We start from the raw sequence: 115343 nt of genomic DNA on the forward strand, positions 1-115343 counted from the left end.
TAGAAAAAGATAGGATAGACTTGCCCAGAGTTTGTGTTCTGTTCATTTTTTGCATCGCCCAAAAAACGACCAGGGCTGAATAACCAAGGTACGGTGTACCTTGGTTAGGAGGAGCCAGCTGTTGCAGAGGCTAGGCTGATTTTAAATTTCTTTAAATCTACGCACTTTCCACGGCCGCACCGTCCAGACCGCTTTCACTTGGGTGAAATGCTCTTTGGACGGCTACCAACACCCAACGCGGAAACCGCTTGATTTAAAACGAAATTGGAAATAGGCCGTTCCTATGTTCCGTAAACCTACATAATGTAGAAAAATCATTATCATTAATCTAATGCTATTGAACATTGTCTTCAAAGCCTATGGTCTGGTTGGTCCCCACCGCTGGCGCGAGCGTCGCGCTCGTGCCTTTTATAGTATTCACGACAATTTCCAAAGAGTGGCGAAAACAATTGGCATTAAAACTATTACCTGATTCTAGGGGTATCCATAAATCGGAAGCCTTTACACAGCTGCGATTTTACACAGCGGGCCTAACTATCAAAAAGAAGGGAGACAATGGTAAAGACACTGATTACAGTACGAGCCTACCTCGCAGTCAGGCAGGCGTGACGCTCGCACTAGCGGGGCAGTGGAGATGTCATGGCCGCAACCTGAGCGGAGTCGAAGGGTCGGACAAGCAAAGAAACCGAAGGTTCATGAATACCTTGAAATAACAAGCAGAAATCAATGAACTAAATCCAATACTCACGAAAACCGATCTAAAAATAGTAAAGCTAAACGGCAAACCTTAAATGAAATCTGCTTTGGGGCTTGGATGACCCCTACATTGGACAATGGGAAAGTATTTTCATAAAAAAAAGCAGCTCGGTGAAAGAACTGCTTTTGAATAAGTTTAAAAGGATTTGTGGTTTATCCTTTTACCGTAACCTTTTCTACAACGATAGATTTTATACCATCTTTTTCCACCACTTTTCCGGTTACTTCTACCGTTTCAGCAGCGTTTGCAATTACTTGTTTATAGGCATCAGCTGCATTGTGGTCTTCTACCAAAAGATAAACCATTCCGTTCTCACTGAGAATTCCGGCAGGTAATCCTTTATCCAAACAGGCTTGGGCGCATTTTTTGTGGCCTTGTCCCGTAGCTTCTTGCGTAACATAACAAGACATGTCCAAAACTTCTCCTTTGATAGTTTCACTGCTTTGGGCAAAAGCGTTGGACGAGAACATAAAAAGAAAAGCCATCAATAATAATCCGAAATAAGGAGTTTTTGTGTGTTTCATAGTATATGATTTTGTTAAACGGTCTATCTCTAAAATTACAATTAAAATGGCATTAATTGGAATAATTGTAAAGAAATTATGGGGCGATGGTTAGAATTGTTTCCCGGAAAGTTTAAAAAAATTATTAGCTTAGTTCAACGGTAAAGGCATTTGCGGTCTATTTTTCTTAAAAACAGCACCTTTTTTGAACATGCAATTATGAAAACCTGGTTAAAGATTGTCCTTGCGTTATTTGTTGTCCTCCTGATTCTACAACTTCCTATATTTAATCCTGAAAAAAATTATGTCGACGCTGATACCGATGTGGACATAACAGATAAGTACGAGGTGCCAATGAATATCCAAATGGATCTATATGTGGCCTGTTATAATTGCCATTCCAATTATACCGAAAATTATCCGTGGTATTACAACATACAACCTGTAAGTTGGTGGATGAACGGCCATATTAAGAATGCCAAACAGGCTTTGAATTTCTCCGAATTTGCTACTTATCCACCGGAAACTGCTGCCAAGAAATTCGAAGCCCTTCACAAGGTCATGGAAGAGCAGAGCATGCCGCTTAAATCTTACCTTTTACTTCATGATGAAGCAAATCTGACCGACGAACAATACCAACAGATTGCCGACTGGGCAAAGGAGACACAGAAGACAGTAGAGAAAGAAATAGATTCAACCAAAAAATCTACCATTGGATTATAAATCCCTCTGAAAAACTTATTTCTTAATCCAACTACTTGAAATCAGCTATACAGTATTTTAATTAAAATACTGTAAACTAGCCCATAAAATTGGGTTACCATGTTCTTGCAATTTCATGAAACTCCATGGATACTAATTTTAATTCTCCGTCAGTAAATAGATCAACGGTATCTTGGTCGGGAGAGAAAGCAAATTGTTGCGAATATGAAAAAATGCCATTGTTCCCAAATACTTCAAGTTGCCCCCAATCGACCAATAATCTTATTTTGACATGATTTGAATCGTCCGGTAATAATTCGTTGGCTAATAAAGTCTTATTATGAATGTCATAGATTATATATCTATTGGCTACTTTAATGCCAAAAGTCTGGGCAGTGGTTTCGGTCAGATCAATTTCTAGGGAGAGCTCAAATTTCTTAGAGTGAATACCTTCCAGCAAATTTGTTTTTGGTTTTACCAACTGAACTCCCCAAGTCTTGGTGCTTTCATAAATGCTGGAAATTTCATGAATCGGATATCTGGTAATTCGTTTTTGTCCATTCACAGTTGTCAGTCCAAGAGATACTGGAAAAGTAGCGTTTCGTTCCCATCCCTTTTCTCCAATTCCACCATTCCAGTGATCCATCCAGGCCAGCTGAATAATTCGCGGATCATTATTGGGAAGGTTTCCCATTGGAAAAGTCTGGGCAGCATAAAAGTCGGGCCCAACATCCATTACCAAAGTTTCCTGATCTTTATCTTGTAGGAAAGTTGTACCATCAAACTCTCCTACAAGATAAGAACCGTTGGCATCTTGTAATACCCATTTTTTATTATTTTCATCACCATCCAATGGTAATTGAAATAAATCCGGGCATTCATAGCCAAAATCAAGATTGCTTAAAAACTCCCAATTTATAAGGTCTGGAGAGCCATAAAAAGTAGTCCCGTTTTCGTAAAGTGCCAATACCCATTGTGAACTAGGTTTGTGCCAAATAACACATGGATCTCGAGGATTGGCATTCTTTGTAAAATGTGCCACCGGATTATTGGCGTAATCATGCCATGTTTTTCCATCGTCATTGCTCCATGCCAAACAGGTACCTACGGCAGTGCCCGTATATATGGCGACAATCGCTTCTTTTTTTGAACCTGTAATTCTTTTGGCCGATTCACCGCTGACCACTACAGCACTTCCAGAATACACTTGATCGCCCGAAACGTTGCGAACGGCCTCTGCTGGCAAAAATGACTTTTGGGGAATCAATGCCACACCTTCATCTTTCCAATGTAATAAATCCTGACTTGTAGCATAACCGCCATGCCTTATTTCTTTACCCCATTGGTATATCATATGATACTTTCCTCCTTGATATACCAGTCCATTTATATCGTTCATCCATTCTGATTTTGGGCTGAAATGATATTGTCCCCGATACGTTTCCAAATAATCGATCTCATCACTATGTGGATTATATTGGGCATTTACTGTTCCCAATGTGCTTGCTATAAAAAGAACTAGAAAGGACTTTAATAGTTTTATTGTTACCATTATTCTCATGTTTATTGTAAAATTTTAGTTGTCAACGCTTGGTATAACCGTCAGTTACTTGTTACTATGTTTTAATTTTTGGTTAGGCAGTGGGAAATGAGTTAATTGGGGTTCCATTCAAGGGTATTCAATAAAACCTTTAGGAAATTCGGATTTTTGTAATCTGATACCTCATGCCCAGCCTGATAATAAAATACCATCCCTTTGCCTTTTTGACTATACCAACCAGAAGTTGGTTGAATTCTTGATCCATCTTCAGTTCTAAAACCAAATAAAATTGTTCTTTGATCATCTTTAAAACGTTGATTCAGAAACAACTCCGTATTTATTAGTTGAAAAGAACTAAATGTCCCGTCGTATTTTGAATCATATTCAGAATTAAATGTGGTGACTTTTTCATATTTAATCCCATTAGTAGTAATAAAATGTCCTGGATACAAATTCACCATGGAATAGGTCAAATTGGCCAAAACCTTCCATGGATATTCCTCATGGTCTCTTGGAAATAATTCGATACCTAAAAAGTCGAGCCATTGGGGATTTTTCATTTTTGAAGACGAAATACCATGATGCAGGACAATTAATGACCCACCATTCATCGTGTAATCAATTAATGCGCGTTCAGTTCTGGGAGAGTGTGTTTTATGAATATACATGAAAACAAAGTCAAAACCTGATATACCGGATTCAATTTCTTCTTCCTCTACTTTATTGATGATATAACCATTTTCCGTCAAGCCTTCTGCCAAGACGTCCATTTGAGGCCATGTGTCAGAAATAATTAAAACCTTATTCTTTTGTGCAAAAACTGAAAAAGGGATTAATACAATTAGTACCAACAAATATTTAAATGAAAGTGCATGTGTTTTTTGATTCATAAATATTAAAGTTTTTTTGCCCTCACTAGCTACTCAAGGTCCTATTTTCTCATCCCCTTAGTTAATATCAATTTCGGGTTTTACTTTTTTTCTATCATTAGACATTAAATATTTTGTCCCTTATGTCTCTCCATATGTAAACCTTGTGCATTATCCCATCTGCTTGCCTTTCTTAGCATTGCTGATAACAATTGGATATAGATATTGACTTTATATATTTTACAAACGACGTGTCAACTAGCCTTTACCTGAATACATTTTAGTGTCTTATAATTTCTATTAACACAATACTATTTTCGCTGTTGTAAATAGGGGGGAGTACTACAGCCAACAATTTATTATAAGCCTTCTAAGGTAGTAAATATAGGTAATGGAATTCGCTTAATCGATTAAATTTTTAAATCTCTATTGTGCAACATTATCGAAAACCTTCACTTGGTAATGAAAGAACAGAGCATGCCGCTTAAATCTAACCTTTTACTTCATGAGGAAGCTAAACTGACCGACGAACAATACCAACACATTGCCGACTGGGCAAAGGAAACACAGCAAAAATGGAGAACGAAATTGATACCACCAAAACCTTTTAAAAAAGCCCTGTTTTTATAGGGATCCACCGCTAGCAGGAGCGGCAGGCTCGCACTACCAGGACACGAGCAAGATGCTCGCGCCAGCAAGGGGGAAATAAGCAGCTACTATAATTTAGTTCCCTGGATTAAAATGGAAGATTGGATCGACTTTTCTTTTAGATGCAAGAACTTTTTTCGTTCCTCGTCATTTTTAAAATTATCAAAGTCTTCTTGCGTATTAAATTCCACCAAATGAATTTCATAAGGGGTCTCTATATTTTTTTCGATTACGGATTCCTCTGTGGGTCTAATTCTTAGAGTAAGTCTACCATTATATTTTAAAATGATGGGAATGGCAAGTTCCTCAAACTGATTAAATATTTCTTCCTGTCCGGCTATAACGTAAATAAGTTGTGTTATGTAGATCATAGTATGAGTGAATTTATGCAGAGTTGATTTTGGAGTAGGGGAGAATAACCAATGAATAGGAAACGTTGTTATTTGTTGTTTTCTGTGATTTCCGTTAACTCAATATTTAGTTTTTGGCCTCCATAATTCACATAGTTCAATTGGACAAACCCATATTTTTTATGAAACCAATAGGTCACTTCAGATCGGCCCAGGTCAAAGTTTGATACGCCTCTAACTTTTCAACAGGTTTCTAATTCGCCGTAGTTTGTCTGTACAGTCTCTTTGGATAGGATCTCAAAGGTACTTCTTACTTTCATGTGGGACCAATCCCCCCAACCTTCTTTCAATACTATATCATTGTCTGTCCATTTTTTTCCTACACTCAAAGGAAATTTAATTTGCGGAAATGGAGCTACCTCTGTGAAGTTATATTGGTTGGACCTGAAGGGATGCATCCATATTTGTTCCACATTCTCTCTTATTCCTGTACTTACAGTTTGCCACCATTCATTAGAAATGGCGCTCTTGTTGAGTTGATATAAATTAATGCTATCAACTGACTCCTTGTCAAATTCATATTTTACCAGAATCTCGTCCTGAATTTCAGGATGATGTTCCCATCGCTTTCCTATTGCCATTAATAAAATACGCTCTTGGGATATTAATTCATTTGATGCGCTATAGAATGCTGCATCAAAAGCGTAAACTCTACAGGGTTTAAAGATTTCTCTTCTTTTCTCTATTCTTAGAACAGAATCCAATTCTGGAGTCATTTCTCCAATTATGCTTGCTCTATAATCATACTTTGGCATGGGTTCTGGAGCACACCTAAAGTCAACACTTTTTTTGTTTGTGCAACTCCCAATGAGAAAGACAAGGCCAAAGAATAGGTACAGTTTATATTTCATAATAGGTTATGGTTTGAATGACAGACAGTACGAGCCTGCTTAGCTGTTAGGCGCACGTGACGCTTACACTAGCGGGGCACGAGCAAGATGCTCGCGCCAGCAAGGGGAAATAGCATCGTCAAACACCTTTCCAGAGGTATAATCATCCTTGTTCATTTTATATAAACCGTCTATTCGATAGGTTTCTCGAACGGCAGTTTCCGTTTTTAAATCCACCAGTTTCAAATTCTCACACCCCGGAAAAGTTTTTAGCGTCCTTACCAATTTTAGCAGGGTATTTCTTCCTTCCTTATTAGCCTTGGTATGTACTTCGGAAGTGGTAGAATCTGCACCCGGCACATATACATAACTATAGGGGACATAGGTGTGCTCACGACTTTCCCTTTTTGAATTTTCGAGCATGTTTTGTCTCAATACGCGGTGGTATTCTTCTGGAATCTTGGTTAAATCAAGTGAATCATAGTTATAGCCTCCCAATCTAAAGATCAGGGAGCCAGGTTGTGTATCTTTTTCTCTTAGCACATCATAACCGGCCATCGATGCAATCAATGCATTTCCAGTACAATCAATTATCTGATTGCAGACGATGGTTGTTTTTGTACCTTTTCCAACGGATTCTACGATCCATTTTCCCTTTTTAAATTCAATCTGTGTTGGAGATTCATAATAACGAATATCCACACCTGCCTCCAAGCATTTCTCTTCGGTCAATAAAGTATATAATGGAACATTTATCGTTACTTGATGTTTCCAATGGCTATCTGGAACCTTAGAGAAATTGGGCAATTTATCTCCATTCAACTCCACACAATCCATCACTAATTCCCAACCTATACCGCCAATAATTTGTTTGCCCCAAGCATGGAATATCCCCGGAAAGGCGACGCCGCCTGTAGTGGTAGTTCCTCCCAACTGACTCCCACTTTCAATCAAGATCGTTTGTGCTCCGGCTCTGCCAGCCTGAATAGCGGCAATAGTACCAGCCGTACCACCGCCTACTACCAATATCTCTGTAGTTATACTTTCTTCTTTTACAATATATGGCGCTACGAGCGATTCTTCCTTTGCAAAGGATGGTGTTACCATTCCAAGAGAGACAGCTCCCATGGATTTTAACATTGATCTTCTTTTCATGTAATTAATTGTTGGGTGATAACACAAATGTAAATAATGACAATCTAATAACTAATCCGCAATATCATGCACTAGATATTTTTTTCTTTTGAGTATTTGTATGTGCAGATGATTCAGGACGGGTTATAATTAACCGCAACAATTGTATATATGTAATTTATATCTTTCCAATTAACAAACTATAAGCCGATAAAATTCATAACATATTATGGCCCTGTCTACCGGCAGGCAGGTAAGCCAAACGCATGTATTGTTTGGCAAAACCAATACAAACGAAATTACAGGTATATCCAAATAATCTATCTTTAGTAAAAGTAAACCAATAAATATTAAATTGATCAAAGAGAAAACAAACTCCATTCGAGCCGTCTAAATATTTTATTTCGATAACTTATTGGTCATCAACTTGTTCACTATAAATTATTATATTTGGTTAGTAGCAGACTTACAAAGAAATGGCATATACCAAAAAGTTGAACCAAAGTTATATCTATTCTGGCCTTAAACTATCCAGAAAGATTGGGTCTGGAAGAACAATGACACACTTAACGAAACAAAACCTGAACGATTGAGGAATTTGGCTTTTGAGAGTTTGCGCGTATTTGATATTAATCGTTGGAAAATGGGTTATTTAAAGATCAGGTTGGACCAAGAAAATTTACTATAAAGATGCTGTTTCCGGTGAATGGAAGCTGTTGGACTATGGAGTGGTTGCTAATTTCAATTAAAATAGGGATTAATGCCGGTCTGTTCCCAAGGACAAAATGAATATTAATGATGTAATTACCCAGAATCCGGACTATGTAAATTAAAAATTATGACTAAAAAAGATATTGTTTCATTAGAAGGCTCTGACCGAAGATCCTTCATAAAAAAGGCGGGGGCAGCTACACTTTTTAGTGCTGCGACCCTAAACGCTGGTTTTGCAAATCCATTCCTTACTCAGAATAAAGTATTGAAGGTTGGCTTGATAGGTTGTGGGGGTAGAGGTACGGGTGCGGCCGTACAGGCACTAAGTGCAGACCCTGATACCGTTTTGCATGCTATGGCCGATATTTTTGAGGATAGACTGACCAGTTCTTTGGAATTGTTGAAGAAAGAACATGGACAACGAGCAGATGTGAAAAAAGAAATGCAATTTGTTGGTTTTGACGCTTATCAGAAATTAATTGATTCCGGTGTAGATGTAGTGCTTTTGGCCGAGCCCCCGGGATTTAGGCCAAAACACTTTAGCGCGGCCATTGACGCTGGTAAACATGTCTTCTATGAAAAACCCGTTGCCGTGGACGCGCCTGGGGTACGTAAAGTCTTGGAGGCTGCAAAAAGAGGCAAAGAAAAGAACCTTTCCATAGTTTCTGGCCTCTGTTTTAGATATGATTTACCGAAACAGGCCCTCTTTGGAAAAGTATTGGGTGGAGATATAGGGGAAATAAAATCCATTTCCTCAGTTAGAAACGGGGGTGAACTTTGGTATAAAGAACGTCAATCGGATTGGAACGATATGCAATATAAAATGCGCAACTGGTATTATTACAATTGGTTGAGCGGGGATTTTATTGTAGAAATGTTCGTCCATAGTACGGACATGATTTCCTGGGCAATGGGAGAACGAATGCCATTGAGTGCAACCGGGGTAGGTGGAAGGCAGTGGCGTACGGATAAAAAGTACGGCAATATTTATGACCACTTTGCAGTAGAATTTGATTACGGGGGTGGTTTAAAAGGAAATGTTTCCACAAGGCAACTTAATGGAGGGTCGTCCAGAAACTCTGTAGAAGTCGCCGGTACATTGGGAAATGCATTTTATCAGGGAAATAGACATGAGATTTGGGGCAAAAATGAATGGAAGTATGAAGGGGAAACAAACGATATGTACCAAAGTGAGCACGACGGATTGTTTAAATCCATACGTATGGGAAGCGCTATAAACGATGGGGAAATGGCCGCCAATAGTACCTTGATGGCTATAATAGCTAGGGATGCGGCTTATTCCGGACAAACGATCAGTTGGGAAGAGGCCATGAACTCCAACGTATCCCTTGGTCCCGAGAACGATGAGTACAGTTGGGATTTAAAATATGACGGTCCAGGAATAGCGGTTCCGGGAATCACCACAATGATTTAATTATAGATTTAGCAATTTAGAGGTGAAGAGTGCTCAAAATTGCTATTTTTATGGGAATACTTTATTCTGCTGTAACTAAAACTACGTCGGGGAATTTGAAGAACAGCTATTTTATTTTGATAAATAATTTAACCATATAAACATGAAGAAAACTTCGATTAAGAGAAAATCTGCCCTTTTATCGGTCTTGTTAATTGTAATGATTGCTTACCAGGCCGAGGCCCAGAACGAAGCATTTGAATTTGAATTTGGCGAGGAGGATACCTTTGAGAATTTGATTTCAGGGAAGTCGGGAGAAGCATCTACCATTAAATGGATCAATGTGAATACCGTTAAAGAGGGGTGGACAGTAGGTGAAGATGGGGTATTGGTAAACTTGGGCCATCCAATTGGGGTAGTAAGATCGGAGAAACAATATGAAAACTTTATTCTTCATGTAGAATGGCGACATATGGAAGCAGGGGGCAATTCTGGAATATTTGCATGGAGCGGTGCCGATCCAAAGGGAAATTCCCCACTGCCGGACGGTGTTGAAATCCAGATGTTGGAATTGGACTGGGTAAACATAAATGCAAAAGATGGTGTTCAACAGCCCATAGCCTATGTTCATGGGGAAGTTTGGGGTGTAGGGGGAGTGGTGACCCTACCAGATAATCCACGGGGGGAAAGAAGTAAGTCCGTAGAGAATAGATGTAAGGGAAAGGGTGAATGGAATACCTATGACGTAGTATGTGTAGATGGGGTCATTAAACTTTCTGTTAACGGAAAATTTGTAAATGGTATTTCTAAATCCACTCAAAAGAAAGGTTATTTCTGTCTCGAATCTGAAGGTGCGGAGATTCATTTCAGGAATTTAAAAGTAATAGAATTGCCGCCAGGGGTAACTACTGCTGAGCAGATAGCTCCTTTGCTTAATAAATAGTTGGGAATCCTATGGATGAGTAACAACAAGTCCGATTATAAAAGGTGAGTTTTTCCGTTGTTTCCAAAGCATATTCAGTTTAACCCCTTAAAATTCATTGCATACAAAAATTTAACCAACCAACTCACCACCTCCATGAAAAACTCAGTAAGATTGCGTTTATCCGTTCTAATGCTATTGGAGTATTTTATATGGGGAGCGTGGTATGTTACCATGGGCACCTATCTTATGTCCTCGTTGGAGGCAAATGCAACACAAGTGGGGGCAGCATATGCAAACCTTTCTATCGCAGCCATTATTTCTCCTTTTTTTGTTGGTCTGGTAGCTGACCGCTTTTTCTCCGCACAAAAGGTATTGGGGACATTACATTTAATGGGTGCTGCCACCTTATATTATATAAGTACCGTGGAGCATTTTCAAAAATTTTGGTGGTTGATTTTGCTATACACATTATTGTATATGCCAACGATGTCCTTGGTTAACTCTATTTCCTTTTCGCAAATGGAGGATCCCGATAAGGAATTTCCACGGATTAGGGTTTTAGGAACCATAGGCTGGATAGCAGCGGGACTTTTAATAGGGTTTATGGAGTTGGAGACTTCTTTTATGACCTTCCGCATTGCGGCATATTGTTCTTTGGTGCTTGGTATTTTAAGCTTCTTCTTGCCAAGTACCCCGCCTACAGGTAAAAGCGCAAGCATTTCTGCCATATTGGGACTGGATGCCTTGGTTTTATTTAAGAAAAGGTCATTTATTGTTTTTTTTGTCAGCTCTATTCTAGTTTGTATCCCATTGGCTTTTTATTACAACTTTGCCAATCCTTTTCTGAATGACATAGGGATGGAAAATGCTGCAGCTAAAATGACTTTGGGGCAGGTTTCCGAACTTTTATTCATGTTATTGATGCCCCTTGCTTTTAGGAGGCTCGGAATTAAAAAAATGATGCTGATAGGTATTTTTGCTTGGGCAGTACGTTATCTTTTATTTTCTTATGGGGATATAGGTCCAGGAATTTGGATGTTATATTTTGGAATTATATTACATGGTATATGTTATGATTTCTTTTTTGTTTCCGGTCAGATCTATATTGATAAAAAGTCCAAACCCTCCTTTCGAAATTCCGCCCAGGGGCTTATCACTTTTGCAACTTATGGGGTGGGAATGTTTATTGGCTCATTTGTTTCAGGAGCAGTAACCGATGATTTTCTTGTCAACATTAATGACATCTTGAGCTACCAATGGGAATCCATTTGGCTGGTTCCAGCTATAATTGCTTTATTGGTGGGTTTGTTATTTATGTTTTTCTTCAGGGAAAAACTTGTAGGCACTTTAGAAGTGGACAACAAGGTGCCGCACATTTTACCTGTTATGGACAATAGGGGTCAAAAGGATTTGGTGGGCGGTTTAGCCGATAGTGCTGATCTAAAAACGGAAAGATAATTCCCTAAAATATGTACTAATAAAATTTAATAATAATATGGTTAATAAAAGCAGTCCGGTACGTGTTCTGGTAGTGGGGTGTGGAAATATGGGTGCATCCCATGTAACGGCTTATCACAATTTAAAGGAATTTAAAATCTTGGGTTTGGTTTCAACGGGCAAGAGTAAAGAGGTTCTAAACAATAAGTTGGGAGGTTCTTATCCGTTGTTCAACAATTTTAAAGCAGCTTTGAAAACCACTGATCCGGATGCCAATTAATACCAATATCATATAAAAACTATAAAAATTAAACAGATGAAAAAACCATGGATTGCCTTATTAATACTATTAACGATTTCTTGTGGGGAAAAGAATGAATATTATACTTTGGACGATTTTGACAAGGTAGATAAAATTGATACCCACATTCATGTTTTTGCAGATCGGAACAGTTTTGTAAATCAAGCAAGGAAAGACAATTTTCGTTTGCTGAATATTATGGTCGACCTTTCAAAAGGCGAGGAACTTATTAAAGAACAATATGATTATTGTTTGACTCAAAAGAAAGGGCATCCTGAGGATTATGAGTTCGCTACCTCCTTTTCCATAGAGGATTGGGATAACCCAGACTTCACAAAGAATACCATTTCCTGGTTGGACAAGAGTTTTAAAGAAGGGGCCATAGCTGTAAAGGTTTGGAAGAATATCGGTATGGTTTTTCGTGATAAGGATAACGAGCTAATAATGGTGGACAATCCCAAGCTGGATACGATATTCGATTATTTAGCCAGTAAAAAGATACCATTGATAGGTCATTTGGGAGAACCAAAAAACTGTTGGCTTCCGCTAGATGAAATGACAACCAACAACGATCGGAAATATTTTTCTGAACATCCTCAGTACCACATGTACCAACATCCGGAACTACCTTCTTATGAAGAACAGGTGGCTGCTCGGGATCGTATGCTGGAAAAACACCCCGATCTTGTGTTTATTGGAGTACACATGGGGAGTCTAGAGTGGAGTGTTGATGAATTGGCGAAACGGTTGGACAAGTTTCCCAATATGTCCATAGACCTCGCTGCCAGAATGGGGCAAGTTTTTTATCAAACTGTAGAAAATAGGGAAAAGGTTCGTGCCTTTTTTATTAAGTACCAAGATCGGATCCTCTATGCAACCGATTTGGCCGATGATGGCAAGGAAAATGTCAAAGAAATGCAGAAGGAGATGCATAAAATGTGGCTTACGGATTGGCGGTTTTTCGTTACCGATGAGGTTATGACCAGTGATCTGGTAAATGAAGAGTTTAAGGGATTAAAACTTCCCAAGGAAGTTGTGGATAAAATATTTTTTCAAAACGCAAAAAAATGGCTTAAGATGTTTCCAACAAATGGAATTTGATCTTATGAACAGTTCGGTGATTAACTTAAAAGAAGAAAATTTCCAATATCATCTATTCAATAAAATTTTCGCTGTTGGGCAGCGGGTGGAGTACTACAACCAAGTGTTTGTTACTATTGGCATTTACTAAATCTATAAAATATGGCTTTGTTGGTTGTATGGTATTTCTTGGTGGTGCTAGAGAAGGGATTGGTACTGCCAACAAAAATCCAATCTTTGGGGTATACTGTTTACCATATTTTATAAAATCTAATGGATTGTGCGGTCTTTATAAAGATGCACAAACCCCGAGAACAAGCCCGTATTGTTTATAGGTGTTGTTGTACTTTCGCCTACCAAGCTTTTTAGCGTGGTTATTCTTTTATTTCTTCATTTATTGCGGTAATTAGACGTTTAGCTGACTGAATATTAGTTTTCATTATCCCTACGTATCGATTTATGGTAAATATTTGAAAATTTACAAGGCTTGGAAGCTTTACATCTTACATTTTTTCAATAACTACTGCCGGTATAACATTTGCATTAACACCTACCGGAAAATTGTCGAATATATAACTCTCAACATTCTCAGCTACAAACTTTTCGTGCCAATCACTCAAATCGTTAAAATACACAGAGGTAACTTCGTAATAATTAACTACTTCTTCTTTCAGCTTTTTATTCTTAATAAGATTTAACTTGTTATTGTCTTTCAAAGAATAGTAAGCAGAACCAAAATTTCTCGGGTCAAAATTTTTTGTTAAGAAAAAACCCATTGATTCTAATTTTAGAGTGGCATAATTACGTTGAGATAATAATTTTAAAAACTCTAATGTAGGAACAACATCATCTATATGATTGTTGTAAAATACTATATCTTGTTTCAAGTCGTCTATCATCAACTCCAGGGAATGTTTTAATTCTAGATTTTCCTTTCTACTTTCATTCCAATTATTGATTTGTAGCGCAATCAAAATTCCAATCACTACAAGAATAATTTCACCAATCGCATAAAGCAAATACTTACTGAGTTTGCCTGCACGTGACGGACTGGCACCTTCGGGCGGGTTTTCCATTAGCAATTGTTGTCTAATACGTCTGAAGAACTTGATCATATGTTTTGTTTTTTTGCCTACGCACTACGGTGGGGGAGTCCATCTTTGATTGTAAAATTTTTAAATGATTTGCCATTGTACCTGCTTGCTCCGCCTTCGGTACAGAACCAAATATTGCCGGTTTTATCTTCATAAATATCAGTAACCCGATCATTGGCAAGTCCGTCCATTGTTGTAAAATTCCGAAAGGATTTCCCATCGTAATAATAAACCCCAGAACCAACAGAACTGAACCAAAAATTTCCCTTTCTATCTTCTAAAACGGAAAAGAAGAGGGCCGAACTTACTTTACTTGTGATATTGGTAAAAGATTTACCATCGAACCGAAAAATACCGTCAAATGCTGCAATCCAAATGTTACCATTTCTTTCTTGCTTGATGGTACGAGTAATGCTGTTAGGTATGGTGGAATCTATTACATCCTTGGGTTTAGGTCCGTTGGGAGCGATTACGTCTTTTGTATCGGACTGGATAGAATCTTTTGGTAGATGGGTATTTTTTTGTCTTTTACATAAAGTGCAAAAAATAATCACCAAGGACAAAGCCAATAATTTCATGAGTTTTTTCATTTTTATTATTTAATTGTAACCAACATTTATGTATATGGAAAGTTGCGTATTTGTGTGCTGTTATTTCCTCAATCTTTTATGTGTTTCCTCGTTACTGTAAATCAGACGTAACAAAACAGCACTAAACTTTGATCAAGCACATACTACCGCATTATTTTTATACACTGTTGGTAGTAGTGTTTTTTATTCAGGCTTTTTACTCTATAGTCACAAGTTTTGCTGGCATCTTATTAATCTTTTTAAGCCTGATGTCCTTATAGTATACTTCGGCCCCTTCCGATTGAAGTCCTATCTTTCCGTATCCAACAGGGCTTTTATCGCTCGTTTTTTTTGAGTTAAATAATCTCATTACAACAGTGCCATTGACCATGTGTATACTTGAATCTCCAAAGCAGATTAAGTCAATGTCATTCCACTCTCCATACTTATTTTCTTTGTCTGAGTCCTTTGCCACATACATTTTTGCATAACTATCATTAAAATCGTCTACTGGTTCTACTAGTCGATCATCCTTAAATAATTTAGTTCCATAGTAGGTTCGAAGCGCTGAATTTTTATCATATTGATAGAAAATACCATCCATAGGTTTGCTCGGAACATCCATTACTATGTCACCTATTGCAATATAATCTCCCATGTTTTCTTCCTGAATTTGCATTTCATGCGAATTCATCCAGGCATAAGAAGACCCAGGTTCCCCAAATCCATGATATAGCAAACCACTATCCCTGATTTCTTTTTCTTTCGGTACGTGTTTGTCCTTGCCCCATTTAACTTTCAGTTTCAGATGATAGTTGCCAAAATCCTGCTCGGTAGACATCATTCCAAAAGCGGTCCCTGAGATGCGTATTACATTACCATCCTCCAGTTGGACTACTTTAATTACGTCCTGCTTAGGATTATTCAAGCCCAAATAACCCTCTTGGGTTTTGTCAAAACCAGAAAAAGGACTATTGAAATAGGTATTCCAGCCAGTTAAGTCTTTACCGTTCCAGATTGAAACCCATTCATCTTCGGCATCTGTCAATTCTGTTTTTTCGGATGCAGTTACTTTTGATTTGTTTGAATTTTTGCATCCGATAAATAGTATCGAAGCGAAAAATATTGAGACTACTAAAAATTTAATCTGTTTCATTCATTTTTAATTTATTTCCCTTACTCTATTCAGTTTTAACCTTCCCTATTATTAATCATTAAGTTTGTTTCTTCGGTTGTGTTGGATTACTGCTAACGGTTCGCGTATGATTAGTTGCGGCTAAATCCGACGGGATTTTCACTCTGGTATTAAAGATAATTGATTGTGAGGATTTCCATTTCGGAAATCGGATAACACTTAATTATACACTTCTTTGTTGTAGCATGTTTTGCTTCATTTAAATTTTAGGTAGGTGTTAAAGAATGGAAGCATATCATTCATAAACCTTCCATCCTCAGTATAGATTTTATCCAAATGAGAACCATTATATTCTTCTGCAAAATGATTGATGCCAAATTCATCCAATTTTTCGCTAAAAGTTCTACTTGTCGGTGGGATATGAGTGAAAAAATCATCCCTTCCCCAATCCAATTTTATAGCTTTTAGACTTTTCAATTGAGCTACATAATCTTTAATCATCTCATTGGGTAAGTTTTTATTCCATAAGTTCATAACCTCTAAATTGACAACCAAACTATCTCCGTTATATGTAAAAGGTAAGTCAGCATAGAAAGGAGGGTTGTTCGCGTTTGGAGAAAAGGCACGCCCAATAGCTACCACGGCATTGGCATTTAAATAATTAAAGCCGGTAATTAGTGTGTCACGTGTTTTAATCATTTGGGCTTGCCTATAAGCCATTCATTCTGCTCCATAATCTTTTTCCAAGGCTAGAACATAAGGCGATAAGGCATATACACTGGCAAAGACATCTGGAAAGAGCATTCCAAGTTTAATAGCCCCGTGTCCCCCCATTGAGTGACCTGCTATTCCACGACTTTCTCTATTCGGAAGGGTCCTATACTTTTGATCTATATAGTTCACCAATTCTTTCGAGGTAAAATCGGACCAATTTCCAGTCAAAGAAGAATTGGTATAAAAGCTTCCCCTGTACAATGTGAATTGGTCACACATAACAAATAGTAAGGGCCTGATTTTCCCTTCGGCAATCGCTTTCGTCAGCATTTTATCAATTTTGTTTTCAGCGATAAGAGAACTATCTGATTGCGTGATTCCATGCAGATAATAAATGACGGGGTATTTATCAGTTGATGAATCATAACCTGGAGGGATATAAACGCTAACCCTCCTTGTTGCTGCCTCGCCACCGATGTTTTCTAAAACAGCTGAATATAATTGATCGGAGACAAATTTTCCTTCCATACTTTGTCCCCTAGCCAATAAGGTCATATGGATAACAAAAAATACTATTAAATATTTTTTCATAATATTCTGGTTTAGTAAATCAAGTTACAATGTGCTACAACGGTTAGATAAGATGCGTTTCAATGCAATTTTTCTTTTGTTAGCCTTATAATCTTTATGGTCATGGTACTCCAAACAGCTTTGTAGCCAACTCTATCCACCAGTTCGCTCCCCAGATAAAATGGGCAGAAACAATCCATACCACTAGCAGCCCTAACCCAATCAAATAGGCACGGTGAGGCAATCCTCGTGTATAGACATCATAGACAATAGCTGGTGTGATAAGCACAAGCATGTATAAATGCCGGGCATCTATAGGAATTAGACCAAAGTCTGGAAGAACTTTCGAAACCATAATTAAACGGCCTATTCCTGGGACCATTAAAACAGCAGTCGCAAGCATCATCATTCTCTTGTGAGTTTCACTGTCCTTGTGTCTTGATACAATTGCACAAACATAAAAAAATGGAAAGAACAGGTAGCTTACTCCATGAATGAGCAGCAACCCGGAATAATCAATAAGAAATTCTTTAGTGTTACTATTTGATAATTCCAAGCCTCCATTAATGTTGGTAATATCAATTCCAAACATTGATATTAGTATAGATGCGGCCAAAACCATAGAGGCAATACCTAGTTTCTTATGAAGAGCATAGTTTTTGGATTTAATCAGTATGGACTGTATGCAAAGCAACAGTAGCCATAAAATCATTGAAGCAGCATGAATATGAAGAATCAACGGAGGTATCGGGACTTGACCTGTTTTTATATTGGTTATCAGATTTATTGAGGTCGGAGTAAATGCGGCTATGCTTGTTATCAAGAAAATGAAGGCTGTAAGAATATAAATACTACCAAAGGGGCTTAAAGGAATTTTCATTATTGATATTTAGAATATTTAGATTCATGTTATTGTCATCAAACAATTCACCGGTGGTCCTTTTTATAATTACCTTAGCCTTCTTTCAAATAAAGCTTGTCTGAGGTGGAATTTATCCATATGTGACAACTTTATTCATATGTTCTTATATTAATTACGGCTAACAATTCGATATAGGTATTAACTATATATACCCATTTTAAAACTACAATCCCACTAGACCGTTCCTAAGTACCCATTGCTGTCCTGTTAATCCAATAAAATTTTGCTGCAAAGAGGGGGGAGTACTACAACCAAGTGATTGTTACTATACTTCTAAGATAACAAATATTGGTATTGGTATTTGCTTAATCGATAAAATAATGCTTTGTTTGCTGTATGGTAACTTTTCATTGACTATCAATTGGTTGTTAATTACCGTTGTTTTGGAATCTGACAATTCAATGCGATTATTAAAAAAGTATAGCCAAGTCATTTTCATTATACATCATAAATTTGGATACTTTCACCCTAATAGCGAACCAAAAACCCATGAAAACAAACAATTGTATTACTTCAGCATTCATTGGTATTTTTTTATTTTTAGGAATACTATCTGGAAATGCTCTGCTGGCCCAAGACAACGACACTACAAAATTGCCAGAGTTTACTGTAGATGTATCCAAAACCATGGGCGGTTTCAAGCCATTGAACGGGGTTAACGGCGGTCCGAGAGTTAGATTGGGAAATGCATTTGACAATAGTGAATATTTCAAAACCTTCGGCCCTCCACAGGTACGCCTTCACGATACAAGATATTCCGATGAAGAAACGGTTGATATCCACACCATCTTTCCAAACTTTGACGCCGATGAAAATGACCCGGCAAACTATCATTTTCAAACGACGGACATTTATATAAAGTCGATCTTGGATCTGGGCGCAAAAGTAATATTTAGGTTGGGAGAAAGTATTGAGCATGGGGAACCCAAATTTTACATCCATCCTCCGGCAGATTTTGAAAAATGGGCGCGCATTTGTTCCCGGATAGTGCAGCATTATAATATGGGCTGGGCCGAAGGTTTTAATTGGGATATTCAATATTGGGAAGTTTGGAATGAGCCGGACATCGCAGATTGCTGGTCAGGAACTCAAGAACAGTATCTTCAATTATATGAAATAACGGCCAAGACCCTAAAAAAACTCGATGCCAACCTAAAAGTTGGAGGACCTACAATCGCCTTTAACATGGACAGTGAACTTGGCGAGGCTTTCCTTAAACATTGCAAAAAAACCAATTCCCCTTTAGACTTTGTTTCCTATCATATCTATAGTAAAAGTACGGACGACTTCATGAAAAGAATTGAAATATCCAACGCTATCATAAGGAAACATGGATTTAAGGATACCGAAATCAGTCTGTCCGAATGGAATTACATACCATACTGGCCCGATGGCAAAAACAGGGCGGAATCACGGGATGTATTTGCCCAAACCACTGGCGCCCCTGGCTCAGCCTTTACCGTCGCAGTTTTATCCTATATGCAGGATACAGAATTGGATATGGCACAATACTATTCCGCTTTTGGGACCATTTTTCGTATTGGGCTTTTTGATGAAACAGGAATACCCAAAAAAGCAATTCATGCGTTGGAGGCCTATCATAAAATGGTACAATTGGGCACACGGGTTTTTACTTCAGGAAATAAACAGGAAACGGGTGTTTCTATTATTGCATCTACCGATTTGGGTGAAGGAAAAACGGCAGTTTTAATAAGCAATTTTGAAGATGATGCTTCGCGCTACAAACTTCGGATCAAGAATGTTCCCTTTAAAAACGAATTAAAGTGTAGCGAATATGTATTGGACGATAATCACAATTTGGACCTGAATCGCGAACAAATATTGAGCAGCAAAGATTTCAGCCTCATGGTGGACCTGCCCAAATCAACGGTTAGATTACTTCTTTTTGAAGCTATGTAGGAGTATTTAAAATACAATAAAACTAAAATGGAACGATTGCTTTACTCACTAAGTGAGATTTGAATACTCCGACGCTTGCCCGTCCGTTCTGTTCAGGCGGGCGTCGAAACGTTATTGTTGGTTTCCTTCCGATGCCGCATGGGCCTGCCTTTGTCGGTAGACAGGCTTGCTTTGAGGTAATTGACCTAACCGTTGACATATTTATAATAAACACCACAGATGATGGGTAAAATAGGATATCGTATAAAAAATGGACCAGAATGGTTAAATCTTAAATTAGTCGCGCTCTCATGTTTAATTCTGATTTCAGCCTGTAGGGAAAAGGAGGAACCATATGATGGCAATCAGGGGGAACGGCCCAATAAGGAGAAAAACAGCCAAATCCAAAATACAACTACTAGACACTCCCGGACTTTCAATGTGTTGGATTTTGGGGCAGTGGGCGATGATAATACGGATAATACTGTGGCATTTTCGGCTTGCCTAAAGGCTGTAGTTGAGGCAGGAGGTGGACGTATGTACTTGCCGGACGGGGTATATCGCGGTAGAATCCTAATTCCAGCTGTTTCACAACCTATACCGAGCTGGATTACGATTGTAATTGAAGGTGAAAGCGAGCCTACACCTGTGTTTGGAACCATTGGGGCCTTCCCATTGCTTAATAATGGCACCGTCGTAAAAAGTCTCGCTCCCACGGGAGCTGCCGTCATCACTGCCAACAGCTCGTCCAATTCCCTATATGAAAAATTTTCAGGGGTCAATGTGATCATCAAAAATTTAGATGTTAGGACCTATGATAATCCAGGCATCGGTGGAATCGATTTACAATACGCCCTTCAATGCAAGATAGAGAATGTGTTTATTAATACTGGCGTGTACAGTGTGCAGGCTTCCAAGCCAAGCCATATGACAAATGGCCTAATTACACCTGCGTGTAATAATGCTGCCTTAACCATACTGAGAAACGTGGTGGTGACCGGATACCACACTGGTATTTTGGTGAATGAACATACAGACGGAGACAATATTAACCTGGCCGCTAACACCAATGGATTGGAATTCGTCTTCGCCCATCATGCCTCCAGATTTGGCCGAGTAGGGGCACAACGTTGTACCAATGCGGTTACGGTGACGGGAAAGCACGGCTTTTCAATAGAACAACTGGATATGGAGATAGCAGGGAAGGACCAGACCAACAGCCAGAACCAATGGCAGGCAACAGAATTTAACATCAACGACCCTAAAAATCTTGGCACAGCCAATATCAACTATTGGGTTGTTGAGGGAAATGTGGGTGCAACCGAAAAATTTACACGTAAGGGTGGAGCTTCCATCCAGGCTCGGCGTATTGGTTCGGCCCTAACAACCCATTGACCGAAGTGTACAAAAGGGAAGAGAGTCAGTGTACATTGCGAGCAAGTATAGCCTTTTAAAAATCGAGATACAGTTTAAGCTTCCGTTTATATGGACAGGCAGATAGGGGGGAAGGGGTGCACGCTTGTACTTTAGTTTGATTTGGGTTTGGCTGCGATAAGTCTACTAGACAGGCTCATACAGATGGTTATCGGGAGCCACCTCATTTTAAGGATATAAGGGTCCAATACCTCTCGACTGCGCTCGAGGAGACAGAAATCTTAATTTTAATTAATAATCTATCTATTTGAGTTCTATCAGTTTCTAATGGTTAAAGAGTAGTTTATTGTAAGGTTGTCCGGTCGAGCACAGTCGAGACCTCAATTAATGATAAAAGTGTCCAACATTTCGACTCCGCGGGTCTGCCGTAAAGGCAGGTCTGTCTGCCGACAAGGCAGGCCTACCTCCCGGTAGGCAGGCTCAGGAACCGGCCTATTTTTATTGTTGTTCGCCTATCGTTGTTTTTCTACTTTCCTGGAATGCAATAAGATGTTATGTTTTGGATTTTATTATTGCCATTAAATTCATATACGTCACAAGCAGAAACAAATGATACACGTTGACCGTCCCTTAAAAATTCTGCTGTTCCACTAATTACAACTTTATTTTCGTCAGTAATGATGTTTAATGTTTTGAAGGCAGTAGTTACCGATTTAAAGTACTTACCAACTTGTTCGCAGTTGTCTATAATTGCTTGTTTTCCTGTAAAGGTATTTTCCTCCACAACTGTCCATACAGCGTTGTCAGCAATGAAGTCATATGTTTTTACAAATTCTCCGTTTGAAAATGATTTTGCTATTTCTACCTTAGTCATTTTGTCAATGGTTGCAGTATTATTAATTAATATTGTCCTTAAGCATTTTCAAGAGCTTTTATATCAAACTTTTTCATTTCCATAAATACTTCCATAACCTTTTGTGCCCTATTTGGGTCGCTCAAAAGCTTTGGAAGAACTGTAGGTACAATTTGCCAAGATATACCAAACTTGTCTTTTAGCCAACCACATTTGCCTTCTTGCCCACCATCAGCGATTAAAGTGCTCCAATAGTAGTCAATTTCTTCTTGTGTTTCACTGTCTACTACAAAAGAAACAGCTTCGTTGAACGTAAAGTTTGGCCCACCATTAAGTCCCATAAACTTTTTGCCGTCCAATTCAAACGTAACGACCATTTGATTGTCTGAGGTTATTTTTGAGTTCTTGAAAATTGAGCAGTAGAACTTTGCTGCTTCTTGGGCTTGACCATCAAACCACAGGCAAGGATAAATTTTGCTAGACATTTTAATTGTTTTTTAAGGAATTTAAAAGATTATCTAGGTCGTTAAGTGTCATCGTGAAACCTTCTTTGAAACCCATTTGAATTATTTGTTCCAAGTCTGAAAGGGAATTATGATGTATCTCAATGCTTACTTTGGTCAATTCTTTGGTTTCATCAAAGTTCAAGCTCCATTTGGAACTTGGAAATGTGGTGTTAATGTTTGCATTTTCGTCAGCAAAGGCATCTACGAATTTGAAATTAGTTTTTGGCGAAATGTAAGTATAGTCTTGGATAGACCAATGTTCTTGTCCTTCTGGACTAACCATTGCATAAAACCTGCGGCCGCCTTCCTTAAACTCCATTGACTTTGTTCGTGATTGCCAAGGTTTTGGCGCCCACCATTGGTCAAGGATTTCTTGTTTAGTGAATGCGTCCCAAACCAAGGTTAGTTCAGCATCAAATTCTCTGTTTACAAATACCGTATTTGTGGTTTTGTCAACGGTAAAGTCAAATAACAAATTGTTTTTCATTTTTTTTGTTTTTTAATAGTTGATAAAACATTGTCCAATTGATTGAATTTGGTTTCCCAAATCTTTTTGAATTGTTCCAACCATTTGTCAATTTCTTTCATTTTTTCTATTCTAATTTGATAGAAAATTTCTCGTCCTTGTTGATTTGATTTTATGAGTTCGCACTCATTTAAAATTTGAATGTGTTTGGAGATCGTAGGTCTGGCAGTATCAAAATTAGCAGCAATCTCCCCAGCTGTCATAGTTTGAGTGGAAAGCAATACCAGTATGGCACGTCTTGTTGGGTCTGCTATTGCTTGAAAAATATCACGTCTCAATTTCATTACGAAGCTATTTGACTACAAATATATATGAAGTCATTTAACTACGCAAATAGTTTTAGAAAATTTTTAAAAATTTTTGAAGGAGATGTGCCAATGTTTTGGCGTCGTTCATTGACCACTAAAATGCTGTATAGCATGGTGCTCCCTTCTACTGCTGGCTCTTTGAAACTCAGGTACACCATTCCTTAGTTTCGGCCCTGATCGGTTTTATTCATCGGCTGGTCTATTGATTTTTAATGGTATTCATGAATGCTACGCATTTGGGCGATGCAAAAAATGTACAACTACCCGGTTGAACAGTATGTATAACTTAAGGCCTATCCCCGGTAGGCTGGTATTTCTGCCATAACAGTTGCAGCCTTTGTCAGTTTTTTTTTATGTACATTTATGTATCGTTTGTACATTATTTTGAATTATTGATGTTCTAAATATGATTTTCTTTTTAGCACTCGGTTTTGGTATCCTATCCTATTTGATCTTTATAATATTTCGAATTGGGCTGCAAAAAAGGATTGCCTTGGTGTTAAGCAAAATTTCTCTGGAAGAAGTTCAATTTAGAGCTGAAAAAAAATATGGAGAAAGACCCTTATTTACTTGCGATAAACCAGCTAAATGGGAAATACCAATCCATAGGGAAAAATATCCCGATCCCTTGGCCTGGAGTGCCAGTCGCTTGAAGGCCACAGCAGGTCTAATAGGAGCAATGCTACAGACAAAGTTGGAATTGAATTATGGTGAGAGGGTTGCTGTTTATAAGGAAAACCACTTGGATATCCATATTTTAATTATGGGCATTATGAGGGCAGGAGGTATTGCATGTCCCGTTCACGGTAAATTTGCATCGAACCTTATTGGCCCCTATCTTTCCAATATTGGGGCAACAGTACTTATTACAGATCTGCCTAATTTTTTCAGATTTTATAAAGAAGGCCATTTTGGAAAAGTAACGACTGTCCTATTGGTAAATGAAAAATCTGATATGGATGAAAAGTCATTGGCAATCTACGCCGAGATTTTGGAAAAATTGCCAATGCTTAATATCTGGTTTTTTAAAGACGCTATAGCAGGTGTGATTACTGAAGCGGAGTTGATAAGAAGAGGTAAAAATGACCCCGTTTATCTTGTCCATACTTCTGGGACTACGGGAATACCAAAATCTGTCATACTCAGAAACGGACCACAATCATTTGCTATAAAGGGTTGGCTTTGTTATGTACACCTTTCCAGAAGAAGGGATAAGGGGTACATGGCCGTACCTAACAATCATCAAGCGGTAATTTTGACCTTTAACGCCAGCTTGCTTTTAGGGCTCCCCTGTCATTGGAGTAGTTATCATGATGCTGAAAGTTTTGATGCCACCACAACAATTGCAAAGCTCGAAAAGGGTGGGTTTACCGGTTTTTTCGGATTCCCCAATACCTACACCCAGCTCAAGGAGTTAAACCTTGCCAATTACGATTTATCCAAGATGCGCGTTTGGGCTTCTACTGCGGATGCAAGCCACGAAGTCATTATATCCCGTTTTCTACACCAAGGATCTGTTTTTAAAAATTTGGGTATTCCCATAAAAGGGGCTGTATTCTTGGATGCCCAGGGATCAAGTGAGGTTGGTACACCTTCTGTACTGAGGTACTATACCAAGTTTACCAGGAAGTACAATAGGCGTATTGGTAGACCTGGTTCCACTCCCTTGGGACCCTCCATTCGTATTGCCAATATAAAGGGAGAACTGGTGGAAAAAGAAGAAGTTGGAAGACTTGAGGTAAAAGGAAAAACGGTTTTTAATGCCTATTGGAATGATCACGACCTAACAATTAAAAGCTTTCATGATAAGTGGTTTTTTACAGGGGACGTGGCCAGAATTGGTAAGGATGGCCATATTGTGCAGTTAGACAGGGAGGTGGATGTAATACACACCAAGAATTTTCCTGTCTATAGCTTATTAATTGAAGAAATCCTGCACAAGCATGAAGCTGTATTTGATATTTGTGTGTATGGTTTTTCACAAAAAGACGGAAGTCAATTACCTGCCGCAGTAGTTGCTTTACGGACTGGTTACGGGTATACCGAAGAAGTGCTGTTGGAAGCCTTGAACAGCCTTCTTTCGTTAGATCAAAAACTAATTTCCCTTGAAATACTTCCCTGGCTTCAATTTCCCTTTGGAGTAACTGGAAAAACACTAAAAAGAACTTTGAGGGAAAGAAGTAAGGAGAGGGTTAAACAACTGATAAATGCCTAAATATTAATATTTTTTATAATCTTTCCTACATTTCATCCTCAAGGGGTAACTATTTCTAAATGTAAAAACCAAGCATTTGAGGGCATGGTTCATTCCAAATGGGTGCGTAATAAGAAGGACGGGGTTTAAAGGAATTTATAAGCTTTTTAGATTTAGAGGGATGAGGCTTTTGAATTGTTAGGCCCGCCCGACCTGGAAGGGAACGCCCAAAGGAATTGGCCAGATATTTCACTTTAGGTACTTGTTAGGGTCTGTCCACTACATAATTCAGTTCTGTTACTCCGCAATTAAATTGGTGGGTGGTCAGTAATTTTAGTTTTGTTTTGTCCATGATACCCTTGAACAGCGGAATGCCCTGTCCAAGAATAATAGGGTTGACAAATAGCCAGTAGCCGTCTATTAAGTTCTGTTGTATAAGTGAATGTGTTGCCGTTGGGCTCCCAAATAGCAAGATGTCCTCACCTCCGCCTTGGCCGGATTGTTTTAATTCCTTTATACTGTCCGACAGCTTGTCGCCAATAATTTGTGTATTGGGCAAATTTGCCCCTATCATTGTTTTGGATAAAACAACTTTGTGGACTTTGGCATACCACTTGGAATGTTCTATGTCGTGCTTGGTAGCCTTGGGCTTGTCCGCTGCGGTTGGCCAGTAATTTTCCATCATCTGATAGGTTACCCGTCCATATAATGCCGTGTCGCCCTTGCTTATGCGCTTCCCTACATGATCAAAAATTTCTTCGTTAATTTTGATCCAGTCCATTTCCCCTTTAGGTCCTGCTACAAAACCGTCCAGCGATATGTGCATAAAGGATATTATTTTTCTCATAAAGGTCTGTTTTTAAGTATCGTCCCTGGTTTGTTACTGTCTTTTTACAATGAAGATATGGGATTGGCTAATCTACATCTCAACACCGTTTTGTTAATCTCCATAGATTTTTCTTGCTCCAAATGCGTCTATTTTAACTACTCTTGTTTTATTATTTTCGGAAAACTCCATTATCCATTGAGTGCCATCCGGGGCTATCAATCCCCCACAGGGCGACCAACCCGATTCTGATTCGAATACCGTTGTGATCTTACCATCAGCATCTATCTTCTTAATCTTACTTGCTCCATAGACAGCTACATACACATTTATATCCTTATCTGTCCAGATCCCAAATATGTAATGACGGTCTGCTACACCTTCAAAAGGCGGTTTGGTTTCCTTTAGATCATCGGCAATAAGGGTTACGTTTCCAGATGGCGATACTTTTTTTATTTCCAGCTTATCCACCACATACAGATTTTTATCATTTTTTGAAAAGTGCGTCCAGCGAATATCTTTAAAATGATGTTTTGTGAATTTTGAATTCTGACCATTACTGGTCTCCCTCATCAGAATTTGATAATCCCCCGACTTTTTTTCCCAATAGGAATTACCTTCCATATCCCTGACCAATGTATCGTTGTCGAGAAACCCTTCAACATCAGGAATTGATTTTTCTAGTACACCATCCTTGCTCAAACACCAAACATAATTGCCCCACTTGTCAGTGGCTTCCCCTTCATACCATTCGTGCTCTCCGTAAAGATCACCGTTAACATCAAGATAAAGCTCATGCGTATGGACATTTCTTACTGCTATGGACCGCTCACCGTCCGGGGATATTTTCCAAACATGGGTCAGGTCAGTGTAGAATACATTGCCGTTACCGTCCATTACAATACCAACTCCCGGGTGGGCTTCCGCTATGGAGGGACACAAGAAATAACAGAAAAGAATAATTATAAACCTATTCATTTTAGTTCATTTTAAGATGTATTGATCTTTTATTCTCAAAATTACCGCTAACTTTTATATATATGAGCTGTGGCGTGTCTTGGCACCAACCTTTCCAACTGGGGAATAACCAAGCCAAAGCTTATACTGTGCAACGGCGGACTTTTTATGTTTAAGTTTTCGGTTATGGTTGTTTGTTGAACATTAAATACGAAGTCAGCTTGTTTATCTTACCGTTTGTGAAATGAAATACATCACAAAAGACGGCATCTAGTTCACTTCCGTTTTTCATTTTTGCCTTTACTGTTCCTTCAGCAACTACGATATTCCCTTCTTCTATAAGTCGGGTTACACTTATGTCAGGATGTCCGTCGGCATTTGGGTTTTCAATTTCTTTGTCAAATGCAGCTATGCCCTTATGAAGATAAAAACCGGGCATTTCCCATACTACGTTGTCAGTTAGGCACGACAATATTTTTTTGTGGTTGGTCGCACGAAATCCGTCCATATATTTCTCTACAATTTCCTTTTGTTCGCTCATATCTTCTTTTATTGTTATTGCAAGAGGCCAAGACCAAAACTGTAAATGCAGTATAAGTTATTTTAATGGTTCCATTTTATATGATTTAGGCATCTATTTTAATGTCGCTTGATGCTTGCCACCACATAAATTTATTTGTTGTAACAACCTTTGTGGTACCACCCAACCCGCTTTTGCTTATACAAAATGTTATGCGGTCCACTTTCTCCTTTAGATCTGCCATTATTCAATTTTGATATGATTCCATGCCATAGCTAGGCCAAATCCTAATGTTAAATGCACTATGCCCCATAATATGGAGACGGCTACTATGCCTCCGAGAGAAGGGAAAAATGTAACACCAAGCCCAATGGCGAGAGCAACGTTTTGGAATGCAACCTCAATTGCCACTGCTCTCCGCTCCGCTGCCATAAGTCCAGCCAGCCATCCAATTCCCCAACCTAAGCATACTGCCACCAAAAATGTGAAAAGAACAGGAAATAGTGCAGTTTGAGCTAAAAGAGCAAGGGATTTAAAGTTGCTCCCAATGATCATTGCAACGATCACGGCAAATACGATTCCTGCTATTAAACGGACCGCACTACGTATTCGATCGGCCGTAATGGGTCGCTTTGCGCGTAGGAGCATACCGGCAGTAACGGGGATAATTAACATGATCATCAATGTCATAATCACCCTCTTCGGATCCATACTGATATTCTGCAGAATTACATGCGTGGAAGGGTTCAAAGATGCCCAAAAAGCGAACAACAGCGGTGTAAGAACGACACTGAAAAGTGTGGAAATTGTAGTCATACTTATAGAAGTTGCCACATCCCCTTTTGCAACCCCGGTGAGATAGTTGGATAGCGCTCCACCCGGGCAACAAGTGACTAACAATAGTCCGAGCGCGATACTGGGTGAATGGGTTAGATACAGACCGGTCAGGAAGGCAATCGCAGGCAGGATCCCAAATTGAGCAACAATTCCGATTGTGGGGGCCTTTGGCTTTTTGAGGACTCTTCGAAGCTTTTCCCAGGTCAAATCCAGGGATACTGCAAAAACCAGGAAGCCGACCATGATGCCTACAATTAAACCGATTCCCGGATCGAAATTAAAAGGGATCTGATTGATGTCTTCCATCGGTCGTGCTTTTTAGCTGATAATAGTCGGTTTCATTCCAAGCATACAATGAGCACCAAATTTAACCTGATTATTATCTTCAGTTCTACAATTAACAAAACCGGCGTCGCGGAAGGCCTTTTCGAGATCTGATAGCTTATGGAGATAAAAGCCTTCCGTTGCAACAGGTTTAAATCTTATAAAATTTTCCCTGACAGGAAAAGTTACTGCTACAGCTCCGTAGGGTTTTAGAACACGAAACATTTCTCTGAATACAGCGCCCGGATCTTCAATTACGTATGCCGTGGCAACTGTACATGCCTTGTCGAATACACCGTCTTCAAAGGGCAGCGCGTTGCCTGCGGCCTTATGTAGTTTCACCCTTCCCTCGGAGATTGATTTGGCATTTTTCTTAGATGCCATTTCGATTGCGGTATCTGAAATTTCGACTCCTGTAACGGACCCACTGACTGCTCGTTGTAAGAGCAATTTAATGTTGGCACCGTTTCCGAAACCTATTTCGATGATATCATCATCTGTCTGAATATCCATGAGGTCCACCGTCCAGCGTGCATGTGCAATAGTCTTTCTAGTCATCCAAGCAAACAAAATCTTGCCGAATATCCCTCTCGGGTACTGCATCTGTTTTCCGATTGCCTTCAGTAAATTCATTATTCCAAGAGTTTATATTCAACAAAATTAAAAACTCGACTCCTTCCCTTGATGTTCTTTTCGAAGTAGCAACGTAACTTTCGGATATACTAACAAGTTACCAAATTTTTGTCAAACTATAAACCCACCAGGGTTTGTTTTCCACCAGGCGTAACGGTTTTTTTTGACCACGCGGATGCCCGCCCAAATAAAATGTAGGGCGAGTTCATAACACTAGAATGATTTGATGGGCACGATATTCTTCTTTTCTTTTCTAGCATTTAGTAACCCTCCAATAATAACACAAGACATTCCAATAAGGTAAGCAGTATAAAACGGTTCATTAAAAAAGAGGATTAAAAATATGGACGACAAAACAGGTGTTAAGAAAACAAATGGCGCTATAAATGAAGCTTCTGCCATTTTGAGTGCTTTGATCCAAAATATATATGAAAGTCCATTCACTAAAAATCCATTGATTATAATTGGAAGTATGGTATCTATTTCAGGTATTTTAAACGAAGAAAATAGGTTCATGGATATGAATGAAATAATGCTGGAAGTCAAAAAATATATAGTCAATAGACTAATATCGTCCATTTCAATTTTTTTGCTTAAAACAGAAAATAAGGCAAAAACAAACGCCCCAAAGAATACTAGTAGATCTATTGTTAAATTTTCAAATTTCAGTTGTTGAAAATCTCCTTTCGTCAGCACTATAAACACGCCTAAAAACCCTAAAAGTATAGAAACCGCTTTAGGGAACGTAAGTTTTTCTTTTAAAATAATGAGAGATAAAAGAGCAACTAAAATAGGCCAAGAATATTGAACAATAAGGACTTCCATTCCTGGTGCATTTGCGTACCCCAAATAGAGTAGTACATAATATAAATAGGTCCCCAAAAATCCCAAAAATATGGACATGAGCCATTTATTCATGGAAATCTTGTATAAATGGCCAATCCTTTTTTTATAAATCCCTATGCCTAAAAAAAATAATAATGATGACAGACTGGACCAAAATAGAAATTGATGGTTATCCAACCCATTTTGTCCTATTTTGGAAACTACTGGAATTAATGCCCACAACAACACACAGATTAATATGTAAAAGATCGATTTGTTCATACTAGAAAATTTAATATTTGTAATTTTTACAAATTTCAGTTTTCAGTATGGGAATAAATAAGACTATTCAGGAAGATTATGGTATTATGTGGTATTCAAGTCCAACTCGGCCGACTTTCTATATTCCAGAGGTGTTTTTTTAAACTGCTTCTTGAAAGCTTTTATAAAATATGAACTATCGGAATAACCAAGCTCTGCTACAATTTGTTTAACACTTAGGTCGCTATAGCGTAGTATTCTAGCAGCTTCATTTAGTATGTAGGTTTCCAGAAATTTAGCTGGTGTTAGACCGGTACTATTTCGAAGGACAAGATTAAGTTTTTTTTGCGAAATTGACAATTGGGAAGTATAAAAATTCAATTGTTTTTCTTCTGTGAAATGCATTCTAACAAGTTGTACAAATTGCTCCAGTATTTTGGCATTACTAGCATGGGATAGGACACTATCTTTTTCCTTCAAGCTTTTAAATACATTTATTTTAGTTAGAATAATGTGTAGATAATTCTTTACAATACTAGCAGAAGTAGTTTGACTAGCCTCGGAATAGTGGCTTAACAAGTTGAATTCATTATTTAAGAGTTTGATTTCATCAGCTGGAACTTTGATATATGATTGATCAACGTTATGAAAAAGAAGTGTGGATTTGTTTTGAAACCTGTCCAATAAACTGTCGCAAAAACTTACAACATAGCCTTGTACGTCATTGTGGTAGGTTATTTTGTGTAAATAAAAAGGAGCCAAAAGAAAAATGGTCCCATCGGAATAATCGTAATTTTCTCCTTCTATAATATGATTTCCTGAGCCCTTCTCGATCCAAACTATTTGATAAAAAATATGACGATGAAGTGTAGTACTGAAATTATTTGAAGTATTGTATTTTCCATCAATAATTTTGTTAATTACAATTTTTTCATCATACTTTTTAAGTAATTTTTCAAATTCACTTTTAATCACTTGTTGGGATTTTTAATCTGAATATCGGTTAAATTTACTATAATTTTAATTCATAAGATTTACATCTTTAGCTTAAGAAATTCATTGAGCTGATTTGTGTTGGGGTTTGTGCACTAAGCTCGAGATTATTTGTTTTCTTCAAACCACTTTACAATAGAGGGCATATTTCTTTCAAAGCCACCCGGAATAAAAAAGTTAAGAACTCCAGATTTTTCATTTGTCCGGTTAACAAAGTCATGAATGGTTTTTGCCGGTATTCTTAAAAATGCTCCTTTTGCCAAATCAATCCAGCTATCACCAACAAGTATAGATGTAGTTCCTTCGATACCGTAAAAAACCTCGTCATTCTCTTCGTGTTGGTGTGCACCGGGTCCGTCTGAGTTTGGCTCAAGCCACCATTCCGAAATACTGTATTTATTGGCAGTTTCATTTTCATCTGCTTTAAATATTGCTGTCATTGTGCCGCAATTGTAAGTTCTCCCTTCTCCTGATTTGAGAATTATTGTGTCGGTTTCATTGCCCTTATGCTTCATATTTTCTTGTGATAATTACTTTTGCTTTGGTGTTGTCCTCCAATGATCGTTAATGGTTTGGCGAATCTGCGTCTATTTGTTGTTTAACTTTTGTGGTGTGTGGTTATTTCATTTATCTTTTGGCCAAAAAATGAAATCATTGTTTTTTCAATTTGGCAACTTCAATTGAAATAAATTGGGGCAAATAACTAGGTGTGCAATTTTTGCCAACCATTTCATCTTTATAGAGCCCAGTTTTTACTCCAATGGCAATACATCTCGATCGATACTCTTCCTGCCACTTTCCTATTTGCCCAGCCGTGTAATTCATGGCCCATTGGACTTCTGGTTCTTCTTTTAATAGATTTTTTTCTATCGAAGCCAACAGGTCTTCTGAATTTGAATGTTTGGTATTTCCCATCCACCTCAAGCGAGCCTGATAATACCAGAATAATCTTCTTTGCATTTTGGAAGAACTATGTTCCCAAGATTCCATTAAGGCAATTGTTTTTTTATCCTTTGAAAGCTGATTGGCCATCAACCAGTCTGCTAATTGGTTTCTTTCTTCAAAATTATGACATTGGATATCCATACCCAGCTTGTAAACAACTTCTGGTGTAAGGAGCTTTTTATCCATTATTAGAATAGCCAATTGACGAGGTAAGTATTCCCCAGTAGACCAGAGATCCAAGGCCAAATGGTGATCTTTCTTAATTTTTTCTGCAATTTTCCTTAGATCACCAAGCTTGGTACTGGGATTGAGTTGGGAATAAATGCCGTCTACTTTTGGTGAAAGTTTCATGATAATCTTTCTTATTGTTCCATAATAAACAATATACGAATATGGCCAATGGTTACCATAATCCTATTTTAAAAAACGATAAGCCAATTGACGTTTGCTTTCCGCTGGGCACAAACTAGGCATCAACAATTTCCTAATGGTACTATAGCCGTCATTGCGTTTAGATCATATTGTAAAAACGTTTTTAATAGATCACTCCTTTTTTTGGGAAAAAATCCAGTCCAAGAATTCGGGGGTGTTTTTAACTTGGTTCCATATAAGATGCCCTGCGGAAAATTCCGTATACTTTGGACTACCTCCAGCTGCCCTTATGGCATTGATCATCTCCCTTGTCAATTCCACCGGTACCGCTTTGTCATATGCGCCATGAAATGCCCAGATGGGAATATTGGTCATTTTTGAGGCCAAGGCGGGGGTGCCTCCTCCACAAATAGGAACAGCGGCAGCAAATTTTTCTGGTTTTACGCCAATGAAATGCCAACTACCATAACCCCCAAGTGACATGCCTATAACATAGCGTCTTTTGTCATCAATGTTGTATTCCTGTTCAAGATAGTCCATAGCTTCGAAAACAAGGTTTGAAATATCCGGTTCATTTAAAACACCTCCGAAACCTGCGTTTGAAGGACTTTGGGGCATGAATATAAAGGAAGGATATTTTTCACGATTCTCGTCGGTCGCCAAGAGTTGTGCGGTGCTGGTTGCCTGCAAGTGAATCAAATTGTCCTTTCCTACACCACCCCCGTCGTGCAAATTGACCACTAAAGGGTATTTTTTGCTGCTATCGTAATCTTTGGGCAACAACAAGCGGTACCTAAGGGTGTCATTTTGATTGTTCACATACATTCTAGCTTCAAAATTACCTGCTAATAGTTTGGATCTCGCCACTTTTCCTTTTTCCCAAGAGTATTCAGAAAAACCACTGTTCAATACCACAATTATTCCAATGGTAGAAATTATTCCAAGCGTATTTCTTATACCCGTTAACAATTTAGAAGGCTTAGAATTGTCCTTGTTTTTGATCAAGTCCAATTCCTCTTTGAAATTCAGTATATAAAAAGTAAGAATCAGGCTTAATGCTACTAAAAACCATAGAGTAATTTTTTGAATGGTAAGGGGAATAGTTTCGCTTGTGGTGTTCATGGACCAAAACATAAGTGCGATCAGGCTAAGCTCCAACGAGAACCCTATAATCCCTACCCAAAATAGCCAACGTTTATGTCTAGTCCCAGAGGTAAAAAGGCTAACGGAATAGATTGCCCCAACAGATAGCAGCATTATAAAAGCCTTCGGGATAAATTCCCACAATTCCCGATCGGATAGGGCCGTATACACCCACAGAGTATAGGCTAAGGTGGCTACAAAAGTTGCCACAAGGGCTATTAATGCAATTGTATATTTTTTAATCCGGAAATACCAAATCAATATCAGGTGAACCACTATGGTAATAACACTCATTAAAATAAACCATGGCTCGAAATACGGGCTAAATAGGTAGAACCGAAATCCCGCAAGGGATTCAACAATTATTTGAACCAAGGAAACCACAATCTGGAGCCCAATGATGAAGATGGCGAACTTATACAGCTGCCTGTGATCGAAACTGGTTTTCATATTATTTATTAATTTTTAGGTCCGTTAAAATGTTGAACAACGTCTGGATATAGCAACAAGTTACTATTTATTTAATAAACCAAAAGTCAATTGGCATTAGCCTTCCTTTGCACATTTAGTGGGACTTATTTACTTTCCCAATAGAACTCTAGCCCCCATCTATGGGAGTTGATGTTGCAGTGTCGTTATTATTTCTTTTTCTTGTTTTAAGAATCAATAAGGTCAATATGTAGATCAACACAATGGTAAACGGTATTGCTATAAATCTATATTCTGGTAAAAGGTACCAAAGAGCTACAATTGATATTGTTCTTATCATGGCATGAAAAATGCCTACCCAATGTTTTATAATCCAGGAAAATGGCAACCACATTAATCCAGTCAAAATTCCTACTGTCATTGGAAGGGAAGAATAGTCGACTAAAAAAAAGGGTATGGCAATTGAATATACTAAAATGGCTTGTGCAGCGGTAAAAAGGAAAAGTGAATCGAATTCATTTTTCGGTTTACTTTTATCCAGGAAATTTTCACCCGTAAATTTTGAGAGAAATAAACCTAGGTATACAATGCTTCCTGTTCCAATAAATATGGCCCAAACAGATAAGAAATCCGAGAAAAAAATCCCCATAATTCCAATAAGAGCCCAAACAATCAACCCAGCTATTGGTGTAGCGAGAAATTTTTGATTGGAAAATTCAATTCGCTGTTCTTCAAGTGTTCTTTTCATTCTTTTAGTTTTTTAAGGCACCATAACGATTTGGCTATATTCGGTAGCGTCCCCTAGGGTGATATTGCTTGTATGTTTTGTTGTGTGCACCCTTTTTATTTCTTCACTTTTTTTAATGCATCCAAGTATTTATTGTTAACACCGTTATCTGTTTCCCTATCACTTAGTTTCTCCATTTCGGGTATTAATTCTTTGTTGATTTCTGTTTTCAGTTTCAATATTTCCCAAATGCATATGCTGTTGCCCACCGTACCACGGCCCCCTTGTTATTCGTATTAATAAGCAAGTTTTTGGTTGGCTTGTGTAAACTATTTGGAGATTTCTTTGCAATGTTCCCTATTATTTTCGCACTTTCCCATTTCACTCTTGGTTCATCATTTATCAAAGCATTGGTCATGCATTCTAGGAGAGGTTCATCAGCTATGTCCGTTGTTTTCTTTGTAGCGCACTCAACAGACTCAATGCAAGTTGCTTTATTGATCGGGGATTGATTTTCTGCGAAGTTCAAAAGTTTATCCGGCGGTAATTCTCCATTTACCAGCCATTGACACAATTCTTTTGCCTTAGCCTTGGCTTTTATGGATTTTTCTTGAAATAGTTCTTCTATTGTCATATCGCATTATTTTTATTGGTTGGACACTACGTACGGCTATAGCAACATTTTACAAACTATATGTCAACTGGTATTTGATTTTCCCCACGCATAGTGGTTTTTTTCAACTGACTTCGCAACAACATATTAGCCTCTTGGAAAGTCAATCATAGAAATGTTTTACACCTCGTTATGAGCTTATATTACGGCTCACTATTTTTACAATTCTACTATAAATGATTTCAGCTAAATTCCAGTCATATCCATCAAAATTTGTGGTATTATTAAATTGAATAACCACCGTGTCCAGGTCTTTATGGTATTTTGCAATACTCTGATAACCTACAAGCAGGCCTGTATGCTCGTACACGTAAATGGAGGAATAGATTTCCTGTTCACCTTCATTAAACACGGAGCCATTGTTAAGGGCCCTCAAGAATATACCCACATCCTCTGCAGTAGCCAGCATTAAGCCTGTGTTTTCTGTCTTAAGATCCTCCTCATAGCCAACATAATATCCACTCATAACATCATCTATATTCACTTCATTTAACGAACCGAAAGTATTTTTCAGTCCTAAGGGAATCAGAATTTCCTCCTTGATATATTGTTGATGGCTATAATCTAACTCTTTATCAATAAGATCGGAAATCAGCATATAATTGGTATTTGAATAGCCATAATCTTCCCCTGGTTCAAAGTCTGCCGGTAAATCCAGAGCGTAATCCAGTGTTTCTTGTTTGGTTTTGGGCGGATTTTTCCAAAAATCGGGATGGTCTACAAAATTGGGAATGCCACTCCGGTGCTGCACCATCATTCTCAAGGTGATTCTTTCTGCATTTTCAATTCTCCCCACAAGTTCCGGAAAGTAATCCGCGAGCGTTTTATCCAAGGACAAACGTTTGGCCTTGACCAGTTTTGCGGTAGCTACAGCCACGTAAAGCTTGGTAATACTGGCAATCTTGAATAAGGCGTGGGGGTTGGCAGGTATTTTGTTTATTCGGTCATGCCAGCCGGCGGCATAAAACTCCGGTGGCTTTCCAGCTTGGTCCACGTAAACGATCATGCCATCAAATCCATGGTCAATGGCTTCATTTACTTGTTCTTGAACTGTTTCGGGCAATGGTAATATCCATGCCTTTACCAAAATCCATGGTACAAAATACAAAGAGCTTATACTAGCAATAATGAATACTATTCTAAGAATACGTTTAATCTGTTTTTTTGACATATAATATTATTTTTGACGATAAGAAAAAATTAAACCCCGTTAATTACCAGTTTCGTTTTTAAAAACAATCTTTCCACAGGGAATTGTTCCGGAATCATTAGGTGCTATGCTAAATTTGTAATAAAGGTCTTGTTCTTTCAAGATAAGTGCAGCTCTTGCAGTTCCCCCTGCATTATGGGAGAGCGCAGCTATATAGAAAATATGCTCTTCATTTGGGTTAATCGTTTTTTGCAACATGGTCGCTTTATTAAAATTAGCATCTAAATAGGATTTTAGTCCAGTTAGGCCATAGTTGAACGATGATAGTTTATCATATGTCAAGGTATCCGTTGGTAAAAATAACTTCAAGTAGGAGCCAGGCGGAGTGAAAATTGCAAATGTATCCGCGGGAAAATTAATATTAAGCTCTAATGGTGTGGTGGTTTCATTGATTATCCGAGTCCAAAACACCACAAATCCATACCTTTTTTCCGAAGAATCTATATATTGTGTTCCATCAGGTTCAATCATACCGCCCTTTGGATAGCTGTTCTGTATGGTTATCCCTTTTCCGGTCGAAAACGTATACACAGTATCTGTGTAGATATATTTGCTTAAATCATGGATTTGAGATAGTTGGCCGTTTTCATTTTTTGTTGGGTCCACAATCTCCGAATCAATAGAAACCTTGGCGGTTGTGGGCTTACCTCTTTGCCCACAGGAACAAAGCCAAGTAGTTGTCAAAATCAATATTATTAAACTTTTTCCCATTATTTTTGCATGCTCACAACGCTTGGCTATGATGAGTGGGGGTTAGAAAGTACTTACCTCTCCTGTGGCTCATAGCCACGCCATAATTTAAATTCATGATTTGTGGCTGACATTCCAAGTACCACCAAAGTTTCCTGACCATTAAAACCCCATTCATTTATAACTGTTGTTAGCCACAGTTTCATTTAATTTATAACCTAATTTTCCAACATTGGATTTGGTCCAAACTCTTTATAGCTAGCAATATTTTCGGACAATATACCCAATACATTTATCGGAGTTCCCCCCCGATTTACGAATGCATGGACGGCACCAGCCGGAATCTTTACAATGTATGGCCCCTTTGCTGTAAATTGTTTTTTATTAATAATATACTCAACAGTCCCATCATAAACTACATGCAGTTCATCAATGTCATGAGTATGCAATGGTGGGCCGCCTTTTGGCAAGGTCATCGCCATGAATATAGAAAGCGATTCAAAACCATAATCCTTACCTTCTGCTATGTAACCTAATTCTCCAGGGTGATCGTAATATTTTTGTAAATGTTTAGGCTGAATAATATAATTGGACGTGTCAAATTTTACTTTAGGCTGATTCCAAAAGCTGGAATCAGGAATTTCACCGAATCCAAAAGACTTAAAATTAGTATTCAATTTTTCGTATTTCTCGGCACATCCAAGCACTAACATAAAAATCAGAATGATTAAAGTTCTACGCATATTTTTGCATTTATTGGTTAACTGGCTAACCTACGGATATAGGAATGTCACTATATATTTAATAAATAATAAGTCAATAAGCCTTTGCTTTCCGCCACTTACATGGAGAAATCTTTTTGCCCGCCCGAACGTGTCTCCTGCCAGTCCGCCCTTGCCTGTACGGACGGAAATGATTTGTCGGGCTGGTTTCGGTACGGGCGGGTTTTCGCTTGCCACGTTTTTTAGCGTAGCTATTTTTTAATCACCTAACCTCTGATACAATTAAAATTACTTTTCAGCGTCTGCCAACTTCTTGGTATCAACATATTGCTGAAAGGCAGTAATTTTTCCTTCATTATTTAGCGTCCATAGATGTGCAGCCTGTGCATTATAGGCCTTTCCTGTTGCATTTACTTTAGCATCATAGCGTAGGGTGGCCAAGACATTGTTGCCATTCATGCCGTGGATTTTAATATCCTTCAACCCAAAGTACTCGTGGTTGGCTCCAAGACGTGCAAATACACCTTCCAATATTGCATTTGGACCAATATAAGGATTGCCATCTGCAAGCGAATTACTTTCTGCTTCGTTCCATTCAATATCGGGATGCATAGACCCGAGTACCGTAGGCATATCTCCCGTTGCGAAAGCGTTGTAAAGATTCTCAATAACCTGAAGGTTTTGTTTGTTTTCCATGATTGTATTTAAGTTAAAAATTTTATTTCCAATTCTTTTAATTCTTTCGAAGAATACTGGATGATTCCAGATTGCCTTTATGTAAGCTATCCCATTAATCCAATAAATTTTCGATGGTATGCAGAAGAGGGGGGAGTACTACAACCAAAAGCGGGATTATCTCCTCCTAAGGTAATAAATATTGGTTTTGGTATTTGTTTCATCGATGAAATACAAAAATATCCGCTGTATTCCATCTTTTCGTTATCTTCCAATTAGTGGTTCACGTGAGAAATGCCGGACCTGAATTAGGTGTTTGGCACATTTATTTTATGTTTTGCTATATACGTAGTAACTGAAGATGAGCTATTTATATTATTTTGGTTACCCAATCAGGCATTATCCATAAACAGAGTTGTGGATACCAAAGCTTGATTACAACTAGCCATTTTGCTTTTATTGTTTTTGGTATTACCTGTGCTCCCGACGATGAAACTTATTAGAAAGATCCAGAAAAATGTGCATGTTTAAACAACCCCCTTAGATGTGTTTCTCCGGTCGTAACTACCGAGAGGCAATCCGATTCCCTCAATGCCATATTCAAACTCCCTATTCGAAAGAAATAAATATAATCACGTCCAGAAATTTATTGGTAAAAGAACTGTAAAATGTTGTAAGAAATACTTTTGCCGAACTTGAAGTTTTATTTGCAAAACTCTGGCCCGATCCAAAGGTGAATATCCATTTTTAAGCCCAAAAAATCTTTGTGCTTAAGCTTAGGCGGTAATGTGAATATTAGTGCAAAGTATGAATTAAGGATTTTGGAAACTTTACAAGCTATGGAAGAATAAAGTCCCATTACCTAGTCAAAGTCACAGACCTTTACAATGGTAGGGTCGAAGGAATATAAATATCAAAGCTAGCTCCTTTATTAATTTCGCTGGTTGCTGTAATAAAACCATTGTGATTTTCTACAATTTTTTTTACGATTGCCAACCCGATACCTGTCCCTGGTATTTTGTCTTTGTCGTGAAGGCGTTTAAATAATTCAAAAATGTGGTCTTTGAATTGGGGTTCAAACCCTATGCCGTTGTCTGTTATTGTGATGTGACAATATTCTTGGGCAGATAATTGTTTATCGCTAATTACGTCAGTGTTCTTTACAATTTCGCTCTTTACCATTATGATGGGCGATAAATCGGGTTTTGAAAATTTAAGGGCGTTGCCAATAATGTTTTGTATTAGTTGGTGAAACTGAAAGGGAATGACTTGCACATCGCACACCCCAACTACTTTGATGGTGGCGTTTTTTTCAGCTATGGTTTCCGTAAAATCTTTTTTTACCAATTCTATTACGGTGTTGATATTGGTGATAACATATTTCCCCTCTGAAGTAGTTGTTCGGGAGTATCCAAGCAAATCTCGAATCAAGGATTGCATGCGATTGGATGCATCACTCATTCCCAAAACGTAGCTTTTTCCTTTTTCGGATAAGTTTTGTGATTCATCGTCTATTAGGCGGGCTGAGAAGATTTGTATTTTTCGCAATGGCTCCTGCAGATCGTGGCTGGATATGTAGGTAAATGATTCTAATTCTTTATTGGCAATAATTAATTCGGTTGCCCGCTTTTCTTTTAAATCACTTTGAAAGGCAAGTTCCCTGTTGGCAATGACCAACTCCGCTGCCCTTTTTTCCTTTTCTTCGTTTTGAAAAGCAAGCTCCTTGTTGGCAATAATTAATTCGGTTGCCCGCTTTTCTTTTAAATCGCTTTGAAAGGCAAGTTCCTTGTTGGCAATGACCAACTCCGCTGCCCTTTTTTCCTTCTCTTCATTTTGAAAGGCAAGTTCCTTGTTGGCAATGATCAATTCTGCGGCTTTTTGTTCCTTTTCCTCGTTTTGCACAACCAGTTTCTTGTTGGCAATGACCAATTCCGCCGCCCTTTTTTCTTTCTCAACGTTTTGAAAAGCAAGTTCATTATTGGCAATGATCAATTCTGCGGCTTTTTGTTCCTTTTCCTCGTTTTGTACAACCAGTTTCTTGTTGGCAATGACCAATTCCGCCGCCCTTTTTTCTTTCTCGTCGTTTTGAAATACAAGTTCCTTGTTGGCAATGATCAATTCCGCTGCCCGCTTTTTTTTCTCCGTATTTAGAAAAGCAAGCGATCTGAGAGCCTTGGCTAATTGAATTCGTATCATGTCATGTAATTGATAAAATATAATTTTCTCTTTGAGGTCTTGGTGATGGCCACATTTCAAGTGTTAAAACCTTTTCAATTGATTTTACCAAAAGTCGAAACGAAGTAGGTTTTTGAATATAGTAATTTGCGCCTTGTTCATATGTTTGGTCAACAAAAATATCGCTGGCCGATGTTGAAAATATGACAACGGGAATATCCTTTAGTTTAGGCGTATTTCTGATTTCCTGTAGGCATTGAAAGCCATCTTTAAAAGGCATGTTCAGGTCCAGGAAAATTACATGGGGTGGTGGGTGTTGGATTAAAATTTCGAGATTTTTCATCAATTCCAAACCATTGTTGGAAAGCATTATATCAGTGGGGATGCTTACTTCCTTAAGTGCATCTATAAAAAATTCGCGGTCATCGGCATCGTCATCAGCAAGAAAGATATTTTTCATTTTTTTTTATTATATATGAAAGAAACTCTTTCGTGTGATTGTCTTTGTTGATGGTCGTACAAGGCAATAAAGGCTTATCTGGGTGTCGGGGCCATTTTCTTTGGCCGGGTATAAACCTTGCTGTTACTAGCTACATAGGTCGGCATTGGAAAATGAATCATCATACAAATATAGTTATTATTGGCTTACAGTGGAATATTTGGCCAATGGCCAATTGCGAATTATGGGAGATTTACCGCTATTTTTAGAGTTCCATAAATGTTTATTTGGCAAAACTCATTTGTAGTATGGGAAGTGTTTTAAAACCGGTCCTTTTTTTTAGAAGACATAAAAATATTACCATATTCATCAAGGAATCAAAAATGTATAAATTCAGGATTCTTATTTGAACTTTGAAAGGTTTTTATTATGCTCGTTGGATAGACCATGACTATTGATGCCATAATAGTACACTTATCCAATTGGATTTTATAAAACCGGTTTGTAGGGATGGCTATTTTCCAATTGGGTTGATTCATAATTGTAAAAGAGCTAAATTTTTATATCCAGCCCTTTCCACTAAAATCAATAATAATCTTAAGCACTTACCAAAACAAGCTAGAACAGTATTGTTTTTAAAAAGTGACGATGTCCTCGTTTTTTCTTATTGGTTTGATATTTTTAAGTTCGAGCAATATTGTTTGTAAGGCCTTTGCCGATTCCCTCTCTTTGGAAGTAATGGAACTTCCATTGTAAAATATCGGTCGAAGGAAGCTTCTCATTTTTCCAAAATTTCTGTAAAACAAAGTATTCTCATTCCATGTATCCATATGTACTGATTAAAACGCTATTGAATAATACAATAGCACACAAAATTGAGATATTATCATGATAAAAATGTTATATAATTACTACAATACATTACATAATTCCGCTGTTCTATAAATTTTATAGCACCCGAAGTTTGATGTCCTTAAATAAAAGTAAGGCCACAAGAAAACTCGTTATCAGCTAATTTCTCCGATTCCGATACTTAGCATCAATAATATATCCGATACGGTCAACCTTGGCAATTGCTTATCACCACATTTATAGAAATCCTTGGGAAAGGAATTAACACTGATGAAAATGGATACAATTAGCAATGGAACCTTTGGAAAACTATGGGAAATTATGCGAAGGAACAAGGAAGAGGAAAAGGCCTATCACTATGCGGCCAACAGTGCAGATGATAAAAAGTTGATGCATTATTTCCGGGGAAAATCCATGGAATGTAAAAAATTTGGCAAAGCCCTCAAGATTAAAGTAATGGCTGCATTTCCTGCTGGAGGTGGACCGAAATCAGAGATGGATATCGTGGAAATGCCCTTATTGGAAAGTGGTGCTACTACGCTAAAAAGGTTTTCCTTGAGGGAAAGGGCGGATGTTGACGACTATCGCGAAATTCTAGAGAACCAAAAACTTCCCTTTGATATTTACCAGTTAATTAGAAAACACAAGATGTGGATCGAAGTGGACCTGTCAAAATCAATGCAATGAGTTGTCCTCAATTCAATTCACTAATCTAGGAAGGAGGGAAGGTCCTAGGCAAATATAGAGGTACTTGGAATTATAAAATTGTTCTTTCCTTTAACTCAAGTGGTTGTTATTGTTTTTTATCGGTTTTCGCGAATCTTCGATTTCTTGCTTTCTAGTTTCATTTTTTATTGCTTTGATCATTGTCAAGGCCGATTTGTGAGGTCTTCCTGTTGCTTTTTCATAATCGGAACTTACTTCGTTGGCACCTATTTTGATTCCTTCGTAGATACCGGCTATTATAGTTCCTATAAAATCACCCAAGGCTTCCTTTCTTTCCTGCTCATAAGCCTCCACCGAAACAGGATTGTAGGTCAGATTTGTATGATACACCTGGTTTATAATTTTGGCTAATTCTGCCTGGGTAATGGCCTCGCCAGTAAGGTTATAAACTTGCCCGTTATGATTTGCATTGAGAAGCATTTGCGCATAGGCGTAGCCCAATTCCTCCCTACTGGTATAGGCACATTTCCCCTCTCCAGCACAATTTCTGATCTCTCCCTCTTTTATATAGTTGTCAATATACTCAAGGTCCGGTTCTATATAAATTCCATTTCTACCTATTACCCATTCCAAACCGGATGCCCGGACATCTTTTTCGGTCGCACGATTGCTTTGTACCACAGGGCTGAATGCGGTTTTGTTTTCATCGCCTACAATACTGGTGTAAACAATTTTTTGCACTCCATTTTGTTTTGCCGCTTCAATTACATTTCTATGTTGTTGGATTCTTTTTTGCGGCTCATCCATACCCGAAACCAAAAGAACGGCATCAATACCTTGTAGGGCTTTATCAAAATCCTGGCGATTGTTGTAGTCTCCCTTTCTAATTTCTATGCCAAGATGTTTTGCTTTTTCAGGGGTACGGGCTATGCCTATTACATTCTCTTTACCATTTTCCTTTATAAGCTGTTTTACAACTGCTGTCCCCAATTGTCCGTTTGCCGATGTTACCGCAATTTTCATAATATTTTAATTTACTTAATTTAATTACTAAGCTATACTAGTTCTTGTGTTTGTTCTAAATGCAATTAATTTTTGCTTGATTAAAGGTATTCTAATAATTAATCCCAAACCTACTATTATTGCATATATAGCCCAAGTTTTATCCAAAATAGCAACGTGTAATAGGCTTAAAAGGATGACAGCATAAGCCAGACTTTGTAGTTTTTTCCATTTTGCTTTTAGCTTCTTCATTGATTTTCTATTGGAAGTAAGAAATAGCGGAATTAAAAATAAAACAGCCACGAAACCTGCAGCATAGTTAACTTGAGCAAACGTCTCAAGAAAGCCTTCAGCACTTAAAAATATGATAAAGTGAAGGAAACTCCACACCGCAGTGGCGATTCCCATAGCTTGCCTTACAAAAAGATTGTTGATGCCAAAGAGGATAAAAAACGGTGTACAGCTTAGTACGGCTGTCATCCATCTTATAGCGAACTCTCCAGAAACATGGTATAACATTTCCAAGGTGGTTTTACCATCGCTAGCTGCTCCTTCGATTAAGGTAACCGCAAAGCCATTCGTAAAATTAATATGTATCATATTAAAAATTACAAATAAGGGTAGGGTGGCCAATATGGCAACCAGCATCCAGCCGTAATTTCTTTTTAAGAATTTCATATTATTGACTAGTCTTTAAAGTTTCTAATTCCTTTTCAAGCTTTTCTGCTTTTGCCTTAAATTTTTCCATAGCCTTTTTAAGTTGACTTACTTTTTTAAATACCTCATCATCCTGAATGGCCTGGTAAGAAGTCACCCCGTCTGATTCTTTTATTCTTGACTTGCTGCCACATGTTGGGCAAATGGATACTTGGCTCATAATTCTTTTATTTTTTAATGGTTGCCAATACTACTTTTCCACCAAATTTAGTTTGTAATTGATACTTCTGATTTTGACCAATCGTTCTTAGAAATGCTTTAACTTCTGCCATTTCTGCATTATCAACATATATTAATGTGTTTGCATGAAAGTTGGGCTCAAGCATTTGGAACAGGGGTAAATACAAATCTTTCCAACCGTCCAATAACAATAAGTCTATAGGTTTATCATGATTTTTTAAAGTTTTTAATGCATCTCCAATTCTAAGCTCGATATGGTTGTTTACACCAGCTTTTTTAAAATTTTCAATTGCCTGTTGCGCTTTCGATTCAATTAATTCCGTGGTGATAATGCTACCTCCGGTTTCCAATACACCTTGAGCCAAGAACAGTGTAGAAATTCCAAATGAGGTTCCAAACTCAATAACATTCTTAAGGTTATTTTCCTTTATAAGTTGTACCAAACCTACTCCTTGTTCTTTCGAAATAGAAAGGTACGCATCCTTAAAATCCAATGGTTGCATAGGTCTGAAAACGCTTTTTGCTGCCCCCTTCATCATATTGAGCATGTCATACTTAGAATCGTTATAGAGTTCTTTTAAGGTTGATTCTATTTCCTTTTGTTGTTTCGTAATCATAATTATTTTTTTTTGGAAAAGGGAAACATTTTAAATGTTGTTGAATGATTTAAGAAACCAATTGGTAGATTAAAACCAATCGGCTCCTGGGTCACCAGGAAAGAACGCATCTGGTAGTGATAGAAAGATTCCACCTTCCAAATGGTTAGGGTAGCGCAATTCCAGTTCATCCATTACTTCTTGTTGATTGGAAGCAGTACCTCCTCCGGAAATAGTTTCAGATCCTTTAATAAGCCCTTGAGCGGTTTGTAGATAATCTATATTTTCATCAATTACAGTTCCAATATCGTTACGAGAACCATTATGCCCTACAAAAAGATGACTGTAACCCGAAAAATTGGTTTTTATAACATTTAGACCCGCTACCCAATTGTCTATTTCGTCTTCACCTGCATTGGGTGTGTATTCTCTTAAATATGGATGCGTAAGGTTGTAAACTAGGTCTCCAGAAAAAACGATTTTAAGTTCTTCATTGTACAAAAAACTATTTTCCCCAGTTTCAGCGTTGGAAACTTTGTCAAAAGTAAATGTTAGGCCTCCAATTTCTTGGGAGCCACTAACACCTATAACTGAGTTAGAGTATAAGCTTGTGAAATCATCGGTATTGTTCAATTGGTCGGCAACCGTGTTTTCTGCATAAAAATTTAAATCGGTAAAATTCCCTGCACCTCCATAATGGTCACCATGGTTGTGGGTTATAATTACAGCTCCAGGTTTGTTAATTGCATCTATATAGGTTTCCAACTCATCCGCAAAAGCAGGTGCAGGTCCTAAATCCACAAGTACTATATTGTCTTCTGTCTCAACAATTGTAACCGTATATGGCGCCGCAGCAAAATCAATGGTATGGTATCTTACGGTGTTTTCTGTAATTACGTTTACCACACCGGTTGTAATCAATGAACTTGATGGTGCTTCTCCAAATTCTACCACTACAGGTTTAGTTTGCTCTCTATTATCACCATTGCTACATGAAACCAATAAGGTTGTTGCAATGACTGCCAAGAACCAAAAATTTAATTTTAAATATTTCATAGTTTTTATTTTTAAGGATTAATTTATTTAACACTGCAAAGGTGATGTGCATCTACAGTATTATTTTTATCAAAACGATAATAAAAATGGTAAATATGGAATCTGTGGTTGAAGTTGTTGCCCAAATTGGAAGGGGTTATTGTTGGTGCGTTTTGTTTTGTAGTACCTAAGCATGTCGGCCGGAACTTCAAATCACGATCTATAAATTAATTCCTTTACCGATTTAGAAGAGCAGATCAAATATGGTTTGTTTTTATGCTGAAAATGGAATTATAAACCCATCTTGTCAGGTCAACTAGGCGTTAATCACTGAATTAAACTGGTATAAATAAAAAATCTGATGAAGGTTATACAGACTTCATCAGATTTTATAATAGATTCCAATATATTCCTATCCCTTCAAACTATAGAACATATCAAAGAATAGGAGACTAAAATTAATTTGCAAATTATTCAGCTGTCTTTAAATGATCGATAATTCCACTTTTAAAGACTGTTTTTAAGGTTCTTTCGGGCCTGTTTTCGTATCCGACTATAATAGAACTGTGCACAAGCATTTTTTCAAAATCAAAAACAAGGGTTAAATAGTCCCTTTTATCTGTTTCATGCCAGTTGATCAAATAAAGATCACTGCCAATTTTTCGGGAACGATAAGGAATATCCTTGTTGCCATTTCCCTTTGCCGGTCCAGCGACCCATTCGTATTTGGCTTGGCCATTGTAAAACTCCATATGTATGGCAGTACCATCCTGATATTGGAAATTTAATGAATATCCATCCAAAAAATGTTCGGGCTGTCCGAACTGAAAATTATTTTCGTCCTTGGTTTTGCTTTGAGCCAAGCTAAGTCCAACACTGAATAGAGCAAGGCAAATAAATGTAGCTAATTTTGTTTTCATTTTCTCTGATTTAAAAGTTTGGTACAAAATTGGCCCTATACGGAATAATCCGGTAGGTTAATCTTCGGAAAAGAATGGTAAATATGGGAACGAAAACCCTATACGTCGGTTTTGAACTGTTTTGGGGTAGTGTTAGTATGCTTTTTGAAGAATTTGGTGAAATTTGTTACTTCATCGAAACCCACTGCATATCCAATTTCCTTTAAACTGTAATTGGAACTAACAATGGCTCTTTTAGTTTCAAGAATTACTAAATTATCTATAAAATGTTTTGCAGTATTTAGCGTAAATTCTTTCACTATTCCATTTAAATGCTTTGTAGAAATAGAGAGCATATCCGCATAATCCTTTACATTTCGGGTGGCAGTATACTTTTCTTCCACTAAATTTTTAAACTCAAAAAATACCGGATAATGCTTTTGCTGTTGTTTTGGTGAATGATCGGTCTGCGAAAGACGTTCCAACTTTAGTAAATACAATTCTAGAAGTTTCGCCACAATATTTTTTTGAGCATAGGTGTTTTCTAATTCAAGTTCATCCTTTAACTGCTCTATAAACGATTCATTAAAATTGCTGCCATCAACAGCAGTTTTGGAAATATGATAATTATAGAGATGTGATATAAACTGGATCGATGATTTTGAAAAATATTGGAGCACAAATTCTTCCGTAAACACAATGAGGAATCCGTCATAACTCGGATTTTCTTCAAAAGCATGCACTTGTCCCTTTGCTATTTTTAATACGGTACCTTTTTTTAATGGATACTCTTTCAAATCAACATGATGGCTTCCCGAACCTTTGGTAACGATCAACAAGGCAAAAAAGCTAAGCCTATGGGGTTTATTGGGGTCATGATCCAATCCTGTCCTTATTTTAGCAAATAATGTGGATAGATTTAGGAACTCAAATTCCTTTTCGTTCTTTTCGCTTTTAAATGATATGTTTGGAATGTTGTTCAGACTGGTAAGTTTTTTAAGCTTTAGTACCCTAATGGGTGATATGATTGTCCTAATATACGGCTATAATTATTGATTTTAGTGTACCTAAAAAGGGCCATTTTAAGAGACTGCTTGGCAGTGCGCGCTTTATACCAAAAAAAACCTTGACTTTCTATATAACCCCTTGCTACTAAATACTCTTGTTAATCTACTTTTGGTGCCAAGACTTTCCTACAAATATTTACCTAGGTAAGAACTATTATTAATTTTCAAGGTGATCTAGTCTAAAATGGCTAATTTCAGACGCTAAAATAGAATTACCCTAGTTTACAAAATAATATGAATTGCACAAACCACAATTACCGCTTCCTTTTTCTGATAATAGCCTTATTTTTCATAGGTTGCAAAACTGCTCCTCAGGAAGATTCCGGCAAAGAAATTACTTTACGCCTAACTCCTTCCTCTGATAATCCTAGGAATAGCGAAGGTGATTTTATCCAGCTTAAAGATGGGCGAATATTGTTTGTTTATACCCATTTTACGGGTGGAGCGGGGGATCATGCCAAAGCTTATCTGGCAGGGAGGTATTCCAGTGATGGCGGCCAAACCTGGACACAGGAAGACCTTAGCATTGTACCCAACGAAGGTAGAATGAATGTGATGTCTGTTTCTCTATTACGGCTAAGCGATGGAAGTTTGGCCCTTTTTTACATTCGAAAAAACTCCGAAACGGATTGTATACCCTATATGCGCATTTCTACCGATGAGGCAAAAACTTGGAGTGAACCGATTAGGTGTATGGAAGACGAAGGATATCATGTTGTAAATAACGACAGATTGCTTCAGTTGCCCAATGGCAGAATCATTTATCCCACGGCACTACACGAGGAGGTTGAATCCAGTATGACTGCCAATGGAAAGATATATTCCTATTTCTCGGATAATCTAGGGAAAAGTTGGTCAAAATCCATGGAGGTACCCAATCCTAATAACGTCGTACTGCAAGAGCCAGGACTAGTGGAATTAGATCATGGAAAAATGATGCTTTTTTGTCGGACAGATGCAGGTGTACAATACTTCTCCTATTCGGAAGATCAGGGGGAAACCTGGTCACCGATCGTAGCGGGAAATATAAAATCGCCACTTTCCCCAGCTTCGATAGAGCGCATTCCAAAAACAGGGGACTTATTGTTGGTCTGGAACAACAACTACGAAAATTCAAGAGACGGTGGCTATCGAACTCCATACAACCTTGCCATATCCAAAGATGAGGGAAAAAGTTGGGAGAAGATAAAGACCATAGAAAGTGACCCTGATGGATGGTATTGCTATACTGCAATAGAATTCCTTGATAATCATGTGCTCTTGGGGCATTGTGCAGGAGATAGAAAGGGTGGGCATGGTTTGGCTACTACGCAAATCACCCGCCTTAGTTTAGATTGGATTTATCAGGAGGCTACCGATAATCCCAAAGTGGTATCTGATCAAAATGGTAACATCCAATTGGCATCCAAGGACGAAACCGCTCAAATATATTATACACTGGATGGCGCGCTGCCCATACCGGAAAATGCATTGCTATATAACGAACCAATTGTCATTGCTAAGAAAGCCTCCTTGCGAATGCAGGCATTTTCTAAGGACAAAACTCCTAGTCAGGTCGTATCCGTTGAAATTGGCACGGACATATTTGCAGAGGCGCAACAACTAACGGAGAAGCCGACACCCGGGCTGCATTATAAATATTACAATTAAGAATTAAGCAAGGCGAGAGGCCTTGAAGAAAAGCAGGAAACATCATCGAGTATAATTCCCCAATTTTCCATAGAAAACAGTGAGCAAACAGAAAATTTCGGTTACGTCTTTGATGGATATATAAGTGTCCCAAAAGATGGATTATTCACCTTCTTCCTTGAATCCAATGATGGAAGTGTGCTATTCTTGAATGATGACGCGCTCATCGACAATGACGGGGCGCACGGAAATTACGAAAAAAAGGGCTCTATTTCTTTAAAAGCAGGAATGCATAAAATTTCGCTCAACTATTTCCAGCAGGGCGGTGGACGTAAATTGACCTTATCCTGGCAAAGTGACGATTTCGAGAAGATGGAAATTCCATCAAATATGCTTTTTCATAGCAATTGATTATTTCAAGATACTGTTTATTGCAGTAATTATTCCATCTAAAGAAGGCATAAAAAAATGGATTGGTTACTGCCAATCCGTTGATTTTTAATAACATAAGTTATCTAACGAGAGGGGGTGCGGTCCCCCTACCTCTGGGTTTATAAATTTAAAAAGTAACATACTACTGAGCTATATAAATTATTATTTTCCTTAATTTTGATTTTTAGGCAAAAATGGCCAACCATACCGATGCAGTTCTTAAAACATATTATTTTAATATTGGTTCGTAAGACCTCAAGTAATAGTCCTGACCACAAGGATCTTTCCGATGAGGAACTGGTAGCCCGTATCGCCAAAAACAATAATTCCCTTTTATTTGGGCTTTTGTACGACCGTTTTAGTAATAAGGTATATAATAAGTGCTGGGCTTTTGTGAAGAATGAGGATGAAGCCAAAGACCTTACTCAAGATATTTTTCTGAAACTCTTTTTAAAACTTTCGAGTTTTAAGGGGCAGTCTAAATTTTCTACATGGCTTTATTCTTTCACCTATAATTTTTGCGTAAATTATGTTAACCGGGATAAGGACAAAAAGATGAGCGATATCTCGGAATCCATAGAGGATCATGATTATTATTTGAGTAATATGGAAGATGTGGATGAACAGGAGCTTTTTAATTTAAAGGCCAGTAAACTGGACCAAGCTTTAGAACTCATAGACCCAGAGGACAAGACCATACTGTTATTAAAATATCAGGACGATGTATCTGTAAAGGAGTTGGGAATACTTTTCGATGCTGGAGAAAGTGCCATAAAAATGAGGTTAAAACGAGCAAAAATAAAGGTTGTAGAAGCACATAATAGTATAAAATGATGGAAAAGAATCCATTTAAGGAGCTGGAAACCCAAGAGGAGGCTCCCAAGGAAATTAAGGAAAAGCTCATGAAAGATGTCGAGGAGTTAAAACTTTTGATGGATATGGGCTCCCTGTTCTCATTTAATTACGCATCCGTCATTGAAAACTTTCTCAAAACCAAAAAAAAGAAATAGAGGTTGAAAGATCGTTGTCTTATCGATAAAGTCATTGACAATTTAATCCGCTGAAATAGCTGCTTTGATTCCACTTTTTGGCTGTTTTTCTAATCGAAGCCTAATCAAACGACTTGGAAAAAAGCGCTTTTTTATACAGAAAAGCGCTTATATCCCCTACGGCTCAAAAAGTTTATGTGACTTTTTAAAATTTTGGTGTCCAAGTAATATAGATTATAAAATTGGTTTAAAATTTTTAAACCTAAATTCAGAGTTGGGAACTATGGAAAGAGAAAATCCTTTTAAAAAATTGGGATATCCGCCAAAAGAGGTCCCAAAGGAACTCAAAGGCAAAGTAATGGAAGACATTGCGCTCCTAAAATTCATTATGGAAAGTGCAAGTCTTTTTTCTGCCAATTATACCCACGCTCTGGAGAGCTTCTTCAAAAAAAGGAAAAAACAAAAGAAGGATACCAATAACCACTAAAAAAATCAAAATTATGGAAACTATTACAACTTGGAAGGACCTAACCATTAATTCCCTCAACGAAATGGGGCTTAGTATAATGAAGGCACTGCCAAATATCCTTGGGGCCATCATTATTCTTATTGTTGGCTGGTTAATTACTAGGTTAATAGTTTTCGTACTAAAAAGGGTATTACGTTTTATCAAGGTTGATAAACTCACAGAAATAATTAATGAAAAGAGCATCTTTGGGAAGACCGATCTAAAATTCAATATCACTACCGTCATCGTCGGATTTGTAAAGTGGATCATGTTCTTAGTCTTTCTTATCGTTGCTGCGGATATTATGGATTGGAAGATCGTATCGGAAGAAATTGGAAATCTATTACGCTACCTTCCTAAATTATTTAGTGCTATTGCCCTTTTCATGGTAGGTCTTTATATTGCCAGTTTTGTTAGAACGGCGATCAAGGGTGTTTTTGATTCTTTTGATCTGAATGGAGGTAAGATCATTAGCAATCTAGTATTTTACATTATTGCCATAATCATCACTATTACTGCTTTGAATCAAGCCGGTATTGATACCGAAATAATCACTAATAACATAACCATTATCCTGGGCGCTTTTTTGGCTGCTATGGCCTTGGCCTTTGGATTGGGTTCACGGGAAATTATTGGAGACATTCTACGCACATTTTATGTCCGTAAAAATTTTGAGATCGGAGACAAGGTAAATATTGCAGGCACTGAAGGTATTATAGTTTCCATAGACAGTATTTGCATGACACTTTCCACAGCAAGTGGTAAAACTGTTTTACCCATAAAATACGTTGCTGAAAATAGAATTGAAATTATCGAGTAACAAAAACCCTTCAGGTTCTAGTGACTGTACACCTAATCCATCTATTATTTGGAGGTTATTCACGTTGCCAAAAGTGATCCTTGATAATTTTTGGGTACTCAATAATGCCAAAGGCCGATAAGCAGAAACGAAATGCACACCGTTTAGCCAAAGGCGACATTATTGGAGCGTATCTATTCTAAATTGAATCCCAATATTATTAAGGAAATATTATATTTTATCAAGTTTTCTATCTTAAAAAGCCAATAATGTGACTTTGTGAGAAAAGGTGTGTCTTAATTTATGTAACATAAAAAATAGTTACACCAACTTAAAATTAGAAATGATGAAAAAGAACATAGTCTTCCTAGTATTGTTATTAACCAGTTTAATGGTGTTTTCTCAGAAAAAACCTAAAATAGATGGTAACAAGGTCGTTGCTGATATCTTTAAAACACTAGAGGATTTCCATGCTATTGAAATTGCGGACAACCTTGAGGTTAATATAACTCAGACCGCTGATAACGGATACCACTTAAAGACCGACGAAAATTTGGTAGATGTAATTAAGTTCGACATTCTGAACGGGGTGCTTAAAATTTATTCGACCTATAACATTAAAAAAAGTAAAGAATTGACTATCGATCTTACTTTTGTTGACATAGATGCGATTACCTTGACCGGGAACGCTTCCATTACCTCCAAAAATAGATTGACATTTACTGATCTAATGTTTACCGCTAACGACAATTCTTCGTATGAAATGGATATGCAAGTGGCGTCATCAACCTTCAATTTAGGTCAAAGTAGTAAAGGGGACATTCAGTTCAAAGGTGACAGAGCTATTATGATATTAAATGATAATGCCTTTCTGAAAGGTGATATCGTTGTAGATCAACTTGATTTAACCGTTAACAATCGTGCGGATATGGATATCACTGGCGACGCCACAGATATGAAACTCACAGCTACTGGATCATCTGATATTAAGGCTAAAAAGTTGAGAGCAACCTATGTGGATCTAAATGCCTCGAATTCCTCTGACATCTATGTCAATGCCGCCAAGGAATTGAAAATCTACACCAAGGGTAAAAGTTATGTGTATATATATGGCAACCCTGAGATAAAGGTTGATGGACTTAACGGTAAATCAAAAATCATCAAGAAATAAACAATCTGGTTAAGCTAACTTAAACTAGACAATATTCGGGTGTCTTTTAAAGCGGAGATACCCGAATATTGTTTTAATATATTATTCAAATTGATGCGACTTATTTTGAATAGTTGTTTCAAACCTACTACCATTGACCTAATCCAGGTTATCTATTGTGGACACAAACAGAAACCTCTTGTCCTAAAACCTTGTATTTATCTTATAATACAAGATAGTAGTACATAAACAGAGTGCTATTAATACTTCCTTGGATTATCTATAATCTCGCACTATGGCATATTGGATTTAAGGTAAATGTTGGAATATGTTGCCATTGATTACAATTTCGGCGAAGGAGGATGAAAACTCAAAATCCATGTTGTAAAAAAAAGTGACCCATACGAGAATTCTGTGTCTAAATTATTAAATAAGTTTAAAACACTATAGCGATGGAAAAATCTGATTTGGAACTAAGGCGAGAGTATTTAAGAAAATTGGTGGACATAAAAAACTCCTGTGAAAGCCTTGTAGAAAAAGTGGGCCACCTACAGGTGGATCTTTTTAATCATCCGGACAAAGAACTGGAAAAGGTGTTGGATAAATTGAACAACGATTTCTCCAACGATCATGCCTATATTACAAAAGCTTGTGAGGCATATGAAAATAAGGTAGCAGGGAATAAATAGTCCTGCTGGTCTTAGAATTATATTTATCTATTACGTATAAACTCAATAATAATGAAATTCAAAACAATTCTGGCCATTCTGTTTGCTGGGGTAATAGTCATCTTTTCCTTGCAGAATGCGGAAATAACCGATGTCAAATTCCTATTTTGGAAGCTTTCCATGTCTAGAGTACTTATAATACTCGGAAGTTTCGGAGTAGGGGTACTTGTAGGAATATTAGTGTCAATGAGGAATAAACTGGTCAACACCAAAAAATACTAAACCATGGCCAAGATTCTAAATGTTGATATGCTCGCTATCCCAAATGTAATTAATGTTGGGGATGATGTAAATGATATAACGGTAGTCACCAGAGTGAAATTTCATCCGTTGGATATCAAACTGGAAATGCCCTATTGTCTACACCTATTCGTATATGATATCCATGGTCATGTAGATGTCCCTTTGGTTCTTCCCAATTGGGACGAAAGCCAGGTATTAGCAGTGGCAATGGACCGTAAGGATGATTTTTTGGGAAAAGAAGTGGTTATGTTAACGGCTTCCGAAGAAGAAATAATCGTTGAGACGCCTATGGCATTGCAATTGGGCCAGTTTAACAGGGAAATGTCATATACCTCCAGAAAAATTAAGGTGTTTGCCACTATGGCACCAATAGTAGGCCGGGCTTCAAGATACTCGGAACTCTTCAGTGCCAGATTATCCTATTGATTTATAAAAAAAACTGGTAAGACGACGGCTAATTTTTTAAATAAGGCCTACCATTAATTAAAGAATAGGTTCAATTGCCAAAAAACAATTAAGTTATGCAAAATAGAACATCCTCTTTGGAACACGAGAACAATTTGGCACATTTTACGGCTATGGTTTACATGGCCCAGGTTGATGGTCAAATTAAAAAGGAAGAGATTGCCTTGTTAAAACTTTTTGCGGATAAAATGGGGCTAGGACTACAGGAATATGAATATATTATTTCAAATCCTTCCAGACCGTCAGTGTCCCCTTCAACATCTACTGGGAGAAGATTAAGACGCATTTTCGATATGTTCAAAATAGTTTTTGCCAATCATAACATGAATGGAAAGGAACGTTTGTTCCTTTATCGCTATGCCCTACAAATAGGTTTCTGTAAGAACAACGCCAGAAAGGTAATTGATAAATCAACAGCTATGTTTACTGGAAATTTTGAATTTGAAGACTATAACGACTTTGTCAAGAGATAATAGTTTTGTAAATAACATGAAATTGGAATGTCTCCAAATAATTAAAGCCCAGACTAGTGGTCCGGGCTTCTATATTTAACTAATTACCGTAGTTAGTCGTCAATATCATTTTCCTCTTCATTGTCCAGCAATTCCAACGCTATAATCGTCATTTGTTTTTTACCCTTTATTATTTCCATGTTATAGGTAATCCTGAACATTTAACGGATATAGACGCTGTTGGAAAGATCAAATTCCTTCAGCACTTTAGGTCTTACAATATTAAATAACATTGCGCCTTGATCCAGGTCATTGGTAAAATAATACCCCTGGGTAGAACTTCCGGTATAGGTAGCCACGGCGATCTTGGTCACGCTTTTTTGCTTTTTTGTCTGAGCAACACCAATACTTACGGTAAATAACATTGCAATTATCAATACATATTTCATTGTTTCATTTTTTAAGGATTTAACTCATGTTATAATTTAGGACACCATTTTTTTTTAAAGTCACTTTATTGGACTACTAAAATGGATATTAAAAGAGGCGGCCTTTCCTTTATGCGAAAATTTTTATTGGTCTGTCCTGTTTTTAGTCTCTTTTGGTAGAGAAATTGGTAATCATAGTAGGTCAGATTTTCCTTTGTACTAGTAATTAAAAGAAATTGGACATAGTTTTCTACAGAGGCTAAGTCCAATTAAGAACAGTAATTCGTCTCATAACCAAGTATTTTTACCAAATTTAACTCCTCCAACAAGCTCTAAAATAAAGGAGTATAGCTTTAAGTCTTTGTAAAATTCTTTGCCTGGTGGGGTAGGGGGATTTTGTTATTAGAGCTGGCACAAAAATTTTCAGATGTACCCTTTCCCTAGGCTCCTTTACAATTAGTTTTCTAAATCGTGTTCACTTATGTGTCCAAAAGCAATGATAGGGCTGGAATTGGGCATAAAAAAACGGATTGGTTACTACCAATCCGTTGATTTTTAAAAACTTAAGTTTTGTTGCGAGAGTGGGCACGATCCCCCGACCATCGGGTTATGAATTCATGCTTATTTTTTAAAATTCCCTATTTACAGGGATTCCCAGATGCTAATTTATAAAAACGTGTTCCAAAACGTGTTCAGTTTTGTGTTTACTACTGTTATTAATAATTTTAAAGCAAATTAGTTGGATTATTGTAGTTAAACTATTGTTTTGGAAACAAAATGTTTCTAGTTAATATTACTACCATTTTTATCTTCAAGAAATACAACGGATTATAGCAAGTCACCATCTCTACGAGGTACGAGCAACTATGCGTCCATACTTATTGTTATGTGCTTTTTCTTATTTCAAAGCATCAATTCCTGCTTTCACAATCTTCAAAATCCGATCAGCATCCTGTACACATCCTTCCCATATACCGCTCTGCGTCGCTGCCCAAATTTTAATATCATTGGGCAATTCTGGATGTGGTCGTAGTTCTGGATGTGGTGATCTGCTTGAAAATAATTGTGCTATGTCGGCTTCACTTAGCTCGGCATTGGGATCATTGTGCGAGGCTATTAGATTTATACTTCCAGTTAGATTATCGCAATCAATTTTGATTTCAATGATATCACCATCTTGAACCTTACTGATAGGTCCTCCTACGAGGGCCTCTGGACCAACATGTCCTATACATGCGCCTGTGGAAACGCCAGAAAAACGGCCATCGGTAATCAGGGCTATTTCTTTTCCAAAGGATAATTGTTTCAGAGCACCCGTGATTTGGAAGGTTTCTTCCATTCCTGTGCCACTTGGCCCTGTACCGATCAATATGATTATATGACCTGGCTTTACCTCTCCATGATTAATTGCCTTAATGGCATTTGCTTCAGAGACAAATACTTTAGCAACTCCTTTTTTATAGTATATACCGTTGTCATCAATCATTTCTGGAGCAATTGCACCGCTTTTGATCAGCGCTCCTTCTGGTGCCAAATTTCCGGTGGGAAAAGTCAAGGTGCTTTTCATGTTGGCCTTCTTTGCTTCTTTAGGAGATAGTATCACTTTGTCAGGATGTGCATCAGGATTAAATGTCTGGAGGTTAAATCGTACTTGTTGACGTCTATTTCTTTTGTTTTCTGCTTCCCAAGAGAACATTTTGCCGCCCTGCTCCCAGACATCCAAATTTTCGCCCAATGTTTTGCCTGTAACGGTGAGACAGTCTTCTTTAAGTAGACCTAATTTTCTCAAATGTAGCATTACTTCTGGTACTCCTCCGGCAGCATATACGTGTGCTGTGGAGTACTTCCCCGCTGGGAGCACATTGACTAATCGTGGCGTTTTTCGGTTAATATTCTCCCATTCTTCTCGAGTAGGCATCGGTAGTCCCGCTGCATGAGCAATAGCAGGGATATGCAGTAAGAGGTTAGTCGATCCGCCAAAAGCTGCATGTACTACCATAGCATTGTATACGGCATCTTGAGTAACGATCCGACTAGTATATATATTGTTTTTAGCGAGATTTACCAGAGCAATGGCTGAATCTTTAGCTAGGGCATACCAAATCTTCCCTCCGGAAGGTGCCAGTGCCGAATGTGGCAATGCCATTCCCAATGCTTCTGCTACGACTTGGGAGGTGGCTGCTGTTCCCAAAAAATGACAACCTCCACCAGGTGTCCCACAAGAAGCACATCCATGGGATTGTGCCTCTTCCAAGGATATTTCTTTATGGGAAACAAGCGATGGTAAAGACTGTACCGAACCCAAATCTTTGATTCCTTTGGCGATTAATGTCACTCCGCCGGGCATGATAATCGTTGGTAGATCAGATTCATTCGCCAATGCCATCATCATCGCAGGTAGGCCTTTGTCACAAGTAGCGATGCCCATTATGCCTTTGCGATTGGGCAAAGAGCGTCTTAGATCTCCTAAAACTGTGGCGGCATGATTACGATAGGCCAATGAATTCATCATGCCTGTAGTGCCTTGAGTACGTCCATCACAAGGATCGGATACTGATACATAATAGGGTTTGGTAAATAGGTTTTTGAAAGCACTTGCAGCAACTTTTGCGGCATCTCCCAATTCGAAATGTCCTGAGTGCATGCCCAGTGCCAGGGTCTCTTCACCGTTCTTTAATCCTCCCGCAGTACTCATTATAAGGAATTCTGATTGATTTACATCTTCTGGATTCCACTTCATCCCGGCATCCTGTATTTTGCCAAAGATGTCACCACTGGGCTTGTTTTCATAGTCTTCCCGTGATATCGGTAGTAGCCCTTTTCTTGGGGTAACTTCTAAAGGGAAAAAAAAGGGACTGTTCTCTTGGAAGTGCTCTTTATCGTTATTGCTCATATTTATTTAAAATTGTGATCCGAAGGCATCTAGTTAATCTATACAGTTACAAGGGAAAATATTTATTTAAAGGATACGTCCTTATCATTTCAAACTGCATCACATTTTCCTACACCAAAAGTAATGGATAGCTTAAGCAACAGGAAAAAAAGAAGCTTAGGAGGTGAGCAATCATCTGTCAAGAACGATTTAATGTATTGTCAATTGCACATAATGGTTTGGGTTAGGATTGGTGCGAGGTGAAAATCGACAAGATTTTCGAACACAGATTAGGCCGAAGCGTTTTGCCCGCCCGTAGCTAACGGTTACGTTCGGGCGGGTTTGGATTTGTTTCTTTGTTTATTTCAAAGCCAAATCAACGAGATTTGGCAACTTAGTAAATATACACAAAACTTTGAAGTTAGAAATCAACCCGAATTAAATTTAGCTGGTGTTGAACACCCTTTTTATTTAGTTTATTTGGTCAATTCCAATTAATGTTTTTCTTTGGAATATATCTATCTTTTGAGTGTCCACCTTCATAATAACCAATTCCAGATTTCGAACAATAAATGATGGTCTCAACCAAAAACCCAACAGAATCAGATAGTTTTTCAGAAAGGTTGCTCTCGCATTCATTATTTTCCAAATAGTCGAGTAGAGAATTCCTGCTTGGATTTTCATAACTCCCCCTTTACACGGCCTCCCAAATGCTAATTTATAAAAATGTCTTCTAAATCGTGTTCACTTTTGTGTCCAAAAGCGATGATTGGGCTGGAATTGGGCATAAAAAAACGGATTGGCAGTAACCAATCCGTTGATTTTTAAAAACTTAAGTTCTGTAGCGAGAGGGGGGCACGATCCCCCGACCTCCGGGTTATGAACTTTGACAAACCTGTATTGATATGGTTCTATATGGCTTATAATCAGCAGTTTATTGATGAGTTGTGAAATTATGAAATGTTGTAAAACCAAGTAAAAACATCAAATGTTGTACCTATGTTGTACCTAGATTTTGTATCTTGAAGTATCGAACTTCAAAATAATGGCAACAATACAGGCAGTTTTAAGGAGGAAACCAAACAAAGCGGGATTATTCCCTATCGCGATTCGTGTAACCATAGATAGAAAATCATCATTCTTGTTTACTGGACAATATATTGACGAGAAATTCTGGGATAGTAAATTCGACAGAGTAAGAAAATCACATCCGAACTCAAGCCGTTTAAATAAGTTGGTTGCAAAGAAACTATCAGAAGCAAATGACAGACTTATTGATAGTGATGGGGAAGGTAACGACCAATCTGCCAAGAAGATAAAAAATAAAATACTTGGTAAGTCCAAGGTAGATTTTTTTCTAGCCAGTGAATTATTTCTTGGGAACATACTAAGACGTAAAAAATTCGATCAACATTACAATCAAGAAAAGAGATTGAATATATTCAAAGATTTTTTGGGGCGCAAGGAGTTGCCGTTTATCGATTTGGATGTTAGTTTGTTAAGGCGGTTTGAAGCCTATCTACTTTATGAGCGAAAGTTAGCTCCAAGAACAGCTATTAATTATCTTATGCTAATTAGAACAGTCTATAATTTGGCACGAAAAGAATATCATGTGGACGATAGCAACTATCCATTTGGAAAAGGAAAAATTCAGATAAAATTCCCTGAAAGTGAGAAAATCGGATTGAATAAGGAAGAGATCATATTGCTTGAAACAGCAAGAGACTTGACAGTGGCTCAACAAAATACAGTTAATACGTGGCTAACAAGTTTTTATTTTGCAGGTATAAGGGTCGGTGATATTTTGAAATTGAAATGTTCGGATTTTAAAGATGATAGGCTTTATTATCGGATGGGGAAAAACCAAAAAATAGTTTCCCTAGCAGTGCCTGAGAAGGCAAAAAAATTACTATACCTTTATACGTCGGTTCAACAGCATAAAAATGATTTAGTTTTTCCTTATTTAAAAGGTACTAATTTAAATGACCAAAAGCAAGTGGTAACTCGGGTAAAGACGATAACTAGAAACTTAAATAGGCGACTGGAAATGGTAGCCGAAAAACTTGGTATTGAAAAGAAACTCAGTATGCACATTGCACGGCACAGCTTCGGTAATATTTCAGGCGATAAAATTCCAATTCAAATGCTTCAGAAATTATATCGGCATTCTTCTATTACAACCACCGTCAATTATCAGTCAAATTTCATGCACAAAGAAACGGATGATGCTTTAGAGAAGGTTCTAAACTTTGATTGAGATATTACCGTTTGACCATTCGATTGAAACTTAAACCTAATTAATTGGTAAAGAATGGACATAAGTCGTATATTATAGGATTAAAAATCAGGAAGATGACCATACATTTAACTTTTAATATTTAATCCGATGCAGGTGGTATGTCTACAAGAAGAAGCTTTTTATGCTTTATTTGATAAGGTGGTAGAGCATTTAGAATCTAAGCGCAGAGATAAGCCGGCTAAATGGATTGATGGTGAAGAAGCAATGTTATTGCTAAATATAAAATCTACAACCACTTTGCAGAAATTAAGGGATGAAGGAAAGATTAGATTTTCTCAACCGCAAAGGAAAATAATTCTCTATGATCGGGATTCAATTAACGAATATATTGAAAGGTATGCTCGTGAAACTTTTTAATTATGGAAGAAAATCTAAAAGTTGATAAGGATTACATAGAAGCATTCAATCTTGGCTATGAATTGGCTAAAGAATTGAAGTTAAGGACTCCAATGTTTAAAAACATTGAATCGGGTAATAGTCGCATGCAAGCTATGCAAACAGGAATGGAAGAATATAGTAAGGAAATTACGATAAATAAAAATCTTTCTTTAGATGGTAGCAAAATTATTCCCAAGAAACATAAAAATGGAGATAAAGAAAATGGGAATGAACTATCCATTTAAGTGGTATTGTAAAATGTTAGTCCATTAAAAGACACCATCCTGTTAACTGTGTAAGTTGAACAAACTAAGGTTTGACTTTTATTTAAAGTCTGACCTTTTTTTCATATATCCTAAGGAACTGATTTAAAATAATGCCTCAATTCCTGATGGGCAATGACCATTTCTTGGTCGCCTCCCTTGTTGCCAAATATACGGATTTCATTACCGTATCATCGGTAGGGAATTAAAGTTTGTTCTTGGTGTACTTTCTGATTTTTCCATTGAGGTTCTCTATAAGATTGGTGGTATTGATAATCTTACGGATCTCCAAGGGAAACTCGAAGAATACGGTGAGTTCCTGCCAGTTGTCCCTCCAACTTTTTATTGCGTAGGAATTCAATTATCCATTAATTAGGACACCATGCCAGTGAACGAAAACAAGATTTAAAAGTTTAAATAAAGGATTGAATTCTGAATATTTCGGGTATATACTGAGAGTTAAAATGGTAATTTAAATATAGTCCCTAGTAATAACCGCCACTAGCACTGAACACACTGTTGACAACTTTACTGATACTTAAATCGAATTTTTTTTTTTGACGCCAGTTTTCCAATATTTTTATAGCTTATCAAAACTAACCCATGATAGACAATATCAGGCGTTTATTCGAGCAAATGGATGCCCCTACCAGGGAAGTAGCATTGGCCTGCCTTAAGAAAGAGTTCAATGTCAAACACGGGAAATTGGTCAAGAACGAATGGATTATCGGTGGTAGAATTCCCGAAGCCTTCCAAGAAAGAACCGTGAAATTGTTTCAGAACCTAATAATGAAACAGGCAATTCTAATAGATAGATAAATTTCTCTAAGACCTTTAATCGATTTTAGATCATGGATGCCATTTTTCTTCCAAGCCTCATATTTTTAAATAAACCCCAATATTATTATCTTACTGAAAAGTTCCAATAAAGGATGAAAATTTTTCTTCTAAGTCCGATGAATAAATTTTGGATACCTTGAAAAAAAGAACAATGTCCGTTGGAACTAATGAAGTCTTTTTGGACGTTTCCAAAAAGGCAAGCTGTATATTATCTTGCTGCCACGGTAGGGAGAAGGCCAGAATTGAAGATATGTACCCCAAATATTTTACAGAGTTCCTGTGGATTTTACTTTGATCAACTAGGGTTGTGACTTTAAATCGATTCAGGATTATTTGGGAGCATTCATCCATAAGCATACCAGTCAATAAACCAAGGTGGCCGGTTGAAGGTAATAAAAAACACTAGGATTGAAAGCTAGAACAATCGTGATGCCAACCAAAACCATGTAATGAAAAAGAAAATAATCACTTACTATGAATTTTTGGAAGCCCTATCCACCATAAGAAGATTCAAGAAACAAGTTCCTCTCCTTTATAAGGAAATGGAAGAGGAGGTCAACTTGATATCCAAATTTGTTAACGTTGACAAGAACACCAAGATCTGCCAATTGCCGTTGTCCACCCGGGCATTGAACGTATTGAAAGCACTGGACCATATCGATATATGGGAAGGAACGACCCAGGACTTGGCCAAGCTCTCGATGAAGAAACTTTTGGGCACCAAGAATGCAGGAAGAAGAACTGTCGACGAGATAAAGGAACTATGTCTGTTCGCCAATCTCCAAATGAAGCCGTAGTAAAAAGAACCCGAATTAGCCATTTAATGGGCTAATTATTGGGAGTTATTAGAAGTTATTAACGCCTAAATAAATGTAAAATATTGATTTACAGTATTTTATGTATATTTTCAACTTAAATATACTATTTGTGATACTTTCAAACATTGTATCTTAGCTGTAGCTAGTAACAGAGCTATCTGGCTTGAAACACAAAAGATCGGAATTGAGGTCCGATCTTTTGATTATTAATGCTCCACAAAACAGTTGAGATATGGAATTTGCATTTCTGTATTTACTACTTTTCTATATGATTCTACGAGAATTGAGATAAGTAGTTAAACCTTAGAAGCCCTGTTTTAGGACGGGGCTTTTTTTGTTCCGTACAAATGTAAATATAAATCTTCTTTTGTAGAAACTATATATAAATTTAGGAATTTCTCCCAATAACTGTTCTATTCATTTTGCAAGGGTATCGAACCCTCCTAAAACGATTCGGTTATATCTTGTTTAAAATGGCAGGTTTCAGCCTAAAAATTCATTTTTCATACTTATGCCGCAATTTAATCAAGCCGCATTTGCCCTGTCCATGTAGTATTTGAAAAAATGGGGTATCCCTCCTGTCAGGGGAGCCCACCACAATTTTTTAAAATCTCCACATGGACCTATCCCCACCGCTACGCTCCTGTTGATTTTTTTCGCCGCATAATCTTAAAAACATACTATTATGAAAGACATTCGAATCGCAACCTTTAAAGATTTCGTTGGAGAGTTAACGGCCATTTACAGGAGAACAGAACTACCCACTTTTCAAATAACCTCTTCGAGTTCCGTGAGAGAGTTCATTTATCCCTATTTTGACGATGTAATGGACGATCACGAAGAAGTGAAGGTCATACATTTGAACCGTAAAAATCAGGTGGTGAACATACACCATCTAACATCTGGAACCGATAACGGTTGTCTCATTTCGACAAAGGATGTGCTGCGACACGCAATCCTGATCAAGACAAGCTCCCTGATCCTGGTTCACAACCATCCATCAGGGAATCTAAATCCCTCGGAAGCCGACAAGCAAATCTCCAACAAGTTGAGGGAAGCTTCAAAGTTGGTGGACATATCAACCCTTGACAGCATAATAATCACTAGGGAGGGATATTACTCCTTCGCAGATGAAGGGCTTTTTTAGGCCCTTTGTTTTGCTGTCACAATATTACTGGAATTGTACGCTTTTGAGTACATTTGTAATAAATTCAAAAATTTATACCACTATGGATTATAAGTTTGTACCCCTAAGAAATTGGTTATTGGAACGGGAAGCTCTCTCTATTAGGAAGTTGGAGGACAACTGTGAAATGCCAAGGGATACCCTACGGCATTTTCTGAACGAACGGAGGAACTTTCCGGAAAAGCATTATGAATCTTTATTGAAAGAGTTGGCAAAGTATGGATTCCATCAGGATTAAACGCTTAATTTTTGAATTTAAATGAACAAAACCCTAAAAAGCCAGAGCCATGAGGCCTTACAGGGCAACAGGTATTACGCTAAAGGGTTTTTGTGAGATTATGGAAGTTTTATTAAACAATTGCAAAAATTGAATGTATTATTGGGAAGATAGTATGTGGATTTTTAGAACAGAGTATTTGTTCTTGGGCTTATGGTCTCTAAACAAAGTCTAATAGACTATCGACTGAATTTATTTGCGAATAAAAAACTTCTATAAACTGAAAAGTTGGATCTAAAATCTTACGGTTTCAGAAGTAAAATAGAGCTAAGCATGTAAAGCCTACTAAGTTTTTTTAACCATCTAGGAACCGCATAAGGATGCAAAAGGAGCTAAAAAATGCATTAAGGGCATTTTTTCAACTCCTTACAAGCTATTACTGTTTTTATGATTGCCATACCTATGCTCATAATATTTATCTTTATACAAAGGTCTAAAACATGTTCTTATGAAAATTAATACTAATGTTTTTCTCATTTTTTCTATTTTACTATTTTTTGCATGTAGTAATGATAATGATAATCTTTCAGAATCGGACAAGGCTCAAGCCCTACTGGGACAATGGGAATATGAATCCATAATGACCGATAGAGCGGTAGATATCAATGGCGACGGCACCTCAAATATAGATTTGTTCAATACACAGGAAATTAAACAATGTATCAAAGATAATTTGACCTTTTTTGCTAAAAGGGGGGAAGGAGAGAAAGGAGCTTATAACATCAACGAAAACGGGCTTGCTTGTGATGGAAATCAAGCGTTTACCACTATAGAAACTGATACATATGAACTCATAAACAATAATCGTATCGTTTTTGATACACGAAACGAGATGAAGATTATGGAATTTACCAAAAATAAACTTGTGGTAGAGACCGAGGATAATCTCGGTGGCACCGATGTTTTGGTAACCATTATCCTCAAAAAAAGTTAAATGCCAAAATAGTTCTTATGTTACTTTTTCCATTATACCCTAATTATTGACCCCCTTACTGTATTACTCCATTGCCCATTGCTGTCCTGTACCCTAACCTCATAATCTTGGTCTAGGTATTTAAGTCTATTCTCCTTAGGTTCTTCCTCTAGTTCAAAATAGCGTTCAACACCCGATCCTCTGGCGTCATTGTAATTGAATAACATTGTATCCCATCTTCTATCATCTATGTTGTAAATACGAACCTCCACTTGTTGTAAAGTAGAACCATTATAGGCTTCGGAACAATTTGCAGCAAAACAGGTATATATCCGAACCACGTAGTCACAGCCATTAAGACCACCACATCGTATATTATGCTTCTCTCCCTTGACTGCTGCAGTCGGCTTTTTAAGCATTAAAATCGATTCACTGGCGGTCTGTGATATGCCAGTTGAATTTTCGACACGAAAATTAATAGTAAAACTCTCGTCGATTTGTGGATAAAACTGCATCGCCACAGAACCGTACTCCAGGGGAATAACCTCACCTTCCCTATATATCTTCCCCCGATGGTTTATATAACCCCCATTCATATCGGCAAATTCAAATGTCATTTGGTAAATGACAGATGTATCGTGTCCAGATGTGGCATTTGTGACCACATTTAATAGGAAGGGTTGATTTTCATATTTATCTTGGGACGGCTGGCCGACGGTAAAATCGAAAAATTCTTCATACTTTTCAAAATTAATATTTACATCTGCTGTTTTTTCAACGTCTGAGGATGATCTGACCGTAAATTCAATATTATGATTGGATTCAGAAATGCCAGTATAACTTCCCTGGAAAGAGCCAACTGGAACGTTAAAACTTTCACCTGCCGCATAAGTATTGCCTTGATATTCAAAGCTACCGTTGCTGCCTCCGGATGAAAAATACATCACATAGCTATCTCCTCCAATGCCCAATTCGGTAATATTGAAATTAATATCTACAGTTTCTCCAATATAAACCTTTGATTGTGTCGCGTTTGCTGTAAAATTATAATTCTTTGGCGTAACGTCGATGGATATTGTAACCGTTTTTTCCAGACCAGTTTCATTTTGAACATAAAAAGTTAAATTGATATTGCTCTCGTCGGTACCTTCCAGGCTCCAGTTGAAATTTCCTTTGGGAATATCATAAATATTTCCTGCACTCACTTCTGTGCCATTTTCATTCCTAATAAGGGCATTTCCGTTTAAGCTATATCTGATATTATATTCTGAGGAACCAATACTTTCTGAAATGTTGAAGTTAAGCGAGGTGATCTCGCCGACTGAAATATCGGTTTTTTGACTCCCTCCAGTGAACAAGAAATCCACTTGGTTGTAGTTCACCATAGTATTCGCAGTATGCGTCACATTTGCACTTGACTCCACGCTCAACACGATATCGTGCTGCCCCGCTTCCGTACCTGTATAGACTACATTATTATTGTTTGGGCCAAGTTGAAATTTTTCGCCTGGTCCGTATTCTATTCCGTTTACTCGAAGTGAACTATTCCTGCCGGATGAATAAAAGGCTTCATAAGTATCATTGGTTCCTTCAGGTATTTCATTGATGTCAATAATTATATCTACTGGCAAATTTGCAAACTCTGAAGTCTTTGAAGGGGTCATACTCAATGTAAAATCGTTCTGTTTGGTTTCAAGGTCAATATTGACCGGCCCCACTTCCTGACCGTAATTGTCGGTTACAATAAATGAAATTTGGTGCGAACCTAAACTTTCTGGATAATAAAAAAGTGAAAAGTTACCAAGTTCCACTGGATAGCCTGTTGAGTTCTGTAGGGTGTTGCCATTTATCCCGGTCAGCCTTCCGTTGCCCTCCACAATTTCATAGGAAATATTGTAATCTATATTCTCTGTGTTGCCATTGGATTTAATATTAAAATTGAGTTGAGTACGCTCATTTAAAAAAACTGAATTGCTTTCCGAATTACCGGAAAAAGTAAATGGGATGTTCGCCACCTCGATTTCAACGCTGTCCTGTTTTATCTGTCCGTTTGAATCCCTCACATCAAAGAATATTGTCCGTTTTCCCAGTTCAGTACTCGTAAAAGTGAAATTGTAGGAATTGGGAATTATAGGCCTAAATTTACCTGGATCCATTACGCCACCGTTCTGGTCGCGCACGGTACCTGCACCTTCGCTAGTAGATGAAAAGGAATGGGTAATTTCATATGCTACGTCAGATTCTTCGTCTTGGGTCCTCAGATCTATGGCGACGGCCAAATTAGTATTTAATTCCACTTGGGTCGATGCAGCAGTGGCATTAATTGTAAAGCCGAGGTTAAGTACAGTAAGAAGAAGAACCTCGGTCAAGGTAGCACCATCAGGAGCTTTGGCCGTAACGATTAATCTATGTTCGCCCAAGGTATCCGGAAGGTATCCCATCTCTGAAATTCCTTTTGGTAAGTTAAATGGTTTTCCAGCGTCAAAAGCTTCTTCTTTCAAATAGAGTTTCCCGGTTCCATTTTCAATCTGATACGTTATTTCAAATTCCCCTTTATTATCGGGGTTTTCGGTTTCCTTATCCCTAAGTAGTGTTACGTTCACAGGATTCTTGGAATTGATGATAAAATCGTTGACCCCTTTGTTTAGCAAAAAGCTAAAACTGGCGTATTTGGCATAGTGCAATAGTTCCAATTTTTTCTCCCTGGCATTTGAATCCCAAGCAATGAAGTTAATTTTATGCATGCCTGTATCGATGGCGACATAATTATATGACCACTGCTTGTCGATAATGTTCAGCGTATCATTCTCAAGGATAGTATCGCCTAACATGTTCATGAAGTATCCTTTGCCCTTCAAAGTCGTATATCGCGCATAATAATGAACAGTACTTATTTCTTTTTCAGGAATAATTGAAAATAAAGTTTTGGCACTTTCAAAAACGAAACTGGTTTCCGGCTGTTCAATGGAGAAATTGAAATCAAAATCATCCAAAATAATATCCTCAAAATCCTTGCTACAAGCAATGATAAGCACTGATATTAAGGCGACAAGCCCCAGTACTACTTTAGTAACTTTTTTGTAGTTTTTCATCTTCAAAGTGTTTAGAACAGGAAATAGCGAAGACCGATTCCGACAAAAGGATAAAAATTTCCTATATCGCTATTGACGTGATAGTATTCGTTGGCCTTTAGTAGAAAGGAGAAATCATTGCTGAGGGTTATTTCCCCTTCCAGTCCCAAATAGGCTCCATATATAAATTGACTTTTAGCATCTATGATCGCTCCGTTCTCAAGCAAGTTGCTGCCATTGTTAATGACCTCGTATCCGATAATTGCCCCACCGCCAAAATTGAGGGCATACCGTTTAAAATTTTTCTGTTCCCAAATCTTGATGAAGTATCCGGGCTGTACAGTGAAAATGTTATAAGGAATATCAAACGAACCTTTATCCTCTGCAATGGCGGCAAATATGCTCAATTGCACATAACGCTCTCTGTTTACGTGGTAATTGAACGTGGCCATTATACCATAACCATCCTCCGCGTAACCCCCGCTTATTCCGACCGATGAGGCATAATTGCCACTTTGCGTGTATGCCATTGTCGTAATGAAAAGTGTCAAAACTGCTATAGAGTTCCTCATTTTTAAAAGTTTATGGGATTATTGATAATTTCATGGCCAATGCGCAATGAAAGATTGCGGTTGCCGGACTCTTCGTCCAATTCCACCAGAACCTCTTTTTTCTCATCCAAGGCAAACTTTTTAAATACCACAACAAAATGGTTCTCGCTTTTTCCTGCTATGGTTTTAGGTTGTTTGTAGACAAAAACCGGTTTGAGCTCCATTTTTTGGTTACTACTGCTATTTTTATAGTTGGTTGCAATTTGATGCTTTATAAAATTGATATCCATATCAAGGCCTTCCTTGTTTTCTATCCTATATTGAAAATAAAGCTCGTCCTCGTTATAGTAGACACCTTTTAGCCATAGGAAAACATTGTCCAATCTAGAAAAATACCGACTGATTTTAGGCTTGTCGAATTGCATATAATAACATCGAAGGCGATAATATTCCAAGGGGTCGGATAGGTACAATTCTTTGGAAGCACTATCTTTAGAATTACCAGCAACTATTTTGTCGGAGTTTTTAATATGAGAAATAGTGTCCATTTTCTCCATTTCATTGTTAAGCTTCTCAGGTGTTGCTATCTGCAGCTGATTTTCGTTCCTTTTTTCAATTGGTTTTCCCTCAATGTTGGCAACGGCCATTTCTTGAGTGATGTACCATGTCGTTTTTTCCGGAACCGCAACTAATTCCAATACAAAATCGTAAACGTTTCCAGTATCAGTAATGACCAAATAGTTGGTTACATTTTCTTTTTCGATGGCGAGTTCATCGTAATAGAGTTTTATTATTCGGCCACTAAATTTGCCGCCTTCCGGTTTTGGTAAGTCCACAATAAAACCGAAATCGTTGCCGATACTACTTTCCGAAATGTTTTCAGGAAAAATAAGAATGGTCTTGAAGTCCTTGGATATTTGCAAGGTATCGCTAGAGGCTTGGCCAACCAACGTATACCCTGAAAATAGGACCGATATGAGCAATAGTGCATTCATCATCTCTATATTTTTTTTGGTTTTAGAATTACACGGTCTCCATTTACCAAAAGTATCTTGTCTTTCTGTTTGTATTTTTTCTTTTGGAAAAAATTGCCAAAGGTGCGTACCAGGTTTTGTGCCAATGGAATTTCTACTGTTTCGCCGACAGCCTCCGATAATTCGTTTACACTTTGTTGTTGAATATCGGCTGTGAATTCCTGCAACAATTGACCCGCTCGCTCATTGTGCAATCCGACCATGCCATCTTCCTGATCAATTGCGGTCAATTCCATTGCTAAATTGTCAATATTGGTTATCTCCAATAAAACCCTTGATCCCTTAACGTTGGCAGTTGCATAAACAAATGTATTCTTAGGGAATCGCCTACCCTTGTAATAGATATCATCCTTTAAGATCAGGGTAACACGGTTACCCGGTAAAATAAACTGGTCACGGTAAATTGCTGCATCGAATGCTATTGCATTCGTCTTGGAGTCGGTGGATGGTTCTGTATAAGGAGCGGAATAATCCTGACTACGGGCAAGACGTTGATCCCTTGCTTGCATTAATAAATTTCTGTATTCCAGTTTTTTTTGTGCATCCGTGGTTTTGGAAGTGTACTCGGGAATAATGGATTCGGGATATGAAGTGTCCTTGACACTCCTATTGCTACTGTTTTCCATTTCATCCAAAGAAAAGTTATTGAGTTCCTCTAAAATACGTTCTAACGAATCATTCTCATTCTTGGTTTCTAAAATACTCTTGAAGAGTCCTTTTGACCTCAATTGATCTAGTGAATCTTGCTGTAACTTTTTGTAAATATCGTTAGGTTTCGTAGCATCGAGTTGTTTGTTATGGTCTGGCAAATTATTGTTGTACGCATCGTCAATGTTACTTTTTTGCTTGTCCTTACCCATAGAACTGATACTGGTCATTACAAAGAATACTGCCAGAAGAACTATAATAGGGGCAAAGAAAGCGAACAGTCTATGCCGTTTTATCCAAAGATTGAATTGGTCAATTCTGCGGTTCATAGGTTGGTAATTACAAATCTTGGTTGTTTAAAACGTCGAACTTTATAATCTTAAGTCCGTTCAAATTATTTGGAGTTGAGTTGGTCTCTACCAAGTACCCTTTGGTTATCATATTCCGATATTCCACATTGCCACTCTTTAAAATCCTTTGTTTTCCAACGAATCGAAATGGAAATGGATATTCGGAGTAATCCACGAAAATTGAATCCTTTTCTATCTCTATCGAATAGCCACTTTTGGCGATATCCTCGTAATAGTTTTGATCGATCAAACGATTGTACAGCCTTTGTACCGAATGATCGGCCATATACAGCGCCTTATCTTCGATATTTCTCTTGATATGGCGTAAATCGGGTTCCAACGCAAAAAACAATTCATGGAAATTGGCAATATGGCCTTCACATAAAATATCTATTGCCCGCTTGTAGTCCTTTATCCTGACGGCAGCCAGCTTCTGGCCGTTATCGAGCAGATAGAAATTGTTTTTGGCGCTCTCGTTCGTCTTGTAGGTATAAAAGATATTGAGGATAGTGGTTACGAACGTGAGAATTAAAGATACATATAGCACTTTATTACTCCTACTACCAATCTTGCTTAAATCGTTGAAAATCTTATAATTACCGTCCATCTGTTTTTTTGATATCGTTTAAAGTCAATTTTTATCGTTAAACTGCTTATTGTATTAGGGTTCTTACTCCCTTTGTAGCTCCTCCCGTGTTGGCATCAACTGTCGTTTGTGCTACTTTTTTCACATAGTGTTTAGTCCGATCCTTCAAATGGCTGGCACTGACGTTCATTCCCTGCACGATGAAGTTGGATAATATAGGGGCCTTTAGATAAACGAAAACGTTCATTAACATCAACAAACCGCAGGTGAGCACTAAACCTAAATTTGCATCTCCTTCGGACAGTAATGAGTCTATCAGCTTATCCAATACGTGCAGCATAAAGTTATCAATAAGGTGAAGCATGGGTATCCAGAGGCAGACACTCATGAATTTTTGTAGCCATGCCTTCCACATACCTGAAAATACTGGTATGAAGGACAACCCTATATTCAATGGCCCAAATATTATCAACACGAACAAATACACTACGGACATCGCTTTTATTCCCACAAATACAATTGCAGAAATGACCGATGCAATGGCTGTAACCCCAGATGTGATAGCCCCGAGAACAAGTATTTGAATAGCCTCCGGATCGCCCTGTAACAGAACCCAGGATACCCCAAAATCCACCATAGCAGTTGTCTGGGCCACCAGGATTTTAATATGGAGGACGTCCCATGAAATATCATTAGCCTTTAGGGACATTCCAATTCCTTGGTAGAATTCAAGAATGGTCCTTGTCAGGGCCCGATAATTAAAAAGGACAAAGGCCAATGGCATCCATTTGAGATGTTCGAAAATATCAGCTCGCTTATCCTTATTGAGAAACACTAGAATGGCAACTACTGAGATACCAATACATGCGAAAACCTGACCGATTTCTATCATCGGGTCTACAACTTCGTAGGCATCTAAAATATATTGATCAAAAAGTTCATTGACCGATTCCCGTATTCCTTTGTCAGTGATGTTCATACCATGATTAGTTTTTATTCATATTGATCAGTGTGCGGCGAGATTCTCGGAGGGAATTGATTTGTGATAGTTTATGATTGTAAACAATTAGGTTGTCCAAAATGGTTTCCAGTTTAAGGTTAATGGCATTGACCTTCTTTAGCCGTTCTTCAGGCAAAATGATGGCTTTGGTATTTATAATCTCATTGCATTGTTGAAATAGATTTTTAGTCTCCAAAAGAGCATTGGCGGCATAACCAAAAAATTCATCGATTTCCTTTCGCTCCAAATATTCCAATTCTTGGACAGTCTGTTTGGAAGTTCTATATGCTTCGAGAATCTTTGTTTTTAGTTCTATGGCCAAGCTCACATCTGTCGATCCGGTCACGTATTTGGGTGCCTGTTTCTTAGCTTCCAATTCTTCTTTCAGAATTTCTCTGGATTTAGAGGTTTCATTATTGTTTTTCTCCATTAGATTAATCAATTGGGACAAGTTTTTGTTTACAGCTTTTAGCTCTAGGTTGATATTCATGAGCTGGCTGTTGACCATCCCAACGCTAGTGTTGGTGGCAACATCTGTTACTGGAATCTGGGAAAAAAGCGCCAGGTGCAGCAATAGGCTCAGAATTACTGGAGTTAGTTTCATTTTTTTTTTGGTTTTATGGAATATTGTCAAAGGCATAAGCCTTAGCCGTCAACTCCCAATTTTTATGATTTTTATTGTATAGTTGTTTGATCTTAGCACTTTCGTTGGGGTTGGTTTCATAGATACACTTTTCTTCCAAAGACGTTTCCACGCCATACACCTTTACCATGTCCATCCAACAAAATGCAACCTCACGGAATTTCCTGTCTTTTGGTAGGTCTTTGTTGAGAGAAAGAACGAGTTGTTTCTGTTTTTCACCCAATCCCATTAGGGACTGTATTTTATCAAAGGATCGGGCAAAGTCGCGCATATCCAAAAACACTTTTATATGCGAATTAACCACAATAGCATTTTTGATAATTTCAGAGGATATAAAATCATCAACTTTTTGGGAAATGAAGATTGGCTGGCCGCCCAGCTTTCTGGCCATTCTGGACTGGTTGTTAAAGTAGTGTACAAGTTCCGGTCTTACTAGAGCCTTCCAGGCTTCGTCGACGGCCAGTATTTTATTAATGGATAATTTTGTAGGGTCGTGCATCTTCTTGTTGAATATTTCCATAATCATCAAGGCGGTAATAGGAAACAGCAGTTCGTTATCGATCAATTTGCCCAATTTGAAATAGATAATCTTTTCATCACTTAGGCTGGAAATCCGATCGTCCAATTTGTTCAGTAAGCTTCCCCTAGTGCCATTGGCATAGTATTTTTCCAAAAGGAACATGAACACATCAGAATCGAACTTTTCCTTTGGGACTTTTTTAGTTTTAATATAGGTTGCAATGTGGATTTTGCAGTATTCAAAAAAGGTATCGAACTTATAATTTTTGTCTCCATTTTTCCACATCCATTCGTAATAGTCGGTAATCAAAAATTCCAAAACGGTATTTGTTATTTCTGATCCGCCTATAATCCCATCCTGACCAATAATCAATTTTAGAAGGGTTACAAGGTAAACCAACTTTCCTTGAGCTAAAGTTTTGCCCTTGACGTCGCTTTCAAGAGAATCATATTTGTCCAATAAAAAGGGGTTGAATGTAAACGGCTTTTCATCATCGTGCTGCAACGTTACACCGCCAAATACTTCAGTAAGTCTATCGTATGAGTTGCCATCTTCCATAATTATGGCCTCCGCGCCCTGTCTTAGTTCGGAAGCAAAATAATGATTGCCTAAATAAGACTTGCCACCACCCGACCCTGAGGCGACCAACATGCCCCGATTGAAGATCCAATCTTTTTTTTCTGGTTCCCTGTACACAGATACTGAAAGCGGTTGGCCAGTAACACGGTCAACCAATCGCAATCCATCAACAGCACTGGTTGCATCTTTATAACCGCCTTCAAGATAGAGTAGGGCCGTGGCCATATCGCTGGGCATGGGCAAGTACATATCGGAAGATATCCCGATCGCGTTACCAGCTATTCCTGCAAAGAAAAGGTTCTTTCGGTCAATGGTGTTGTGTTTGGCATTTATCTTTAGTTTTTTGAAAGCGCCTGTAATGGAGTTTTCCATTTGCTTGGGCGGATTCCCTACTTCTTCAAAACCAAAAACATTGAGATGGTAAAAAACAGATTCCTTATGATTTTCCAAAATTTCTTTGGTATAATCATAAATCTGGTCCGCATAGATGGCATTGCTGTCATCTTTTTTGCCATTACCGAATCGTAGAAAGCTTTTGGCTTTTTTTCTTAAGCCTGTCAGGACTTTTTCTTGATTTGGAATATAGATATATTGGTTAATAATGTGCTCATGAGGAACTTTGAAACCTAAAGAAAAAAGATTGCCTATAGGAAACCGGTTTTGTCGGGTAGTGAATTTTCCATAAAATTCGTAGGTGCCGATATGGTCCTTATTAAACTGATCCAAATTTTCAAGGGTAAAAAACTGTCCTTGTTTATTTCCCACATGTATGGTATTGCTGTCAAAATCTACATCCACCAAATTTGTGCTATTTTCCTTAAGACCAAAGTATTTAGCATAAAGTCCATTTTGGGAAAACAGGTCGTCGTATGCCAGAATATTCGATTCTATGAGTCCGGAAGAATTGATCAGATTGTTCACGTTCTGTACCTGAGCTTCAAAATCTGTTAGCATACTACTATTGATAAATTCATTGGGAATGGTTTGTGTCAAATAAAAATCCCGGTTTTTCTCTAAAAAGGAGTTCGCCCGTTTGGAACTGTATTTGATATAGTTTTCTGGGACAACACTGATATATAAATAGTGCGTACCAACTAAATATGGGCGATTTTGAAAATGTTTTTCGTTTGCCCTTTCCATCATATCGCCCTGCAGTCTTTCTGATATGGGCGTATAGTTTTCCTGGAGGAAGAAATCTTGCCTATGCAAGAGTCTATTTGGGCCTAAAATATTTATGATGTTCAAGAAAAGTTCTTGAAGGGTTCCATAGTCTTTGGTGTCCAATGTGAACACTTCGGGTAGAATAAGCTGTAATGGAATTGTTAAACATCCCCTTTCTTTTGATATTACGGCCTGCCGTTCGTATCCGTATATAGGGAATGCATCCCAAAGAGCTACCTGTTTTCCCATAACAATAGATTTTTATAGTCATTGGCTACTTTGATGGAATCAGGTTTGGAAGCATCGGCAAGTTTTTTAACAAAGCCATTGGCGCCATAGGTCCTAGAGTAGAATAACAGGATCATGAATACGACGACAATTGCTATACCAGTAATTAGCAAGGCCAACAACATAGAAATAAAAACGGATAGGACAAGGCCTGTTATGATTGCCGCCGTACCAAGGTATACGCAGTAAAAAATGTATTTTGCGTTGAGACCTTTGTAATAGACATCTTTTTGCAGCCCTTTCTTTATAGGAATGTGGCAGTTTTCCATAATACGGGAAATTTAGATGTTAGCTATTTCCTCACCTATGGCGATCAGAGCAAAAAAAATGGCGATACCAATAATAATCTTGCCCAATTTATTGGCCAGGTCCGTCTGCTGATCTCGAATATAGAGATAGGTCAAACCGGTTATGGCAATGGCCACACCAGCAATAACCTTAATAATATCGACAATTTCCCTGGAGAGGTTTTTCGAATCGTTCTTGAAATCCTGTGCTTCCTGAAGCAGTTGATCGAATTGACCATAGGAGCACACGGTTATGGATAGCAGAATTAAAAAAAGAAGAAATGTTTCAATTTTCGGATTCCGGCGGTATTTCATTGGCCGTATCCTTGTTGCGGATGACTTTGAGTTTTTCATGCTTTTTGCGAGTTATGGAATTTGAATCATCTTCAAATGAACCCTCTCTAAAAGCTTCCAAAAGTTTAGAAGTGTCTTCCACTTCGTTTATCTGGTCGAGTACAGCGTTTAAATCGGTCTTATCATTATCTGATTTATATACAAATTTATCATTTAAACGCAAATAATCTAATTTTTTTGAATGTTTTTTTGTTTTTATGCTTTTTTTGGATAATAGCACCCACGTGATATACCCGTACCAAACAAGGGCAAGACCGAACAATATGTACCAGTAACTGCTCAAATTTCAGTTTTATTTTTGCTCAATGAGCGTAATTAATTTTTCATAATTTCTATTCGTAAAATCCAGCAAAACCTTTCGAATCAAATCGTTCCTTGAGGTCTTGACACCCATTTTATAGGAGATACCCATTGCCAGTTTTTCGTACTTCATTGCACTATCGCTGTTGATGGTCATAAAAAAGGTTTCTTTTTTATTTTTCAATTTATCGGTTTGCAATAACACATCCAACTGTTTTCCCATATTATGGTTATTTTCAGAAGGACTATCTTCCTTCGGTTTCCTATTTTTCTCCAACTTGTTGATAGCATCCTCCTTTCTAACGTTGAGGGAAGTGGTTTGTTGTTTTAGGCCCATACGATCTAGTTTGAGCTGTTCTAGCGTACTTGATGTCTCTTGATTTTTATTTGCCATTTGCTCCAGCAGATCAAGTGTGGTGATTTTTTTCTGTTTTCCCATTGAAATCTAGTTTATAAATTCGATAACTGTTCTAATTCTTCGAGGAATTTTTTAATATCCATATCCCCTTCTTCCTTGTTTTCGGGAATAGGGTAGAGGGTATTCCTGTATTGTTCCTTGTATATAGTCCTGTCCTTGACCACACTTCGCATTATAGGGATGCCGGCTTCTTCGAACTGTTGGCGGAGCAGTGAAAACTTGTTTTTCCTAACCAATTTATACTTGTTGAAAAATAAGTTGACACTTTTGAGTACCCGCTCCTCATTGTCCAGAAAGTTGTTCTTTAAGGTAAAATAGAAATTGGAGGTGCTGTCTATTTCCAATTCGTCGTGGGTAAATGGGATGAAAATATGTTCCACATATAACAGGCCCTTGACCATTTCTACGTTGAGACTACCGGGTAGATCCAGTATAATATAATCCATTAGACCGTAATATTTCATTATTGTGTCTTGGATGGATACAACGCTGACCCGTTCGATGGTGTAAGGCTCCAATTCCTTAATTTCCGAAGCATCCAAGATACTAAGTTCACGCTGTCTTTTTTTATAGATCGAATACTGAGGATTGTCCCCATCAAGTAGCACGACCTTTTTTCCTTTGGCATAGTGAAGGTTGGAGGCCAGGATAAGGTTTAAGGTGGTTTTTCCGATACCACCTTTTTCACCTACGATACTTATAATTTTTGTTTCCATAATCTAGATATATATTTTGATATGTACATATATTATTGAGCCGTTATAATCATATATTGGAATATGAATATATATTTATAGGGATATATTTACATATAAATATATTTGAATATGCACCTATATTTATATTTAAATATATGTATATAATTAATTAATAATCAGATTTTTATATAATATATTTTAATGTAGGTCCATATAAAACCATATCAAAACAGATAGGTACAGTGGGAGGTTCCATATGGTTTTATGCATTGGTTTTTGCTGAGGATTTTTTATACTTTTTACCAATCATGTAGAGGATATTATTACCACTTTTTACGCCTGGATAGAGTTTTGGTTTTTCTTTTTATCACCTCAATATGGTTTATTAGTGAAACTCAATTTTAGAAGTCAGTAAGACGCAATGAAAATTGAAAGTTGAACTAATCCCGCCATTTTCGGCGGGATCTAAGTTCAATGCCTTGACCCTGGGGTCGATTCCTATTATGGGATTCAGGGCAAGCCCTGAGGTTTAATACCTTTTAATTAAGTTTTTGAAGGGACGGGAATTAATATAATGCTGGTTTCTGTATATTTCCAAATCCCTCCGGAAGTCGAGCAACCCTTCCACTACAACCCTCCCCGTGCGGACACGCTTCGCCGGTCCACTCGAGAAGTCTTTCCGTTCCTGTTTTCCTCGACACCCTCGGGACCGCACAAAAGTACAAGCGCCAAAAAAGTTGCTTGACCTTTTTTCACCCGACCCACAAAAAATAGTGGTATTTCATTATTTCTCAACATTTCCAAGGCATCAAATAAGACCATATAATTCTTATGCCTGTACCCATTTATATCCATATGGCCTGATATGTATTTGAGACGTAAAAAACTGATTGTTAGATTGTTATAATCAATTTTATTCTACTATATTTATCCGTGTAGACGGATAGCAAGTTATGTTTTAAGCATCTTAAAACGCCTACTTCTGACGAAGTGAAAACTGATAATATAGAGGGAGAAAATGGCAATCAACAAAGGCGGGAGAAAACGTTTGGGGGACAGGAAGCGGGAGCATGCCATAACGCTTAGGTTCAATGGCCGGGAAATTGAAAAAGTAAAGACTATCCTGCAGTCCTATAATCTTGATTTTGCTAAAAGGGGAACCGTCGGGCCTTTTCTAAGAAAACTTATCCTAAACAGGGAAACGATAAAAGAGAAAAGGGTTCCAGATGATATATCGAACCTCAATTACCAATTGAACAAAATAGGAGCCAACATCAACCAACTGGTAAAGGTGGCCAACTACAAGAATATGCGAAGCCCCAACTCGAACCTGGAACGGGAGATGGAAAAAGCCAGCGAACTGATGCTCGAACTTATAGAAACGATCAACAACGGAAGTTAAAATGATAGCAAGGATACTATATCGGAATAATGTGCAGGGGGTAATGAATTATGTATTGGGCAAGGCCGATAGCACCATACTCGGCTTCCAGAACACCTATTCGGATACCGATACCAACACAGCATTTTTCGGTAGGGTCCTTTACTATCTCGGCAATCGGCACGATTCTGAAAGACGATATGTACATGCGACTATCAATCTTCCCCGAGGCGAACATTTGGAAGACATCGACTTTTTTGAACTGTCCAAAGCGTACATGGAACATATGGGCTATGGAGAACAACCTTATATGGTGGTACGCCACCACGATACCAAGCACGAGCATGTCCACATAGTCTCGACCACCATAAGGGAAGATTGTCTGCAAATAAACCTTTCCAATGATTTCAAAAGGAACGTAGCGACACAGAAATACCTTGAAAAACAGTTTGGGCTCTCCTTATCGCCTGAAACACTTAAAGACAGGGAGCTTCCAATTTATCGGATCCCACAATTCAAGAACGAGGACATTAACGGGGTCAGGTTCTATATACAGGATATCACAAACAACATGCTCCAGAAGTACAAGGTGCGAAGCTTTAAAGAATTGTCCGAAATATTGAGACCGCACCACATCCAAGTAAGGACGATGGACCACAATGGCAGGATAGGCGTATCGTTTGGCATAGAAGTGGAAGATGGATACAGATCAAGATTTATCAACGGGTCCACTGTACATCCACAACTTAGCGGTCCAAAATTGCAAAAGGTCTTTGAGCGGAACAAGCGTTCCAAACTATTGCCTATGGTACAAAAGCGTTTGGAAAAACAGATAATGACCACATTTAAATTGTTCGAGAACATACATTATGAAAACTTGCTGGATGTACTTAAATCCTATCAGAATCTGGATTGTGAATTGCTTTACGATAATGAAATGCAACCAAGTGATATTATCATCTATGATAAATCAGGATTTATATGTAGTACTTCGGAAATAGGTTCAGAAATAGATGTCGTAAACCATCCACAGATAAACAATTCCGAGGATGGGGAAACCAGCATAGATGTGGATAGCAACCAGTTTGTTCTTGAAATACAAAAACTAATAAAAAATGCCTTTTATAAATCCTACTTGGATGCCAATAAAGGTAAAATGATGTTATCGGAATTTGTAATAATAAAAAGCTTTAAGGATTTGCTGCCCTTTTTAGCTAGTTCTGAACAATATTCATTTCTAAACCATTATATGCCCGAAAATAATGGTAGTACCTTATTGATTTCGGTACAAAAGGAATTTGAGAGCATGCGAATGATGTTGGGTATAAAGGAATCGAAAAAAGAACTAAAAACACTGGAAAACAGGGTTTCGATTTTAAAAAAGGTATTGGAAGCCAATGTATTCGATATTTCTGGGAGCCAAACTACCTTATTTCATTTGCTACAGGGTTTAGGCCTCAAATATAGTAATGGTTCAATTTCCTATAGCAACTCCAATATCCATTCCGTTAAGATGTTCCTGGACAATTATCATATTCCAAATGAGAATGAAGCCTACATATCCTTTGGTTGTATCAATCAAAATGAAAAGGTATTGGAAGTGTTAATGGAAGAAAAAGGGTGTAAGGCTCTTGATTTAAGCGCCACCGCTTTTTTCCTTCCCATGTTACTGCCCCAATTATACAGTTCAATGACTCTGGATTATGGAAAGCGGTTTGAAGAACATAGCTTAAAGGCATATCTCCATAAAACGGAACGGCTCCATTTGCCATACGAAAAATCCGCAAGCGATTATATAAAACTGTTCAACGCCAAGGGATTTAATTTTAAGCAAATAGAGGATGATATTTGCATCAGCTCTATTTATTCAAAACATGGGGTCAGTATTCCGTTAGCATTAAAAACCCAGGCATATCTTAAATCGATCAAGAATTTGGATCAAGTGTTGAACGAGCAACCCAAAGCATTATCCAATATAATGGACGAGGGTAGGGGACAGCTCAAAAATTTATGGCTTTCTTATTTGATAGAAAAAGAATTATACGGTAAAGCTGCTTTTATGATGATCTACGATAAATTACGTCCAAATTTGGATAAGGACGTTATGGAATACCATTTAGAAAAGGGGTTGCGGGAATGGTTACTTCAAGTATCCAAACAAAAGTTGAATTCACAACAGGCAACTATTTTGCGTAGGAGTGCCTTTGCCTTCAGTTCTCTTTTGGGAGGTAGCCATTATAAGGAGGAAGAAGTATTTAATGGGTTTAAAGACGAGCTTACGGATTATTCCAAGCGAAATGGAATTTACCTCTCCTGATTAATTGATTATTGAGGATATGAAAACATAGCAATGGCAATTATGCAAGTGGGAACAGGTTAATCTTAATTATGAACAAGAGTAAGTTTTACCCTTATATCGATAACAAAGGTAAATTTTTGTTATATTTACCCTCGTTAATTCAACGTAAGTAATAATTACTCTTGTTCAAAATGACAGCATTTAATAGAAATACGCCATACAACAACCTACCCTTATTGCCACCGAAAGCAACCTTGGAAACTACAAAGGTGTTGCGTAAGACCATTGATGCCAGTAGGGCATTGGCACAACTAAATGGTATGCTCACCAATTTACCAAACCCAACGCTGTTTTTGGACACCATACATCTACAAGAAGCAAAAGCGAGTTCCGAAATAGAGAACATTATTACCACCAATGATGATCTGTATAAATCTATAGTGGCGGATAAAAAGTTTGATAATCCTGCAACAAAAGAAGTGATAAGCTATAAAGAAGCCCTTTGGAATGGACTGCGCGATATAGAAAAACGCCCTTTTATAAGTACAAATTTGTGCATTGAAATTGTTCAAAGTATTAAAAAGAATACTGCTGGCATTAGAACAACACCAGGAACTGCCTTAAAAAATCCAAAAGGTGAAACTATCTACACGCCACCTACAGGTGAAAATGTGATAAGAGAGAAATTGGCAAATCTAGAAACCTTTATTAATGGTGAAGATGCTATGGACCCATTAATAAAAATGGCATTAATGCATTATCAATTTGAAGCAATTCACCCCTTTAACGATGGTAATGGGAGAACAGGACGTATTTTGTTGTTACTCTATTTAAAACTTGAAAAATTGCTGGATACACCTGCTATTTACTTAAGTGAGTATATTATAAAAAATAAAGCTGATTATTATAACAAACTACGTGAGGTTACCGAAAATAATGCATGGGAATCGTGGATATTATATATGCTCGATATGGTAGAATACACTGCTAAAAAGGGATTACAGCGTTTAAAGGACGTAACCGATCTAATGCAATTAATGACCACGGAAATTAAAGAAACCTTGCCAAAAGTATATACTAAAGAGCTTGTGGAAATATTATTTAGATTGCCATATACTAAAAGACAATTTTTAATCGATGCCAAATTAGGAACACCCAAAACTGTTGGTAATTATCTAATAGCATTGGAAGAAGCTGGGTTTTTAATATCTGAAAAAGTAGGAAAGGAAAAATTATATCTCAACCATAGATTGATGGCTGTTTTAGAAGCCTCTTAAGTGTTTAGTGTCGATTTAGGAATGAAATGTACGAGTGCAATTTATACCTTTATGGAACCTCATTTATTGAAGATTCACATCAAGTCCATAATCCAAGGAATGCTAAAAATAGGGACATTTGGAAAAATAGATAATTGCAGGAAGTAGTGCAGTAAATAAAATTGAATTTTGTAAATAAAATACTAACACCCTATAGATGTTTAAAGTATTAATGCTCATTAAGTTTTACTATTTTAGACGTTCAATATTACTCTACAATAGTTAATGGCATTATTCCAAACATCCGTACTTAAATCACATCTCGCTTTACTCAACCAAGCAGCAGTCGATAAGGCATATAAAAAGTATCAAAAATACTTCTGGAACACTACGATACAGGAAAATATCAAAAGTGCAAAAGAAGAACAATATCAAGCAACATTTCTTAATGAATTATTCGTTAATATATTAGGCTATACGTTATTTCCTAACCCTAACTCAAACCTGACCACAGAGTTTAAAAACGAAAAGAATGCACGCAAAGCAGACGGTGCAATTCTAAAGGATGGAAGTGCTATTGGAGTTATTGAATTAAAAGGAACCAATACGAAGGACCTAGAGAGTATTCGTCGCCAAGCGTTCGATTATAAAGCAAATCAAAAAGGATGCGTCTATGTAATCACATCAAATTTTGAAAAGCTACGTTTCTATATCAACGATGCCACGGAGTTTGAGGAGTTTGATTTGTTCACTCTTTCACAAGATAGATTTAAACTACTGTATTTATGTTTACATATTGATAGCATTCTTAATAATACATCACTTAAAATTAAGGAAGCATCTGTTGTTAAAGAAGAGGAAATTACCAAAGCTTTTTACAAGGATTACTCAATTTTCAAGCGTGAACTTTACCGTGATTTAGTTAAAAGAAATGCTAAAAGTGTAAAAATCAGATTAGGAGCAACTGAAGGTATTGAAAATCAAGAAGATATTGCACGTCTCGAGAAGAATGTAAAATTAACCTTGTTCAAAAAATCACAAAAACTGATAGACCGTTTTCTATTTATATTTTTTGCTGAAGACCGGATGTTATTGCCATCTAATTCCACGCTTCAAATATTAAATAAGTGGAAAGATGATTGGGATTTCGGCGATGAACGTCCGTTATACAATCTTTTTAAGCAGTATTTCAATTTTCTGGACATAGGCCGCAGAGGAACAGAAAAACGGGCGGAAATCTACGCTTACAACGGCGGGCTGTTTAAACCGGATAACCTTCTTGATGCACTGGAAATCGACAATCACCTTTTGTACAAATACACAACCAAATTATCTAATTATGATTTTGAAAGTCAGGTAGATGTCAATATACTTGGGCACATTTTTGAAAATTCCCTGAATGAAATTGAAAGTATTAACGCAGAGATAGAGGGTGATAATTTTGACAAACAGACTAGCAAGCGTAAGAAAGATGGTGTTTTCTATACACCAAAGTATATTACCAAGTATATAGTAGAAAATACAATAGGCAAGCTTTGTGAGGAAAAGAAAATTGCATTAGACTTCCACGAAGAGGAATATTTTAAAGGTCGTAAAAATCGTAATAAAACTACCATTACAAAACTTGTCAATATACTTGATGAATATCGCGAATGGTTATTACAACTGACCATTTGTGATCCTGCTTGTGGTTCAGGAGCGTTTTTAAACCAAGCTCTTGATTTTTTGATTAAGGAGCATAGCTATATTGATGAATTGAAAAATAAAATATTGGGGGGTGGTTTGCAATTCTCAGATATAGAAAATACAATTCTGGAAAACAACATTTATGGAGTTGACCTGAACGAAGAAAGCGTGGAAATCGCCAAACTTTCCCTTTGGTTACGTACTGCACAGCCACGCCGAAAACTGAACGACTTAAGCAGCAATATCAAATGTGGGAACAGTTTAATCGATGATAAAAAAGTTGCTGGTGACAAAGCGTTTAAGTGGGAAAATGAGTTTCCTGATGTTTTTGCTGATGGTGGTTTTGATGCGGTGATCGGGAATCCGCCTTATGTTCGGCCAAGAAGCCTCAATTTCATTCAACAAGAATGGCTAATTAAAAATTTTATTTGTGCGGAAAACCAATTTGATCTATACCATTTGTTTATCGAACAAGCTGAAAATATAAAGAAACCGGATGGGATTGTTTCTTATATTCTTCCAAACGCTTTTTTAGCTAATGAAAATTCTAAGAAACTAAGAAAATACATATTGGATTTTTGCACAATCGGTACTATAATTGAATGTGGGTCAAAGGTTTTTCCAGATGCTTCAGTAGAAGTTCTTATATATATCTTTTATAGTAAGGCTGAAGTAGCTCAATTTGGTTTTCTTGAAAACACACAATTCATGAGGTCAAATTATTTCAATCCGAAACTGTTTTATGATAATTTCAATATTAATTTCACTGTAACTCTATCAGAAACAGGGATGAAATTACATCAAAAAATAAAAAAGGCATCTCTAAAACTTGGAGACTTAACTGACGTAATGGGAGGTATTAAGGAATATCAGGTAGGAAAAGGTAAACCGGCACAAACAAAGGAAGATAGAGAGTTGTCTAGGTTTAATTCTACGTATAAAACCAATGAAACCTATGTTAAAGAAGTACGAGGTAAACATGTAAATCCATATTATTTGGATTGGAATGAGGAGTACATAAGTTATGGGCCATGGCTTGCAGAACCAAGAAACCCCGAATTCTTTAAGGGGCCAAGACTATTTATGCGACAAATCCCAGGAAGGAATAGACTATATGCTTGTTATACCAATGAAGACTTTGTAGTAGACCAATCGGCATACATAATAAAACCTCAGAAAGAATCTGAATTCGAAATTAAATCTATACTTCCATTAATAAATTCTAAACTTATTTTTTGGTACTATAGAAATGAAAACAATGAATTTGACCAATTATTTCCAAAAATTAAATCAAAAGAAATTAAAAATCTTCCGATACATATAGATTTTAAATCTGTAAAAGATAAGATGCTTGATCGAGCAAATATTCTAAATAATTTGAATGATAATCTATTTCAAAGTCTAAAAGATTTCATAAAATTCTTAATTCATACTCACATATTAAATGGGCTTTCTAAAAAACTCCAAAACTGGCACGAACTCCCTTTCAGCGACTTCATAAAAGAACTCAACAAAGCCATAAAAGCAACTAATAAATTAAGAGCAGTAGAAGATTTATCACTTGTTCCAGAATTGACCAAAAAGGATGAATTTGAGTGGATGGAACTTTTTGAGGAGAACAAGAAAAAAGCACAAGAACTACAAACGCAAATCGCCACTACAGAAATAGAAATAGACAAGATGGTTTATGAATTGTATGGGTTGACGGAGGAGGAAATTAGGATTGTTGAGAATATAATTGAATAAATATGTACGTATCAAAACTGTCAATCAAAAATTATAGGAGCTTTGAAACTTTTGAGATAAAATTAAAGCCATTTACTCAAATTATTGGAGAGAATAACATAGGGAAATCGAATATGTTAGACTCTCTTGGCTTGTTATTTAGTCAAGAAATCTCATTCTTTAAGAAGAGAGTATTAGAGGTGTCAGACTTCCACTATCCAGCACTATTAAAACTTAAAAGGGGAATTTTAGATTATGCTACTCCTGCCGATGAAATTAGTTATCCTGAAATAATTATTGAGGCTATAATGACTGATTTTACCGTTGAGCAAGAGGTAATTGTTTCTGACTGGTTTACTAATGAAAAATGTGAAGATGCATCCTTAACATATACATTTGCACCTATTAATTCTTTCGATACTGTTGAAGAAATATTACAACAACGGCAATTTATTAATGACTTTAAGGTGGAGATTGGCGAAAAAAAATTTGCTGCTTTGTCTGAAACGGAATTACTAAACCTAATTAATTTTCCTATATCTAAATACCAATATCGCATATATGGAGGAAAAAAAGCAGAAGGAAATTATTTAAGCTATCATCATAACCAATTGAAGTTCGAACTGCTTGATGCTTTGAGAGATGCAAAAAGTGAGCTTTCAGCAAATAGGAACAATGGGCTACTTTATAGGATTTTAAATGCAAATGATGAAAAGGACTATCAAAATCTAAAGACTCAGCTAGTTGGCTTGGAGAATGCAATAGAATTGAATCCTGCTATCGTTGGTATAAAAACAAGAATTACAGAGCAATTAGATAAGATTTCCCTTACTACGGAAAAATCAAACAACGTTGTTGATTTAATTTTTTCAATGCCTAATGTAAGCGATCTTCTACGTAAGTTAAGCCTTATTTATAATGACAATCCAATTAAAATAGAACGCAATGGAATGGGACGTAATAATTTACTATTTATGTCCCTAATGCTATCCTTCATTGAAAACCCAGAAAAACAACATTCAACTTTTTTTAGAATAGTTGGTATTGAAGAACCGGAAGCACATCTCCACGCTAACCTACAAAATCATCTAGCTCGTAATTTTGATGAACTTATAAAAACGAAAGGAGGAGCTTACAGAAAAGACATCCAACTGCTCATTACATCTCATTCAAATCACATAACTACAAAAATTGACTTTGAAAACACCGTAGTATTACACTACGAGAAAAATGAAGTAAAGGCTCATTATATTCTTGAGGGTTTCGGCAGCACAGCAAAAGATATCAGGCAGATTAATTATCTTAAAAAGTACCTTGACAGTGAAAATGTCAACCTTTTTTATTCTAGAAGATTGATGTTGGTAGAAGGTATTTCTGAGAAACTTTTGTTGCCTATATTTTATAAGGTTCAAACCGGTGTCACTATAGATCAATCGGCTTGTTCTGTAGTAAATGTAAATGGTTTAGCTTTTAAAAACTTTTTGAAAATTATTGAAAATGGTTTTCATATTAAATGCCTTGTTTTAACCGATAGTGACACTGGAACATCATCAGCTCAAAGGGCAATTGACTTAAGAAATAAATATGCTGAAAACCCAAAGGTTAATGTACAGGTATCCGAAAAAAGTACTTTTGAAAAAGATTTGATTGCAAGCAATACAATAGGATATGGGAAGGCAACTCTATGCGAAGCACTCAAAGTAGTAAGACCAGTATCTGGTAAAATTTACGTTGATGGCTTAGAAGAAAAACCAATTGATGTTGAAAAATATTTTATGCTTATTGAAGATTACAAAAGTGAGTTTGCCCTTCAATTATCTATATTACTTTCTGAGTCCTGGGGAGGCTTTATTATTCCTGAGTATATTAAGAATGGAATAACATTTTTAAATCCGACAATTGCAACAAAACAATGAAAGTTCCTAAACCAAAATTAGTGATTGCAGGTCCAGGAGCTGGAAAAACTCACGGAATGGTCGATGAAATTATTTCTTCAATATCAGATTTAAAACCTAACCGACATATGGCAATTGTTACGTATACCAACTCTGCCACCAATAATATAAAAAGACGATTAGGAGATAAGATTCTAATACCACCTAACGTTTTCATAGGTACTATCCATTCCTTTCTCAATCGTTATATAGTGATACCTTATTCAGGCCTTATTCATAACGATGTAAATGAGGAACTCCATTTTATTCAATGCGGTATGGATGATGTTATTGATAGAATGTTCGGAACAAAAATTGACTTCAAAGAAAAAAACTTTCACAAAAAAAGAGTTACAGAATCCATGCATAAAATGGGTTTTGTGACATTTGACCAAACTTTAAATCTGTCCGAAAAGTGTTTTGAGAATTTAAGGGTTAAGCATTTGGTTGCAAATAGACTACAGTATCTATTTGTAGATGAATTTCAAGATTCAGATAATAAAATGTTTGGTATAATCGAAAACTTAAGAAAGCAAAAGAAGACAATAATTTATTGTGTTGGCGATCCAGAGCAATATATTCAAAGCTTCAGTGCAGCAAAAAAAGCTTTTAAAAACATACCAATATTAAAGGCATCTAGGACTAATGTATACGACGTGACCCTTAACAAAACTAATAGAAGGTCAAATGGGGCTATAGTAAACTTTATTAATCATTTCAGCAAAAGAGCTTATCAAGATGAAACTTTTGAACAGACCAGCTATAATGTAAAAGCAGGAGAACCTGTTAAGTTTATTTCTCAAGCTGCGGACATTACTTTAATGTTGCCTCAGTTCTTTGAGTTATGTAACAAGTTGAATATCACGAAAAATGATATAGCGATAATAGCAAAAAATAATGCAGTCATCAATAAAGCCTCCATGGCTCTGGATAATAATATAATATCTCCAGTGAGAAGTTCTAAGCCATCTATGATTAATGAAATCAAAGACACCATACTCACTTCATTAAATATGAATCAGAATATGTTTTGTGAAAAGTATGGCAAAACTCCATTCGACTTAAAAGTTATGGCTGTAAAGGTTGCTCGCGCAATTAGAAATGATATTATTGAAAATGAAAATAGTTTTGCAAGTTTTCTAAAAAGTAATTTTGACCTGACTATAAATAATGAAATACCTATTGAAGTTGATAACCTCCGCCAATCAGTAGCTCCAAAGTCATTAAAAGATGCAGTCATGGTTTCCAATATCCATAAATTCAAAGGGTTAGAATCAGAAGCGGTGCTTGCAGTAGCAAAAAATGAAATAGAATTAAAACTTTGGTTGGAAACCAATACAAAAAGGAGAGATGAACACGAAGGGAATACTACTAGCGACTATCCTAGGCTTGGATACGTTGCATTTAGTAGAGCACGTCAATTATTATGCATTGCTTGTGTAGAAGTCATAAGTGATGAAACAAAAGAGAAACTACGAAATTTATCGGTGGAAATTTTATGATTTTATATAAAGTAAAAAAACACCTATTCCTACTATATTTTTTTGTTTGGGTATTAAGCCTGTAACTGATTGATTTTCAGTTATCCTTTAAAAAAGTAGGATTCGAACCCTTCTGCTAACCCTATTCACGCATCTATTTTTAAATCTTCTTCTTAAACTCCGTAAGGGCATTAACAATGGCAGATTCCAAATCCTTGTATTCCTCTTGAACATCGGTCTGGTAGACAATATTCTCCCCTATATTGTCCTTTGGAATGAATTCGTTATCCTCCGTAAGAATCCATGCCGGATTATAGCCCAATGAGTAATAATATAAAACCAATTTTATGGTGGTCAGTGATATGGCCCCCCGTTCTACATTGACCAAGGTATTATAGTCCATATCAAAACGTTCGGTAATCGATTTAATAGAAAACTCGCTTGAACGTTTATTGCCGGTATCCTTTTCGATCAGTTCTTCGCGAATCATTCTTAATCGTTCGCTGATGTATGCAAAATCCTCAGTGGAGGCTCTCATCATCTCGTCAATATCTTTCATGTTTTTAATTTTAAATATAGATTATTCCTTGTTCATTTCTATAGGATAGCTGGACAATAAGGTTTCCAAACTTTCCAAAGAATCATTAAATACATCTGTTTGGTTAACCGCAGAAACACTTTCAAAAGTAGGTGTTTCATATTGCCTACGAAAGGCATCTGCCAACTCCCTGCTGGATTTACTGCGGTATTTCTTCATAAAATCTTTTGCAATGACCTCGTCCTTTTCCAGAGATCCCGCTATTTTATCGCCAATTTTGTGTTCGTCAAAAATAGCCAACTTTGGTTTATTTCCAGTACAATGAACATATTCCCGTTCAACAAGCTCATTGATATCTTTGATCACCTTTAAAAAATTAGCATCCAGAATCCTATCTATTTCCTTGTCTATATACATGCGATCTACCAGGTTGGCAATATAATGCTGTATATTTTCGGTATGGTCGGAATGATTCTTTGTCAATTCCTCCAACTTTTGTAGATGGTCGAACAATTTTAGCTCATGGGCCAAAGGGACAAATTGAATTTGCTTTATATGATTATCGTATTGTTCAGCTGCAAACTCCTTAATGTAAGTGGTATAAAATTCCAAATAATTTGTTTGACCAAAATCGAGGTTCCGTACAACATCAAAAAAGTCAAGGCTGTGAATCAGTTTCATCTTCGAATCCACTAGTTCCTGATGATTTGCACTTTTAAATTTGTTATGCACTGGCATTTCGTATTTCCCTTGAATTTTTTTGGATTCCATATTGGGTTTTAACAACCCAAAACACAGTTTTTGTTCAATAGGGTTTTCAAAGGTATCTGCGACAATGCCCCCAAAATGGCCTGTAGACATACTAGTAATCTTGCTTTTTGGCAACAATTCCGAAAGAATGGTACTGAAATTTACAGTGGTGTCGTTGTTGGAAATTGCCTTGCTTTTTTTTCCTTGATGGATACGTCCAAATATCTCACTGATTCTTCGGGCCGTTTCCCCTTTTGCAGCTCCACTGAACACATTGGAGCAGTTGTCAAAGATGACCTCTGCCAGTTCTCTGCCATAGTCGGCAATCAATTGTGTAATGCTTTGTATACCCAACACGGTGGCCACATAATGAGATCTTCCGGTATCGATTATCTTGCGAAGTCCCATAATGAAAACGGTTGGGAGTTCATCCAGGATAAGACCCAAAGGCCTACAGCCAGGTTTATTTACCACTTGCAAAATTTTATTAATATAGAGTCCTATTGGAGCGGCATAGATTTCAGAACGGTCCGGATTATTTTGAATACAGACTATTTTAGGTTTTTGCGGGTTATTGATGTCCAAACGAAAATCGTTGCCTGTCATGATATAATAGATTTCCTTGCTGGCCAGCATGGAAAGGGATATCTGAGCGCTTGCGGTCTGACCGGCCAGCTGCTGGCCTGCTTGCCGCTCCATGGCATCCTTGAACGGAATCATCAGACTGCGGACTTCTACTTCCCTCATCATAATTTCCAACAAGTATTCAATGTTTATTGTAGATAACGTTATGACATGTGGCAAAGTGCAGATATTCTCACCCGTCTCCTCGGATTTTTTCTTCAAGTACCAGATCAGCCCCGAAACAAAACTAATGGCACTTTTTGAAAAAAAATCACTGCGCTTTATCCAATCTTTATTCAGATTTTTCATGATAATTGTAGCAGCATCTGCGGCATCGGTCTGGTTTCGCATTAAATATGGGTCGATAGGGTTACAGCGATGCGATTTTTCTATATTGTCAAAACTCAAGGTATAAAACTCGGGTAGTTTGGATTTTTCTTGAACATCGTTTGTGCGCTCCTTTTTTCTGCGCCAATAGTTGTAGGCCACCTTACTAAGCGTATCGAACTTAAAATCATAAATCAATAGCGTAAAGTTCTTTTCTATCATTTGCTCTATAATCTCTTCGATCAGCGCAAAGGATTTTCCACTACCTGGTGTACCTATAACCAATAAGGCCCGGAACAAGTTGACAAAATTTATCCACCCTTTCCTTAGTTGCCCTTGGTAATGGTATTCATAGGGAATGTTTACGGAATACTTGGTATCTATGCGTTCTTCCATCTGCTGAAATGTTTCGTTCCGATCGTTAAAAGGGTCATCCTCGGCATCATTGACAAAGTCCATCACCTGGAAAAGATGTACCGAACCAGAAACAGAAAATAGGAAACCGATATTATATAAAATCAAAGAGTACCAGAGCAAACTGATTTGGGAAGGTTTAAAATATCCTGTTATAAATAACAGTACACAGCCAATTCCAAAATACGTTAGGCCGGTCAAAAATGATTTGCCCTCTTTTTTTCTGGGATTATATAGCATTACCGAACCTAAAATGAACATCAATAACATTGTTCTTCCGGGTAAGGGCTTTTGCAAAGGCTTAAATCGAATAAGGAAATCATGTATGATTTGTGAAAGTTGTGAATCACATTCCAGATATTGCACGATCGGGTAATAGGAAATAAAGCCTATAATAGCAAAAAAGGTTACCGAAAGTAGCATGGCCGAGAATGCCAGATTCTTGTCGTTCATTATGAAATTGAGTGGTTATAATTTACTTAGCATAGATTGCCCCTTAATTCTTCTATTATGGAGCTCATGAGAATCATTCTATCGAGTTTTGTAAGTTATTGTTATTCTTTATTTCCCCTTTCATTTTTTCAGGAGTAAGGGGAGCATTTTTCTTTAAATGCGCCCTGATTTCAGAAAAGGGAATGGTATAGCTAAATTTCAATCCAAAATCGCATTCCACGCTGTTGCTATTTATTGATTTTATGATACCAAGGTTAGGTGCGCCTTCAGGCCCTTTGGTTGTTTTCAATTCAATTTGATCACCGATGACCATAACATCTGCGCTTACAGTCCCCATTTTAACATATTTCACCTTCTTGGAATCCCTTAGGTCATCGTTCCAATCCTTGCCTTTTGATTTATGGATAGTGATTGGGAACGGTAGATAAAAATCGGTAATGGTTTCTATCAAGGATTTGAACAGATTTTTTACTCTTTCAGGCTGATCGTTATTTATGATTTCAGATAAGGAAAATTCCAATACAATCTTGTCTTTATATTTTATCCATTCGATAGAATTCGACATAAGTTTATCCCATTCTAGTTGGGACGTTAATTTTTCCTCCAGCAAGGTGATATGATTGGTCAATTGAACCCCGACTTCTGAGGTGTTGTTAATGGTTAGCCTTACATTTCCGTGGCTATATGAACTTTCCAAATATACATTTGGATTAAAACGGTTGATAAGGCTGCTAAACAACTTTAGGTCAAACTCGAAACCTTTGATATCATTGTCCATTATGGATATCATGGATACACTGTTTGTCTTAAGGTAAGGTTCGGTTAGTTGACCGAAGAAATCTAACTTTTTTTGATAAACGTTGCCACTAAAGGATACATAAAAATTATCTGGACTACCATGTAGTTCATGGTAGGAGAGGAGGTCTATGCCACTTTCCCCGACTACAATTTTGTATGGATTCTTGATGGGACTTGAATGAAATAGAAAATGATCCTTTTGGTTCAGTACGAGGCGAAACTTTTTAATTTTATTGTCTCTACTGCTCTTATATGTTTTATTGTAGAGGATATAATTTTGGGGATAGCCTTCCAAATCGTACTTTGGAAAAGCAATATTGGCGAACTGATAGCCATTTTCCACAGTGGGATACGCATTATAAATACGGCCCTTAAATATAGGGCTGTTTAAAGTTGTCTTGGAAATACCCCGTTGTAGCCTTAGATAACTTGAATTCCGTAATGGAACAATGGTAAAATTATCCTCCAAGGATTTTCTCACGGTATTGGTATCTCTAACTTCCATAGGTATATTTCCAATATAACCAGTCCAGTTCACAATTTCTAGTCCGGCTTGCACGGCCTGGTAAAAATTCGCGTTCCTCCGCATCAAAAACCCAAAGAAAAGGCCTTTGTCCTGGGAATCGTTTCGGTTGAAATAGGTTACCGGCTCTCTGGCAATTTGTAGAACAATGCGGTCTCTGTCATTCTTGAATTCCATAGAACCTGCACTTTTCTTAATCAATTTGTATCCATTTTGATATAAGTACGTCGGAAAATTGGCCTCAGTATTGATTTTTGAAATCAATCTTTTATAATATTCAGGGTCATCTATGTAATTAGAACTTTGCATAGGAAGGATGTAAAATGGCCGACATGCTTGGCGTGTCGGCCATTTGCTTGAATTAGTATAAACTGAGTTACATGCTTATGGCGTTTTTAGGCTGTTTCTTTTTTTTTTCGCCGTCAATGGTTTTGTGCTCCTTGGCCTCTTTATCCAAAAAATTAGTTTTGTCCAAATTTTTGTAAAGAAAACGTTGGTTTTTAGCATTCCATCGAACCATATAGGTCAAAGGTCCTTTTTGTGTCTTTCGAATGGTGATCTTCACTTCTTCACCTTTGTTCAAATTGTCTGCCTGTTGTTTGGTCAATATTTGGCCCAGAACATACATATTTGCAGACACAGCCGATTTTGTACGGATATCGTTCAGTTTTGGCTCGTAATAGGCCAGTTTTTGGAAGGTATCGCCGCTCAAGGATGTTCCTGTGAACTGAACGGTCTTGCCTTCTTGTACCATGGCATGGTATTCATCCTTGGTAAATTGATATTGAAAGGCATTGGCATCTTCAAGTTTAATCTGTTCCTTACGTTTGATCTGTACATCCAATCTGGACCCGTAAGTGGAGTTATATAGCATTTGGACCATCTTGACCGTTTCCTTTAATTTGCCATCATTGATGTATGTTGTCTCGATCAACTGCTCCCTACCTTCTAGAATCGACTCTTGAATGTTGGGTTCCAACTTCTCAAAACTTATGTAAGCGCCTTCCAAACGTCTTTTTACATCGGCCTCGGCAAATTGTTGGTCCTTGTTTTTTTGGACTTCCACATTTCTGCTGTCCTTCAACATTTCAAAGGATGGATTATTACCTGCTTTTATTTTGAAGGTTTTATCGTCCATAGATATCGCTTCAGCCTTTTGCCAAACTTGATTGACATTAACGAATACTTTTTGAATCGTGTTTTCTACTTGATTTTCCATTTTTGAGTGATTTTTAATTGTTACGGAATTTGAATTTGTTACTTTTGAATAACTTTCGAATCAGGAGTGATTTGTGAGTTACGGAATTTGAAGGAAAGAGGGCGGGAGCGCCCTTTTTCCATTTTATAGGGCAATCCTATATTCTTTCAATTGTACCTCCTTCCTTTCATTAACTTGATTTTGAGAATTTTCCCATTCAGTATACCAATTGTCAGACTTTGGCTTTAGAATATCTATCGTCTTGTTCAGATAGTTTTTGTAATACGACCACACCAATAATTTAATGGCGTTGGATTCAATGGGTAAACGGACTTTAATGTCTTCATTATCCTTGGAAACCAGAATACTGTATTTGTTCAGCCTGTTTTGGTCTATGATTTTGTTGAAATTCAAAAAGCTTTGGGCCAAGTCTTGGTTAAAGCGTCTGGTATGGTCGTAAAAGCGGGAGAAGGATTTTTCCTTTCCCATGGGGAAGCGTAAAAGTATATCCCTATCGGTCAAGGTCAAATTAAAATCGGAATCCTTTGTATATGATATAAAATGGAGGTCCCGCAAATAGCCCTCTATTTTTTTATTTCCCGTGAAGCTTAAAAAGAGTTTGTCCACTTTCGTTAGCCTTTGTATCTGGAAAAGTATATCGGTCGTCTGGGAATTTATCGCTCCCAATGCCATGTATACTACATTTTTTAATTGGAATTTTTTATGGAATGCCAAAGCTTCCTTAGGATCTTTAAAAAGAAAAAGGCCCTCTATTCTCTTTGGAATATTGGAGTACCAAAGGGAGTGTTTTATAGCTGACTCTTTATAAGGCACTACTTCTTTGTCCGTATCTAGGAAATATCCGCAGACCTCGTTCTGCAGATTGAACAAAGGAAATAGCGGACCACCTTCATGATTTTGGAAAACACGCCCCGAAAAGGGAATAGAGCTTTCCACACCATGATATAGGTCTTTGGAAGTATCTTGGAGTGGTGACCTGTAAGATAGAAAGTGATTATAATCCTTTGGTACTATTTTTAGAGTGGATTCCGGGTTATTGGATATTAGAAGGGTTATGGTTTCCAATACTTTGTTATATAGGCTATCTACCTTATCCCATATCAGTTCCTTGCCGATTCCTTCAACTTTTGATACATGCTCAGTAATTAGGTCGGAGGCGGATAGTTTTTCCTGTGGCCGTTGCACCTTATAATAAAAATATCCTTTTTCGGTATTTATGATCACATAGTGCTCACCACCGTTCTTAAGTATAAGGTGGGTATTTTCGGATTGCACAACTCGGTACCCCAAATGTTCAAAGAGATTTGGAAGGTGTATTAGGTGGTCTTCTATAAGCCAGTTGTTCATCTTATTCTGAAAATTTGTTTATTTGTATATAAATAGTAATTTTGTTTATAAATACAAATATATGATTTTTTTTGAATCTACAATTTTTTGGAGGAAAAAAGTGGGTGTCACCAAACCAAAGTCAGCTAAAACCTTTGGAAAAAAAGAATTCGCCTATTTTCTTTTTTTAATCATTATGTGCCTGTTCTTTATAATATGGCACTGTCCTTATAATTCAGCACAACGACTTCAGGACAACACAATCACAATGGAGCTTTATGAGGAACGCCTTAAAATGAATCTGGTATCAAGCTCTGCGGATGTGGACCTTATAGAAAGGGAGCGTGATCAATTGTTACTGACCATCGAAGAAAAAATAGTTGGTTTTCTATACCAAATACCCGATTACTCTTATATAAGCTCATTGGAGACATACCTTCAGTTCCGACCGAAGTTATTAGAGCAGTTTCCTTCTGCTGTCCCTTTGGAGAAAGGCAATTATTCCATTTCAAGTAACTATGGCATTCGTGTCCATCCAATTTCAGATAAAGAGAAGAAACATTATGGAATCGATCTGGCCACCGCGCGTGGAAAATATGTTTATTCATCGGCATCAGGTACTATCCTGAATATCCTATATTCCAAAAAAGGCTATGGTACACATATTATCATTAAACATCGCTTTGGTTTTCAAACATTGTATGGACACCTGAACAAGGTGCTTGTGCGAAAGGGGCAAACAGTAAAACAGCACGAAATGATTGGCACGGTGGGTAGCACAGGAAGTTCCACAGGATACCATCTACACTATGAGATACTGAAGAATAGGAACAAAATAGATCCAATACTTTCATTCAATCTAAAGAAGAATATTTATAGCCATTTAATTGAATCAAACACCATCAAAGATGGAGTGGAGTAAAAGAAAGTGGTGGATTCAATATTCTAAATTTAAGTATAGTTATACCCCTAAAAAAAAGTATTAAGGGGTCTACTCCTAAAATCTTATTTTATTAAATATAAAATAACAGATGTTAGAATCAGATATTACCTAGTGCCCAACTGGTTTTTTTTGTAGATAGGGGAAAAACGACTGGATAGCTTCTAAGCAATTTTCAAAGGAGTGGCAAAGGGATTGGTGTATGCCAAAAGTGATTTTATATATCATGGTTATACCACTGTTTATAATTTAAATAGGATATCTATGTTGACTGTTGCCAGTATCAGGAGCTCGATCTAAAAATATAAAATAACTAATTTTGATTATGGCTTAACCTAATTATTAGATTTTATCTCTATAATAAGTATTTTCATAAATATCTATAACATGAACACGAGAGCTTCTTAAAGCTATCGTGTTGGGAATCTAAATTCCTTGAATAATCTTTAAACATTATAAAGTGCATCAGCCAATTCGGTTTTTTTGTTTCGGCTCAATGGTACTTGTGTTCCAGCTACTTGAACAATTTTACTGTTAAATTTTTCAATTTTTTCCAAATTCACGATATAGGATTTGTGTATCCTTAGGAATTTATCCCCTGGCAACTGTTTTTCAAAAGATTTCATAGTAGAAAGTATAACGATATTACCTTCATTGGTCACCAATTTAACATAATCACCAAGAGCTTCGATCCATTTAATATCGTTTAGTACTACCTTGCGTTTTTTTAGGTTACTTTTCACGAAGATATATTCTTCTTCCTCATTTGACTTATGAATCTGCTCGTATTTGGCCACAGCTCTTTTTACAGAGGCATCAAAACGGGATAAAGATATAGGTTTGTATAGGTAATCCGTTATGTCATAATCAAAAGCCTTAAGGGCATAATCAGGATTGCCTGTAATCAAAATTACCTGTGGAGGGTTGTCCAAGGATTCCAAAAGATCGAAACCACTGATGATCGGCATTTCTACATCTAGGAAAATAAGGTCGATGTCATTATTTTTGATACCGCTTTTTGCTTCAATGGCATTGCTGAACTCGGCTACCATAGCCAGGTTTGGATGATTGTTCACTAATCTTGCTACGGCGATTCGCTGCATAGAGGAATCGTCTACAATTATACATCTTAATTTCATGATAGGTATATTCGGGGTTTAAATCACGGCCAATTTACTTAAATAGCCATTTCAGCCTGTCAAAATGATGTGAACGGCACCTAAAATGTTGCGTAGATACAGGTAGTGATTGTTTAGGAGTTTGGTCGAGTCCATTTATGATTAATTAATGCCCTTCCTTACCTAAATTTGTGACTGTTCTTCAATTGCAATCCTAAACCTCTTATTGTAGAGGTGACTTGTTAAGAACATATTGATTTCTTTGAATATGCTTTTTCCCTGTTAACTATTTTTATTATTAGATTTTAAAAATCTTGAACATTTTTGCTATTCTATGTGAAAAATAGTAGAATGGAACTGCAATTTTCAAATACCGTAGATGTCAGAAATAACCTATTTTCACATTCCAACTTTGAATTTGTAACCATCTTAATGGTAATAGTGGACGAGCGGGGAAGGAAATTGAATAGACTGGTAATTGCCAGATAATTACGTTCGTTTTGTAACTATGATAAATCAAGTAGCAATTACACCGAACTAGGTATTTAAAGGTTGTTAAAAATGGATGACTAAAACACCGGATAAAGAATAAAAAGAACAAAGTTCTGTTAGACGCACCTCATTTATGAAGCTTTCTTGTTACAGCGAGAATATGGACCTTTTGAACGTTTACCAGTTAGATTATATAATTAATTGATAATTCTTTCTCATATTTACAACTATTAAATTTCTCAAAAATGGAATTGAAAGTTTGCATTATAGATGACGACTTAGTGTCGCAATTCGCGTCAAGATATTGCATAGAACAATCAATTTCTAATTGCAGGACTATAGTTTGTGATACTGCGGAAGAAGTTTTGAACATGTTTGCCCATCCTGTAATTAATAAAGAGGATGTGCCGGATTTAATATTTCTAGATTTGGTCATGAACGGCATGGACGGTTGGGAATTTCTTGATACAATAAAGATTGGCAGCAATGTTTTACAAAAAACGGACATCTATATTCTATCCGCCTTTTCAAATTCGAAAGACCGGACAAGGGCTAAGGAGCACCCCATGATAAAAGGGCATTTTGACAAACCACTTTCCAAAAGCATTATGGAAAAGATTCTTCATTCAAAAAAGTAATAAACGAATCGTTTTTCAAAACTGTACATTTGAGAATTGCAAGATCGTTATGCTCTTGCATAGCAGTGTTCTTTCAATTCATTTCATCCAAAGTTTATTGTAATTTCATAGGCTTCCCTGAAAATGCATAAAATGCAGATATGAATTCGTTGAAGTGCCATAATTCTTGATGAATATTTATTTTTCTTCATTAAACCGTATTTATTGACATCTTGTAGAAAAAGAAAGTTCAAGGTAAATTACTGCGATACCTTTGCATCCAAACCCCTAAACAATTTGGTATGGAAACAATTTTACTTTTTAAAGAAATATATCTCAATGGATTTAAGCAGCTGGGAAGTTGGCTGGTAAAAAGCTATTTCAAAGCTTTTTCATGGTTCAGTTTTGCTATGTTTATAGTAGTCCTATATGCATTTGGGTACAGATTAATTACTGGATTCTCTTTTTGAAGGATTTAATAGAATTAAGAATTAGAAGATTTGATCCTTCCGTCGCTTTTCGGAAGGATTTTTTTATAAAAACTAAAAATATATTTTAAAGGTAGTACCTATATTCTCTTTACTTTCAATAGTTATAGTTGCATCTAGAGCTTCTAATTGGGATTTAACTAAAAAAAGACCAATACCTTTACCTGAAATATTTCTATGAAATCTTTTATACAGCTTAAATACATTCTCACCATGTCTATTTAGATTGATTCCTATACCATTGTCCTTTATCACGAGCACTTTTTTATCATTTTCAATAAAAGTTTCAAAATGGATATAGGATGATACCCCATCCCGCCGATATTCTATGGCGTTGGATATAAGGTTATTTATTATGCTCTTTAAGTAAAATCTTGAGAAGTGTACATCCTGCCAAGCTGATAAAATGAGCGATATTTTAAAATCATTTGAATCCAATAGCGTTTTGGAGAAATCCTTTTTGACCTCATTTATCAAAGTTAAAATATCAACTTCCTCGACCTTAACCTTTCTATCATCTATAATGGATACATACTCACCCATATCTTTGGTGAGTTCCGTAATACTTTCGGCAATTTGACTTAGTTTTGGAAGAAGTTCATTTATTTTTTTTTGGGGGTCCTGTTCTTTGTTGATCATTGATACAATCAATGACATACTTGTTACGGGAGCTTTAAGGTTATGCGAAACCAAATAATTAAATTCACTTAATTGCTTGTTTCTGATCGTTAATCGACTATTTATATTGGAAATTTGCTCGTTGTGTTTGTCCAATAGATTTCTTTTTTTGTAGAGCAGCGCATTCTTTGTTTCCAATTCATTGACATACTTTTCTCTTTGTCGTCTGCTATTTACAAAAAAGTAAGCTATGGTCAATAGCATAGTAATAGTTATAAAATTGAAAATACCGATACCAAAATAAAGGAACTTTAAATTGGCGAGTAAAAATTTTGGAGGTAATTCTTGAACAACTTTCCAATTGTAAGGAGCAACTATTTCTAATTGTGTATCAGAACCAAAATCCAACACCTCATTCAGACTTAACGTTTGAACAGACCATATATGATCATTGCTCAAAAAGGTGGTATCCTTTTTAAATAACTGGCCGGAAAGACCATATTTTTGGTTCAGAGGAACTACTGAATCCGATATTTCAAATGGAATTTGGTTTATATAGGTATTGGAGGTAATTATATTCAAGTTATCATCCAGTAGATAGAAATTATTATCAACTATGTTGGTTCTTAGTTGGTTAAGAATTCGATCCATTTTATAATTGATGACCACAACACCTATCTTTTTTTTATTGCCATCAAAAATGGGTTGCACTGCCCGAATAACAGGTTTGTATGGTTTTTCAATTTTACCATTTTCCCTGTTCAAATTAATTTGAGATAGGTAAAGTTGCCCGTACTTAAGGCCAATCCCCTCTTTAAAATAAGTGCGGCTACTTTTGTTCTGCAATTCACCAAATTCTAAAGAATCGATTCCTTTCCGCTGCACACGAAAAAATTCTTTACCATTTAAGTCAAGAAATCGAAACTGATCGTAATGGGTAATTCCCTTAATAATTTCAAGGTATGGTTCCATGAAGGCCCTATGGGTATTCAACGGGTCAAAGTCTTTTGGAAACTTCAGTTTTGACCAATAGTTGGCATTTTGTATGGGTGCCTGAAAAAGATCTATAAAAGATTTTCTCTTCATAATTGTTTCACGCTCTTGTAACAACGAGAAATTTTTTATTTGTACGTTTTTTTGATAGATGAATAGGACCAAGGAAAATATTAAAAGAGGAAAATAAAGTATTGCGAAAATTTTAAATACCTTTTTCCACATAAAATCAACCTATTAATTTTTTTCGCTTATTGTACAAATAACACATTGGATTGTAGGATTGTAAGTACACTAATATAAGAAATATTCAGATTGTCGGATAGTCTTTCACTAATAAACTTAATCCAAATAATTTATGGACCGGACCAAAAGTTTTGAATCCAATAAGACTGTATAGTTTTAAATCTTGCCCTTAAAGATAAATTTTGAGGTTAATCTTTTGTAAGATAAAATTCATTGCATTTAGAATTTAACTCATTGCTGATTATTGTGCTTGATATTGGCTGTCAACAGTCAACTTTTTTTACACATATTCAGTTTTTCACTCGGCAAAAGTTATCAAATAGGTTTGTTGTTTAGAGTGGAGCTGCGCTTGAAATTAAAAAACAAATCCACTAAGTAATCACTTTCTTCCAGACATAAGATTCTAGTAACTAGCAGAAACTTATTTTAAAGCATTTAGAGGCCAGCAAAATGGTTTTGTCTGCCTATCCACAATATTCCGATTTATCAGGAAATAAAATCAAGGTATAGCGGTTTAGAACGTGTAGAATATTTTCTATATGTCCAGCTTTGAATCCGGTAGCATCAGCTAAAAAATCGAAATTAATTTAAATACAAAGGACTCGATTTTAAGAATCTAGTTTCCTATTCATATTATAATTCGGCGCAAACGGTTCTTTTTGATCGACTCATCCAAATAGGTTTTGGGCATAATCCTACAAATAAAACTAGGTGTAATACCAATCTATTAGAAAAATGAGAGTCAAACAATTGGTGATAGGTCTTTTTGAAGTGAAAGCAATATTTTGAAAGTAAACTTTAAAATGTTGTACCTATGTTGTACCTAACAAAAAATCCAGGAGCTTAAACTCCTGGATTACTTGATTTTACTGGTAGCGAGAGGGGGGCACGATCCCCCGACCTCCGGGTTATGAATCCGACGCTCTAACCAACTGAGCTACCTCGCCGTGCCGTTTTAAACGGGTGCAAATATAAAGTTAATTTTCGGTCCTTTCCAAATTAGATCACTAAAAATATTATCACGGTTTTATTTTTTTATCATTTATAAATATATATATTGTCCACCATAAACACTATTAAGAATGAGCGATAAAATTAAATATGAAGTTGAATTTGTAATTCAATCTTCCCCACAACTATTATATCAATATATATCTACCCCCTCAGGGCTTTCGGAATGGTTCGCGGACAACGTAAATTCCAGAGGTGAAATGTTCAACTTTATTTGGGATGGCTCCGAAGAGCAGGCAAAATTATTAAAACGCAAGAGCGATGAATTTGTGAAATTTACATGGGTAGCCGAAGAAGATGACAGTTTTTTTGAAATGCGTATCATCGTAGACGAGATAACCAAAGACGTGTCCCTGTTTATTACAGATTTTGCGGATGAGGACGAAGTGGAGGAATCCAAAATGCTATGGGAGAACCAAGTATCCAGCTTAAAACAAGTTTTGGGTTCCGCATAAGGCATTAAGGGAATAAAACGTACCTTTGGCCTTGATTTTTTCAAGGCTTTTTTTATGGTTAATTTTAACGGAAACCTACTTTCTAAGAATACATTTTACCTAAATCACGAAAATAGGGGACTCCGTTATGGTGATGCCCTTTTTGAGTCCATTAGGGTAGTCAATGGTAAAATTTTCTTTTGGGAGGATCATTACCTTCGCCTTATGGCGTCCATGCGGATTTTAAGAATGGAAATTCCTATGAATTTTACCATGGAATTTTTGGAGGAAGAGATATTGACAGCCGTAAACGCCAATGCTTTATTGGAAAAACCGGCCCGGGTGCGATTCACCGTGTTTAGAAATAATGGTGGACTTTATCTGCCCCAATCCAATGAGGTATCCTACATTATAGAGACGAATGAATTGGATTCCCCGTTCTATACCCTAAACCAGGAGGCGTACGAGGTAGAGCTTTTTAAAGATTTTTATGTGAATCCGGATATGCTTTCCACTTTAAAGACCAATAATAAGGCGATCAATGTGGTAGGGAGCATTTACGCGGCCGAAAACGGTTATCAGAATTGTCTGCTGCTCAATAATGAAAAAAAGGTAGTAGAAGCTTTGAATGGCAATCTCTTTTTGGTAAGGGATCAACTTATAAAGACTCCATCTTTAAAGGACGGTTGTTTAAATGGAATTGTGAGAAAGAAGTTGATTGGAATTTTAGGCTCGTTGAATAACTATAATTTTGAGGAAGCTTTTATCTCGCCCTTCGAGTTGCAGAAAGCGGACGAATTGTTCATTACCAACGCCATTAGAGGTATACAACCCATTACAAAATATAGAAAAAAGGAATACGGTACTACAGTGGCTGCCGATCTCTTGGGCAAGCTAAATGCCGCAGCAAGGCTCAACTAAATATTCTTAGTTTAGACTGGGGTTTTCCGGGGCATTGGACCAGATTACATAATTGCCCCCCAATTCCATCATTTTTTCTTTCCAGAAAGCATTGGACGATTTTTGTATGATATCACTTTCATAGACATTCTTCACAACCACCCACGATTTGGAGGTTAATTCCTCATCCAATTGAAACGAGGACCAACCGGAATATCCCAGAAAGAATCGAATATCATTTTCAGAAATGATTTTATTATTGATAAGGTCTACAATAGACCCAAAATCTCCGCCCCAGTAAATACCATCGGAAATCTCAATACTATTTACTATTAATTCCGGTACCTTATGTATAAAATAAAGATTGTCCTGTTCTACCGGACCGCCATTATACACTTGAAAAGGGATATCTATTTCGGTAACCAGGTCGTTAATATTGTAATCCAAAGGCTTGTTGAGGATAAAACCAACAGACCCTTCCTCGTTATGTTCCGCCAACAGGACTATAGACCGGTTAAAAGAAACATCACCAGATAGGGTAGGCTCGGCAATAAGTAATTTGCCTTTTTTTGGCTTTTCAGCAACCATATAATTTGTTCTTGTATCTCTAAAATATAACAAATCTATTAATCTGAAAAGCGTTTGTACAAAAAAAGCACTTCCCGATAGAGAAGTGCTTTCAATGTATAATAAATTATGACTAGTTTACTGCACCGCTCAAATCAGCACCTGCCTTAAACTTCACTACATTTTTAGCTGCAATTTGGATAGTTTTCCCAGTTGATGGGTTTCTACCTTCTCTTGCATTTCTTTTAGATACAGACCAAGATCCGAAACCTACTAGAGATACTCTACCACCTTTTTTTAGAGAACCTTCAACGTTTCCTAGGAAAGATTCCAATGCCTTTTTAGCTGCGGCTTTAGTAATGCCAGCATCAGCTGCCATTGCATCGATTAATTCTGTTTTGTTCATAATTTCGATAAATTAAGTGTTATTAATTATAATTAATTCTTCAACAAATTTATACGGATTTGCCATTAACGCAAGTAAAATAAGGGGAAATCCGCATTTTTGTTGATAACTTGAAACGTTTGTTGATAAAGTAGGACGTTTTTTACGTTTCACCGTACCCCCAATGAACATGGGGGTTTACCCAACATAGGCATTTTTTGTTAATTTAAGTCCATTTAATACCTCTTTGGTGGCCATTTTTCTTTTACCGGGCAATTGAATTTCCAGTAAATTAATAAAGCCTCCCATTACGGCCACCTTTAGTTCTTTTTTTGTGGCAACAATGCTCCCAACCTTTAATCGATGTGGTTCCAAATCCTTCTTGGCCAAATATATCTTAAGGAACAATTCCTCTTCCCCATTGTACAAAATGGTCCAAGCGGTGGGATAAGGGCTAAGCCCTCTAATAAAATTGTAAATTGTAGGGATATTCTGTTGCCAGTCAATTTCACAGGTCTCTTTATGAAGTTTGTGTGCTTCCTTTAACGGGGCCTCTTCCTGCTGTTTGGAAGGTACTATTTCCTTACTTTCAATTTTATTTATGGTTTCCAAAACCAGATCGGCCCCTAAGTACATCAACTTATCATGTAAGCTGCCTGCCGTATCGGTATCGGAAATTGTTGTTTTCGTTTGAAGTAAAATTTCACCAGTATCGATCTTGTCATCAATAAAGAAGGTAGTTACCCCAGTTTCTTGTTCTCCATTTATAATGGCCCAATTGATGGGAGCCGCCCCGCGGTATTGGGGAAGGAGGGAAGCATGTAGGTTAAAGGTCCCTAGACGAGGCATGCCCCATACTACTTTGGGCAACATTCTAAAAGCTACCACAATCTGTAGGTCTGGCTGCAATCCTTCCAATTCCTTAATAAAAACAGTGTCCTTTAAATTGGTAGGTTGGAAAATTTTTAGATGGTGTTCCTGGGCATAGATCTTAACTGCAGATTCGTGTAGTTTTCGTCCCCTGCCGGCAGGTTTGTCTGGGGCTGTAATAACCCCAACAATATTACAGTCGCTCTTTACTAGCTTGTCCAAAATGGTCACGGCAAAATCCGGGGTGCCCATAAACACTATTCGTGGTTTGTTCATCTTTCGATTATTTCGTACTGATTTATCGTATTCACTTTTATTCTCCTATTTTCCAATAAGCTTTGTATTGCCAAAATAACAGAACTCTCCTTATAGGTCAATAGTTTTATCAGCCCTCTGGAATTTACTTTTTTTACCAATAAGATTTGTAATATGTCCTGTTCAATAATCCTTATAATGTCATTTCCCACAGGATTTTTTTGGAGACAGACATCGCATTTTCCACAGTTTTCTTCGCTGGCTTCACCAAAATAATTTAGCAGTTGCCTATTTCTACATAGGGTATTGTTCTTAATATAGCTTAAAATACTTTCTACATTGTCCTTTTTTACTTGCTGAATTTGTTTGATTTTCTTAGCGAAGATATTGATGGTTCGTTCATCCTCCCTAGGAACCAAAAAGGTAATTTCCAGATCGCTGTGCTGGGCGTGATATTCAATTATTTCATCTTTTTCCAATTGTTCCAAGACCTCGATCACCTCATTTTCGGTTTTATTGGCCTTCCGCCCGATCAAAAGGGGATTGATCTTCGTATCAAACTCGAAAATTCCACCATAGGTTCTCAATATAGTTTGAATGGTGGGTGCGGATTTCTGATTTTTTTCCAGATAAGCAAATATATTGTGCTTGGAAGCTATCATACGGATAGTCGTCTTTTGGGAGAATGCTTCGGTTAGGGTTATGACCGAGTTTTGGTCTAACAACCTTAAACCGTTGTACGTTAATGTAGTATTAAGTTTATAAGTATCGCAAAAGGAATTAAAGGGTAATTGAAAGGTTTCCCCACTGCCTTCCCCAAAGGGTATTTGAAAATAGTTGGCGAGTTTACGGTACAATAGTTTTAGAAAGTCAACATCGGGCAACACCCCTAAAAACTGCTTTCGCACCTGTGTTTCATCAGTTTGGTTGGTAATTAGGACAGCGCTAGCCGGACTCCCATCCCTACCGGCCCTTCCAGCCTCCTGGTAATAGTTTTCCATACTATCCGGAATTTGGAAATGTACTACAAGGCCAACATCTGGCTTGTCTATGCCCATTCCAAAGGCATTGGTCGCCACCATTATCTTTACTTTGTTTTCCAGCCATTGGTTTAATCTGCTATCCTTATCCTTTTTGGAGATACCACCATGAAAAAAGGTAGCCGTATGTCCTTGTTGGGATAGGTAATACGCCAGTTCCATCGTCATTTTCCTGCTTCGCACATATACTATAGCACTATTATTGGTCTGGGCGCACAATTCCTTAAGACGGTATTTTTTGTCCTCCTCCAAACATACGCTAAAGGTAATATTGTTTCTGGAAAAGGAATCTTTGACCACCAAGGGTTGTTCCAGGTGTAGATTTAAACATATGTCCTTTACTACCATGCCGGTTGCCGTGGCGGTTAAGGCGATCATAGGTGCAGTTGGTGCCAATTCCTTAAGGATGTGACATTCCAAATAGGCAGGTCTAAAATCGTTTCCCCATTGGGAGATGCAATGGGCCTCATCAATGGCAATAAGGTTTACGTTCATTTGCCGAAGGCGCTCCTGGATCAATTCTTGTTGCAGTCTTTCAGGAGAAAGATAAAGGAATTTATAGTTGCCGTACAGACAATTGTCCAGTAGGTTGTTTACTTCCTCATAGGAAATTCCTCCAGTGAGGGCTATAGCCTTTATTCCCAGTTTTTTAAGGGTATCTACTTGGTTCCTGATCAAAGCGATTAATGGCGATACAACAATACAAATACCTTCTGTGGCCAATGCAGGTATTTGATAGCACAAAGATTTTCCACCTCCGGTTGGAAGTAAGGCCATAACATCCTGCCCATTCATTACGGCATTTATAATTTCTTCCTGTGAATTTTTAAAATCCGGAAAGCCCCAATATTTCTGTAATATATCCTTAGGGAGCTGCTGCACTATAGGTTTTTTATTTTATTCAGTATAAAGGTAACCCTTCCTTCCACAGTTTCCTTGGGAACATTTATAATTTTGTAGCCAAAATCGGTATAGGTTTTTTCCAAAAAGGTATGTATACGCAGGGCTTCATCAAAGTTTTCATAACGTTCGTTGTCAGACTCGTGAATTTCTTTCCAAGGGGGTAATAAAAATACATGGTCGTACCTATAGTTTTTACAGCTTTCCACAAAATGGTCCCCATAAGCCTGGCCAAAACAATCCATATAGGCTACCACGTCAGGAATGCCTCGATCAAAAAATACCAATGGGTTGTTTGCCTCCTCGGAAGCTTTGAACTGTTTGATCCTACCGGCAATAATACGTTCACTAAATAGTAATGGGTCCGAAATGAATAACTGGGGTATACCTTCCTGCCTTGCCTCCAGTGTAATTTCCCGTGATATCTCATTAAAACAAAAAAAGCCTTCCTTTTCAATTTTTTCTATGATGGAGGTCTTTCCGGTGCTGGGCCCACCCGTGATAACAATTTTTTTGATATTCAAATAATTTCCTTTAGAGTTTTGCCATTACTTGCATAAAATGGTGATGCAAAGTAATGAAATACCCATAAGATTAAAAAATTGCCAATGATACTTTATATATTTGCAAAAACATTGGCATGAATCAAGATAAACCAGATGACTTTTATACAAGATTAAAGGAACAGTTGGCTGAAACCAGCAAATGGCCAGCCAATTACTTGTATAAGTTTATTGTACCTACGGACCCTGAAAAAATCAAGCAGATTCAGGATATTTTTGATAATACAGGGGCGGTAATTGAATCCAAACAATCAAAAAATGCCAAATATACCAGCCTATCCATTACGGTTAAGCTTAAAAATCCTGATGAAGTAATTAGCAAATACAAAGAAGTAGGGGAGGTAAAAGGGGTTATATCGCTCTAAAATAGTATTTCTAGCATAATTTTGTTAATTTGCAGACGTTATAAGAATACTTCCTGATCATAAATCAATAGCAATAAATATTTCAAATTGAATTTAGTAGAAAACTTAGAATACAATACTGAGCGATCAAAGCTCATTATACCCGAGTATGGCCGTCATTTCCAAAAAATGGTGGATCATGCCATTTCCATAGAAGACGATGAAGAACGTAACCGTGTGGCTCAGGCCATAATAAGTGTTATGGGCAATATTCAACCACATTTGAGGGATGTGCCCGACTTTCAACATAAATTATGGGACCAATTGTTTATCATGTCCGATTTTAAATTGAATGTGGAATCTCCATTCCCGATTACCTCAAAGGAAACCTTGCAAAAGCGTCCGGAACCTTTGGAATATCCTCAAAATTTTCCAAAGTACAGGTTTTACGGGAACAACATAAAACGCATGATCGATGTAGCCGTTAAATGGGAAAAGGGCGATATGCGTGACGGATTGGAATATGCCATTGCCAATCATATGAAAAAGTGTTACCTAAATTGGAATAAGGACACTGTTGACGACAAAGCCATATTCAAGCATCTTTATGAGTTGAGCGATGGACAAATAGACCTTGCCAAGGAGGGTGAAAACCTGACCGAAAGTGGGCAATTCCTTAAGAATCGTGTGGCAAAAACGCCAAGGACCAATACTGGTAAAAAAACGCAAAGAAATCAAAACCGCGGTAAAAAGCGGTACTAATCTTCTCAAACTTTAATGGGAACATTTAAAATAGAGGGCGGTCATCAATTACATGGTGAGATTACACCGCAAGGGGCAAAGAATGAAGCATTACAAATACTCTGTGCCGTACTACTTACTTCAGAAAAAGTGTCGATTACCAATATCCCCGATATTGTAGACGTAAACAAACTAATTTCCTTGTTGGAGGATTTGGGTGTTAAAATTCAAAAGAAAAGTCAGGGTTCATATACTTTTATGGCTGATGACATTAATTTGGAATACCTGCAATCTCCTCAATTTAAGGAAGATGGAAGAGGCTTAAGAGGATCTATAATGCTCGTAGGACCATTATTGGCACGTTTTGGCAAGGGATATATACCCAAACCAGGAGGTGATAAAATAGGTCGCAGACGCTTGGATACCCATTTTGAAGGTTTTATAAAGTTAGGGGCCAAGTTTAGATACAATAAGGAGGAACACTTTTATGGTGTGGAAGCCAAAAAGCTAAAGGGCACTTATATGCTTTTGGATGAAGCTTCGGTTACCGGGACGGCCAATATTGTTATGGCAGCCGTACTGGCCGAAGGTAAAACCACAATCTACAATGCCGCTTGCGAACCCTATTTACAGCAACTTTGTAAGATGCTGAATAGAATGGGGGCCAAAATTAGCGGAATAGGTTCCAATTTGTTGGAAATTGAAGGTGTGGATAGCCTTGGAGGTACAGATCACAGAATGTTGCCGGACATGATCGAGATCGGCAGTTGGATAGGTTTGGCGGCCATGACCAGAAGTCATTTAACGATCAAGGATGTTAGTTGGGACGACTTGGGCCAGATTCCCACAGTTTTTAGAAAACTGGGTATACAACTGGAACGCAAAGGAGATGATATTGTTATTCCAGAACATAAAGATGGCTACGAGATTCAAAACTATATAGACGGTTCCATTTTAACGGTAGCAGATGCTCCATGGCCTGGACTTACTCCGGATTTATTGAGTATTATCCTAGTGATGGCGACCCAGGCGAAAGGTGAAGTGTTAATTCATCAAAAGATGTTCGAAAGTCGTTTGTTCTTTGTGGATAAACTAATTGATATGGGTGCTAAGATCATTCTATGTGATCCCCATAGAGCTACGGTTATAGGACATAACTTTAAATCCAGTCTAAAAGCTACCACTATGGTGTCTCCGGACATTAGGGCCGGTGTTTCTTTGTTGATAGCAGCTTTGTCTGCCAAAGGCACCTCTACAATACACAATATAGAACAGATAGATCGAGGTTACGAAAATATTGATACGCGTTTGCGTGCCATTGGAGCCAAGATTACAAGAGTTTAATCAAGTTTATAACTAAATATCATAAATAAGGACCTTCCAATCGAAGGTCCTTATTTTATTTTAAACAGTGGACTAATTATGTCCATGGATAGGCAATTCTTTCATTTTACTCAAGGTGATTTTTATTATTTTATCAGATTTCGGGACTCCTCGATTACTTTGATGTACAATGACAACAATGAAGAAAATTTACAAATAACATCTTCTTTCATTTTCCTTGCTTGTCCAAAGAAAACGAAACAAAAGAAAAGACACCTTATCCGAGGAATTTTTTAGATCTAATCTAAAAACCGGTTTGAAAACTCCGCGACTTTTTTAAAAGAAAAAAAGCTGGATTTCGGAGCTTTTGAAACCTATTCTGCGGATAAGGGAAACCAGCGACAAGCTTCCTTTTTTGGGAAAAGAAAAAAATGAACAACACATGCAAGGTAAGATTATTAATTCCAACTTTTTATCTTGTTCAACCACAACAAACAAACTTTGGTATTGATTTAAAAAACACAATAGAATTTAATTCCTACTATGTCCATTTACTAATAAACCCACTTATTTTCTCACCTATACTTAATAAGTCATTAACCTCTTCTTTTGTAAAATCATAGGGAACTGGTTTGGCTATTCCCAAGGTTCCGTATAAATTACCATTGAGCAACATGGGAACAGCAATAGAGCCCTCTACTTTTGTTTCTTTGGCTGCCGGACGCGCCACCCCGGAATCATCGGTTTGCAGGTTGCACATTTCCACTGGTTCACGACGTTCCGCTGCAATACCTGCCATTCCTTTTCCAATGGGGATCTCCGAAAGTTTGGGTACTAAAAAAGGAGGAATGCCTTGATGTGCCTGAACCTTTAACAGGGAAGTTTGCTCATCCAAAAAATGGATTGTCCCTGTCGTGCAGTCAAAACCTGAAATAATAGTGGCTAGTACTTCCTGCCAATCTACACTCTCCTTATTTAGATAGGAATCGATCATAGTGTTCCGTTGTGCATTTTCCTTATTCATGTGATTTAATAGATTTTATTCATCATTACCCAAATTTAGTAAATCTTACTAAACTACGGCTTAGGTTTATTACCCGTGTTTGGCGTTATTGACTTCGATCCAATAACCTTCGGGATCTCTTAGGTAAATCTGTCGAACTCCATCCGAACGAAGGGTAACAGCACCTTTTTTACCCGGCCAATCTTCATATTCAATATTATTGTTTTTTAAATGTTGAATAAAGGCCTCTAGGTCGGGTGTCGATAAACAGAGGTGCATGGATTTATGTTTTTTCATGACCACAGTATCCTTATAGATCAGATGCAACTGTGAATTACCTTGGACCAAAAACCACCGAAATCCTGGGGCTTTGTCCGGGTGGGGTATTTCCCTTAATTTAAGAATATTGGCATAGAAATCTGCCGTTGTATCCAGATTGTTGACGATTAATGAGGAATGGTCTATCTGAAAATCAAAGCTTTGTGCCTGAGTTTGCAAGCTAAAAAAAGCGAGTACCAGAAATAGTGATTTATGCATGTTTATTATGTTTTAATTAATAAGTGATTGTAATTAGTTTTGAGATAAACAGGTTTACAGTGATATACAAAAATTTGCAGGAAAGAAAGGTACTTAAAAATGTTTCAAATATTAAAGACCATGCTGCTTTAGATATAATTTTTACCTAATTATCATTTTTTCCATCACCACATAGTCGATTTCGTGTTTTGTAAATACAGTATTGTTGCTTTTAAAACCAAATTTTAAATAAAAATCTATTTTTTCAACTCGAGCATTGCACCATATTTTATTTACTTTTTCACCTTCGACATAGGTAATAAGATGGGAAAGGAGTCGGCCGCCATAACCCTTGCCCTGCTCTAAATTGGCCGTGGCAAGTTTGCGGAACTGAGCCTCCTTATTTTCTATAAATAATGAAACTACGGAAACTAGGGCATCATTTACATAGAGTCCCAGATGGATTCCCTCTTCATCATTGGGTAGGATTATATAATTGATCGGCTTGTCTGGCCACATAACGGCATGCCTAAGGGGGTAGGTATCTTTCGCTGAAATAAGCCTTATAAATTCAGTCATTTCTATGCAGTAAACCTTTTACCAATAAATATTGCGCCGTGGCGTAGGTACCCATTACCAATAGGCTGGACAAAGGTATTGCAAAGAGAAACTTATTGATGGCCAGGATACTGTCAGACACAATAAAGAACAGCGCACCAATGAAGACCAATTTAAAACTTGGGGAATTCACCTGGTATTTTCTACAATAGGCA

119 protein-coding genes, 1 tRNA gene and 1 pseudogene (1 of these 121 running past the window's edge) are annotated in these 115343 nt (G+C 37.2%); 45 read left to right on the forward strand and 76 right to left on the reverse strand.

The annotated features are described in order from the left end of the window. Positions 1–909: 909 nt before the first annotated feature. A complete protein-coding gene (locus tag CWD91_RS14850) occupies positions 910–1281 on the reverse strand; it encodes a hypothetical protein (RefSeq protein ID WP_103441762.1) in 372 nt (123 codons plus the stop codon). A gap of 198 nt (positions 1282–1479) precedes the next feature. On the opposite strand from CWD91_RS14850, the gene CWD91_RS14855 reads away from it, so the two are divergent. Next, a complete protein-coding gene (locus tag CWD91_RS14855; protein WP_103441763.1) occupies positions 1480–1983 on the forward strand; it encodes a heme-binding domain-containing protein in 504 nt (167 codons plus the stop codon). A gap of 94 nt (positions 1984–2077) precedes the next feature. Here CWD91_RS14855 and CWD91_RS14860 read toward each other — a convergent pair whose 3' ends face one another. Together CWD91_RS14860 and CWD91_RS14865 are read right to left on the reverse strand one after the other, a co-directional pair. Continuing rightward, positions 2078–3514 carry a glycoside hydrolase family 32 protein gene (locus CWD91_RS14860; protein ID WP_103441764.1) on the reverse strand — a complete coding sequence of 479 codons (1437 nt, stop codon included), beginning with the start codon at positions 3512–3514 and terminating at the stop codon, positions 2078–2080. Between the two features lie 101 nt (positions 3515–3615). Beyond that, positions 3616–4392, reverse strand: coding sequence for a ThuA domain-containing protein (locus tag CWD91_RS14865; RefSeq protein ID WP_103441765.1), 777 nt, complete (start codon positions 4390–4392; stop codon positions 3616–3618). Positions 4393–4827: 435 nt separating this feature from the next. Between CWD91_RS14865 and CWD91_RS22585 the strand changes: the two genes are divergently transcribed. Further along, on the forward strand, positions 4828–5001 hold the full coding sequence (locus CWD91_RS22585) for a heme-binding domain-containing protein (protein ID WP_262509687.1): 174 nt from the start codon (positions 4828–4830) through the stop codon (positions 4999–5001). An 86-nt stretch (positions 5002–5087) separates the two neighbouring features. On the opposite strand, the gene CWD91_RS14870 is transcribed toward CWD91_RS22585, so the two are convergent. The 3 genes from CWD91_RS14870 to CWD91_RS14880 all read right to left on the reverse strand — a co-directional run bounded on the left by CWD91_RS14870 (position 5088) and on the right by CWD91_RS14880 (position 7414). After that, positions 5088–5390 carry a DUF1330 domain-containing protein gene (locus CWD91_RS14870; protein ID WP_103441766.1) on the reverse strand — a complete coding sequence of 101 codons (303 nt, stop codon included), beginning with the start codon at positions 5388–5390 and terminating at the stop codon, positions 5088–5090. 221 nt (positions 5391–5611) lie between these two features. Next, complete coding sequence (locus CWD91_RS14875; RefSeq protein ID WP_157943804.1) at positions 5612–6280, reverse strand: hypothetical protein; 669 nt, start codon at positions 6278–6280, stop codon at positions 5612–5614. A 63-nt stretch (positions 6281–6343) separates the two neighbouring features. Continuing rightward, complete coding sequence (locus CWD91_RS14880) at positions 6344–7414, reverse strand: FAD-dependent oxidoreductase (RefSeq protein WP_103441768.1); 1071 nt, start codon at positions 7412–7414, stop codon at positions 6344–6346. An 817-nt stretch (positions 7415–8231) separates the two neighbouring features. Between CWD91_RS14880 and CWD91_RS14885 the strand changes: the two genes are divergently transcribed. The 5 genes from CWD91_RS14885 to CWD91_RS14905 all read left to right on the forward strand — a co-directional run bounded on the left by CWD91_RS14885 (position 8232) and on the right by CWD91_RS14905 (position 13282). After that, a complete protein-coding gene (locus CWD91_RS14885; protein WP_103441769.1) occupies positions 8232–9539 on the forward strand; it encodes a Gfo/Idh/MocA family protein in 1308 nt (435 codons plus the stop codon). A gap of 142 nt (positions 9540–9681) precedes the next feature. Further along, entirely contained in the window at positions 9682–10461 is a 780-nt protein-coding gene (locus CWD91_RS14890; protein WP_239985804.1) for a 3-keto-disaccharide hydrolase, read from the forward strand. A gap of 135 nt (positions 10462–10596) precedes the next feature. After that, positions 10597–11901: a nucleoside permease gene (locus tag CWD91_RS14895; RefSeq protein ID WP_103441987.1), complete on the forward strand. Its 1305-nt coding sequence runs from the start codon at positions 10597–10599 to the stop codon at positions 11899–11901. Between the two features lie 37 nt (positions 11902–11938). Further along, the gene (locus tag CWD91_RS14900; RefSeq protein ID WP_205164644.1) at positions 11939–12160 is read left to right on the forward strand and encodes a Gfo/Idh/MocA family oxidoreductase; all 222 of its coding nucleotides are present in this window, start codon (positions 11939–11941) and stop codon (positions 12158–12160) included. A 36-nt stretch (positions 12161–12196) separates the two neighbouring features. Next, a complete protein-coding gene (locus CWD91_RS14905; protein WP_103441770.1) occupies positions 12197–13282 on the forward strand; it encodes an amidohydrolase family protein in 1086 nt (361 codons plus the stop codon). Positions 13283–13764: 482 nt separating this feature from the next. Here CWD91_RS14905 and CWD91_RS14910 read toward each other — a convergent pair whose 3' ends face one another. From CWD91_RS14910 to CWD91_RS14930, 6 genes are all read right to left on the reverse strand, one after another. Then, positions 13765–14376 carry a DUF6090 family protein gene (locus CWD91_RS14910; RefSeq protein ID WP_157943805.1) on the reverse strand — a complete coding sequence of 204 codons (612 nt, stop codon included), beginning with the start codon at positions 14374–14376 and terminating at the stop codon, positions 13765–13767. A 17-nt stretch (positions 14377–14393) separates the two neighbouring features. After that, positions 14394–14945 carry a two-component regulator propeller domain-containing protein gene (locus CWD91_RS14915; protein ID WP_239985806.1) on the reverse strand — a complete coding sequence of 184 codons (552 nt, stop codon included), beginning with the start codon at positions 14943–14945 and terminating at the stop codon, positions 14394–14396. A 196-nt stretch (positions 14946–15141) separates the two neighbouring features. Further along, complete coding sequence (locus CWD91_RS14920; RefSeq protein ID WP_103441772.1) at positions 15142–16080, reverse strand: 3-keto-disaccharide hydrolase; 939 nt, start codon at positions 16078–16080, stop codon at positions 15142–15144. A 234-nt stretch (positions 16081–16314) separates the two neighbouring features. Further along, positions 16315–16758, reverse strand: a complete 444-nt coding sequence (locus CWD91_RS22890) for a hypothetical protein (protein WP_205164646.1) — start codon at positions 16756–16758, stop codon at positions 16315–16317. Between the two features lie 21 nt (positions 16759–16779). Beyond that, a complete protein-coding gene (locus tag CWD91_RS22895) occupies positions 16780–17364 on the reverse strand; it encodes an alpha/beta hydrolase (protein ID WP_205164647.1) in 585 nt (194 codons plus the stop codon). Positions 17365–17464: 100 nt separating this feature from the next. Then, positions 17465–18223: a hypothetical protein gene (locus CWD91_RS14930; protein WP_103441773.1), complete on the reverse strand. Its 759-nt coding sequence runs from the start codon at positions 18221–18223 to the stop codon at positions 17465–17467. A gap of 531 nt (positions 18224–18754) precedes the next feature. On the opposite strand from CWD91_RS14930, the gene CWD91_RS14935 reads away from it, so the two are divergent. Together CWD91_RS14935 and CWD91_RS14940 are read left to right on the forward strand one after the other, a co-directional pair. Next, on the forward strand, positions 18755–20185 hold the full coding sequence (locus tag CWD91_RS14935; protein ID WP_103441774.1) for a GH39 family glycosyl hydrolase: 1431 nt from the start codon (positions 18755–18757) through the stop codon (positions 20183–20185). Positions 20186–20404: 219 nt separating this feature from the next. Beyond that, entirely contained in the window at positions 20405–21559 is a 1155-nt protein-coding gene (locus CWD91_RS14940) for a glycosyl hydrolase family 28-related protein (protein ID WP_103441775.1), read from the forward strand. Positions 21560–22064: 505 nt separating this feature from the next. Here the strand turns inward: CWD91_RS14940 and CWD91_RS14945 are convergent. From CWD91_RS14945 to CWD91_RS14960, 4 genes are read right to left on the reverse strand one after another with little or no spacing between them, the layout of a single operon-like run. Beyond that, complete coding sequence (locus CWD91_RS14945) at positions 22065–22412, reverse strand: nuclear transport factor 2 family protein (protein WP_103441776.1); 348 nt, start codon at positions 22410–22412, stop codon at positions 22065–22067. Positions 22413–22450: 38 nt separating this feature from the next. Continuing rightward, a complete protein-coding gene (locus CWD91_RS14950; protein WP_103441777.1) occupies positions 22451–22876 on the reverse strand; it encodes a VOC family protein in 426 nt (141 codons plus the stop codon). 1 nt (position 22877) lies between these two features. Then, positions 22878–23384: an SRPBCC family protein gene (locus CWD91_RS14955; RefSeq protein WP_103441778.1), complete on the reverse strand. Its 507-nt coding sequence runs from the start codon at positions 23382–23384 to the stop codon at positions 22878–22880. After that, positions 23381–23707, reverse strand: a complete 327-nt coding sequence (locus CWD91_RS14960) for an ArsR/SmtB family transcription factor (protein ID WP_103441779.1) — start codon at positions 23705–23707, stop codon at positions 23381–23383. The genes CWD91_RS14955 and CWD91_RS14960 overlap by 4 nt, the downstream gene beginning before the upstream one ends. 430 nt (positions 23708–24137) lie before the next feature. Here CWD91_RS14960 and CWD91_RS14965 point away from each other — a divergent pair, with 430 nt between their 5' ends. Beyond that, entirely contained in the window at positions 24138–25946 is a 1809-nt protein-coding gene (locus CWD91_RS14965; protein WP_103441780.1) for a class I adenylate-forming enzyme family protein, read from the forward strand. Positions 25947–26190: 244 nt separating this feature from the next. Here CWD91_RS14965 and CWD91_RS14970 read toward each other — a convergent pair whose 3' ends face one another. The 19 genes from CWD91_RS14970 to CWD91_RS15060 all read right to left on the reverse strand — a co-directional run bounded on the left by CWD91_RS14970 (position 26191) and on the right by CWD91_RS15060 (position 42322). Then, positions 26191–26772 carry a dihydrofolate reductase family protein gene (locus CWD91_RS14970; protein WP_103441781.1) on the reverse strand — a complete coding sequence of 194 codons (582 nt, stop codon included), beginning with the start codon at positions 26770–26772 and terminating at the stop codon, positions 26191–26193. Between the two features lie 93 nt (positions 26773–26865). Then, positions 26866–27729: an NHL repeat-containing protein gene (locus CWD91_RS14975; RefSeq protein ID WP_103441782.1), complete on the reverse strand. Its 864-nt coding sequence runs from the start codon at positions 27727–27729 to the stop codon at positions 26866–26868. 163 nt (positions 27730–27892) lie between these two features. Next, positions 27893–28249 carry a nuclear transport factor 2 family protein gene (locus CWD91_RS14980; RefSeq protein WP_103441783.1) on the reverse strand — a complete coding sequence of 119 codons (357 nt, stop codon included), beginning with the start codon at positions 28247–28249 and terminating at the stop codon, positions 27893–27895. 85 nt (positions 28250–28334) lie between these two features. Beyond that, the gene (locus CWD91_RS22820; RefSeq protein ID WP_192877681.1) at positions 28335–28472 is read right to left on the reverse strand and encodes a hypothetical protein; all 138 of its coding nucleotides are present in this window, start codon (positions 28470–28472) and stop codon (positions 28335–28337) included. Then, on the reverse strand, positions 28472–29371 hold the full coding sequence (locus CWD91_RS14985) for a bile acid:sodium symporter family protein (protein ID WP_103441784.1): 900 nt from the start codon (positions 29369–29371) through the stop codon (positions 28472–28474). Before CWD91_RS14985 ends, CWD91_RS22820 begins: the two co-directional genes overlap by 1 nt. Before the next feature lie 12 nt (positions 29372–29383). Then, positions 29384–30022: a class I SAM-dependent methyltransferase gene (locus tag CWD91_RS14990; RefSeq protein ID WP_103441785.1), complete on the reverse strand. Its 639-nt coding sequence runs from the start codon at positions 30020–30022 to the stop codon at positions 29384–29386. 213 nt (positions 30023–30235) lie between these two features. Next, positions 30236–31129, reverse strand: coding sequence for a DMT family transporter (locus CWD91_RS14995; RefSeq protein ID WP_103441786.1), 894 nt, complete (start codon positions 31127–31129; stop codon positions 30236–30238). An 84-nt stretch (positions 31130–31213) separates the two neighbouring features. Beyond that, positions 31214–32083: an AraC family transcriptional regulator gene (locus CWD91_RS15000; protein WP_103441787.1), complete on the reverse strand. Its 870-nt coding sequence runs from the start codon at positions 32081–32083 to the stop codon at positions 31214–31216. Positions 32084–32208: 125 nt separating this feature from the next. Continuing rightward, positions 32209–32616 carry a cupin domain-containing protein gene (locus CWD91_RS15005; RefSeq protein WP_103441788.1) on the reverse strand — a complete coding sequence of 136 codons (408 nt, stop codon included), beginning with the start codon at positions 32614–32616 and terminating at the stop codon, positions 32209–32211. A 136-nt stretch (positions 32617–32752) separates the two neighbouring features. Beyond that, positions 32753–33397 carry a DNA alkylation repair protein gene (locus tag CWD91_RS15010; RefSeq protein ID WP_103441789.1) on the reverse strand — a complete coding sequence of 215 codons (645 nt, stop codon included), beginning with the start codon at positions 33395–33397 and terminating at the stop codon, positions 32753–32755. Between the two features lie 192 nt (positions 33398–33589). Beyond that, positions 33590–35011: a carboxylesterase family protein gene (locus CWD91_RS15015; protein WP_103441790.1), complete on the reverse strand. Its 1422-nt coding sequence runs from the start codon at positions 35009–35011 to the stop codon at positions 33590–33592. 148 nt (positions 35012–35159) lie between these two features. Continuing rightward, positions 35160–35738, reverse strand: coding sequence for a DUF7010 family protein (locus CWD91_RS15020; RefSeq protein ID WP_103441791.1), 579 nt, complete (start codon positions 35736–35738; stop codon positions 35160–35162). 214 nt (positions 35739–35952) lie between these two features. Further along, positions 35953–36351 carry a HEAT repeat domain-containing protein gene (locus CWD91_RS15025; RefSeq protein WP_239985808.1) on the reverse strand — a complete coding sequence of 133 codons (399 nt, stop codon included), beginning with the start codon at positions 36349–36351 and terminating at the stop codon, positions 35953–35955. Positions 36352–36520: 169 nt separating this feature from the next. Then, positions 36521–37561, reverse strand: coding sequence for a serine hydrolase domain-containing protein (locus CWD91_RS15030; protein ID WP_103441792.1), 1041 nt, complete (start codon positions 37559–37561; stop codon positions 36521–36523). A gap of 39 nt (positions 37562–37600) precedes the next feature. Next, positions 37601–38311, reverse strand: coding sequence for a hypothetical protein (locus CWD91_RS15035; protein ID WP_103441793.1), 711 nt, complete (start codon positions 38309–38311; stop codon positions 37601–37603). 197 nt (positions 38312–38508) lie between these two features. Continuing rightward, the gene (locus tag CWD91_RS15040; RefSeq protein ID WP_103441794.1) at positions 38509–39033 is read right to left on the reverse strand and encodes a cupin domain-containing protein; all 525 of its coding nucleotides are present in this window, start codon (positions 39031–39033) and stop codon (positions 38509–38511) included. Between the two features lie 267 nt (positions 39034–39300). Beyond that, the gene (locus tag CWD91_RS15045) at positions 39301–39708 is read right to left on the reverse strand and encodes a nuclear transport factor 2 family protein (protein ID WP_103441795.1); all 408 of its coding nucleotides are present in this window, start codon (positions 39706–39708) and stop codon (positions 39301–39303) included. An 861-nt stretch (positions 39709–40569) separates the two neighbouring features. Beyond that, positions 40570–41883 carry a sensor histidine kinase gene (locus tag CWD91_RS15055; RefSeq protein ID WP_103441797.1) on the reverse strand — a complete coding sequence of 438 codons (1314 nt, stop codon included), beginning with the start codon at positions 41881–41883 and terminating at the stop codon, positions 40570–40572. Position 41884: 1 nt separating this feature from the next. Beyond that, positions 41885–42322, reverse strand: coding sequence for a response regulator (locus CWD91_RS15060; RefSeq protein WP_103441798.1), 438 nt, complete (start codon positions 42320–42322; stop codon positions 41885–41887). A 1107-nt stretch (positions 42323–43429) separates the two neighbouring features. Between CWD91_RS15060 and CWD91_RS15075 the strand changes: the two genes are divergently transcribed. After that, entirely contained in the window at positions 43430–43840 is a 411-nt protein-coding gene (locus CWD91_RS15075) for a hypothetical protein (RefSeq protein ID WP_157943806.1), read from the forward strand. Positions 43841–43930: 90 nt separating this feature from the next. On the opposite strand, the gene CWD91_RS15080 is transcribed toward CWD91_RS15075, so the two are convergent. The 7 genes from CWD91_RS15080 to CWD91_RS15110 all read right to left on the reverse strand — a co-directional run bounded on the left by CWD91_RS15080 (position 43931) and on the right by CWD91_RS15110 (position 49132). Next, positions 43931–44842, reverse strand: coding sequence for an SDR family oxidoreductase (locus tag CWD91_RS15080; protein ID WP_192877682.1), 912 nt, complete (start codon positions 44840–44842; stop codon positions 43931–43933). 27 nt (positions 44843–44869) lie between these two features. After that, positions 44870–45499, reverse strand: coding sequence for a ferric reductase-like transmembrane domain-containing protein (locus CWD91_RS15085; protein WP_103441803.1), 630 nt, complete (start codon positions 45497–45499; stop codon positions 44870–44872). 1 nt (position 45500) lies between these two features. Beyond that, positions 45501–45698, reverse strand: a complete 198-nt coding sequence (locus CWD91_RS15090; RefSeq protein ID WP_103441804.1) for a hypothetical protein — start codon at positions 45696–45698, stop codon at positions 45501–45503. Positions 45699–45705: 7 nt separating this feature from the next. Continuing rightward, a complete protein-coding gene (locus CWD91_RS15095) occupies positions 45706–46335 on the reverse strand; it encodes an O-methyltransferase (protein ID WP_103441805.1) in 630 nt (209 codons plus the stop codon). A gap of 69 nt (positions 46336–46404) precedes the next feature. Then, a complete protein-coding gene (locus CWD91_RS15100; protein WP_103441806.1) occupies positions 46405–47370 on the reverse strand; it encodes an MBL fold metallo-hydrolase in 966 nt (321 codons plus the stop codon). Positions 47371–47819: 449 nt separating this feature from the next. Then, positions 47820–48269 carry a MoaF-related domain-containing protein gene (locus CWD91_RS15105; RefSeq protein ID WP_103441807.1) on the reverse strand — a complete coding sequence of 150 codons (450 nt, stop codon included), beginning with the start codon at positions 48267–48269 and terminating at the stop codon, positions 47820–47822. A gap of 98 nt (positions 48270–48367) precedes the next feature. Next, positions 48368–49132: an AraC family transcriptional regulator gene (locus tag CWD91_RS15110; RefSeq protein ID WP_239985810.1), complete on the reverse strand. Its 765-nt coding sequence runs from the start codon at positions 49130–49132 to the stop codon at positions 48368–48370. 417 nt (positions 49133–49549) lie between these two features. Here CWD91_RS15110 and CWD91_RS15115 point away from each other — a divergent pair, with 417 nt between their 5' ends. From CWD91_RS15115 to CWD91_RS15165, 11 genes are all read left to right on the forward strand, one after another. Continuing rightward, positions 49550–50965, forward strand: coding sequence for an exo-alpha-sialidase (locus tag CWD91_RS15115; RefSeq protein ID WP_157943807.1), 1416 nt, complete (start codon positions 49550–49552; stop codon positions 50963–50965). A 69-nt stretch (positions 50966–51034) separates the two neighbouring features. Further along, positions 51035–51355 (forward strand): PA14 domain-containing protein, encoded by a 321-nt coding sequence (locus CWD91_RS15120; RefSeq protein WP_262509688.1) that lies wholly within the window; start codon positions 51035–51037, stop codon positions 51353–51355. A 231-nt stretch (positions 51356–51586) separates the two neighbouring features. After that, entirely contained in the window at positions 51587–52210 is a 624-nt protein-coding gene (locus tag CWD91_RS15125) for an RNA polymerase sigma factor (RefSeq protein WP_103441810.1), read from the forward strand. Then, the gene (locus CWD91_RS15130; protein WP_103441811.1) at positions 52207–52386 is read left to right on the forward strand and encodes a hypothetical protein; all 180 of its coding nucleotides are present in this window, start codon (positions 52207–52209) and stop codon (positions 52384–52386) included. The genes CWD91_RS15125 and CWD91_RS15130 overlap by 4 nt, the downstream gene beginning before the upstream one ends. 262 nt (positions 52387–52648) lie before the next feature. Further along, a complete protein-coding gene (locus CWD91_RS15135; protein WP_103441988.1) occupies positions 52649–52852 on the forward strand; it encodes a hypothetical protein in 204 nt (67 codons plus the stop codon). A 13-nt stretch (positions 52853–52865) separates the two neighbouring features. After that, entirely contained in the window at positions 52866–53693 is an 828-nt protein-coding gene (locus tag CWD91_RS15140) for a mechanosensitive ion channel family protein (protein WP_103441812.1), read from the forward strand. 325 nt (positions 53694–54018) lie between these two features. After that, positions 54019–54843, forward strand: a complete 825-nt coding sequence (locus CWD91_RS15145; protein ID WP_157943808.1) for a head GIN domain-containing protein — start codon at positions 54019–54021, stop codon at positions 54841–54843. Positions 54844–55274: 431 nt separating this feature from the next. Beyond that, entirely contained in the window at positions 55275–55511 is a 237-nt protein-coding gene (locus tag CWD91_RS15150) for a hypothetical protein (protein ID WP_103441814.1), read from the forward strand. Between the two features lie 51 nt (positions 55512–55562). Further along, a complete protein-coding gene (locus CWD91_RS15155) occupies positions 55563–55772 on the forward strand; it encodes a lipopolysaccharide assembly protein LapA domain-containing protein (protein ID WP_103441815.1) in 210 nt (69 codons plus the stop codon). 3 nt (positions 55773–55775) lie between these two features. Continuing rightward, positions 55776–56219 carry a hypothetical protein gene (locus tag CWD91_RS15160; protein ID WP_103441816.1) on the forward strand — a complete coding sequence of 148 codons (444 nt, stop codon included), beginning with the start codon at positions 55776–55778 and terminating at the stop codon, positions 56217–56219. A 95-nt stretch (positions 56220–56314) separates the two neighbouring features. Continuing rightward, positions 56315–56731, forward strand: coding sequence for a tellurite resistance TerB family protein (locus CWD91_RS15165; protein ID WP_103441817.1), 417 nt, complete (start codon positions 56315–56317; stop codon positions 56729–56731). Positions 56732–56931: 200 nt separating this feature from the next. Here the strand turns inward: CWD91_RS15165 and CWD91_RS15170 are convergent, their stop codons facing one another. Beyond that, complete coding sequence (locus CWD91_RS15170) at positions 56932–57159, reverse strand: hypothetical protein (RefSeq protein WP_103441818.1); 228 nt, start codon at positions 57157–57159, stop codon at positions 56932–56934. Positions 57160–58036: 877 nt separating this feature from the next. Next, complete coding sequence (locus CWD91_RS15175) at positions 58037–60031, reverse strand: YjhG/YagF family D-xylonate dehydratase (protein WP_103441819.1); 1995 nt, start codon at positions 60029–60031, stop codon at positions 58037–58039. A gap of 1024 nt (positions 60032–61055) precedes the next feature. On the opposite strand from CWD91_RS15175, the gene CWD91_RS15185 reads away from it, so the two are divergent. From CWD91_RS15185 to CWD91_RS15195, 3 genes are all read left to right on the forward strand, one after another. After that, complete coding sequence (locus tag CWD91_RS15185) at positions 61056–62267, forward strand: site-specific integrase (RefSeq protein ID WP_103441821.1); 1212 nt, start codon at positions 61056–61058, stop codon at positions 62265–62267. Between the two features lie 129 nt (positions 62268–62396). After that, on the forward strand, positions 62397–62666 hold the full coding sequence (locus CWD91_RS15190; RefSeq protein ID WP_103441822.1) for a helix-turn-helix domain-containing protein: 270 nt from the start codon (positions 62397–62399) through the stop codon (positions 62664–62666). Between the two features lie 2 nt (positions 62667–62668). Continuing rightward, entirely contained in the window at positions 62669–62932 is a 264-nt protein-coding gene (locus tag CWD91_RS15195; RefSeq protein WP_103441823.1) for a hypothetical protein, read from the forward strand. A gap of 136 nt (positions 62933–63068) precedes the next feature. Here the strand turns inward: CWD91_RS15195 and CWD91_RS15200 are convergent. Beyond that, positions 63069–63305: pseudogene (locus CWD91_RS15200) on the reverse strand (transposase); the annotation flags it as partial. Positions 63306–63553: 248 nt separating this feature from the next. On the opposite strand from CWD91_RS15200, the gene CWD91_RS15205 reads away from it, so the two are divergent. The 5 genes from CWD91_RS15205 (at position 63554) to CWD91_RS15230 (ending at position 67005) form a co-directional block, all read left to right on the forward strand. After that, a complete protein-coding gene (locus tag CWD91_RS15205; protein ID WP_103441824.1) occupies positions 63554–63769 on the forward strand; it encodes a hypothetical protein in 216 nt (71 codons plus the stop codon). A 470-nt stretch (positions 63770–64239) separates the two neighbouring features. Then, entirely contained in the window at positions 64240–64587 is a 348-nt protein-coding gene (locus tag CWD91_RS15215) for a DNA-directed RNA polymerase subunit alpha C-terminal domain-containing protein (RefSeq protein WP_103441826.1), read from the forward strand. Positions 64588–65293: 706 nt separating this feature from the next. Further along, complete coding sequence (locus CWD91_RS15220; protein WP_103441827.1) at positions 65294–65755, forward strand: JAB domain-containing protein; 462 nt, start codon at positions 65294–65296, stop codon at positions 65753–65755. 82 nt (positions 65756–65837) lie between these two features. Further along, complete coding sequence (locus CWD91_RS15225) at positions 65838–66032, forward strand: hypothetical protein (RefSeq protein ID WP_157943809.1); 195 nt, start codon at positions 65838–65840, stop codon at positions 66030–66032. Between the two features lie 487 nt (positions 66033–66519). After that, complete coding sequence (locus CWD91_RS15230; protein ID WP_103441829.1) at positions 66520–67005, forward strand: hypothetical protein; 486 nt, start codon at positions 66520–66522, stop codon at positions 67003–67005. Between the two features lie 32 nt (positions 67006–67037). Here CWD91_RS15230 and CWD91_RS15235 read toward each other — a convergent pair whose 3' ends face one another. From CWD91_RS15235 to CWD91_RS15300, 14 genes are all read right to left on the reverse strand, one after another. Next, positions 67038–70076, reverse strand: a complete 3039-nt coding sequence (locus CWD91_RS15235; RefSeq protein ID WP_103441830.1) for a TraQ conjugal transfer family protein — start codon at positions 70074–70076, stop codon at positions 67038–67040. 11 nt (positions 70077–70087) lie between these two features. Continuing rightward, positions 70088–70627, reverse strand: a complete 540-nt coding sequence (locus CWD91_RS15240) for a conjugal transfer protein TraO (RefSeq protein ID WP_103441831.1) — start codon at positions 70625–70627, stop codon at positions 70088–70090. A 2-nt stretch (positions 70628–70629) separates the two neighbouring features. Beyond that, positions 70630–71604, reverse strand: coding sequence for a DUF4138 domain-containing protein (locus tag CWD91_RS15245; protein ID WP_103441832.1), 975 nt, complete (start codon positions 71602–71604; stop codon positions 70630–70632). 2 nt (positions 71605–71606) lie between these two features. Beyond that, a complete protein-coding gene (gene traM, locus CWD91_RS15250; protein WP_103441833.1) occupies positions 71607–72617 on the reverse strand; it encodes a conjugative transposon protein TraM in 1011 nt (336 codons plus the stop codon). A 10-nt stretch (positions 72618–72627) separates the two neighbouring features. Beyond that, entirely contained in the window at positions 72628–73245 is a 618-nt protein-coding gene (locus CWD91_RS15255) for a hypothetical protein (RefSeq protein ID WP_103441834.1), read from the reverse strand. A gap of 46 nt (positions 73246–73291) precedes the next feature. Next, a complete protein-coding gene (locus tag CWD91_RS15260) occupies positions 73292–74203 on the reverse strand; it encodes a type IV secretion system protein (protein ID WP_103441835.1) in 912 nt (303 codons plus the stop codon). A 7-nt stretch (positions 74204–74210) separates the two neighbouring features. Then, positions 74211–74828, reverse strand: a complete 618-nt coding sequence (locus tag CWD91_RS15265; protein ID WP_157943810.1) for a hypothetical protein — start codon at positions 74826–74828, stop codon at positions 74211–74213. 13 nt (positions 74829–74841) lie between these two features. Next, positions 74842–77376 (reverse strand): TraG family conjugative transposon ATPase, encoded by a 2535-nt coding sequence (locus CWD91_RS15270; RefSeq protein ID WP_103441837.1) that lies wholly within the window; start codon positions 77374–77376, stop codon positions 74842–74844. Beyond that, positions 77361–77684: a DUF4133 domain-containing protein gene (locus CWD91_RS15275; RefSeq protein WP_103441838.1), complete on the reverse strand. Its 324-nt coding sequence runs from the start codon at positions 77682–77684 to the stop codon at positions 77361–77363. The genes CWD91_RS15270 and CWD91_RS15275 overlap by 16 nt, the downstream gene beginning before the upstream one ends. A gap of 12 nt (positions 77685–77696) precedes the next feature. Continuing rightward, entirely contained in the window at positions 77697–78056 is a 360-nt protein-coding gene (locus CWD91_RS15280; protein ID WP_110357174.1) for a TrbC/VirB2 family protein, read from the reverse strand. After that, positions 77989–78339 (reverse strand): hypothetical protein, encoded by a 351-nt coding sequence (locus CWD91_RS15285; RefSeq protein WP_157943812.1) that lies wholly within the window; start codon positions 78337–78339, stop codon positions 77989–77991. Before CWD91_RS15285 ends, CWD91_RS15280 begins: the two co-directional genes overlap by 68 nt. 9 nt (positions 78340–78348) lie before the next feature. Further along, positions 78349–78795, reverse strand: a complete 447-nt coding sequence (locus CWD91_RS15290; protein WP_103441840.1) for a hypothetical protein — start codon at positions 78793–78795, stop codon at positions 78349–78351. A gap of 11 nt (positions 78796–78806) precedes the next feature. Next, positions 78807–79490, reverse strand: coding sequence for a ParA family protein (locus CWD91_RS15295; protein WP_103441841.1), 684 nt, complete (start codon positions 79488–79490; stop codon positions 78807–78809). Between the two features lie 609 nt (positions 79491–80099). Then, positions 80100–80327 carry a hypothetical protein gene (locus CWD91_RS15300; RefSeq protein ID WP_103441842.1) on the reverse strand — a complete coding sequence of 76 codons (228 nt, stop codon included), beginning with the start codon at positions 80325–80327 and terminating at the stop codon, positions 80100–80102. Positions 80328–80490: 163 nt separating this feature from the next. On the opposite strand from CWD91_RS15300, the gene mobC reads away from it, so the two are divergent. The 6 genes from mobC (at position 80491) to CWD91_RS15330 (ending at position 91255) form a co-directional block, all read left to right on the forward strand. Beyond that, positions 80491–80874, forward strand: coding sequence for a plasmid mobilization relaxosome protein MobC (gene mobC, locus CWD91_RS15305; RefSeq protein ID WP_103441843.1), 384 nt, complete (start codon positions 80491–80493; stop codon positions 80872–80874). Position 80875: 1 nt separating this feature from the next. After that, a complete protein-coding gene (locus tag CWD91_RS15310; RefSeq protein WP_103441844.1) occupies positions 80876–83170 on the forward strand; it encodes a relaxase/mobilization nuclease domain-containing protein in 2295 nt (764 codons plus the stop codon). A 173-nt stretch (positions 83171–83343) separates the two neighbouring features. Then, positions 83344–84429 carry a Fic family protein gene (locus tag CWD91_RS15315; RefSeq protein ID WP_103441845.1) on the forward strand — a complete coding sequence of 362 codons (1086 nt, stop codon included), beginning with the start codon at positions 83344–83346 and terminating at the stop codon, positions 84427–84429. Positions 84430–84693: 264 nt separating this feature from the next. Next, positions 84694–87840, forward strand: coding sequence for an Eco57I restriction-modification methylase domain-containing protein (locus CWD91_RS15320; RefSeq protein WP_103441846.1), 3147 nt, complete (start codon positions 84694–84696; stop codon positions 87838–87840). Between the two features lie 2 nt (positions 87841–87842). Next, a complete protein-coding gene (locus tag CWD91_RS15325; protein ID WP_103441847.1) occupies positions 87843–89735 on the forward strand; it encodes an ATP-dependent nuclease in 1893 nt (630 codons plus the stop codon). Continuing rightward, on the forward strand, positions 89732–91255 hold the full coding sequence (locus CWD91_RS15330) for a UvrD-helicase domain-containing protein (protein WP_103441848.1): 1524 nt from the start codon (positions 89732–89734) through the stop codon (positions 91253–91255). The genes CWD91_RS15325 and CWD91_RS15330 overlap by 4 nt, the downstream gene beginning before the upstream one ends. A 139-nt stretch (positions 91256–91394) precedes the next feature. Here the strand turns inward: CWD91_RS15330 and CWD91_RS15335 are convergent, their stop codons facing one another. The 5 genes from CWD91_RS15335 to CWD91_RS15355 all read right to left on the reverse strand — a co-directional run bounded on the left by CWD91_RS15335 (position 91395) and on the right by CWD91_RS15355 (position 98227). Beyond that, positions 91395–91793 (reverse strand): hypothetical protein, encoded by a 399-nt coding sequence (locus CWD91_RS15335; RefSeq protein ID WP_103441849.1) that lies wholly within the window; start codon positions 91791–91793, stop codon positions 91395–91397. Between the two features lie 21 nt (positions 91794–91814). Beyond that, positions 91815–94340: a type IV secretory system conjugative DNA transfer family protein gene (locus tag CWD91_RS15340; RefSeq protein ID WP_103441850.1), complete on the reverse strand. Its 2526-nt coding sequence runs from the start codon at positions 94338–94340 to the stop codon at positions 91815–91817. Between the two features lie 73 nt (positions 94341–94413). Next, positions 94414–95970 carry a toprim domain-containing protein gene (locus CWD91_RS15345; RefSeq protein WP_103441851.1) on the reverse strand — a complete coding sequence of 519 codons (1557 nt, stop codon included), beginning with the start codon at positions 95968–95970 and terminating at the stop codon, positions 94414–94416. A 67-nt stretch (positions 95971–96037) separates the two neighbouring features. After that, positions 96038–96880, reverse strand: a complete 843-nt coding sequence (locus CWD91_RS15350; protein ID WP_103441852.1) for a hypothetical protein — start codon at positions 96878–96880, stop codon at positions 96038–96040. 123 nt (positions 96881–97003) lie between these two features. After that, positions 97004–98227, reverse strand: a complete 1224-nt coding sequence (locus CWD91_RS15355) for a hypothetical protein (RefSeq protein ID WP_103441853.1) — start codon at positions 98225–98227, stop codon at positions 97004–97006. A gap of 61 nt (positions 98228–98288) precedes the next feature. Here CWD91_RS15355 and CWD91_RS15360 point away from each other — a divergent pair, with 61 nt between their 5' ends. Continuing rightward, on the forward strand, positions 98289–99128 hold the full coding sequence (locus tag CWD91_RS15360; RefSeq protein ID WP_103441854.1) for a M23 family metallopeptidase: 840 nt from the start codon (positions 98289–98291) through the stop codon (positions 99126–99128). A gap of 464 nt (positions 99129–99592) precedes the next feature. Here the strand turns inward: CWD91_RS15360 and CWD91_RS15365 are convergent, their stop codons facing one another. Further along, positions 99593–100285 carry a LytR/AlgR family response regulator transcription factor gene (locus CWD91_RS15365; RefSeq protein ID WP_103441855.1) on the reverse strand — a complete coding sequence of 231 codons (693 nt, stop codon included), beginning with the start codon at positions 100283–100285 and terminating at the stop codon, positions 99593–99595. A gap of 330 nt (positions 100286–100615) precedes the next feature. On the opposite strand from CWD91_RS15365, the gene CWD91_RS22705 reads away from it, so the two are divergent. The 3 genes from CWD91_RS22705 to CWD91_RS22825 all read left to right on the forward strand — a co-directional run bounded on the left by CWD91_RS22705 (position 100616) and on the right by CWD91_RS22825 (position 101843). Beyond that, on the forward strand, positions 100616–100753 hold the full coding sequence (locus CWD91_RS22705) for a hypothetical protein (protein WP_157943813.1): 138 nt from the start codon (positions 100616–100618) through the stop codon (positions 100751–100753). A 248-nt stretch (positions 100754–101001) separates the two neighbouring features. Beyond that, a complete protein-coding gene (locus CWD91_RS15370; protein ID WP_103441856.1) occupies positions 101002–101394 on the forward strand; it encodes a response regulator in 393 nt (130 codons plus the stop codon). A 281-nt stretch (positions 101395–101675) separates the two neighbouring features. Further along, positions 101676–101843, forward strand: a complete 168-nt coding sequence (locus CWD91_RS22825) for a DUF6747 family protein (RefSeq protein ID WP_181422910.1) — start codon at positions 101676–101678, stop codon at positions 101841–101843. Between the two features lie 72 nt (positions 101844–101915). Here CWD91_RS22825 and CWD91_RS15375 read toward each other — a convergent pair whose 3' ends face one another. Further along, on the reverse strand, positions 101916–103565 hold the full coding sequence (locus CWD91_RS15375) for a sensor histidine kinase (protein WP_157943814.1): 1650 nt from the start codon (positions 103563–103565) through the stop codon (positions 101916–101918). Between the two features lie 1023 nt (positions 103566–104588). Then, positions 104589–104665, reverse strand: a tRNA-Met gene (locus tag CWD91_RS15380). Between the two features lie 135 nt (positions 104666–104800). On the opposite strand from CWD91_RS15380, the gene CWD91_RS15385 reads away from it, so the two are divergent. Continuing rightward, the gene (locus tag CWD91_RS15385; RefSeq protein WP_103441858.1) at positions 104801–105184 is read left to right on the forward strand and encodes an START-like domain-containing protein; all 384 of its coding nucleotides are present in this window, start codon (positions 104801–104803) and stop codon (positions 105182–105184) included. A 54-nt stretch (positions 105185–105238) separates the two neighbouring features. Next, positions 105239–106084, forward strand: coding sequence for an aminotransferase class IV (locus tag CWD91_RS15390; protein ID WP_103441859.1), 846 nt, complete (start codon positions 105239–105241; stop codon positions 106082–106084). 6 nt (positions 106085–106090) lie between these two features. Here the strand turns inward: CWD91_RS15390 and CWD91_RS15395 are convergent, their stop codons facing one another. From CWD91_RS15395 to CWD91_RS15415, 5 genes are all read right to left on the reverse strand, one after another. After that, on the reverse strand, positions 106091–106651 hold the full coding sequence (locus tag CWD91_RS15395; RefSeq protein WP_103441860.1) for a YqgE/AlgH family protein: 561 nt from the start codon (positions 106649–106651) through the stop codon (positions 106091–106093). Positions 106652–106763: 112 nt separating this feature from the next. Beyond that, on the reverse strand, positions 106764–107036 hold the full coding sequence (locus CWD91_RS15400) for an HU family DNA-binding protein (RefSeq protein ID WP_031443811.1): 273 nt from the start codon (positions 107034–107036) through the stop codon (positions 106764–106766). A 177-nt stretch (positions 107037–107213) separates the two neighbouring features. After that, entirely contained in the window at positions 107214–108161 is a 948-nt protein-coding gene (fmt, locus tag CWD91_RS15405; RefSeq protein WP_103441861.1) for a methionyl-tRNA formyltransferase, read from the reverse strand. Beyond that, complete coding sequence (locus CWD91_RS15410) at positions 108158–110062, reverse strand: RecQ family ATP-dependent DNA helicase (protein WP_103441862.1); 1905 nt, start codon at positions 110060–110062, stop codon at positions 108158–108160. The genes fmt and CWD91_RS15410 overlap by 4 nt, the downstream gene beginning before the upstream one ends. Next, positions 110062–110604 carry an AAA family ATPase gene (locus CWD91_RS15415; RefSeq protein ID WP_103441863.1) on the reverse strand — a complete coding sequence of 181 codons (543 nt, stop codon included), beginning with the start codon at positions 110602–110604 and terminating at the stop codon, positions 110062–110064. Before CWD91_RS15415 ends, CWD91_RS15410 begins: the two co-directional genes overlap by 1 nt. A 116-nt stretch (positions 110605–110720) precedes the next feature. Here CWD91_RS15415 and CWD91_RS15420 point away from each other — a divergent pair, with 116 nt between their 5' ends. The 3 genes from CWD91_RS15420 (at position 110721) to murA (ending at position 113072) form a co-directional block, all read left to right on the forward strand. Further along, entirely contained in the window at positions 110721–111008 is a 288-nt protein-coding gene (locus tag CWD91_RS15420; RefSeq protein ID WP_103441864.1) for a DUF493 family protein, read from the forward strand. A gap of 87 nt (positions 111009–111095) precedes the next feature. Next, the gene (locus CWD91_RS15425; RefSeq protein ID WP_103441865.1) at positions 111096–111749 is read left to right on the forward strand and encodes a DUF4290 domain-containing protein; all 654 of its coding nucleotides are present in this window, start codon (positions 111096–111098) and stop codon (positions 111747–111749) included. A gap of 15 nt (positions 111750–111764) precedes the next feature. After that, entirely contained in the window at positions 111765–113072 is a 1308-nt protein-coding gene (murA, locus tag CWD91_RS15430; RefSeq protein WP_103441866.1) for a UDP-N-acetylglucosamine 1-carboxyvinyltransferase, read from the forward strand. A 520-nt stretch (positions 113073–113592) separates the two neighbouring features. On the opposite strand, the gene CWD91_RS15440 is transcribed toward murA, so the two are convergent. The 4 genes from CWD91_RS15440 to CWD91_RS15455 all read right to left on the reverse strand — a co-directional run. Further along, positions 113593–114075, reverse strand: coding sequence for a GAF domain-containing protein (locus CWD91_RS15440; protein WP_103441868.1), 483 nt, complete (start codon positions 114073–114075; stop codon positions 113593–113595). Between the two features lie 69 nt (positions 114076–114144). Next, the gene (locus CWD91_RS15445; RefSeq protein ID WP_103441869.1) at positions 114145–114591 is read right to left on the reverse strand and encodes a VOC family protein; all 447 of its coding nucleotides are present in this window, start codon (positions 114589–114591) and stop codon (positions 114145–114147) included. Between the two features lie 141 nt (positions 114592–114732). Next, complete coding sequence (locus CWD91_RS15450; protein ID WP_103441870.1) at positions 114733–115149, reverse strand: GNAT family N-acetyltransferase; 417 nt, start codon at positions 115147–115149, stop codon at positions 114733–114735. Further along, a protein-coding gene (locus CWD91_RS15455) for a lysoplasmalogenase (RefSeq protein WP_157943815.1) crosses the window boundary here: on the reverse strand, positions 115142–115343 show its 3' end. The gene runs 464 nt beyond the window's last position; the window shows 202 of its 666 coding nt (coding positions 465–666); the start codon falls outside the window, past its right edge; its stop codon occupies positions 115142–115144. Before CWD91_RS15455 ends, CWD91_RS15450 begins: the two co-directional genes overlap by 8 nt.

The sequence above is a fragment of the Arenibacter hampyeongensis genome (assembly GCF_002909255.1).
In the GTDB taxonomy this organism is placed as follows: Bacteria; Bacteroidota; Bacteroidia; order Flavobacteriales; family Flavobacteriaceae; genus Arenibacter; species Arenibacter hampyeongensis.

Bases quoted from the DNA above. Each gene is read 5' to 3' on its own strand.
- CWD91_RS14990 (WP_103441785.1), bottom strand. From the start codon at position 30,022: ATGAATTTACTGAAGGCAATCGGAAAACAGATGCAGTACCCGAGAGGG.
- CWD91_RS15220 (WP_103441827.1), top strand. From the start codon at position 65,294: ATGAAAGACATTCGAATCGCAACCTTTAAAGATTTCGTTGGAGAGTTA.
- CWD91_RS15270 (WP_103441837.1), bottom strand. From the start codon at position 77,376: ATGGGAAAACAGGTAGCTCTTTGGGATGCATTCCCTATATACGGATAC.
- CWD91_RS15280 (WP_110357174.1), bottom strand. From the start codon at position 78,056: ATGAAAAACTCAAAGTCATCCGCAACAAGGATACGGCCAATGAAATAC.
- CWD91_RS15145 (WP_157943808.1), top strand. From the start codon at position 54,019: ATGAAAAAGAACATAGTCTTCCTAGTATTGTTATTAACCAGTTTAATG.
- CWD91_RS15035 (WP_103441793.1), bottom strand. From the start codon at position 38,311: ATGGGAAAAAGTTTAATAATATTGATTTTGACAACTACTTGGCTTTGT.
- CWD91_RS14885 (WP_103441769.1), top strand. From the start codon at position 8,232: ATGACTAAAAAAGATATTGTTTCATTAGAAGGCTCTGACCGAAGATCC.
- CWD91_RS15235 (WP_103441830.1), bottom strand. From the start codon at position 70,076: ATGAAAAACTACAAAAAAGTTACTAAAGTAGTACTGGGGCTTGTCGCC.
- CWD91_RS14875 (WP_157943804.1), bottom strand. From the start codon at position 6,280: ATGAAATATAAACTGTACCTATTCTTTGGCCTTGTCTTTCTCATTGGG.
- CWD91_RS14865 (WP_103441765.1), bottom strand. From the start codon at position 4,392: ATGAATCAAAAAACACATGCACTTTCATTTAAATATTTGTTGGTACTA.
- fmt (WP_103441861.1), bottom strand. From the start codon at position 108,161: ATGAACAAACCACGAATAGTGTTTATGGGCACCCCGGATTTTGCCGTG.
- CWD91_RS15395 (WP_103441860.1), bottom strand. From the start codon at position 106,651: ATGGTTGCTGAAAAGCCAAAAAAAGGCAAATTACTTATTGCCGAGCCT.
- CWD91_RS15260 (WP_103441835.1), bottom strand. From the start codon at position 74,203: ATGAACATCACTGACAAAGGAATACGGGAATCGGTCAATGAACTTTTT.
- CWD91_RS14880 (WP_103441768.1), bottom strand. From the start codon at position 7,414: ATGAAAAGAAGATCAATGTTAAAATCCATGGGAGCTGTCTCTCTTGGA.
- CWD91_RS15175 (WP_103441819.1), bottom strand. From the start codon at position 60,031: ATGAGCAATAACGATAAAGAGCACTTCCAAGAGAACAGTCCCTTTTTT.
- CWD91_RS14895 (WP_103441987.1), top strand. From the start codon at position 10,597: ATGAAAAACTCAGTAAGATTGCGTTTATCCGTTCTAATGCTATTGGAG.
- CWD91_RS15345 (WP_103441851.1), bottom strand. From the start codon at position 95,970: ATGCAAAGTTCTAATTACATAGATGACCCTGAATATTATAAAAGATTG.
- traM (WP_103441833.1), bottom strand. From the start codon at position 72,617: ATGAACCGCAGAATTGACCAATTCAATCTTTGGATAAAACGGCATAGA.
- CWD91_RS15255 (WP_103441834.1), bottom strand. From the start codon at position 73,245: ATGGACGGTAATTATAAGATTTTCAACGATTTAAGCAAGATTGGTAGT.
- CWD91_RS14910 (WP_157943805.1), bottom strand. From the start codon at position 14,376: ATGATCAAGTTCTTCAGACGTATTAGACAACAATTGCTAATGGAAAAC.
- CWD91_RS14950 (WP_103441777.1), bottom strand. From the start codon at position 22,876: ATGTCTAGCAAAATTTATCCTTGCCTGTGGTTTGATGGTCAAGCCCAA.
- CWD91_RS15080 (WP_192877682.1), bottom strand. From the start codon at position 44,842: ATGAAAATTGCGGTAACATCGGCAAACGGACAATTGGGGACAGCAGTT.
- CWD91_RS15150 (WP_103441814.1), top strand. From the start codon at position 55,275: ATGGAAAAATCTGATTTGGAACTAAGGCGAGAGTATTTAAGAAAATTG.
- CWD91_RS14985 (WP_103441784.1), bottom strand. From the start codon at position 29,371: ATGGAAGACATCAATCAGATCCCTTTTAATTTCGATCCGGGAATCGGT.
- CWD91_RS15385 (WP_103441858.1), top strand. From the start codon at position 104,801: ATGAGCGATAAAATTAAATATGAAGTTGAATTTGTAATTCAATCTTCC.
- CWD91_RS15445 (WP_103441869.1), bottom strand. From the start codon at position 114,591: ATGCATAAATCACTATTTCTGGTACTCGCTTTTTTTAGCTTGCAAACT.
- CWD91_RS15020 (WP_103441791.1), bottom strand. From the start codon at position 35,738: ATGAAAAGAACACTTGAAGAACAGCGAATTGAATTTTCCAATCAAAAA.
- CWD91_RS15365 (WP_103441855.1), bottom strand. From the start codon at position 100,285: ATGAAATTAAGATGTATAATTGTAGACGATTCCTCTATGCAGCGAATC.
- CWD91_RS15225 (WP_157943809.1), top strand. From the start codon at position 65,838: ATGGATTATAAGTTTGTACCCCTAAGAAATTGGTTATTGGAACGGGAA.
- CWD91_RS15090 (WP_103441804.1), bottom strand. From the start codon at position 45,698: ATGAGCCAAGTATCCATTTGCCCAACATGTGGCAGCAAGTCAAGAATA.
- CWD91_RS15075 (WP_157943806.1), top strand. From the start codon at position 43,430: ATGGATACAATTAGCAATGGAACCTTTGGAAAACTATGGGAAATTATG.
- CWD91_RS14860 (WP_103441764.1), bottom strand. From the start codon at position 3,514: ATGGTAACAATAAAACTATTAAAGTCCTTTCTAGTTCTTTTTATAGCA.
- CWD91_RS15095 (WP_103441805.1), bottom strand. From the start codon at position 46,335: ATGATTACGAAACAACAAAAGGAAATAGAATCAACCTTAAAAGAACTC.
- CWD91_RS15140 (WP_103441812.1), top strand. From the start codon at position 52,866: ATGGAAACTATTACAACTTGGAAGGACCTAACCATTAATTCCCTCAAC.
- CWD91_RS15290 (WP_103441840.1), bottom strand. From the start codon at position 78,795: ATGGGAAAACAGAAAAAAATCACCACACTTGATCTGCTGGAGCAAATG.
- CWD91_RS14960 (WP_103441779.1), bottom strand. From the start codon at position 23,707: ATGAAATTGAGACGTGATATTTTTCAAGCAATAGCAGACCCAACAAGA.
- CWD91_RS15115 (WP_157943807.1), top strand. From the start codon at position 49,550: ATGAATTGCACAAACCACAATTACCGCTTCCTTTTTCTGATAATAGCC.
- CWD91_RS14855 (WP_103441763.1), top strand. From the start codon at position 1,480: ATGAAAACCTGGTTAAAGATTGTCCTTGCGTTATTTGTTGTCCTCCTG.
- CWD91_RS15085 (WP_103441803.1), bottom strand. From the start codon at position 45,499: ATGAAATTCTTAAAAAGAAATTACGGCTGGATGCTGGTTGCCATATTG.
- CWD91_RS14930 (WP_103441773.1), bottom strand. From the start codon at position 18,223: ATGAAAATTCCTTTAAGCCCCTTTGGTAGTATTTATATTCTTACAGCC.
- CWD91_RS15170 (WP_103441818.1), bottom strand. From the start codon at position 57,159: ATGAAATATGTATTGATAATTGCAATGTTATTTACCGTAAGTATTGGT.
- CWD91_RS15355 (WP_103441853.1), bottom strand. From the start codon at position 98,227: ATGAACAACTGGCTTATAGAAGACCACCTAATACACCTTCCAAATCTC.
- CWD91_RS15315 (WP_103441845.1), top strand. From the start codon at position 83,344: ATGACAGCATTTAATAGAAATACGCCATACAACAACCTACCCTTATTG.
- CWD91_RS15125 (WP_103441810.1), top strand. From the start codon at position 51,587: ATGCAGTTCTTAAAACATATTATTTTAATATTGGTTCGTAAGACCTCA.
- CWD91_RS15215 (WP_103441826.1), top strand. From the start codon at position 64,240: ATGAAAAAGAAAATAATCACTTACTATGAATTTTTGGAAGCCCTATCC.
- CWD91_RS14965 (WP_103441780.1), top strand. From the start codon at position 24,138: ATGATTTTCTTTTTAGCACTCGGTTTTGGTATCCTATCCTATTTGATC.
- CWD91_RS15245 (WP_103441832.1), bottom strand. From the start codon at position 71,604: ATGATGAATGCACTATTGCTCATATCGGTCCTATTTTCAGGGTATACG.
- CWD91_RS15195 (WP_103441823.1), top strand. From the start codon at position 62,669: ATGGAAGAAAATCTAAAAGTTGATAAGGATTACATAGAAGCATTCAAT.
- CWD91_RS22825 (WP_181422910.1), top strand. From the start codon at position 101,676: ATGGAAACAATTTTACTTTTTAAAGAAATATATCTCAATGGATTTAAG.
- CWD91_RS15375 (WP_157943814.1), bottom strand. From the start codon at position 103,565: ATGAAGAGAAAATCTTTTATAGATCTTTTTCAGGCACCCATACAAAAT.
- CWD91_RS15160 (WP_103441816.1), top strand. From the start codon at position 55,776: ATGGCCAAGATTCTAAATGTTGATATGCTCGCTATCCCAAATGTAATT.
- CWD91_RS15105 (WP_103441807.1), bottom strand. From the start codon at position 48,269: ATGAAAACAAAATTAGCTACATTTATTTGCCTTGCTCTATTCAGTGTT.
- CWD91_RS15135 (WP_103441988.1), top strand. From the start codon at position 52,649: ATGGAAAGAGAAAATCCTTTTAAAAAATTGGGATATCCGCCAAAAGAG.
- CWD91_RS15205 (WP_103441824.1), top strand. From the start codon at position 63,554: ATGATAGACAATATCAGGCGTTTATTCGAGCAAATGGATGCCCCTACC.
- CWD91_RS15025 (WP_239985808.1), bottom strand. From the start codon at position 36,351: ATGACAATAGAAGAACTATTTCAAGAAAAATCCATAAAAGCCAAGGCT.
- CWD91_RS15330 (WP_103441848.1), top strand. From the start codon at position 89,732: ATGAAAGTTCCTAAACCAAAATTAGTGATTGCAGGTCCAGGAGCTGGA.
- CWD91_RS14955 (WP_103441778.1), bottom strand. From the start codon at position 23,384: ATGAAAAACAATTTGTTATTTGACTTTACCGTTGACAAAACCACAAAT.
- murA (WP_103441866.1), top strand. From the start codon at position 111,765: ATGGGAACATTTAAAATAGAGGGCGGTCATCAATTACATGGTGAGATT.
- CWD91_RS15190 (WP_103441822.1), top strand. From the start codon at position 62,397: ATGCAGGTGGTATGTCTACAAGAAGAAGCTTTTTATGCTTTATTTGAT.
- CWD91_RS15320 (WP_103441846.1), top strand. From the start codon at position 84,694: ATGGCATTATTCCAAACATCCGTACTTAAATCACATCTCGCTTTACTC.
- CWD91_RS22705 (WP_157943813.1), top strand. From the start codon at position 100,616: ATGGAACTGCAATTTTCAAATACCGTAGATGTCAGAAATAACCTATTT.
- CWD91_RS14980 (WP_103441783.1), bottom strand. From the start codon at position 28,249: ATGAGCGAACAAAAGGAAATTGTAGAGAAATATATGGACGGATTTCGT.
- CWD91_RS15340 (WP_103441850.1), bottom strand. From the start codon at position 94,340: ATGAACGACAAGAATCTGGCATTCTCGGCCATGCTACTTTCGGTAACC.
- CWD91_RS14940 (WP_103441775.1), top strand. From the start codon at position 20,405: ATGATGGGTAAAATAGGATATCGTATAAAAAATGGACCAGAATGGTTA.
- CWD91_RS15030 (WP_103441792.1), bottom strand. From the start codon at position 37,561: ATGTCAAAAAAACAGATTAAACGTATTCTTAGAATAGTATTCATTATT.
- CWD91_RS15165 (WP_103441817.1), top strand. From the start codon at position 56,315: ATGCAAAATAGAACATCCTCTTTGGAACACGAGAACAATTTGGCACAT.
- CWD91_RS14905 (WP_103441770.1), top strand. From the start codon at position 12,197: ATGAAAAAACCATGGATTGCCTTATTAATACTATTAACGATTTCTTGT.
- CWD91_RS14900 (WP_205164644.1), top strand. From the start codon at position 11,939: ATGGTTAATAAAAGCAGTCCGGTACGTGTTCTGGTAGTGGGGTGTGGA.
- CWD91_RS15040 (WP_103441794.1), bottom strand. From the start codon at position 39,033: ATGCGTAGAACTTTAATCATTCTGATTTTTATGTTAGTGCTTGGATGT.
- CWD91_RS14935 (WP_103441774.1), top strand. From the start codon at position 18,755: ATGAAAACAAACAATTGTATTACTTCAGCATTCATTGGTATTTTTTTA.
- CWD91_RS14945 (WP_103441776.1), bottom strand. From the start codon at position 22,412: ATGACTAAGGTAGAAATAGCAAAATCATTTTCAAACGGAGAATTTGTA.
- CWD91_RS15310 (WP_103441844.1), top strand. From the start codon at position 80,876: ATGATAGCAAGGATACTATATCGGAATAATGTGCAGGGGGTAATGAAT.
- CWD91_RS14975 (WP_103441782.1), bottom strand. From the start codon at position 27,729: ATGAATAGGTTTATAATTATTCTTTTCTGTTATTTCTTGTGTCCCTCC.
- CWD91_RS15185 (WP_103441821.1), top strand. From the start codon at position 61,056: ATGGCAACAATACAGGCAGTTTTAAGGAGGAAACCAAACAAAGCGGGA.
- CWD91_RS15450 (WP_103441870.1), bottom strand. From the start codon at position 115,149: ATGACTGAATTTATAAGGCTTATTTCAGCGAAAGATACCTACCCCCTT.
- CWD91_RS15275 (WP_103441838.1), bottom strand. From the start codon at position 77,684: ATGGAAAACTGCCACATTCCTATAAAGAAAGGGCTGCAAAAAGATGTC.
- CWD91_RS14890 (WP_239985804.1), top strand. From the start codon at position 9,682: ATGAAGAAAACTTCGATTAAGAGAAAATCTGCCCTTTTATCGGTCTTG.
- CWD91_RS15370 (WP_103441856.1), top strand. From the start codon at position 101,002: ATGGAATTGAAAGTTTGCATTATAGATGACGACTTAGTGTCGCAATTC.
- CWD91_RS15335 (WP_103441849.1), bottom strand. From the start codon at position 91,793: ATGAAAGATATTGACGAGATGATGAGAGCCTCCACTGAGGATTTTGCA.
- CWD91_RS15055 (WP_103441797.1), bottom strand. From the start codon at position 41,883: ATGATACGAATTCAATTAGCCAAGGCTCTCAGATCGCTTGCTTTTCTA.
- CWD91_RS15295 (WP_103441841.1), bottom strand. From the start codon at position 79,490: ATGGAAACAAAAATTATAAGTATCGTAGGTGAAAAAGGTGGTATCGGA.
- CWD91_RS15005 (WP_103441788.1), bottom strand. From the start codon at position 32,616: ATGAAGCATAAGGGCAATGAAACCGACACAATAATTCTCAAATCAGGA.
- CWD91_RS15015 (WP_103441790.1), bottom strand. From the start codon at position 35,011: ATGAAAACCAGTTTCGATCACAGGCAGCTGTATAAGTTCGCCATCTTC.
- CWD91_RS15420 (WP_103441864.1), top strand. From the start codon at position 110,721: ATGAATCAAGATAAACCAGATGACTTTTATACAAGATTAAAGGAACAG.
- CWD91_RS22895 (WP_205164647.1), bottom strand. From the start codon at position 17,364: ATGAAAAAATATTTAATAGTATTTTTTGTTATCCATATGACCTTATTG.
- CWD91_RS15325 (WP_103441847.1), top strand. From the start codon at position 87,843: ATGTACGTATCAAAACTGTCAATCAAAAATTATAGGAGCTTTGAAACT.
- CWD91_RS15265 (WP_157943810.1), bottom strand. From the start codon at position 74,828: ATGAAACTAACTCCAGTAATTCTGAGCCTATTGCTGCACCTGGCGCTT.
- CWD91_RS15010 (WP_103441789.1), bottom strand. From the start codon at position 33,397: ATGAAACTTTCACCAAAAGTAGACGGCATTTATTCCCAACTCAATCCC.
- CWD91_RS15400 (WP_031443811.1), bottom strand. From the start codon at position 107,036: ATGAACAAAACAGAATTAATCGATGCAATGGCAGCTGATGCTGGCATT.
- CWD91_RS14995 (WP_103441786.1), bottom strand. From the start codon at position 31,129: ATGAACAAATCGATCTTTTACATATTAATCTGTGTGTTGTTGTGGGCA.
- CWD91_RS22820 (WP_192877681.1), bottom strand. From the start codon at position 28,472: ATGGCAGATCTAAAGGAGAAAGTGGACCGCATAACATTTTGTATAAGC.
- mobC (WP_103441843.1), top strand. From the start codon at position 80,491: ATGGCAATCAACAAAGGCGGGAGAAAACGTTTGGGGGACAGGAAGCGG.
- CWD91_RS15390 (WP_103441859.1), top strand. From the start codon at position 105,239: ATGGTTAATTTTAACGGAAACCTACTTTCTAAGAATACATTTTACCTA.
- CWD91_RS22890 (WP_205164646.1), bottom strand. From the start codon at position 16,758: ATGATTAAAACACGTGACACACTAATTACCGGCTTTAATTATTTAAAT.
- CWD91_RS14850 (WP_103441762.1), bottom strand. From the start codon at position 1,281: ATGAAACACACAAAAACTCCTTATTTCGGATTATTATTGATGGCTTTT.
- CWD91_RS15130 (WP_103441811.1), top strand. From the start codon at position 52,207: ATGATGGAAAAGAATCCATTTAAGGAGCTGGAAACCCAAGAGGAGGCT.
- CWD91_RS14970 (WP_103441781.1), bottom strand. From the start codon at position 26,772: ATGAGAAAAATAATATCCTTTATGCACATATCGCTGGACGGTTTTGTA.
- CWD91_RS15240 (WP_103441831.1), bottom strand. From the start codon at position 70,627: ATGAGGAACTCTATAGCAGTTTTGACACTTTTCATTACGACAATGGCA.
- CWD91_RS15230 (WP_103441829.1), top strand. From the start codon at position 66,520: ATGAAAATTAATACTAATGTTTTTCTCATTTTTTCTATTTTACTATTT.
- CWD91_RS15350 (WP_103441852.1), bottom strand. From the start codon at position 96,880: ATGGAAAATCAAGTAGAAAACACGATTCAAAAAGTATTCGTTAATGTC.
- CWD91_RS15440 (WP_103441868.1), bottom strand. From the start codon at position 114,075: ATGAATAAGGAAAATGCACAACGGAACACTATGATCGATTCCTATCTA.
- CWD91_RS15360 (WP_103441854.1), top strand. From the start codon at position 98,289: ATGATTTTTTTTGAATCTACAATTTTTTGGAGGAAAAAAGTGGGTGTC.
- CWD91_RS15100 (WP_103441806.1), bottom strand. From the start codon at position 47,370: ATGAAATATTTAAAATTAAATTTTTGGTTCTTGGCAGTCATTGCAACA.
- CWD91_RS14920 (WP_103441772.1), bottom strand. From the start codon at position 16,080: ATGAAACAGATTAAATTTTTAGTAGTCTCAATATTTTTCGCTTCGATA.
- CWD91_RS14870 (WP_103441766.1), bottom strand. From the start codon at position 5,390: ATGATCTACATAACACAACTTATTTACGTTATAGCCGGACAGGAAGAA.
- CWD91_RS15300 (WP_103441842.1), bottom strand. From the start codon at position 80,327: ATGGATATAAATGGGTACAGGCATAAGAATTATATGGTCTTATTTGAT.
- CWD91_RS15045 (WP_103441795.1), bottom strand. From the start codon at position 39,708: ATGGAAAACAAACAAAACCTTCAGGTTATTGAGAATCTTTACAACGCT.
- CWD91_RS14915 (WP_239985806.1), bottom strand. From the start codon at position 14,945: ATGAAAAAACTCATGAAATTATTGGCTTTGTCCTTGGTGATTATTTTT.
- CWD91_RS15060 (WP_103441798.1), bottom strand. From the start codon at position 42,322: ATGAAAAATATCTTTCTTGCTGATGACGATGCCGATGACCGCGAATTT.
- CWD91_RS15155 (WP_103441815.1), top strand. From the start codon at position 55,563: ATGAAATTCAAAACAATTCTGGCCATTCTGTTTGCTGGGGTAATAGTC.